Consider the following 86,313-nt stretch of genomic DNA (forward strand, 5'->3'; position numbering starts at 1 on the left):
TTTTCAAGAGAGACGCCTGTGACGAGCGATTCCTTTCGTCATCGGTCGTCACCTTCGGTGTTGAAAAAATCGTCGGAAGGTTCCGTCCAATTTTTCAAGAGAGACGCCTGTGACGAGCAACTCTTTCATCTTCGGCCGCCGCCTGCGGTATTGAACATTCGCCGAAGGACTTCGTCGAGTGTTCAATAGAGAGCAAATGTTGCATTTTGTACAACAAAAACGAGGCAATAACCTGCATTTGCGGCTCAATGTTGCACTTTGTACAACATTTCGAGCGATGAGTCTCGATTTGAAGCCTATCTCGTCCAAATTGTTGCACAAAATACAACATTCCCCTACCTCTAACGCGAAAAATACAGAAAATGTTGTATTTTTTGCAGGATTCGTCGCCTCATGTGCCCGGGGAGGGGCAGCGCTAGCGCGGAGTTCGAACGCTTACCCGGGATTCGAGGGCTGCCGACTGAGTATCCCTTGAGGATTAAAGCGAAGTGCGACTTTTTGTACCAAGAAAAACTACCGCTTAAGCCGCGGCCCATTCATCCTTGAAAGAACATCAATAGATGTTTTTGTTACGACTGTGTAGTTATAAAATGAATGATGCCAACCGCAATGAAAAGTACAATCGTCATGATGAAGAACACGGCAAAAAAGCCTGTGAAAAACGACTTGGCCGACGAAGGGCGCGAGCGCTCCATGTCTAACCGTCTCTCGATCTCCTCCAATCGCCGGTTGATTTGCTGCAGTTCCTTTTCCAGCTCCATGATGCCTTCGCTCCTTTCCGCAACCTTGATATATAAGATATGGTGAGTATACCATATTCTTGATGCGGCCTATCTTGAAAATTTGGCGATATACGCCGACAAAATTTCAATACCGCAGGTGACGACTGATGACGATAGGAAGCGCTCGTCATAGGCGTCTATCTTGAAAATAGCCCCCAGGGCGTGCAGCCCATTTTCATCTTCTGATGGTGCTGCGCCAGCGGCATGGGCGTCTCTTTTGATATTTCGACGAATGACGAACGATGATGAGGGGAATCGCTCGTCCTAGACGTCTAATTGCTATTGAGTACAAGATGCACCGAAGGGAAGGGAACAATGGCCAAAGTAAAACGAATTGTCGCGAATGTGGAAGCACAGGATCTCGCAGCCGCAGGGCGATTTTATCAGGATGTGCTCGGGCTGGATTTGCTGATGGATCACGGATGGATGGCGACGTACGGGTCGAGCGAGCCGATGGGAATTCAAATCAGCTTTGCCGTACAAGGCGGCTCGGGTACGCCGGTTCCCGATCTGTCCATAGAGGTGGATGATGTCGATGCCGTATATGAGCAGATGAAAGCGCACGGATTCCCGTGCGAGTACGGGCCTGTGAATGAACCTTGGGGAGTACGGCGCTTCTACGTTCGCGACCCGTTCGGCAAGCTGGTCAATATTGTTGCGCATGCGAATCAAATTTGAAGCCGAAATAGCTTGAGAGGAGCCCTTGCCTATGAATTTTACAGTGGCTGAAGCGATCGAAATATTGGAACGCACGCCGCGGGCGTTGACGTCGATGTTATCCGGTCTATCCGAATCCTGGCTTCAATGGCGCGAAGGAGAAGGAACCTGGACCGTCCATGAAGTAGTGAACCATCTCATAGAAAACGAGAAAAAGAACTGGGTCCCGCGGATGGAGACGATTCTGCAAGGAGACGGGCAGACGCAGCTTCCCGACTTCGACCGTTACTCCCATATCGATGCTTACGCAGGATACTCTGTGGATCGGAGTCTGCAGGAGTTCGCAGCATTAAGGGCGCAAAATATCAATGTGCTTAACCAACGTGTGAATCTCGAGCGGCATCTGGAATGGACGGCGGTTCATCCGGCCTTTGGCAAGGTCAAGCTGCGGGAGCTGCTGTCTACCTGGGTTGTGCACGACTTAACGCATACTGCTCAGATCGTGCGCGTAGTGGCTTCGAGGTACCGGGCAGATGTCGGCCCCTGGATCGAATATTTGGGCATTTTGAAAATGAAAAAGTGAAGCCCGGATGCGTCGGAATGCGGGGGAATGGAAAAGCAGCATTCGCGCAAAATCACGATCAATGCGAGCTGTCCCGGATTCGTCGCGACCGACATGAACGCGGCGATGCTGCAAGACGAAAGAGGAGGGCAATTCGGCGCCGATGATTCGATCTTCGGACGCGGGGAGGAGCCGAAACGGCCATACGATGTCCTGCGGCTGCCTGCATTCCATCTTCGGACAATGGGGCAGCCTGTGGACATTGCCGATATCGCCGCTTTTCTGGCCTCTGACGGAAAGGCGCTGGATTACCGGGCAGCCGATCGGCGCGAGCAGCGGCTCTCCCTTGGAGCAGTGGCCCCCGCTTTTTTACATAATATTTACAGAAAATTGAAACAATTCGCGATCATGGATGCTAGAATACCTTTTGGAATGAAATATGATCCAAAAGGAGGCTGCGAATGTTTACATTCGGGAGATGGAGAAACCGCTGGCTGACGTTCACGCTTGCGCTGACCATGCTGCTCTCGGCGCTTGCGGGGGGCGCGCTGACGGCGCAGGCCGAAGGTCCGGACGATCCGGCGCCTTACATCGAAGCCAAGATCGTCAACGGGAATGCGGGCAAAAAGGTGCTGTTCGACAACACGCACGCCCAGACGGCGGGAGCGGCGGATTGGGTGATCGACGGAGGCTTCTCCGATTTTGCGAATGCGCTGGCGAATAACGGCTATTTCGTGAAGGAGCTGCGCAAATCGACCCCGATCGTCTACGACGATCTGAAGGATTACGACGTGTTCGTCGTCGCGGAGCCGAACATTCCGTTCAAGCAGAGCGAGCAGGACGCTATGCTGGAATATGTTGAGGAGGGCGGCAGCATCTTCTTCATCGGCGACCATTACAACGCCGACCGCAACAAAAACCGCTGGGACGGCTCCGAATCGTTGAACGGGTACCGCCGCGGCGCGTGGGACGATCCGACCAAAGGCATGAGCGCGGAGGAGAAAGCGTCGGAAGCGATGCAGGGCGTCGTCAGCTCGGACTGGCTGGCGGATAACTTCGGCGTCCGTTTCCGTTACAATGCGCTCGGGGATATTGCGGCGAACGTCATCGTCGAGCCGGATCAGGCGTTCGGTATTACCGAAGGCGTGTCGGCGGTGGCGATGCACGCCGGATCGACGCTGGCGATTATCGACCCGACGAAGGCCAAGGGCATCGTATACGTTCCGGAAACGGACGAGGCATGGGGCAATGCCGTCGACCAGGGCGTATACAACGGCGGCGGCATCGAGGAAGGTCCGTATGTGGCGGTGGCCAAGGTCGGCGCGGGCAAAGCGGCCTTTATCGGCGACTCCTCGCCGGTCGAGGATGCGACGCCGAAATATTTGCGCGAGGAGACGGGCGCGCCCAAGACGACGTACGACGGCTTCAAGGAGCTGGACGACGGGACGCTGCTGGTCAACCTGATCGATTGGCTCAGCGAGCCGGAAGCCTACACCCGCCTGGACCAGGTGCCGGGGCTTGAGCTGGACGAGCCGACCGAGCTGTTTGCGTTCGAGCAGCCGGAGTTGTCGACCGAGCCGAAGCCGGAACCATGGTCTGCGCCGGCGGCCGGCTATAAATGGTGGGACCGCTCGACATTTAAGCCCGGCTCCTACGGCGGGGCTGCGGTGAGCGCCAACCCGACGTACAGCTTCGTGCACCAGGAGCAGCTGCCGAATGCGGAGGAGTTTCAGATTCGCGTCGTCTTCGAGAATCTCGCCCCGAATATGACGGTAGCGGGGTTCAGCGCCGGAATTTACTTGACCGGCGGCACGCAGGTGGCAAAGGTTCAGAATGCGGACGGAAGCTGGCCGACGTCATACGGCTACAGCGCGGCATTCAGCGTGACGGCCGACAGCACCGGCTTCGCCTACAAGGATTTGACGGTTCGGATCAAACCGGGAACGAGCGGCACGGCCAACCTCAGACTGCGGCAAAACGGCGCCAACCTGCTGACGAGATCGGTGACCATTGCGAACGTGCCTGCCGAGCCGCTGCCGGGCGCGGAAAATCCGGGCATTCCGGAGCCGGTCTCCATCGCGGCAGCGAGAACGCAGCCGCAGGGTACGGTGGTCACGGTTGAAGGCGTCGTGACGACAGAGCCGGGGGCTTTCGGCGGGCAAGGGTTTTACTTGCAGGACGACTCGGGCGGCATTTACGTGTTCCAGACGTTGCCTGGCTTCCGCCAGGGAGACAAAATCAAAATCACCGCTCCGCTCGTTCTCTACAACACGGAGCTGGAGCTTGCGACCCCGGTTTCGATCGAAAAAACCGGCACCGCCCCGCTGCCCGAAGCGGCGCCGGTCGAGCGGATCGACGCTGCTAATCAGGGCCAGCTCGTTAAGTTAAAGGGCGTGGAAATTCGCAACATCGTCCCGGCCAGCCCGTCCGGCTCGTTTGAATTCGACGCGGTGAAGGGGGGCGTCAGCAATCATGTCAGAGTCGATGCCCGCACCGGGCTTAACCTGAGCAGCTTTCCCTACAGCGAAGGGCAAGTTGTCGATATTCAAGGCGTATCCGCCATCTTCCGGGATCTTTATCAGCTCAAGCCGCGGGGATTGAGCGACTTCGCGGCCGCTTCCGTTCCGCTGGCGAAGGTGACGCTGGAGGCGTCGCCGACGCTGCTGACCGTCGGCGGAACCGCCTCCGCCGCTGTCAGCGGCTGGCTGGCGGACGGCACGCCGGCCGATTTGAGCGTTGCGGGCGTGACTTACGTCAGCGGCGGGCCGGCGGTCGAAGTGAGCGCCGACGGGCGGATTACCGCCGTTCAGGCGGGCAGCGCCGCGGTGAGCGCTCATGCGGCGTATCGCGGCGAGACCGTCGTCTCCAACGAGGTGATCTTTACGGTGGTCGAACCGGCCGCAGCCGGCAAGCCGGGCCAGCCTGTTCTGTCCGACAACAACGGGCACGACACAGGCCTTAGAGACGGCAGCTATATGGTGACCATGAACATGTGGTGGGGCAATAACGGCACGGCGGTCAAGCTTTACGAAAACGGCGCTCTGGTCGGCACGAAGAGCTTGACGGACGCTTCGCCGTCTCCGCAAACGGCCGCGTTCGAGATCACCGGCAAAACGAACGGCAAGTACACGTACACCTGCGAGCTGATCAATGTGTACGGGACGAGCGAATGCGGCGAGCATGTCGTGACCGTCGCCGACGCCAATCCCGGCAAGCCGGTGCTGTCGCAGGACAACTGGGACGGGGACGGCCATTACAAAGTGACCATGAACATGTGGTGGGGCACGAACGGCGGCGAATACCGGCTGTATGAAAACGGGGTCCTCATCGACGAGCAGCTTTTGGACGAGGCCACCCCGCGCCCGCAAAGCGCCGTCACTGCGATTGCCGACCGGGCGCCCGGAACCTACGAATACCGGGGAGAATTGACGAACGCCGCCGGAACGACGTCCAGCGAAACGATCGTCGTGAAGGTGAAGTAACAGTATCATACCAAGCCGCAAAGCCAAGAACACCCGGCCCTTTTCGGGGGCTGGGTGTTTGCGCGGGCAGGCTGTTATTTCAGGTAGGCCCCGGCGATTTGAATCCTTCACCATCGCTCGTCACCCTTCGGTTGCTGAAAATTTGCCGACGATCGTCAGCAAATTTTCAGGATGCAACCGGATGATTAAATGCCGATGGAGTATTCTTCGAACTGAAGCGCGTAAAATTGTCCCTTGACGTTGTATTTGCCGAGCACGGCCGGCGCGCCTTCTTTGGTGAAGCGGACCACGGAGAAGCTTTGCGGATCCTTGGCCGCTTTATAGCCCGCCAGATCGATCTTGAGCAATTGCTTGGCCTGAGCCGCCGCATTGGCCAGCAGCTGATCCTCGGTGTAGCCTTCCATGATATCGGCATTGTTGGCCATATCGCTCGGCCGATCCTCCAGATCGCCGGCCATGACCTTCAGGATGCGGTTGGTTCCTTTTTCTACGACAACAAAGACCGGTTTGTTGCTCTGGGAGCTCTCAAACAGCAGCTCATAGACTTCTTTTCCGTTCTCTATGATGAAGGACGGATTAACCAAAGGCCCTTTATTCAAGCCGTCCAACGCCGTTCCGTCAAAGACCGTTTCCGCCGCTTTGAGCGCAGCGGGATCGACATCCGCGTTCGCAAGGCTTCTGACAACTCTGTGCAGCTTGCCGTCCTCGAGAACGACGGTGGTGTCGTTTACTCTCGTGCTCAGATATACCGCGCCGCTCTTAACGGAAGACCCTTCAGGGAAATCGCCGTACTGGACCGTGATGTCCACTGTATCGGCTTGAACCCGTTCTCCCGGAAATATTTGCTGCAAAGCGGCGGCCATTTGTTCTTTATAAGAATCCTTCAGGTCGTTCCACTTGACTTCGATATCGATATTTTGCGGCTTGCCCTTCGAGTCTACCATCACTTTGCTGTATTCTGTACCGTCGACCTTGTAGGTCAAGCCCGAATCTTCGCCCATGCTCCATGGTTCCGCAGGATCGTACGTATGCGCTTGGCCCGTAATCCCGGCAACCAGCTTGCTCACCAGCGGAATGCCCTTCAGCGATTCGGCCATCGCCGGAGATACGGAGGCGCTGCCGATCGCGGCAACTCCCAAGACGGCCGCGGCAGATGTCGCTATCATGGCTTTTTTCATCAGCTTGCTGTTGTTCTTTCTCATCGGTTTCTCTCCAATCCGCTGCATAATTTGGTCGCTGAAGCTGTCGACAGGCATCTCCAGCTGTTGAATCGTGCGCCGTATGTTGTCCAAATGCTGCTCCTTACGTGGTTCCTGCCATTTCCCCATGGACGAGTCCTCCTTCAAGGTTGTTATGTTCGATCAGTTTTTTGCGAAGCCGTTCGTATTTTTTGCGCAGCGTTGCCGGTTTGCATCCCATGATTTGGCCGATTTCTTCAAAGGTGTACTGCTCGACGGCCTTCAGCAGCAAAAGGTTGGTTTCGTCCTGATTCAGATGCTGAAGCAGCGCTTGAACGGCATCGTCCGGGCTAAGGTCGTACGAAGCGGATACCTGCTCCTGATAGCGCGATACGAGCCGCTTCCAGCGATTCCGCTTGCGAATCTGATCCAGGCAGTGGTGATAGGCAATCTTGTAGAGCCAGGCGGAGAAAGACACCCGCTTCTCATAACGGTCGAGCTCCTGATAGGCCTTGATAAAAATGTCCTGTACCGCATCCTCCGCTTCTTCGCGGCTTTTCAAAATGCAGAAGCAATAAGTATATATTTTCTTTTCGAAGGCGCGAATAATGACGGCGTACGCCTCCGTATCGCCTGACTTCACTTGCCGAACGGCGGTTTCGATATCCGGCGACGAACGGTTCGCTTGGCCGGCGAGCAGGGCTGGTCGTTCCAATAAGGTCACCTCCTTGCTGTCTGTTGTGTGATGACATAACTATAACGATCCGAAAAGCGCGAATCGTGACAGGCGGTTTTAAACGATTCATCTATTTTAACAACTGCTAGTTTCCCTGATAAGCCAACCGGTGTCGAGACGCAAAAAAAACCATCGCGGTCGGCGATGGTTTTTATATATGAGGGATTATTGATTGTTTGCCAAATAATCGGCCAACTGGTCCAAGGTGCCTCCCAGTCCTTGCTGCAGCATCGGGATCATGCCTTCATAGGCCTTGATTTCCTCATCAGTGGCGTTGATCGGCCCGCCTCGAAGAGTAAGCTCCGTCGCGCCGTCTTTGTCTGCCAGCGTCAGATCGTTGATAATTTCCAGCGGCCAGACCGGACTGAACGGAGCTCGCACTGTGTTGCCCTGCTCGTCGGAAAACGACTGAACGAAGACGAGCTTCCCCGGCGCTTCGATTTCCCGGTATACGAATTTTCCCCACATAACATGTCCGTCGGGAGAGCGCTGGCTGCCGAGATACATTCCGCCGGGGCGGAGCTCGAATCGGTGCGTCTCCACCGTGAAGCCTTGCGGCCCCCACCATTTAGCGAACCGGTCCCGTTCCGTCCACGCCTTGAACACGAGCTCGCGGGGAGCGTCAAAGACGCGGGTAATGACCAATTCCGTGCCGTTTGCTTGGGTTTCCATAATAATTCATTCCTCCTTGGTTGTGACAATGAAATGATGAAGCCGCTTCATTCCTCCCTGGCTGTTGGTTTCAATATACCACGAAATGCAGCCGCCGATTTCTTGCAGATTGCGATCTTGCGTACAATCGGATGCGGGCGCTATTCCTGTAAGGGGGAGCACAGGATCGCTGGCGACATGCTCTTCTATTAAACGGCCGGTGCGGTTATGCGGGGCACAATGACAAGCGCACAGCGTTTCGGCTGTCAATTATCACAGCACAACGACAGCGCGCAGCGTTCCGGCTTGACTGTGGCAAAAATATGCTTTATCTTGATGGTATGGGGAATGAATATTCATTCCGGGATAATGGAGGGTGCATGATGTCGAGCAATAAGCGGGAGGATATACTGGAAGCCGCACTGAGCTTGTTCGCTGAGCGGGGCTTTGACGGGACGACGGTGCCGGCGATTGCCGAGCAGGCGAAAGTCGGGGCGGGGACAATCTATCGTTATTTCGAGAACAAAGAGGTGCTGGTCAATTCGCTCTTTCAGGAATGCATCCAGCTGTTATCCGGGAAATTGCTGGCGAATGGGCCGGCGGCCGATACGCCGATTCGGGAATGGTTCCAACATATTTTTGTGCAGATGAGCCGCTTTGCCAACGAGCACGACAAGGCGCTCGCCTTCATCGATTCCCATTCCGGATCGCGGTATCTCGACGCGAGCAGCCGCAAGATGTTCGACGAATTTCTGGGCATTCTCCGTCATATGCTGGACGAGGGCAAGCGTCAAGGCATCCTTTGCCCGCTGCCGTCGGACGCGCTGATCTCGATCGTGTACGGCGCGCTGGTGCGGCTCTCGAGAACGATCAAGCTGGGCGTGGTCGAGGAGTCGCCGGAGCTGTGGGCCCGCATAGAGGAGTGCTGCTGGAATGCGATTCGCGTCCATTGACGCGGATGCTTTCTGCCGTATTCGGAATGAATATTCATTCCTAACTGAATAATCGTTTTTTTCTGGAATAACCTAAGGAAATCAGCTCTATACTATCCGATATCTGGAGGAGATTAATGATGACACATATTCCGCAGCCGAAAACGTTCGGACCGCTGGGCAATTTGCCGCTGCTTGACCTCGAGCGCCCGGTGCAATCGCTGGTCAAGCTGGCCGATGAGTTCGGGCCGATCTACCGCATGGAATTGCCGGGAAGGTCGGATCTGGTCATCTCCAGCTACGAGCTGGTCGCCGACGCCTGTGACGAGTCGCGGTTCGATAAGAGAGTGTGGGCGCCGCTACAGAAGGTGCGGGCGTTCGCCGGAGACGGCCTGTTTACCAGCGAGACGGAGGAGCCCAACTGGCGGAAGGCGCACAATATCCTGCTGCCGAGCTTCAGTCAATCGGCCATGCGCGGCTATCATGACAAAATGGTCGATCTGGCGGTGCAGCTCATCCAGAAATGGGCGCGGCTGAATCCCGACGAAAGCGTGGACGTTCCCGAGGATATGACGCGTCTGACGCTCGATACGATCGGCTTGTGCGGATTCAATTACCGCTTCAACAGCTTTTATCGGGAGCAGCCGCATCCGTTCATTACGAGCATGGTGCGGGCGCTGGGCGAAGCGATGAACCAACTGCAGCGGCTCGGCATTCAGGATAAGCTGATGTTCCTGACGAAGCGGCAGTTCCGTCACGATATCGAATTCATGTTTTCGCTGGTCGATAAAATCATTGCCGAGCGCAAAGCGCACGGTCCCTCGGGCGAAGACGATCTGCTTTCGCACATGCTGAACGGCAAGGACCCGGACACGGGGGAGGCGCTCGACGACGAGAACATCCGGTTCCAGATCATCACGTTCCTGATCGCCGGGCACGAAACGACGAGCGGCCTGCTGTCCTTCGCGCTGTATTTCCTGCTCAAGCATCCGGATAAGCTGAAGAAGGCTTATGAAGAAGTGGACCGGGTGCTGACAGACCCGATCCCGAGCTATGCGCAGGTGCGCGAGCTGAAGTACGTCCGGATGATTCTGAACGAGGCGCTCCGGCTGTGGCCGACCGCTCCGGCATTCTCCGTGTACGCCAAGGAGGACACCGTGCTGGCCGGTAAATATCCGATGAAGCAGGGCGACAGCGTCAATATCCTGATTCCCAAGCTTCACCGCGATACGAGCGTATGGGGCGGCGATGTGGAGGCTTTTCGCCCGGAACGGTTCGAGGACCCGAGCCGCATTCCGCAGCACGCCTACAAGCCGTTCGGCAACGGTCAGCGGGCGTGCATCGGCCAGCAGTTCGCGCTTCAGGAAGCGACGCTGGTGCTGGGCATGGTGCTGAAGCATTTCGAGCTGATCGACCATACCCGATACGAGCTGAAGGTGAAGGAGACGCTGACGCTGAAGCCCGAAGGCTTCACGATGCAGGTTCGCCCCCGCGCCGGGCAGACCGTCTATGCGTTCAGCTCGGCGGGAAGCGCGGCGCCGGTCGAACGGCGCTCCGAGCGGCAGGAACCGCAGCCGGCCTCCCCTGCGGTGGAGGCGCACCAGACGCCGCTGCTCGTGCTGTACGGCTCGAATATGGGGACGGCCGAGGGAATCGCCCGTGAACTGGCGGACACCGCCCGCTATCACGGCTTCATCAGCGAGGTGGCGCCGCTGAACGACCGCGTCGGCAAGCTGCCCAAGGAAGGGGCGGTGTTCATCGTCGCCGCATCGTATAACGGAAGGCCGCCCGGCAACGCGCGCGCCTTCGTGCAGTGGCTCGAGAAGGTGGAGCCCGGCGAGCTTAAGGGGGTGCGCTATGCGGTGTTCGGCTGCGGCGACCGCAACTGGGCGGCGACCTATCAGCAGGTGCCGCGGCAGATCGACGAGCAGCTTGCGGCCAAGGGAGCGGTGCGGCTCATGGAACGCGGCGAGGCGGATGCCAGCGGCGACTTTGAGAAGCAGGTCGACGACTGGTGCGCCCGGCTGTGGCCGCAGACGCTGGAGGGACTCGGCCTGCAGAGCGCCTATGTCCCGCAGCAGGAGCGCGGCACGCTAAGCCTGCGTTACGTCAGCGGACCGGTCGGCGCGCCGCTGGCCGCAAGCTATGACGCGACACTCGCCACCGTCGCGGAAAACCGCGAGCTGCAGGCCGAAGGCAGCAGGCGGAGCACGCGCCATCTCGAGATCGCCCTGCCGGAAGGCGTGGCGTATCGCGAAGGGGACCATCTCGGGGTGCTGCCGGAGAACGACCCGGAGCTGGTGGAGCGCGCGCTGCGGCGGTACGGCTTGAGCGGCAGCGACTATCTCGTGCTGAGCGCCAGCGGGCGCAGCGCCGCCCATCTGCCGCTGGAGAGGCCGGTCAGCGTGCGCGATCTGCTCAGCCAGAGCGTGGAGCTGCAGGAGGCGGCCACGCGCGCCCAACTGCGCGAGATGGCGTCCTGCACCGTATGCCCGCCGCACAGGAAGGAGCTGGAGGCGCTGCTGCAGGAGGACGTCTACAAGGAGCAGGTGCTGGATAAGCGGCTGACCATGCTCGAGCTGCTGGAGCAGTACCCGGCCTGCGAGCTGCCGTTCGAGCGGTTCCTGGAACTGCTGCCGCCGCTGAAGCCGCGGTACTACTCCATCTCCAGCTCGCCGCTGGCGCAGCCGGAGCGGGCCAGCATCACCGTCGCCGTCGTCCGCGGCCCGGCGCGCAGCGGGCGCGGCGAATACCGCGGCGTCGCCTCGAACTATTTGGCCCGCCGTCGTCCCGGCGACAGCCTGGTCGTGTTCGTGCACTCGCCGGATGCCGGCTTCCAGCTGCCGGAGGACCCGCAGACGCCGATCGTTATGTTCGGGCCGGGAACTGGCGTCGCCCCGTTCCGGGGCTTCCTGCAGGCCCGCCGCGAATGGCAGCGCCAGGGCAAGCCGCTCGGCGAAGCGCTTCTTTATTTCGGCTGCCGGAGCGAGGCGGATGAGCTGTACCGGGACGAAATGCGGCAGTTCGAGCAGGAGGGCATCGTGAAGCTGCATACGGCCTTCTCCCGCAAGGACGGCCAGCCGAAGACGTATGTGCAGCATCTCATGCTGCAGAACCCGGAGGAGCCGATCCGGCTGCTCGATCAGGGCGGCAAGCTCTATGTGTGCGGAGACGGCACACAGATGGCGCCGGACGTCGAGCGCGCCCTGCGGGAAGCGTACCGGGCCGTGAACGGAGCCGGCGAGAAGGAGGCGGCCGAATGGCTGGAGCGCCTCCAGGCCGAAGGCCGGTATGCGAAGGACGTCTGGGCGGGCGCGTAACCCGAAGTCGGAAGGCGTCGTCCGGTCAAGCATAGGCACCGCGGCCCGGAACGGTTGATATCGGCTCAGCGCAGCTATATCGCGCCTTCTTCGATCAGCATCTGAAAGGCGCGCTGCAGCCGCTCCTGCAATCGCCGTCTCCGCTTTATCGGGAGATCGGGTTTATCAAAATAAAGCCCCTAAAGCGCCGTTGACAACTGCTATATAATAGGGAAGAGCGTAAAATCGCGGTCCGGTTGGTAGCCCGGATGCACGACTTGCATCGTGTCATATCCTTCCCCCTCGGGATGTCCATCGCTCTTCATTTAGCGCGCCGGAGGGGAAAGCAATGAAGCTAAGCGTTTATTTTGAAGGCGAATTTTGGGTCGGTGTCGTCGAGGACGTGACGGACGGCAAGCTTCGCGCCGCGAGACATGTGTTCGGCGCGGAGCCGAAGGATGCGGAGGTGCTCGAGTTTGTGCTGAGCGGAATGCTCCCGCTCTTATCCCGCGTTTCGCAAGGAGTTGCCGCAGCGGAGGCAAAGCGCAAACGGATCAATCCAAAGCGGCTGGCCCGCCTGGCCGAGGCGGAAATCAGGCGGCCGGGGGCCTCGGAGCTGGCGAAAGCGGCCTTGATGCTGGAGCTGCAGCACCGTGGGGCGCATCGCCGCATCCTTACCCGCGAGCAAAAGGAAGCCGACAAAGAGCGCAAGCGCGAAATCGCCAGGCAGAAGGCGAAAGCCAAGCACCGGGGGCGGTAAAGCGGCCTGACGATAGAAGCTTGAGCCGTAACGTTTTGCCTAGAGGGGAAGACCTCGGAGCCTGTCCGGCCCGAGGTCTTCTTTTTAATTCATGTGCTATGAATAGTCCAATATCATTATGGTAACGTTGGCACATTATATAGCCGATAATTCCGATTTATAACTTTAAATACATTTTGAAATAAAGGATGATCTTATGTGAAAACGATTGCCTATAAAATCCGTTTCCTGTATCATATTTGTTCATAAGGACATAGTGACATCAAGGAGGCAGGCCAATGTCGAAGAAACAGATTCGTTTTTTGGATTCGCAGCAGCCCTTTGTCAGCGGGGTATCGGTTGCAGCCAGGCTCGATACCGGTTCGGTAAAGCTGGAGCCGATCGGCGAGCGATCCGCCGACACACAGGACGAGCTTGGAGCACATCGGCAGGAGGAGCACGATTATGCCGATGAACAGCAGCATGTAAGCCTAACGCTGAGGCTGTCCGGCTATGAGGATGCGGTGGTCGGCTCGATGGAGGCTTCCATTGCGCAGGAGAACGTCTTTTTCAAGCAGCGAAGCTTTGCGGCGCAGCGCGCGCTAACTGTGGAGCTGCCGGAATTCCCGCGGCTGGAGCGGGCGCTTGCCTACTATCATTTCAACGAATGGTGGACGCGGCCGGCATTTCGCAAGGGAGAGCTGCGGGATTTGCCGGAGCGCATCCAATCCGTGCTGTGGAGCGACGGCAGCGATTATTTGTTTTTGCTGCCGATTCCGCATCCCGATTGGAAGATCGAGCTGCACGGAGCGGAATCCGGTCTGACGTTAAGCCTGTCGCCGGAGCTCGAAGGCATCGACCGCTGCCGCGTGCCCGCCTTTATCGTCAAGCGGGGTAAGGAGCCTTTCGCGCTCATCAAAGAGACGTTCGAATGGGCGCGGCGGATTTCGGGGCTTCCTCTTCGGTGGCGGGAGGAACGGAGGTACCCGGAAGCGCTGGATTACCTGGGCTGGTGCAGCTGGGACGCGTTCTACCATGACGTCAGCGAACAGGGCATCATCGGCAAGCTGGAGGAGCTGAAGGGCAAGGGGGTTCCCGTCCGCTGGATCATGATCGACGACGGCTGGCAGCATGTCCGCGACAAAATGATGCTGTCGTTCGAGGCCGATAAGGACAAATTCCCGCAAGGGCTTGAAGCGGCGATTCACCGAATCAAGCAGGACTACGGCGTCCGCTGGGTCGGCGTATGGCATACGCTGTTCGGCTACTGGGGCGGCATTCATCCGGAAGGCGGCGTTGCTGCGGAATATGGCGAGTATTTGTACAAGACGCGCAACGGCAAAAAAATTCCCTACCCCGAGGCGGCCCGCGGGTTCGGCTTCTGGAACGCATTCCACAGTTATTTGCGGCAGGCGGGGGTGGATATAGTCAAGGTGGACAGCCAGGGTGCGGTCGCCAATTTCCTGACCCACCATCTGCCCAGCGGCCGGGCCGCGGCCGGCATGCACGCGGCGCTCGAGGCATCGACGGGCATTCACTTCGACCAAAGGCTGATCAACTGCATGGGCATGACGAGCGAAAACATGTGGTCCCGGCCGGCGTCGGCTGTCTCCCGCAACAGCGACGATTTCGTTCCGGGCAAGGAAATCAGCTTCCGGGAGCATGCGCTGCAAAACGCGTATAACTCGCTCTATCACGGTCTCGTCTATTGGGGAGACTGGGATATGTTCTGGACGGCGCACGAGGAAGCGAAGCAGAATGCTGTGCTGCGGGCTGTCAGCGGCGGGCCGGTCTATTTCAGCGACCGGGTGGGCGCGACCGATCCGCAGGATCTGCTGCCGCTTATTCTCCGGGACGGCCGCGTGCTGAGAGGCGATCACCCCGGCCTGCCGACGCCGGACATGCTGCTGACCGACCCGCACCGGGAGCGGGTGCCCCTCAAGGTATGGAATACGCTGGGCGAGAGCGCCGTATTGGCTTTGTTCCATATTCACGAAGAGGACGAGCCGGTGAAGGGCAGCTTCGCCGCCGCGGACATTCCTTCTCTCAAGGATCTGCCCGAGGGCTATCTCTTCTACGATTACGATCTCCGGGAGGCGAAGCGGGTCGCCCGGGACGAGCGCATCGAATGCGAGCTGGGTCCCGCCGGAACGAAGCTCGGCGTTTTCGTGCCGTGGTCCGACCGCTGCACGCCGATCGGCCTGCTCGGCAAGTATCTCGCTCCGCTAACGGTGGAAACCGTCTCGGCCGACGAAGGGAAGGCCGTCTATCGTTTGCCGGAGGAAGGGGAATTCGGGTTTGCCGCAAAGGTCAAACCAGCCGCGGTCTATGTGGGCGGGAAGCCGGTTCAACTGGAGGAACGGACCGGTTATTACGTGGTGCAGACCGGCAGCGTAGAGAATGAAGGCGGCACTGTCCTGGTCGAGCTGGAGTGGGCATAAGCGGTCATAAACGGCAGATGACATTGCCATCCCGGCGGATGATGAGAGCAGGATTCTCGTGGTGATGATGAATCCTGCAGAAAATACAACATTTCCCTCATGATTTGAAAAAATAAGAGGCAATCGTGTATTTCGTACAACATTTTTGGCTCGATCGGCGTAAAAACGAGGAAAATAGCCCAAAATGCTGCACTAAATACAACATTGCCCCGGAAAAGCATCTCTTTCCCTTGGTTTGTTGTACAAAATACAACATTGGTTAGTATGCATATGGAGGAGTCTATCTCGTACTAAGCAAGCTGCTATCTTTGGCATGTAGATCGGCGAGTTAGGCAGCGGTGCGAATGACTTAAGCTGTGGTGCGGCTGCTTGGACAGCGGTGCGAATGACTTAAGCTGTGGTGCGGCTGCTTGGACAGCGGTGCGAATGACTTAAGCTTGTGTCGATGCTGCTTGAGCAGCGGTGCGAATGACTTAAGCTTGTGGCGATGCTGCTTGGGCAGCGTGGCGAATGACTTAAGCTGTGGTGCGGCTGCTTGAGCAGCGGGGCGCATGAACTAAGCTGTGGCGCGGCCGCTTAGGCAGCGGTGCGGCCCACCCGGGAGCTTCCCGGACGCACCTGAGTGTCCCAGACTAACGCCTATGGACAAAGGGAGATCCCGTTATAAGGGACCTCCCTTTCCTTACTCCTGCAGGTTTGGCGATGTTAACGCCCGCCAATTCGCCCGATTCGCCGTTCAGCTTGTCTCGCCCTCAATCAGCTCGACATCGACGACCGTGTTGCTGAGATCCTTGTTGCCGTCGATCAGCTGAATCAGATTGGAGATCAGCGCTTTTCCGATCCGGTCGATGGGCTGGCGGATCGTCGTCAGCTTCGGCCGCTGCAGCATTCTCGTGAAATTGTGATAGTCGTAACCGACGATCTTTAGCTGCTCAGGTACGCTTATGCCGTGCTGAGTCGCATAAATATACAGCGCGTAGGCCAAAATATCGTTACTGCAAAAGACCCCGTCGTATTCGGACAAATGCTTGGAGACTTCCCGCTCGACAAAGTCCCAGTAATATTCGAAGGTCAGCTTGTATGGCTCGCCCTCGATCACCCGGTGCGGAATGTCGTGTCTCATGCAGACGAGCCGGAAAGCGTCCGTGCGGCGGTTCGGCAGCAGGTCGATCTTGAGCGGGCCGGAGATATGCAGCAGCTTGCGGCAGCCGCGGGAGACGAGGTGCTCCGTCGCCAGCTCCCCGCCGCGAAAATTGTCCGCTCCGACATACGGAATGCTCGGCGTAATAATCCGGTCGAACGAAATGATCGGCAGGCTCACTTTTTTGTACTGCTCGAGATTCAGAGAGTGGCCGCACATAATAATGCCGTCGACCCGATTTTGCCGCAGCATGCTGATATAATTGGCTTCCTTCTCCGAATGGCCGAGCGAATTGCAGATGAGAATTTTGTATTGAAGCTCGTTGGCGTACGTTTCTACATAGTGAATGAGCTCCGCAAAGAAGGGATGACTCGAGTCCGGAACGATGATGCCGATCAGGTCGGACTGGCTCCTCTGCAGAGCGCGGGCGATCTCATTCGGGTGATAGTCGAGCGAGGCCATCGCCGCTTCAACCTTTTGCCTTGTGTCCTTATTGATATAGCCCCGGTTGTTGATAACCCGCGAGACGGTTGTTACCGAGACGCCGGCGGCTTTAGCTACTTCCTTAATGGTGGCCATCGTCAGCTTCCTTCCTTTGTGCGCGGCTTTGATTTTCCTTTATTATAACACGAACCGAAAACGCTTTGGTATGCTTTTATATGAAAACCTTAACACATTCATCATCCCAATAAAATCCCTTGTTTATAAAGCATTATATCGAAAACGAAATGGGGTGAAAGCTGGAAATATGAACGTTTATGTGAAAACGATTGACATATTTCTTGTTCGAGGCTAAAATACAGACTAAAAGCATTTCCATCATCCAGACTAATCGAGGGGAAGGATTCGCAATGAAGAAAAGAGTTCGGCTGCTCACCGCCCTGACGTTATTGTGCGGTACCATACTTACGGCTTGCAGCGGCAATTCGAACGGCGGAGAAGCCGCTCCCGGCGGGGACAACGGTTCTGCCGGCAGCAAAGGAGCAGGCTTCTCCATTCTGATCGGCAAGCCCGAGATCGCCGAACAGTTCGAGCAGGTGGTCGGGGAATATTCCAAGGAAAAGAACGTGGATATCAATATTATTCCTTTGGGCTCGCAGACGGCTTACGAGAAGCTGAGCACGCTGTACGCATCCAACAACGCGCCTACGGTGATGATGCTCGGACAGGAATTTCCGGAAATGAAATCGAAGCTGGCCGACTTGTCGGATCAGCCTTGGGTTAGCCACGCTCAGAAAGGAACGCTTGATTTCGTCACCGACGGCTCCAAAGTGCTCGGCATGCCGGCCACGGTCGAAGCGTTCGGCTTCGTATACAACAAAGCCGTGCTTGACAAAGCGGTCGGGGGAACGTTCGATCCGTCCACGGTCAAGACGAGGGACGATCTGAAGGCTTTGTTCGACAAGGTCAAAGCGTCGGGTGTGGAAGCTCTGCACGTTTCTCCGATGGACTGGTCCTTGGGCGCTCACCTGACGAACATCATGTTCACGACGCAATCCTCGAAGCCGGAAGAGCGCCGCGCGTTCATGGACAGCCTGAAGTCGGGACAGACGGATCTAAGCGCCAACGCGATCTTTAACGGCTGGGTGGACACCGTCGACCTGATGAAGGAATACAACTCGGCGAAAAGTGCGCCGCTTGCTCCGACATACGACGACGGCACGCTCGCCCTGGCGAATGGAGAAGTCGGCCTGTGGTTTATGGGCAACTGGGCGTATCCGCAGCTGAAGGAAGCGAATCCGGACGCCGAATACGGCTTCTTGCCGGTGCCGGTCAGCAACAACCCTGAAGATTACGGGAACGCCCAAATTTCCGTAGGCGTGCCGCAATACTGGGCGATCGATGCGTCGGCCTCGACCCCGGAGCAGCAGCAATCCGCCAAGGAGTTCCTGAACTGGCTCGTCAGCGATCCGAAAGGTCAGGACGCTTATGTCAACAAGTTCAACTATGTGCCGGTATACGACAACTTTGAAGTCAAGCCTCAAGATATGATCTCGCAATCGGTCATGAAATTTATGGATAACGGCCAAACGCTGGAATGGATGAACAACCTGTATCCGGCAGACGGCTGGCCGAAGATGGGGGCCACGATGCAGAAGTATTTGTCGAACACCATCGATCGGGCCGGATTGGCCAAAGAATTCACCGACTATTGGACCAGCGTTAAATAAACGGACTTTTGGAGCAGGACGAGCCTCGCGCTTGTCCTCTTCTCCTTCCGGAAGGAGGTTGCCGCTTCGGTGTACGAAGAGAAACTCTCTGGCAAAATCAAGTCATTCCTAACCTTCGGCTTTATCCCGCTGACCGTGTTCACCCTTGTGATGGCCGTGCCGTTCTTCGTCGGCTTGTACATGACATTCACGGATTCGTCGGGCGGGACGATTACAACCGACTTCATCGGCTTATCCAACTATACAGCGGCGTTTCAAGATCCGCTGTTTTGGGACTCGATGCTGCTTACTCTCCAGTACGTCTTGTTCAGCCTTATCCTGACGAACGTGATCGCCTTCGTGCTGGCGCTGCTTGTGACGAGCGGCATGAAGGGACAGAACTTTTTTCGGCTCGGGTTTTTCACGCCCAATCTGATCGGAGGCATCATTCTCGGGTTCGTCTGGCAGTTCGTCTTTTCCCGCGTATTCGTCTATTTCGGGCAGCAGCTCGACATGGGCCTCTTGTCCAGCTCGTGGCTCGGCGATCCGCACAAGGCGCTGTGGGCGCTCATTATCGTCGGCGTCTGGCAAAATTCGGGCTACATGATGCTGATCTATATCGCGGGCATCCAAGGCATCGACAAATCGCTGCTGGAAGCCGCTTCTTTGGACGGCGCTTCCTCGTGGGGCCAGCTGTTCCGGATCAAAATTCCGCTCATGGTTTCGGCTTTCACGATCAGCCTGTTCCTTACGCTGCAGCGCAGCTTCATGGTGTACGATACGAACCTGTCCCTGACGAACGGCGGGCCGTACCGCTCCACGGAGATGATCGCCATGCATGTATACAATGAAGCGTTTAAATTTCAAAACTTTGGCCCCGGCCAAGCGAAAGCGATCGTGCTGTTCCTCATTGTGGCCGCCATTGCGATGGTCCAAGTGGGCGTGATGAAGAGATTGGAGGTCGAGTCGTAATGAGCCTCCTGAAATCGGCCAGAAAGACGATCGCCTTTTTGCTCGTCGCTGCGCTTTTCGTGCTGTATATCTTTCCGTTTTTCCTTATATTGACCAACTCGTTCAAAACAAGGCTCAAGGTCGTAAGCAGCCCGCTGTCGCTGCCGACGGAATTTAAACTCGACAATTATGTGAGTGCAATCCGGAAGATGGACTTTTTGCACGCGCTTGGCAACTCTTTGATGGTTACCGTCGTATCGGTCGTCGTGATCATTGTGATGGCCTCCATGCTCGCCTATTACCTGGTGCGCTGGAAATCGAAGTTCAGCTCCGGCGTGCTTATGGCGCTGGTGGCGTCCATGATCGTCCCGTTTCAGTCCTTGATGATTCCTTTCGTGACGATTTATGGGCAGCTCGGCCTGCTGAACAGCAAATGGATGCTGTGCTTCTACTATTTGGGCTTCGGCATTCCGCTGGCGACCTTCATGTACCACGGTTTTATCAAAGGGATTCCGAAAGATCTCGAGCAGGCGGCTTTCGTCGACGGAGCTTCGCGCATTCAGGTGTTCACGCGCGTCATCTTCCCGATCCTGGCGCCGATTACGACGACGATCGCGATCCTGGACGTGCTCTGGATCTGGAACGACTTCCTGCTGCCTTCGCTCGTCCTGCTGTCTGACAGCAACCGGACGCTGCCGCTGTCGACGTTCTATTTCTTCGGCAAATATACATCCAATTACAGCGAGGCGATGGCCGCTCTCGTGCTGTCGATCATCCCGATCATTCTGTTCTACCTGGCGATGCAGCGGCACATTATTAAGGGCGTTATGGACGGAGCCGTAAAATAAAGCAAGAGGTGTGGCGAATGAAAGACCATCATCAGGAACGTATTGCGGCGGCCGAACGGTCGCTTCAGAACGTTCGGGAACGGGTGGCGTCCGATCCGTGGCGTCCCCGGTATCACGTAGCGCCGCCCGCTTATTGGATGAACGACCCGAACGGCTTCTGTTATTACCGGGGAGAGTATCATCTGTTTTATCAGCATCATCCGTATTCTCCCTTGTGGGACGACATGCACTGGGGTCACGCGGTGAGCCGCGATCTTGTCCGCTGGCGGCAGCTGCCGATCGCCTTGGCGCCCGGGGAAACCTACGACCGCGACGGCTGCTTCTCGGGGAGCGCCATCGAGAAGGACGGTAAGCTTCATCTCCTGTATACCGGCAATATATGGACGGGCGATAATCGGGATACCGATTTGAAGCAGTCGCAGTGCCTGGCGATCAGCGAGGACGGCGTCCGCTTCGACAAATGGGCGGGCAATCCGGTGATCGCCGAGGCGCCGGAAGGGGACATTCATCCGTTTCATTTTCGCGATCCGAAGGTGTGGCGGCACGAGGGCGCGTACTATGCGGTGCTCGGATCGCGCACGAAGGATCACAAGGGCCAGGTGCTGCTGTATCGCTCGGACGATTTGCTCCGCTGGCAGTTCGTTAGCGTCATGGCTGGCGGCCGGGAAGGGTACGGATATATGTGGGAGTGCCCCGATCTGTTCTCCCTGGACGGGCGCGACGTGCTCGTGCTGTCGCCGCAGGGCATGAAGCCCGACGGGGACAAATATTTGAATCTGCACCAGGCCGGCTATTTGGAAGGCCGCCTGGATTACGAGACCGGCAAGTTCGAGCACGGCGGGTTCACGATGCTCGATTACGGCTTTGATTTTTATGCGCCTCAGACGCTGCTTGATGAAAGGGGACGACGGATTATGATCGCCTGGATGGCGATGTGGGAGAGCGAGATGCCGGAGCAAGAGCGGCAGTGGGCCGGGGCGATGACGCTTCCCCGTGAGCTGCGTTATGAACGGGGCCGGCTGATCACGCTGCCAGTCGCCGAGATGGCCTTATTGCGCACGAATCCCGTTTCCTTGGACCAGGTGACGATCGAAGGCGAAGCCGAGCTGCCCGGCGTGTCGGGAGATTGCTTCGAGCTGGAGCTGCTGCTGGACATCCGCGAAGCGCGCAGCGCCGGAGTGAAGCTGTGCGTGAACGAGGCGTCCGGCGAAGAGACGACGCTGATCTACGATCGGGAGAGCGGAATGCTGACGCTCGACCGGGAGCGCTCGGGCCAAGGACCGGGCGGCGTCCGGCGGGCGCCCGTGGAGGTCGCGGACGGCGGGCTGCTCCGGCTGAGGCTGTTCGTCGACCGTTCGTCGGTCGAGGTGTTCGCCCAGGACGGGGAGATTGCGATGACCGCGCGCATCTATCCGGGTGCCGAATCGACGGGCATCCGCTTTATGGCCGATGGCCGGATGCGAATCGTCGCGCTCCGCAAGTGGGATTTGGACCGCAGCGTTGGTCTGGAGGAAAGCGCAGACCCCGCTGCGGCAGGAGGGGAATTGTGATGAAGCAGGGAACGGCCTGGTGGAAAGAGAGCGTCGTCTATCAGATTTATCCCCGCAGCTTTCAGGATACGAACGGCGATGGCATCGGCGACTTGAAGGGCGTCACCTCCCGGCTCGATTACCTTCGCGATCTCGGCATCGACGTCATCTGGATTTGTCCCGTCTACGATTCACCGAACGACGACAACGGCTACGATATTCGGGATTACCACCGCATTTTGGAGGAATTCGGCACGCTGGAGGATATGGACGAGCTGCTGAGGGAGGCGGCCGCCCGGGGCATCCGCATCATCATGGACCTGGTCGCCAACCATACGTCGGACGAGCATGCCTGGTTCGTCGAATCGCGGAGCTCGCGGGACAACCCTAAGCGGGACTGGTACATCTGGAAGCCCGGAAAGGACGGCAAGGCGCCGACGAACTGGGAGGCCAATTTCGGCGGTTCGGTATGGGAATACGACGAGCAGACCGGAGAATATTATTTTCATTCGTTCTCCCGCAAGCAGCCCGATCTGAACTGGGAAAATCCCGAGGTGCGCCAGGCGATATACCGGATGATGGAATGGTGGATGGACCGCGGCGTCGCGGGCTTTCGGGTAGATGCGATTACGTTTATTAAGAAAAATCAGCAATTTCCCGATCTTCCTGCGGACGGCGGGCGCGAGCTCGCTTCGCTGAACGGGGGCACCCTCAACCAGCCGGGCATTCTCGATTTTTTGCGCGAAATGAAGCAGGAGGTGCTGGCGCCCCGCGACGCGGTAACCGTGGCCGAGGCGCCGGGCGTGCCGCTCTCGCAGGTGCCGGCATATTTGGACGAGCGGGAAGGCGTCTTTTCGATGCTGTTCCAGTTCGACCACGTGGACCTGGACATGAAGCCGGGCCCGAAGGCGGTCTATCATCCGTGGCGTCTGACCGACTTCAAGCGGGCCTTGGCCGATTGGCAGCGGGAAACGGTGAAATACGGGTGGATGGCGCTCTATATGGAGAATCACGACCACGTCCGCTCGGTCAGCAAGTTCGGCGACGACGGGAAATACCGGACCGAATCGGCGCAGATGCTGGCGGCTTATTATTTCCTGATGCGGGGGACGCCGTTTATTTATCAGGGGCAGGAACTGGGCATGACGAACTGCCCGATGGACGGCATCGGCGATTACAACGATATCATGAGCCTGCAGCTGTATCGGGAAGGGCTGGCGTCCGGCCGTTCAGAGCAAGAACTGCTCGATTACTTGGCCAAGCGGAGCCGCGATCACGGCCGCACCCCGATGCAGTGGAGTGCCGGGGAGAACGCCGGGTTCACGGCCGGCAAGCCGTGGCTGAAGGTCAATCCCAACTACTCCGAGATCAACGTGGAGCGGCAGCAGCGCGAGGAGGACTCGGTCTTAAGTTTTTACAAGCGGCTGATTCGCCTGCGGAAGGAGAACCGGGCGCTTGTCTACGGCGATTTCCGCGAGCTGCACGCCGATTCCGAGCAGATCGGCGGCTACACCCGCAGCCTGGACGGAGAGCGCTGGACCGTGCTGTGCAATTTTACCGGGAATGCGGTACAAGCGCAGACACCGCCCGCTGAGCAGCTTATGCTGAGCAATATGAAAGATAGGCAGCATGGCGTCCTGCTTCCTTACGAGGCTTCGATTTTCCGGGAACAGTAAATCCGTTGAGCCTTGTGATGGCGATGGGACAGGGCGAGGGCAAGGAGCTGCTGTCGCCAAGCTGGTCGCGGGGACATGAGTAGGCGCCGGGCGGTGAGGTGCTGCATTGGCAGGGCAAGGCTGCTGTAAAGCTGCTGCAACTTTGCTGTAAAGCCGCGGCGTCTGCTGCTCTCAACTGCTGTAAAGCCGCAGCGTCTGCTGCTCTCAACTGTTGTAAAGCCGCAGCGTCTGCTGCTCTCAACTGCTGTAAAGCCGCAGCGTCTGCTGCTCTCAACTGCCACAAAGCCTCGGCATCCGCTGCTCTCAACCGGTCCGCAAACAAAACGGTTCAAGGGAAATTTCCTTGGGCCGCTTTTTCTTACATAATCAGAATGTTCCAAGAGCGCGACGATCGCCTTGCCGCGATCTGCGCTTCTAGACGGCATGCGGCCTGCCATATCCAGTCCAACCTAACCTCCAAGTAAAATAAGAACGAAAAAGGAACTTATTTTTCCCAAAATGACCCAATGAGCTTGAGTAAGATCGAAAAACGATCTTATTCGAGCCGCTGACCCCGGAAACGGATCAATTTCACCAAGATAAGAACGAAATTCAGTCTTATTTTGGTATTTCGCTGATTTTTTGCAGGGATAAGATTGAATTTCGTGCTTATTCAAGCGTTTGCTCCATCGGAAGGCAGTTTGACAGCGAGCCTCTGCGGGCACGCAGGAAGGAGAGCAGCTGAACCTCCTCCCAAAAACAGGCAGTATCGGAATCCGGAAATGCCACCGCAATTTTCCTGCGAAGCGAAGCTTGTAGAGGAGAGAAGTACCCGGAGTATTACAAGGGGATACATGGATAGGAATACGGGCCCAAAGACCGGTTAGGGAAAAAAGAAGTCGCGGAGGGCGCCAAGTAATGTCGGGAAGGGGTGTGAGGTAGAAAGTTTACGGCCCGCCTTTGAAGTCGTGTTTTGACCTTATACTTCATTCAATGTTGAAAAACCTTCAACAGGCTTTTATTATATTTGGTTCGTTCCATTTTTTGGATCGTAGGCTCAGAAATATGATATAATATAAGTCACTTCATTTTTTCAGAACTGGCGGAGGTGAGCGGACATGAGAATGGTGAAGCTTGCTCTCTTCAGTTATGTTCTATTTTTTATCGTCATGCTTTTGGTAACTCCCGTACTTAAAACACCTTCACCAGAAAGTATAGCGAGTCTTGATTGGCGAACCATTTTAAATATCCCTCTAATGGCGGCGGGTTCCGTTGTGCTTGCAACTCATTTGTTTTCCAAAAGCAGCAATAACAGAAGCCGTAGTCACAGCCCTTTTTTGTTCCTTGTTTTCGGATTCTGTTCAGTCGCCTCATTCGTTTTCGTACTGACTTACTCATTGCGACGGATTCTGGAGATCATTTATTAAGATGGTTCACATTATTTGAAATTCGCTCAATATCTCGTCTGCTTCTTACTGCGTCATTTTCCCCGCTTGAACTTGTTCTTCACAAAAGCTTCGTCAAAAACGACTCCAGTAGTATTTACAGTGCGGGACGACTGTAGTAGTATAGGAAATGTCGACAGACTACTGCAGTAGTAGGAGGTTGTTAAGATGGAAATCAAACTGTTTGATTCCGAATTAAAAGTCATGGACGTTCTTTGGGCAAAGGGCGATACTACGGCCAAGCAAATTTCGGATATTCTCAAAGAGCAGGTAGGCTGGAACAAAAATACGACTTATACGCTTATTAAAAGGTGTATAGCGAAAGGGGCAATAGAGCGAAGAGAGCCGAGTTTCTTGTGTCGTGCCTTAATTTCAAAGGAGCAGGTGCAGGAGCAGGAAACTACGGAGCTGATTAACAAGGTGTTTGACGGTTCTGCCGATTTGCTTTTCGCTTCCCTTTTGAACAGGAAAAACCTGTCCGCAGAGGAGATCGAAAGACTCAAACAGATGATCAATCAATTGGAGTGAGCTGCGGCTATGGATATTGTTCAAATGAGCTTTTCCGCATCCGTCCTGACTGTGGTGGTTGTGATTATCCGCGCATTTGCTCTGCACAAGCTGCCTAAAAAGACATTTCTTGTCTTGTGGGGTGTTGTGATTTGTCGCTTGCTTTTGCCGCTTTCTGTCCCGTTTCAATTTAGCTTTTATACAGGAATTGAGACGTTAAAGAACATGTTCATAGAAAGTACAGATGTGGCTTTTCCTGCGGGAATGCCAAGTGTCTCTCAAGTAGGGAATATTCCCGGGATAGGACAAACGATTGGGGTTGGCGCATCGACCGCATCCTTTTCCTGGATGGAACTTGTTTGGCTGACTGGAATATGCGCCTTTGCTTTGTTTTTTATCACCGTTTATATCAAGTGCCGCAGAGAGTTCCAGACTTCCTTGCCCGTTAACAATGATTTCATTGCCCAATGGTTACGGGAACATCCGTTGCGACGGCCTATGCAAATACGGCAAAGCGACCGAATCAAGGCCCCGCTGACCTATGGAGCATTCCGGCCTGTGATTCTGCTCCCCAAGAAAACCGATTGGACGGACGAAGCACGGCTGAAGGTTATCCTTGCCCATGAGTTTGTACATATCAAGCGCTTTGACACGCTGACAAAGCTATTGCTGGCAGCGGCCGTGTGTGTACATTGGTTCAATCCCTTTGTATGGCTAATGTATGTGATGGCAAACCGCGATATTGAACTGGCCTGTGACGAAGCGGTGCTGCGAAAATGTGGAGAGTCAACGAAAGCAGCCTATGCCTTGGCCTTGATTGGATTAGCCGAAAAGAACAGCGGCCTTGTCCCTCTGATCAACCATTTCAGCAAAAATGCGATTGAAGAAAGGATTGTTGCGATTATGAAGACAAAGAAAACTTCCCTGATGGGAATGGTCTTCGCCTCTGCCATGGTTGGTGGCACCATAGCTGTTTTCGCTACGAACGCCGCTTCAGCGACTGATAACAGGCAGGAGAACGGAAATGTTACGGTCGTACAAGAAGCTGCAGCGGAAGAAGCAGCATATGCAGAAACGCCGGAAGGCAAGGCGGAATTGTTTGCCGTCTATGAACCGTATGGACTTACCTACAACAAGAGCACGGATCAGCTATTTTACAAAGGTGAATTAGTCAGATATTTTGCAGACTACTATCCAATTGACGAAGACAGCAGCGCAGGAAACGACTACCTTAATGAAAAGGGTACGATCGATGTTCACGGTGTACGGGATTTATCAAAATTACCCCGTCATGCTGATAGTTCAATAGATCCGAGCGGCAAACTTATCGGAGTTGAACCCTACAGTCAAGCTGAATTTAACGCAAGAGACATTGAAAAACTTAAAAATCCGCCTCAGACTGATGCCGTTTCCGTCGATGAGTCTTCGATGGCAAATACCTCCGCCGGTACAGCACAGGAATTTTCGAATGAAGCCTCCTCCACAGCTTCAACAGCAGCTTATAGTGCGGGAGACGACATAACGCCGGATGAACTCGCAAAAATATACGCTGTTTATGAGCCATTTGGCGTAACTTATGATAAAAAGAAGGATCGCTTGTACTATAACGGCAAGCTTGTCCGGGAGTTTATCGACATTTTATCTTCGAACGGAGAAGAGCTGGAAAGCGGAAAATTCGAGGGATCTATGCGCCAAATGAACAGACCTGATGGGAAAGTCGATATCAAGGCGGTCCGCGACTATAAGAAGCTTAACGCCGAAGGAGAAGGTAAACTGATTGGAATTGAGGTTGTAAACTAAACTAATCAGGAAGGAATTCCCTGGCTTGATTGCGAATTTACAATGTATCCTTGTAAAGGAGTGATTCGTCATATCACAGCCTTTTATTTTTCCGCGCAGCCGGCCGGAGACGCTCGGTATTTCGCCGTCATCGATTGACGCTTTTTTGCATGAGACAAGCTCCAGGCAGCTGGAGCTTCACAGCTTGATGCTGCTCCGTCACGGACAAGTGGCAGCGGAACATTGGTGGAGTCCCTATACTCCGGAGCTGCGGCATGAGCTGCATTCGTTGAGCAAAAGCTTCACATCGACCGCTGTCGGACTCGCTGTAAATGAAGGCCTTCTTTCCACCCAGGATTTCGTCGTCTCCTTCTTCCAGGATCGGAATGTGCCAGACAATCGTTATCTGCGGTCGATGCGCGTCTGGCATCTGCTTACGATGTCGGCAGGCCATACGGATGTTACGTTGAGGTCAGAATGGCGCAGCCGAGGCGAGGATTGGGTGCAGGCTTTTTTGGAATTGCCGCTTGAGCGGGAACCGGGAACCGAATTTGTCTACAGCGGCGGCGCAAGCTACATGCTGTCTGCGATCATCCAGAAGCTGACGGGGCTCCCGCTGCTTGAATATTTGACGCCAAGGCTGTTTGAGCCGTTAGGCATTCGAGGAGCGGAATGGGGGGCGTGTCCGCGCGGTATTTCTATCGGATCATCTGGGCTCCGGCTGAAGACGGAGGATATTGCTCGATTTGGTCAATTGTATCTTCAGAGAGGCCGATGGAACGATGCGCAGCTGCTGCCCGAGGCTTGGGTAAAGGAAGCGACGGCCGCCCAGGTTTCGACCGGCAGGAAGAAAATGGATTACAACCAGGGGTACGGCTATCAGTTTTGGCGCTGCAGGCACGGGGCTTACCGGGGGGACGGGGCGCAAGGACAGTTTTGCATTGTCATGCCGGAACAGGATGCGGTCATCGTGACTACTGCGGGTGTTAGCAACTTGCAGGAGCTGCTCGATCTCATATGGGAACATCTGCTGCCGGGCATGGGGGAGATCGATGCACGGTCATGACGGGGCTTGCAGGAATCGCGTATCGATCAGCAGGAGTGGTTTCCGATGGATTGAACTCAGGACTCAATGGCTTAAGCCCAGTGGATTCGATCCGAAATAACGTGTAAAGACGCAGGCCGTAAATGCCAATACTAACGGACTCCACCGCCGTTATTTCGGTAAAATTAACGGTTTCCAAAATGTAACGGTCACGGCAGAGCTTAATGGGCACGGATGGGCACAGATCTCGCCTTTTTCGAGTCAATAACTGCTCTCCTGTCCGTTAAAAATCAAAACGGCATCTTTTTGGGCGATTAAGATCGTTCACGTCTGTTAGACTCCATCCGCTCGGATCTGCCGTTGCCAATGTCACGTTATTTTGGGGGCTATCTACTAGATGACAGGCCGAAGCTTATCCACCGGGGGATATTGATATTTTCATAAACGCCGCATCAAGTTACGCACCGTTAATCGACAGCCTCGTTCGTTCCGTTAGAATGCTACCCGACAAGGACAGCCCCAGGAAGGTTCTCCTTCCCGGGGCTGTCTTCGATACGCCGACCGGATTGTTCTTCTTATGGGAAATCCAATGCCTCGTCGATTACCCGGAACGTTTCGGCGACTTGGGCCGGATACTTGGCTTCAAGCTCCTCCCATGTCGCCTTCGGCAGCACCAGGAAGTCGTGAGTATCCGACATGTACGATCCCTCGAACAGGCGGATCTCGTACTTGGGCTTGATGATCGCATTGAACGCCCGGATCGTGATGTAGCGGTCTTTGGGCGAGAAGCTGAGTCGAACCGGATGCGGCGTCCCGTTGTACGACACGAGCAGCCCGTCGTCGGTCGTCTCCACTTCGACCGTTTCGCCCGGCATATTTTCGTCGAACAACCGGACAATCTCATCGTCATATTCCCGCCAGTCCACCGTCACGCCGAATACGAAAGAAAACACGATCGGAATTTGCTCCTCGACCGTATAGTCGTTCGCCATCTCCTCGATGTCGCCGATGACCCCGACTTTTTGCAGCGTCTCTTCGTACTTTTCCACAAATTCCTTCAACTGCTGTCGGTCGCCTTCGAACAAAAACGTCAAATCCGACTTGTCTGGCATCTGCATCCGTTTGATCTCCTCCGTTTAATTTATGCTTAAGCTTCCCCCAGAAATATTAGTACGACAAAAATATACGCTGCTCCTGCAAATTCCATTGAATGACTAAGAGAGGCCATTTTTGAATGGAAAATATATATGATTTATGATAATATGGTCGAAATTTCCCTATTGGGGTGAGCCGAAATGCTATCTTCTGTGCGGCTGGTTCGTCCGTCGGCTGATTATCGGGACGAATATATCGACTTTTATGAAGAGTGGATCAGAAGCGGGGAAAACATCGTTCCTTGGGTTGTCAAGAAAGAACCATACGATTTCGAGGCGATGCTTGACTTTTTGTATTCCCAGGATAGTGAAGAAAAGCTTCGGGACGATCGCCGTGTGCCCCATTCGACCTACTGGCTGGTCGGCGAGGATCGCAGCATCGTCGGAGCGGCGAACGTTCGGCATCGGTTGAACGAGAAGCTGCTGAACAGCGGCGGGCATATCGGTTACGGCATAAGGCCGTCTCGAAGGCGGCAGGGCTGCGCGACGGCGCTGCTGGGAATGGTCTTGCGGCAGACCGAGGCGGCGCGGCTCGACAAGGTGCTCGTTGTCTGCGATAAGGGCAACATCGGGTCCGAGAAGACGATATTGAAGCACGGAGGCTGCTTCGAATCGGAATATACCGAGGAAGACGGCAATATCGTCAGGCGCTTCTGGATTCATCAGGGGCATTTGTCTGGCAAGTAAGTTGCAGTGAATGGCGCTTTTTTTATTGGGAGTCGAAGAGACTGGCGGAATATGAGGGAGACCGGCATGATTATTCAAATGACGCGTTCCAATATGCATGATTTTAACCAATCCAACGAGAGCTTTATCGTGACGGGACGGATTATCCCTAAATACGAGAACGGCCATTGGACATATACGGAGGAGACATTTTCCGAACCCTATGTCAAGCAATACGAAAAGGATGAGATTGACTTAAGCTATGTCGAAGATAACGAAAAAGCCGTTTTTTTCTATTACAGCGATAATAACTGCGTTGGACAAATTATGCTTAGTTCGCATTGGAACGGATACGCTCTTGTTGAAGATATCGCTGTTCGCCAAGACTGGAGACACATGGGGGTCGGCACGGCATTATTGAAAAAAGCGGTGGAGTGGGCAAAAGAGCGTCACTTTATCGGCCTTACGCTGGAGACCCAAGATGTGAATGTTTCAGCTTGCCGGTTTTATGCTAAAAACGGGTTTGTCATCGGGGGAATCGATCATATGCTGTATTCCAATTTTTCAACGGCGAATGAAGTGGCACTTTTTTGGTATTACAAGTTTTAGCCGTGTAGCCCAGCTGTCTTCATGTTAACATAAATTGCACAGGCAGAGTGAACAAAAGCTAAGGGGGCTTTATTCATGATCAACGATACCGATATGAAGCATTTGCGGCGCTGTATCGAGCTGGCAAGGACCGCTCTGGAGATTGGCGACGAGCCATTCGGTTCCGTCCTCGTCTCAGCGGAAGGAAAGGTGCTGGCGGAAGACCACAATCATGTAGCCGGGGGCGACCATACCCAGCATCCTGAATTCGCGCTGGCTCGCTGGGCAGCCAATAATATGACAGAGGAAGAACGGGCCAAGGCCACGGTCTATACCTCGGGCGAGCATTGCCCTATGTGTGCGGCGGCCCACGGCTGGGTCGGTTTGGGCCGGATTGTTTATGCGAGTTCCTCCGAGCAGCTGGCGCAATGGCTGAGCGATATGGGGGTTGCCGCGCCGCGCGTTCGCAACCTTCCGATTCAAGACGTCATTCGCGATACGGTCGTAGACGGTCCTGTACCTGAACTCGCAGAGCAAGTGCGCGAGCTTCACCGGCAGTTTTACGCCAAGAGACAGTAGGCCCGTCGCCGGAAAGCCAATCGTTGCCATATGGCAACCGACTGCCTTCTATTACGTATTAAATAGAGAAAGCTGTTCTCGGAGAGAACCACGGCGGTACGGACGTACCGATTTTTTTGTTGATCCGCTTGAATCGGTCCGTCGTTCCACCTTGATTAGACATCGGGAGGTGAATCGAAAAGCAACGCCATCAACCTGAAGGAAAGCGAGGCATCTCATGAATCGATCTTTCATTCCGACGACTACGCAAGCCTGGTTCAAACGCATCGCCGCCGCGGCTTTAGCCGTCGCATGCGTATGGAGCCCCATCGCTCCCGCCGCGGCAGCCGAAGTCAGCGAAGCGAAGCCGGCGGCCGTGCTGGACTCTGCCAGCGCCGTGCAATTTATGGACGAATTCTTCGCCTCTGAGGCGGCTAAGCCTTATTATGTCGGCGCTTCGGTCGTGATCGTCAAAGACGGCAAGGTGATCGCCAGCAAAGGCTACGGCTACGCCGATTCGGCGAAGCAGACGCCGGTCGATCCCGAGAAGACCACGTTCCGGATCGCCTCGGTGTCCAAAACGTTCACGGCGGCCGCGATTATGCAGCTGGCCGAGCAGGGCAAGCTGGATCTGAAAGGGGATGTCCGCCAATATTTGAACGGACTGTCCTACGATAATCCTTATGACAAGCCCGTCACGATCGAGCATTTGCTGACGCATACGTCCGGCTTTGAGGTGCGCGACCCGCGGCCCGAGGATATCCATCAAGACTTCAGCAAATACGTCGCCATCGAGGATTACGTGCGTACTCATATGCCTCCGGTCGTCCGTGAGCCGGGTACGGCCTATTTGTACGATAACTTTGCTTACCTGCTGCTCGGACTGATCGTGCAGAACGTGAGCGGCGAGCCTTACGAAGACTATATGGAAAAGCACTTGTTCGAGCCGCTTGGCATGGACGACAGCGGATTTTTGCTCGAAGGCAAGCTGAAGGAGCAGCTGGCCGTCGGCTATACCGCGGCGAACCAGCCGATCGAGCCGTATGCGGTGACCCCGACGATTATGCCCCATGGAGGCATGATCTCGACGGCGGAAGATGTAGGGAAATTTATGCTCGCCTTCCTGAATGGAGGCGCAGCAGGAACTGAACGCATTTTGTCAGAGCAGTCGGTCAAGATGATGGAGGAATATCGTTCGGCCATTCATCCGCTGCTGCCCGACACGACGTACGGTTTCGAGGCGCCGATGCAGCTCCCCGAAGCCGGCAGCAGCTCGAAAATCATTGGCAAGGCCGGCGATCTGCACGGCTTCAGCTCTTATCTGTTCATGATTCCTGAACAAAATACCGGCGTATTTCTGACGTACAACAAAATGGGCGCCTTGAGGAACCTGTTTTACCCGCAGTTCATCTCCACCTTCTTCCCGCAGTATGCCGAACCGGTCGAGTTCGACGATTGGACGGAGCCGGCCGGCGAGACGCTGGACAAGTTTGGCGGCTTGTATTCCGATCTGCGAATCGGCACGTTCGTATCGTCGCTGAACGCGGATGAAGCGGCGACGCTGACGATTTCCGATGCGTTTCTCGGTCCGCGCCCCTTGAAGCAGGTGGACGATAACCTGTTTATCGACAGCATCGCCAACCAATTGACGGCTTTCAAGCTGGACGAGAACGGGCAGGTCGCTTACATGAAGGAGCCTTATATCAATCCGTTAGGCTATGCCCGCAAAGGCGTGGCGCCGGCCGGCTTCAGCGATGTGGACGAGAACCATGCCTATGCCAAGTATATTTATGCGCTGCAATCGCTCGGCTACTATCCGAACGATGCCGGGGAAGCCTTCCAGCCGGAACGCGAGGTTACCCGTGCCGAATTCGTCAAAAACTTGCTTGAAATCAGCAATATGAAGGGCAGTCCGACGACGGATTACGCCTTTAGCGACATCGCAGGCCACGAAGCCGCGCCGTTCATTCAGCAAGCCTACGAGCTGGGAATGGTTACCGGCACGGGCGGCGGCAAATTCGAGCCCGACCGCGCGATTACGCGCGAAGAGTACGCGATGATGAATTGGGGTATTCTGAAGAACCAGTATCCGCCGGAGCTGTTCAGCGATATCAAGCTCTCCGGCAATACGAGCGAATGGGCAGTGCCGGCTGTTCGGATGATGATTGCCTTTGGCTATCACGGTCCCGAAGTTCAGGCGCAGCCGGACGGCTCGTACGACTTCGGATCGACGCAGCCGTTGATCCGTCAGGCGGAAGCCGCTCTGTACTATGCCATGCTCACTCAGCCTGTCGATCAGGTCGTCGCCGCCATGCAGGCGGAGCAGACTCCATAAAATAAGCTGGCGGAAGAACTTTGAAAACCAGCCGATCCCTTTGCGGATGCGGCTGGTTTTTCTTTGTGCGGGCGGGATTTCGCGCATATTCGGCCAATAAAAACGGCACATAATTTTTGTGCATTGAGCACGCCCCTTGCAGCTGGTAAGTTAGAGGGCAGATCGGCAAGCCAGAACGAAAGCTGGGGGAAGGGGGCTTCATCGTCGGCTCCGGCATGGCAAGGCATCGGATGGGGTTCGATCATTTATTGGGCCGCACAATCCTCCTTCGATACGCAGCTGTACGACGCGGCGACGATGGACGTCGCTGAACCGCTGGAAGCAGATGCTGATCGCCTATTCCGGCCACATAATAAGGGAAGACTGGTTCAATAAATTTAGGATTGAAAGCGCCGACAACGATCGATGAATGGTATACTGTGCTTAAGGTAATCAAAGAGCAGGACCCGAACGGCAACGGCGTGCAGGATGAAATTCCGCTAGGAGACCGCGGTGACGGGCTTGGCAGCATCAGCTCCTTCGCCCCAGCTGCGGCGTGCTGGCCGACAAGCTCCAGCTGAACCCGAGCACGGGCAAAGTGACGTTCGGTCCGATCGAGCCGGCTTACAAGGACTACCTGACGACGATGAACAAATGGTATAAGGAGGAGCTGATCGATTCGGAATTCGCTGCGACCGACCGCAGGGCATTCGAGGCGAAGTTCGCCCAAGATACGGGTATGGCGGGGTTATATTTCGGGCATTAACGCCTTCAAAAGATCAGATGAAGCCTGGTTATCTGGACTTTAAGCTAATCGGACTGATCGGACTGTCGCCCCGATCGGGCCGGTCGGCAAGGCTACAGCGGCCACGCGCAGATGGTCCAGAACGCGCCTTTGGAAGGCACTTTCATCAGTTCGCAGGCGAAATACCCGGTAGCCGCCGTCAAGCTGCTCGATTTCATGATTGGACCGGAAGGCAGCGATCTGCAGAACTGGGGCATCGAAGGCAAGAGCTACACCGGAAACAACGGAAAGAAAACGCATACAGACGAGGTGTTCAAAAATCCGGAAGGGCTGTCCTTTACCGGAGAGGAAAGTCAAGGGCTCGGCAGTGGGCGAGGTCAACACGTCGTGAAAGAAAATGTGGATCAAGTTATTATGGGCACGGAGACGCTTTCATCTATTTCAGCATGCGCTTACATTATCGCCCGGTCCGCCAGCTGAAGCTGGTAGCGGATCAAATACCGCCGCCGGTTAAGAAGCAGCCGCTCAACGAGCTGGAAGCGGTGCGCCATGCCATTAAGCACAGGGGAGAGATCATACGATGAACAAGAATCAATCGATCTGGTTCAAGCAGCCAGCCGCGAGCTGGAATGAAGCGCTGCCGATTGGCAACGGCCGTCTCGGCGGCATGATTTTCGGCGGTGTTGACAAGGAGCGGATTCAACTCAACGAGGATACGGTATGGTACGGGGGGCCAAGAGACCGGAACAATCCCGATGCGCTGAAGCATTTGCCGGAAATCCGCCGGCTTCTGTTCGAGGGGAAGCTGAAGGAGGCGCACCGTCTGACGGAGCTGGCGCTGTCGGCCACGCCGAACAGCCAGCGCCATTATTTGACCGCGGGGGATCTGATTTTGAAGATGGACCACCGCGGCAAGGGGAAGGCGGAGCATTATACGCGGGCGCTGGATGTGGCAAGCGCCCTCGTCACCGTGAGCTATACATGGGGCGGCTACCGCTACAAGCGGGAGATGCTCGCCAGCTATCCGGATCATGTCATTGCGATTCGGCTGGAAACCGATCATCCGCAAGGCCTGTCGTTCTATGCCCGGTGGGAGCGGGTGAGCGGCAAATTTATGGACGAGGCGGCCAAAAAAGGCAGCGATACGATCGTTCTCCGCAACAGCTGCTACGGCTCGGACGGAGAAGACTACGTCATGATGCTGCAGGCCGTTGCCGATGGCGGTACGGTATCGACCGTAGGCGAGCATGTGGTCGTGGAGGGAGCGGGAGCCGTTACCCTGCTGCTGACCGCGGCCACGAAGTTCCGGTACAGCGATCCAGAGGCGGAGTGCGAGGCGGTGCTGCGGCGCGCCGCGGCGAAATCGTACGAGGACATCCGCGCAGCGCATATTGCGGACTATCGCTCGCTGTACGACCGGGTCGCTCTGCAGCTTGCGGATGCGAAAGAAGCGGCCGAACGCTCCACCCCGGAGCGGCTGGAGGCTGTGGGGCGCGGAGAAGAGGATCAGGGGCTGGTTGCGCTGTATTTTCAATTCGGCCGTTATTTGCTCATTGCGAGCAGCCGGCCGGGTTCGCTGCCGGCCAATCTGCAAGGCATCTGGAACGATTCGATGTCGCCGCCGTGGGACAGCAAGTATACGATTAACATCAACACGCAGATGAACTATTGGCCTGCGGAGACGTGCGGCCTGCCGGAATGCCACGAGCCGCTGTTCGAGCTGATCGAGCGCATGCGGGAGCCGGGAAGGCATACGGCGTCCGTCATGTACGGCTGCCGGGGCTTTGTGGCGCACCATAATACGGATATTTGGGCCGATACGGCGCCGCAGGACATTTATTTGCCGGCGACCTATTGGCCGATGGGCGCAGCTTGGCTGTGTCTGCACCTGTGGGAGCATTATCGCTTTACGCTGGACGACGCGTTTCTTCGCAAAGCCTATGATACGATGAAGGAAGCGGCGCTCTTTTTCCTCGATTTTCTGATCGAGGACGGCAGCGGGCGGCTCGTCACGTCGCCTTCCGTATCGCCGGAAAATTGCTATGTGCTGCCGAATGGGGAGAGCGGAACAATCTGCTTCGGACCGACGATGGACAGTCAGATTTTGCGGGAGCTGTTCACGGCCTGCCTGGAGGCGGGGCAGCGGCTGGATGCGGATGCGGCATTCCGTGAACAGCTGAGTCAGGCGCGGTCGAAGCTGCCGGAGACGGCGATCGGCAAGCACGGGCAAATTCAGGAATGGCTGGAGGATTACGAGGAGAAGGAGCCCGGACACCGCCACATTTCCCACCTGTTCGGCCTGCATCCAGGGACGAGCATCAGCCCCGCGCAGACGCCTGAGCTGGCCGCGGCGGCCAGGGTCACCCTGGAGCGGCGCCTGGCCAACGGCGGGGGACATACCGGCTGGAGCCGGGCCTGGATCATCAACTTCTGGGCGCGGCTGCTGGACGGCGAGGAGGCTTATCGCCATGTCAAGGAGTTGCTGCGGAAGTCGACGCTGCCCAATCTGTTCGACAACCATCCCCCGTTTCAAATCGACGGCAACTTCGGGGGAACGGCCGGCATCGCCGAGATGCTGCTGCAAAGCCACCTGGACGCGATTCACCTGCTGCCGGCGCTGCCGAAAGCATGGACGCGCGGCGAGGTTCGGGGCCTGCGAGCCCGCGGCGGCTTCGAGGTCGATATCGCCTGGGAAGACGGCATGCTGCTTAGGGCCGTAGTAAAAGCGAGCCATTCGGGCGTCTGCCGCCTGCGCGTCAATGTGGAGGTGCGGGTGCAGGATGCCGAGGGCAAGGACGCCGCTGTTCAGCGGGACGGCGCTGACCTGACGCTAACCGTCCGGGCGGGGGACGTCATCTATATCGCCAGGAAAGCGTAGATGGTGCCTGCCGCCTGCCGACGCTGCGCACGGTACGCACGGTGCGGACAATGCGGATAATTGTGGACTATGGGGATGATACGGGCAGTACGGACAATGTAGACCTTACGGACCATACGGACAATACGGGATTGGCACGTCCTCCGGGATCAGCTATAATGGAAGCCAACGTTAAAGGAGGTTGATCGCCCATGTCATCGCGCATCGTGCACCAGGTCGCATTCCGGCTGCGTCCCGACGTTGCCGCCGGCTCGTTCCTGGCGGACAGCAAGTCCGTCCTATCCGCCATCCCCGGCGTCGAACGGTTTGCCGTCTATCGCCAGGTCAGCGCCAAGAACGATTACGAGTACGTGTTTTCCATGGAATTCGCCGATCAGTCGGCATACGACGCCTATAACGCGCATCCGGATCATGTGCGTTACGTTGCAGAGAAATGGAAGACCTGCGTCAGCGATTTTTTGGAGATCGACACGAAGGAATATGCGTAAACGTCGGATTGATGAGGGCAAGGACGCCGGAGCGTTCTTGCCCTTTCATATGGCCGTAAGCGATACGGCCGCGCCGCATTGATCGCGTATATTGGCGTGTGCCTGTTTTGAACTGCTCCTTTCCGCGCTGTTCCTCCTGAGCTTCTGCCGAAGCTTCCAGAACTCCACGTCAGCGTTCGGATCTTGACGGTTACGTTCGAACTGCACGTTGGCTGCGCGAACTCCGCGTTAGCGCTGCCCTTCCCCGGGCATATGTGGCGACAAATCCTGCACAAAATGCAACATTTTCCGGCCTCTTTGCACCAGAGGAAGGGGAATGTTGCATTTTGTGCAACAATTTGGGCGAAAATTGGCTTCAACCCCGGGAACATCGTCAGAAATGTTGCACAAAGTACAACATTGAGCCGCCAATAGGGCCTAACCCCCCGTTTTTGTTGTACAAAATACAACATTTGCTATCTTGATCATTCGACGAAGCTCATCGGCGAATTTTCAACACCGCAGGCGACGACCGATGAAGAAAGGAATCGCTCGTCATAGGCGTCTGTCTTGAAAATAGCCCCCAGGGCCCGCGGCTCATTTTCATCTTCTGATGGTGCTGCGCCAGCGGCATGGGAGTCTGTCTTGAAAATAGCCCGGGGTGAGCGGCTCATTTTCATCTTCTGATGGTGCCGCGCCAGTCGCATGGCGTCTATATTGAAAATAGCGCCGGTCCCGCAGCCAACCGAATATTAACCTTAAAGGCTTATTCCGTCCGGCGCAAATGTCGCGCTTTTCAATGGAACTTTATAAACAATATTGACAACGCACCGTTTATAATATATCTTTAATCCAAGATAATTAAATAAAAGACAAAAAACTGGAAAGGGCTGGTTAACGCATGGGGAAACTATTTTTATAGCATATATCTTTAATTAAAGATTATTAAATTGAAATAAATGGAGGCTTTGATGATGGAAGATTGGGGAATGCTGTTGATTCGTCTGGTGGTTGGTTTGTTGTTCGTCGGTCACGGAGCGCAGAAGCTGTTCGGCTGGTTTGGAGGCTACGGCCCGCAAGGAACGGGCGGCTGGATGGAGTCGATCGGCATTAAGCCGGGGGTGGCGATGGCGGTGCTGGTCGGCATCATGGAGTTGGGCGGAGGACTATTGTTCGCGTTGGGATTGCTCACGCCGCTTGCGGCCGTGCTGCTGACGCTGACGATGCTGGGGGCGATCGTGAAGGTACACGGCGGCAACGGCTTGTGGGCGACAGCTAACGGCTACGAATACCATCTGGTGCTTATCGCGGCAGCGATCGGCGTTGCATTGGCCGGCGCCGGAGCGATCTCTCTGGATGCTCTGCTCGGCTGGGCGTGAAAGAGCGCCAATAGAACTTACAGAAATATCGCGGGAGGATCTCACTATGACATTGCAAACGAACGGCATTCATCATATTACGGCTTTCGCAAGAGATCCGCAGGCGAACGTCGATTTTTACGCCAGCATTCTCGGTCTTCGGCTCGTTAAGCGCACGATCAACTTCGACGCGCCGGAAGTGTATCATCTGTATTTCGGCAACGAGGCAGGCAGCCCCGGCACAATTATCACGTTCTTTCCGTGGCCGAATTCGCGCAAGGGCAGCGTTGGAGGCGGGCAAGTCGGGGCGACTGTCTACGCGGTCCCGAAGGGGGCGCTGCCTTATTGGGAGCAGCGGCTGACCGGCTTCGGCATCGAGGTCGGCCGGGCAACCCGTTTTTCCGAAACGTACCTGCAGTTTACGGATAACGAAGGCTTGCGGCTGGAGCTCGTCGAGCGGGAAGAGGGCGCAGAGAGCGCCTGGTCGTTCGGCGGTATCCCGCCGGAGCGGGCGATCAAAGGATTCGGCGGCGCAGTATTATTCAGCACGAACCCGCAGAAGACGATGCAGACACTGGAGCGGCTGCTTGGATTTGAGAAAATCGCCGAAGACGCCGAGTACGCCCGATTCCGGTCGTCCGGCGATATCGGCAATATCGTCGACGTACCGCTGGCGGCCATGGACCGGGGACGCGATGGCGCCGGGACGGTTCATCATATCGCCTGGCGGGCCCAAGATTTTGAGCAGCATGAGCATTGGAGGGGAAAGGTGGCCGAGTACGGATATCACCCGACTCCGATCGTGGACCGCCAATATTTTCATGCGTTGTATTTTCGGGAAAGCGGAGGCATTTTGTTCGAGATTGCGACAGACCCGCCGGGCTTCGCGCGCGACGAGCCGTTCGAAGCGCTGGGAGAGAAGCTGATGCTGCCGGAGTGGTTCGAGCCGCATCGCGATCAGATCGAGGCGAATTTACTGCCGATTCGGGTCAGGGAAGTGGAGGGGAGCGGCTCATGAAGCATCTGTTCGTGCCGGGGAGCCGGCCGGAGGCGCCGACGCTCGTGCTGTTTCACGGGACGGGAGGGACGGAACGCGATCTGCTGCCGCTCGCTGAGCTCTTTTCGCCGGAGTCCTCCGTACTGAGTCTTCGCGGCAGCGTGCTGGAAAACGGGATGCCGCGCTTTTTCCGCAGACTGGCGGAAGGCGTCTTCGATGAGGAGGATTTGATTTTTCGCACGAAGGAGATCCATGCATTTCTGGATCAAGCGTCTGCGCAGTACGGATTGGATCGCGGCAATCTGGTCGCCGTCGGCTACTCCAACGGAGCGAACATTGCGGGAAGCCTGCTGTTCCATTACGAGCAGGCGTTCCGCGGGGCGATCCTTCATCATCCGATGGTGCCGCGGAGAGGAATCGACCTGCCGGGATTAGCGGGTGTGCCGATATTTATCGGCGCGGGCCTCAACGACCCGATCTGCTCGGCGCAAGAGACGGAGGAGCTGGAATCGCTGCTCGCCGGGGGCGGCGCATCTGTGACGGTGCATTGGGAGCGCTTCGGGCATCAGCTCACCATGAGCGAAGCCGAGGCCGCCGCGGCCTGGTTCAGGGAGCAGTTCGAAGCGGGGTAAACGATGCCCCGCTTTTTTGGCGTTCCTAAGCTTGGGTCATCGTTCCGCTTCCAGCATGCTCGAGTAAGAGGAGCTTTGCGTGAGGGGGGCAGTGGGCGCTAGCAAGCAGCCGATCCTCAAGGGATATGCGGCGATTGGTGGCTCCCCGGCGCTTCGCCCGGCGAGTCCGCGAAGACGATTGTGCCCTGATCTGACTGGGGGCAGCTGTTGCCATAGCAGCTTGGCCGAAACGAATCATCGGATACAGCCGTATAATAATATGCGGCTGTTTGCCGTTCCGGCGTCTTTTTGCGGATGCCAGGAATAATCGCGTATAATAACGTAGAATAAGGAATACCGCTCAGCAGCGCCCGTAAAGCGGGATTAACCGGCTGAAGTCTGCGGCGGTATCGGAAACGGAAGGACCGACATGAATCCAATCAAACCGATCAGCCCAATGAATACGTTGTCTATGCAGCAAATCAAGCAGTTCAAGAACGAAATTACCCGTTTTATGATGACGTATAAGTTCGCTTTGGATGAGATGGAGACGCGAATCGAAATTTTACAGGAAGAATTTCAACTGCTGCACGACTACAACCCGATCGAGCATACGAAATCCCGGTTGAAATCGCCCGAAAGCATCATCAACAAGATGTATCGTAAAAACTGCGGAGCCCTTTCCTTCCCCAACATTCGGAATCATATCAAAGACATCGCCGGCCTGCGCATCACCTGCTCGTTCTTGTCCGATATATACAGGATCAGCGATATGCTCAAGAAGCAGACCGACCTGCGCATTCTGGAAGAAAAGGACTACATTTCGCGTCCTAAGCCGAACGGCTACCGGAGCCTGCATCTGATCATTGAGGTGCCGGTGTTCATGTCCGACCGGCAGGAGCGGGTATGCGTCGAGGTGCAGATTCGCACGATCGCTATGGATTTCTGGGCGAGCCTGGAGCACAAAATCTACTATAAATACAACAAAACGGTGCCATCCAAGCTGTTGGACGAGCTGAAGGATGCCGCGCATGCCGCGGCCGCCCTGGACAAGCAGATGGAGCGGCTGCACAATGAAATTCAGGAGATCCGGGAAAGCGAGGAGGAGGCGGAAATGAACCGAATCGTCATCCGCAACCAGGAGTTCCCGCTTCCGCCGGCGCTGCTGCAGCTTTTGGACGGCGGCACTTCGGGAAAAGCGGAATAAATGCCCCGCACCGCCTCGGCTTAAGGGGTGGCGTCCGCTGCGGGCGCTCCCGCTGCGCGGCGCAGCCGCGGACCCTCGTCCGCCACGGCCGCTTCCGCTGCGCCGGACAGTGCGTGGCGGCCTCGCAGCATGGGCCGGACCATCAGGCGGAATCGGCTATCCGCGCTCTATTATGAAGAAAACCCTGCCTGCGGGCAAGGTTTTCGCATTGATGCAGCATTATTTGGCAAAAATATGCCTTCCGATTTGCAACGTTTGCGGTCGGGTCCAAATCCACTTGCTGGTTGCGGTGACAGGGTTAAAATAATACAGGGCTTCGCCCGTAGGATCCCAGCCGCGCACAGCGTCATAGGCTGCTTGATAAGCGGTCCGGTCCGGCGTCAGCCAATATTGGCCGTCGTCGACTGCCGTGAAGGCGCCGGGCTGAAATACGACATCGCGAATGCTGTCCGGAAACTGCTCGGATTGAATCCGGTTCATGACGACAGCGCCGACGGCGACTTGGCCTGTATAAGGCTCTCCCCGCGCCTCGCTGTAGATCACTCTCGCCATCATGTCCATTTCTTGCTGGTTCAGCGTATATTTCTTCAATGACCGCCAGGTGGCGCTTCCGGCAACGCCGTCCGGCGTTAAGCCGTAATCCTTCTGAAAGCGGCTGACCGCGGATGCGGTATGAGAGCCGTATACGCCGTCAAGCGGCATTTGATAATAACCGAGCGTGCTCAGACGAAACTGCAAATCCCACACGTCTCCGCCCGTGCTGCCTTGGGTCAGCAGCGGCGCCGCCTGGGCTTGCGGTGCGTAAACCCCGCCGATGACGATCATCGACATGAGGAGAAGGACGGCGAATCGTTTCCATTGCTTCATGGACATCGTCTCCTTTCGGTTCCCCATTATAGGGGGATACCGACCGGCGTTCAACCGCCACTTCTTGGAAGGGTTCTCTTTACGACTGTGCGGCGTCCTTGCCCTGCATCAGATTGTCGAGCACGGAGCTGACCGTGCTGGCCGGGATGGCGAACCCGATGCCTTGCGCTGCCGCATTCACCGCCGTATTGATGCCGATCACCTCGCCGTTTAAGTTCAGCAGCGGACCGCCGGAATTGCCCGGGTTGATGGCCGTATCGGTCTGCAGCAGATGCTCGTATTGGCGCGTGCCTTCATCGTCTGCGATCGTAATCGGCCGCTCCTTGGCGCTGATCACGCCGGTCGTTACGGTATAGTCAAAGTCGAGTGGATTGCCGATCGCCACGACCCAATCCCCGATCCGGGACTGGTCGGAGTCGCCCAAGGACAAGGCCGGGAAATCGCCGTCGCCCTCGATTTTCAGGACGGCCAGATCCAGCTCTTCGCTGCTTCCGAGCACTTTCGCCTGGAAGGGCTGATCGTAGCCTTGAACGTACACATCGACCTGATCGGCGCCAGAGATAACATGCTCGTTCGTCAAGATGTAGCCGGACTCTTGGAAAATAAATCCTGAGCCCGTTCCGTTCGTCTGCAGCTCGCCGCCTCCGTCCCGGGGAGCCGCACTACCGCTGGAGTCCTGAGCAAACGGATCGAAGAACGGACTGCCGTTCCTTGCCCCCGCTGACGAGCGGCCTGCCGCGACCTTCGTCTCGATCTTGACGACGGCCGGACTCGCCTGCTCGGCGATTTCCGAGATATCGCCGGTTCCGGCACTGCTGCGGTTGGATGCCGTCTGTATGCCGGAGGCAGAAGCGGCCTGGCCGGAGCCGCCCCCGCTGAACAGATTCAGCTTGTCCGCGGTGTACATCAGACTGCCTACGAGCAGCGCGCCGGCCATAAAGGCGGCGAACAGGCTGCTTCCCTTGCGGCGGTGCGGCTTGCTGTATGCCGAGACCGGTTGAATATCGACGATGTCCTCAGACAATGTATACGGACGGGTTGCTTCTTCTCTCATGATGCATTCCACCTTTGCGCTTATTTCGAAGCGGGCTCCCTGGTTCAAGGCCATCGCTGCTTACAAGCATGAGTATAAAGGGGCAACCTGAACGGGGCCTTAGCGCACGGTGAGAAGAAGCTGAGCGCAGGGTTAAAAAAAGCTGAAAAATGTCGAAGTGAAGACAAGTCGCAGCATCCCCTCAGCTCGTCTCGAATAAGTATGATATAATTGAAAACGGCAATACGTTTTTTCGATTTTGACGAAGAGCGAGGGAAGCCCGCGATGATTCATTACATTCGTTTAAGGTAATGTGAGGCACAGATAAACGGTTAGGCTCGGCCGATTTTTAAAAAAAGACATGGCCAGGGCTTATTTGTCTGTGCCTTTATTCATTCACCTATAAACGAATGAATGGGGGCTTTCCTATGTCCGAAATGAATCATTCCTTGCGGCAAGACGGCCGCCGCCCGCCGTATGAAACGCTGCTTCGCTGCCCGATTTGCGCTGAGCCGTTCCGGCTGGAGGGGCGGAGCCTGATCTGCCCGCGGCGCCACTGCTTTGACCTGTCCAGGCACGGGGCGGTGCATCTGCTCGGCCGTCCGCACCTGACCAAATACGACAAGCGGTTGTTCGAAGCCCGAAGGCGGATCTGCCTCAGCGGCTTCTACGAGCCGCTCAGCGATGCGATCGTCGAAGCGGTCGCAGGCATCCGCCCGTTCGGCGCAAGCCCGATCCGCCTGCTGGACGCCGGATGCGGAGAGGGCTATCACTTGGCCCGCATCGCTGCAGGCTTGCGTCAGGCCGTCTCGACAGAGACGATCGGCGCCGGAGTCGATATCGCCAAAGAAGGTGTCGCACTGGCCGCCAAAGCTTATCCGGATATGCTGTGGTGCGTGGGGGATATCGCCCAATGCCCGTTCAGGGACGGGCGGTTCGATATCGTATTGAATATTTTGTCGCCGTCCAATTACAGGGAATTCGCGAGAATGCTGAAAGATGGCGGAGCGGTCGTGAAGGTCGTTCCCGAGGCAGGTTATCTTCAGGAGTTAAGAGAAGTGCTCTCCGTTAAGCCGGATTCGGGCGGCTATTCCAACGAGCGGACGATCCGCCTATTCGCCAGCAGCTTTCCTCTGGCGGAGCGGGTTAGGGTCCGTTATACCGTACCGTTGAAGCCTTCTCTGCTGGAGCCGCTGATCGCGATGACGCCGCTCACTTGGGGCGTTTCGGAGGCGTCGAGGAGCGGGGCGCTCAAGAAGGGGCTGTCCGCGATCACTGTCGACCTGTCCATACTTATAGGAAGAAAGACGAGGCAGCGTTCATAAATAAGCAAGAGCCCGGGCCCCGGATAAGCATGGGGGGACCCGGGCTTTTTGTACGATCGCTCTTCCTTGAAAGGATGTCGATAGACGTTTTTCTTACCATAATAGAATTTATAAGTTATGCGTCCTGAATAACTTCAAATTCTATTTGGCGATAAAAACATCCTTTAAACGCGGTCGCTCATCCATGAAATACTCCGATACGAGTTTTTCTCATTGGCGCTGTTTGATTTTTTTCGAAAGCAAAGGAAATATTATTGCATATTTTCCACAATATGTAAAGGTTTTTTGGAGCGCGAAACGGTAAAGACGGGACGATGGGCTCATGTTATGCTAGGACTAAGTAAAAGATACCAGAAAGAAATTTCCCGAAGGGAGAGGGGTTAAGTGTCTGGTGGAAAGTATGTTCAGACGCCGGATAACGAGAGAGAGACCGCAGGGAACGTCGAGGAGGAAGACATCATGACCGATGTTGCCGAAGCCTCCAAGAAAACGATACAAGCATCTTGGAAAAATATAACGAATCATTTCCATGCCGTTAAGTCATATGATTGGGTGGAGGTCATCAGGAATCACTATAATCGTTCTCCAAGGCCATCGGCTTTGGAAACGCTGGACAGCAAAGAATTGCTGAATATTTACCGGCAGGCTGTGGCAGCCAACACGTCCAAGGAATTTATCGAATTGATTGTGGACACGCTGCGCGGAAGGAACGTAGACGTCGTTAAAGCGATGAACAGCCGGTAGCATGGTACGAAGCTACGAATCCACATCCCCAATAAGGATAAGCGGCAGGAAAACGAATGCCGCCCACGCGCCGCTTTTGCCGCGCTATTTTTTTTGCGAAATTTGTCTAAAAAACAGCTTTCGGTCCGATTATTCTCCTTTACCAGAGGGTTTTCTCCCTATTCGGCTCGTTGCGTTCCGGGAATCTATCAGGTACTATATTTTAATGATCAACAGACGGGAGACTCGGCTCGTATGAACTTCGCGGATGGAGAGACGGAGCATTGTACGGCCAATAGAGAGAGAAAAATGGGAGATTGGACAATATGAAAAACATTTTGAAAATTTTCGGTACAGATTTAAGAAATATAGCAAGGAATCCGGCAGCTTTGATCGTCATAGCTGCTGTTGTCTTTTTACCGTCACTGTACGCCTGGTTTAACATTATTTCCTCGTGGGACCCTTACTCCAATACGAAGGACGTCCCCATTGCCGTTTCCAATATGGACCGCGGGACGACATTGGAAGGCAAGGAACTGCGGGTTGGCGATGAAATTATTAAATCGCTGGAGGAAAATGATAAGCTGGGCTGGGTATTCGTAGACGAGCAAGAGGCGCTGCGCGGGGTGGAGCAAGGCGATTACTATGCCGGAATCGTCATCCCGGAAGATTTCTCGGAGAAGATTACATCCGTCTTGACGAGCAACCCGGAGAAGCCGGAATTGGATTATTTTATTAATGAAAAAATAAATGCCATTGCGCCTAAGGTGACATCGGCCGGCGCATCCGGCATTGTCGAGAACGTCAGCAGCCACTTCGTCAAGGTGGCCAATGGCGCGATATTCAAAGCCTTTAACGAGATGGGTATAGAAATCGAACAAAATCTTCCTGCCATGGAGCGGATGAAGAAGCTGGTCTTCCAGCTCGAGGCCGATTTGCCGGAAATCGAGCGGATGATCCAGCTTGCACAGACGGACCTGGACAAGGCCGAGCTTATCGTGGGCAAGGTGGATGAAGGGCTGGGCAAAGTTAAGGAGATAGGGCAGCATGCCGAGACGCTGGGCCAGCAATTCGAGCAATTGCTTTACGAAGGGGACAGTGTCATAAGGGGATATGCTCCGGCTATTCAGGCCGATCTGCAGACGCTTCAGGAGGTTGCCCGGATGACGGGCGAGCTGACAGATGTGCTGATCGCTTCGGATATCAACGCGGATACCCTATTAAGCGGATTAGGGCAGGCCATGGAGCTTATCGATAAAGGTTCGGCAGGGTTGGAAAGGCTGACGGATGTGTTGAAATCGATCGATACTCTGGTGACGGAGGAAGGAAAGCTGCAGGAGGCTATCCAGGCGCTGATCACGGCCCATGACCGGCTGGGGCAATTAAAGAATGCCATGGCTGCCGCAGTCCGTGTGCTTAATCAGGGAGAAGAACCGGCACGGGAGCTGATTCAACGAATCCATGACCTTGCCGGGGAAGCAGATCGTCTGATCGGCCAGCTTATTCAGCTTCACGACAATCAAATTCTTCCCGCTCTGCAGGAAGCTGTCGAGAAGGCGAAGCAGGGAGCGCCGAAGCTTAAAGAAGGGCTTACTCAACTGCAGGGGAAGGTTCAGGCGGGCGAGCAGGCGGTGGAGAAGCTGCTGGACATGCCGTTCGATGCCGAACGTGCCAAACAAGATTTGGAGAAGGTCACCTCATGGGTCGATGCCGGCCATACGGTAACAGGGCGATTAATCAACGGGCTGGAGCGGCTTGACGCATTGACGGGCAAAGACCTTCTGCAGCATCCCGTTACGGTGCTTAAGGAAGTCCAGAAGCGTCTGGAGAATACGAAGGAAAGACTGGATCAAGCGCTGCAATTGATCGAGAACGGACAGCAGCCTGCGAAGGAGCTGCTTGAGGATATCACGGGGCTGCTCAAGGAGACGGATCGCCTGCTTGGGGAGGTTATTCAAGCCTACGACCCCGTTGTCATTCCGGCATTGCAGGAGGCGTTGAACCGAGCGGCGGAGCTTGACAAGCAAGTAAGGGCGGAGATGGATAAGCTGCAGGAAGCAGCGCGGAAGACCGTCACCCTGACGGACAAGATTCTGTCTATAGATACCGGCAAGGTGAGAACGAAGCTGCTGGAAGGGATGGCCCGAATCGATCGCGGCCAGGCTGCTATAGGCCGTCTGATCGGTGCGTTGGATCAAGCCCAGACAGCCGTGAAGGATGGAGCGCTGCGCGATGCCGCAGAACGGCTGGAAGCCATACAAGGGCGCCTTCAAACATTGAAGGAAGTGCTGGCCAAGGCTTATGAGGCGGTAGAGGAAGGCGGAGAGCCTGCAGCAGAGCTCGTTCAACGTGTCAACGAGCTGTCCAAGCAAATCGATCAATCGGTCGGAGAGCTGGTGGAGCTGTACGAGACCAAGCTCGCTCCGGCTTTCGATGAGGCGTCTGCGGCCGCACAGCAAACGGTGCGCAAGGCCAACAACGTTATTCACGAAGCCAATGAGGCTCTGCCGGATATTGAGAATCTTCTGTTGAAGGCCGGTGAGGGAGTCGAATTGGGGCAGAAGGAAATTGCTCAAATTCGCGATAAATTTCCCGCTGCCCAAACCAAGCTGAAGGAGATTGCCGACCGTATCCGCGACTTTGAGAAGAACGGGACACTCGATCAGATCATGGACCTGTTAAGCCTGGATGCCGAGAAGGAAAGCGACTTCTTCTCCCATCCGATTAAGCTTGAGGAGCACAAGCTGTTCCCGATTCCTAACTATGGTTCGGCCATGTCACCGTTTTTCACTACCTTGTCATTATGGGTCGGCGCTCTGCTGCTCGTCTCGCTGTTAAGGGCCGATGTGGAGAACAAGCAGGACTATAAGAGCTACGAGGTTTATTTCGGCCGTTTCTTCACCTTCCTGACATTGGGGCTGGGGCAGTCGCTTATCGTTACGCTGGGGGATATCTTCCTGCTGAAAACCTATGTAGTCGACAAGGTCTGGTTTGTATTGTTCGGGCTGTTGATTAGCGCAGTATTCGTAATGATCGTCTATACGCTTGTTTCCGTATTCGGCAATGTGGGCAAAGCTTTGTCGATCATTCTGCTGGTGCTTCAACTGTCCGGTTCCGGGGGAACATTCCCAATCCAGATGGCACCGGAATTTTTCCAGAAAATTCATCCGTTCCTGCCCTTCACGCATGCAATCACCATAATGCGGGAGGCGGTGGGCGGATTGTTGTGGAGCGTCGCCGGGAAGCATGCGCTTATTCTATTCATTTATGTAGGAATCGCATTTCTAATGGGCGTCGCCCTGAAAAAAACATTTAACAAATCGAGCGACAAATTTTTGGAGAAAGCCAAAGAAAGCAAGCTGATTCTATAACGGATAAACGGCCGCCGTATCGTCGACAGAGATAATCTCGACGGAAATACGGCGGCCGTTCTTTATTGTCAGACCGATCAGTTTAAATCAGCAGGCCTCCCCGCTCTTTATACCGTGCGATCAGAACCTCGCTCTGAACATCCACGATGCCTTCAATCGCCTGCAGCTTCTTGAGATATTGTTCGGCGTGCTCAGGATTGTCCAGCAGGGCATGAACATGCAGATGAGGTTTGCCGCTCATCTGATACACGTTCGTAATTTCTTCCGCAGAGATCAATTCATCGGCCACCTGCTGCAGCTTGGGCCATTCTACTTCAATGTTAAAGAACATGGACAGCATTTTTCCCGCTTTAAGAGGATTAACGATGATCGTAAAACGGTCAATGACCCCATCGTTGATTAATTCGTTGATCCGCTCCCGCACGGCCGCGCGGGATCACGAGACGCCCCAGCTCCGCGTTGCTCAAGCGCCCGTTTTCCGATAAATATTTCAAGATCAGGGTATCGGTTTTATCCAGGTTTTTAAATTGCATATCATCATTCCTTAAGGTTGAATTTAGCTTTTATTATAACATTTTGTGCCGGAGGAATGGCTATATGCCTTTAGTTTAAGGTGTTTAGATCGCCTATTTTTATCCATTGGCCTTCTAGACCATCGTCTGCCGGCGTTTAAATTCCTCGATGGCCTGATCGTTCATGCGGGCCGGCGTCCAGGCAGGCTCCCAAACGAGCTGGACATTCACCTGGTTGACGCCGTCAATGGCGCTGACTTTCTCCTGAACCTCGCCGACAATCTCGTCCGCCAGCGGGCATTCCGGCACGGTCAACGTCATCCGGATGTTGACATTATTCTTATCGTCGATGTCTACGTTATACACGAGTCCCATATCAACGATATTGATATGAACCTCCGGGTCCAAAATGTCCTCCAGCACAGACCATACTTTGTTTTCCAAGCTCACGGCATCATAAGCCCCCTACCCTCGCATTTAAGCAGCGCTTATGCGATTAGGTTGCTTCCGTGCTTCATATCTTATCCGATTTCGAATGAATTTTCCGTTCCAGCTGGGCGGAAATTTTGCCGACGATGCGAAACAGCTGCTCGCGCTCTTCTCCCGTCAGCGGCTCCAGCATCTCCTTGATCAGCCTGTTGCGCGCTTGCATCGTTTCGACGAGCAGACGGCGGCCCTGCTCCGAAAGCATAGTTCGTACGGTGCGGCGGTCCTCCTCGCTGCGGAGGCGAACGATCAGCCCGTCTTCCTCAAGCTGGTTCAGGGCGATCGTCGTCGCTCCGGACGACAGCTGCAGCTTCCGGGCGATATCCATCACCATGCAGGGCTCGTGGCGAAAGACCGTTTTTAAAATATGAAACTTCGTCGGATTCATCCGGAAGGGCGAGTCGCCGTGTGTCGTTTCGAGCACCTTCATTTTATAGCTTAAAAACATTTCGGTCATATGGTCGATCGCTTCAAAATGGTTGGCCAGTTCCTCGGTAATATCTCCCATTTCCGCTCTCCTCCCGCCAATATTTTCGCAAAATGCCTATAAAAGCAGTATACAGGATGACTTTGCTCGTTGTGTTCCTTTTTTTTATATGCTAAAGTGTTTCCGATACTAAATAACTTTATCACAAAGTAATTCATTTCATTAATAATGGAGGGAACCGATGATGAAAGGTCGCTTGTTTTTGGTCAACTTTGTTGGCGTCTTGGTGATCGTTGCGCTCGTCCTGGGCGGATTTTATTACTATACCCAGTCGTCCCAATATATTAAAACCGAAGATGCCCGCGTAGCCGGGGATATGATGGCGGTGACGGCGCCGGCGGCCGGCAAGCTGTCGAGCTGGAACGGCAAGGAAGGGGCTGTCGTGACGAAAAACGGCGGGGTAGGCCAAATCGACGGAGACGGCGAACCGCTGTCTGTGGTCGCCCCGATCGGCGGAACCATCGTCAAGAATGAAGCTCGGGAAGGACAAGCCGTGCAGACCGGACAGGCGCTCGCCGAAGTGATCGATATGCACAACTTGTATGTGCTGGCCAATATCGACGAGACGGACATTAAAGATATCGAGATCGGATCGTCTGTGGACGTGACGGTGGACGGCGACCCGGGCACGATCATCAAAGGGAAGGTCGAAGAGATCGGGTATGTGACGAACTCGGTTTTTTCGCTGCTGCCGGCGAGCAACACTAGCGGCAACTACAGCAAGGTGACGCAAAAGGTGCAGGTGAAAATTTCGATCGCCAATTATGCCGATACGGTGCTGCCGGGGATGAACGCCAAGGTAGTCATTGCGAAAAAATAGCTGCCGGCTCATCACACCGGTGTTTGATGCCGCTAACGGTTTATGATCTTAAGGAAAGGAGAATCGTCTATGGAATCCAACAGCGCGGCTTCTCCCGCGGAAGGTGGGGGCGGCGTCTCCCGTCACATCCCGCTGCTCGTCGTGCTTATGCTGGGATTGTTTCTGGCAATCCTGAACCAGACGCTGCTGAACGTCGCTCTGCCGCATATGATGACGGACTTCGGCGTCACGACGACGACCATTCAGTGGCTGCTGACCGGTTACATGCTCGTCAACGGGATATTGATTCCGCTGTCCGCATTTCTGATCGAACGCTTCGGAGTGCGGCGTCTGTTTTTGATGGCGATGCTTTCGTTTACCGTCGGGGCGCTCATCTGCAGCATGGCTTCGCATTTTTCGGTGATGCTGATCGGCCGCCTTATTCAGGCTGTCGGCGGCGGGGTGCTGACGCCGCTCGTTATGAGCGTTATTTTGTACATTTTCCCGCCGGAAATGCGGGGCAAAGGCATGGGCTTATTCGGCCTGGCCATGATGTTCGCGCCGGCCGTCGGGCCGACCTTGTCCGGCTGGGTTGTGCAGTATTACGATTGGCATCTTTTGTTTTCGGGGATGATACCTTTAGGCGTCATCGTGCTGCTGATCGCATTTTTTACGCTGAAAAACATCGAGGAGCCGAGGCAGATCAAGCTCGATTACTTCGGAACAGTTACCTCTCTGCTCGGCGTCGGATCGCTGCTGTACGGCCTCAGCGAAGCCGGCTCGAAGGGATGGTCCGATCCCGCGGTTATCGCTTTTATCGCCGCGGGCGCCGTGCTGGTTGTGGCATTTGTGATCCAGCAGGCGCGGTCGGACAAGCCGATGCTCGATATGCGCGTGTTCCGGTACGGCGTATTCTCTTTGTCGACCGTCATCAACGTGTTCGTGACGGCAAGCATGTTCGCCGGCATGATTTTGCTGCCCGTGTACCTGCAAAATTTGCGCGGGTTTACGCCGCTCGATTCCGGCCTGCTCATGCTGCCCGGCGCGCTGGTCATGATGGTTATGTCGCCGGTCTCCGGCGTGCTGTTCGATAAGGTCGGGCCGCGGCCGCTTGCCGTGATCGGGATGATTATTACGACGGTCACCACGTTCGCTTTTACGAAGCTGACGCTGGAGACGTCCTACAGCTACATCGTCCTGCTGTACATGATTCGTTACTTCGGCATGTCGCTGCTGATGATGCCGATCATGACGGCGGGCATGAACCAGCTGCCGCGGCAGCTGGCCAATCACGGCACGGCGATGTCCAATACGCTGCGGCAAATTAGCGGCTCGGTCGGGACGAGCCTGGTGACGACGATCTTTACGATGCGCACGAACGCGCACTATGCCGCCTATGCCGACCGGATGAATACGCAGGACCCGGGGTTCATGGATTCGTTCCGTTCGCTCGTGCAGAGCATGGCGGCTTCCGGACATATGCCGGCCGCGGAGGCGCAGGCTCGCGCCGTCTCGACGCTCGCCGGACAGGCGCAGCTTCATTCAACGGTGATGGGCATCAACGACGCCTTCTTCTGGACATCGATCGTCTCGGTCGTCGGGCTGGCCCTCAGCGTGTTCCTGCGGGATGTGCGCAAAGATCCGAAGGTCACGATAAGGAAGGCGGAGCCCGGGGCTGAAGCGATCCTGCTGCCGGCTGCCTCTCAGACCAGGTAAGGTATGACGGAAGGAGCCTTTTCGAAAGGAGACATTCGCATGAAAATATATATTGTGTACGACAGCGAGGGCGGCCATACGGAAGCGTTGGCCGAGGCGATCGCGGAGGGCGCTGCTGGCGTAGCGGGCGCCGAAGTATTCGTCCATGACGTGAAATCGGCGAATGTATACGAGTTGGCCGACATGGACGCGATCCTGTGGGGCTGCCCGGGCCATTTCGGCACGATCAGCGCCGGCTTGAAAGCCTGGATCGACAAGCTTGGGTACTTGTGGGCGGAAGGTAAGCTGGTCGATAAAATTGGTGCGGTCTTCTGTACGACGGCGACGGAACACGGCGGACTGGAATCGACGATGACCAGCTTGATTACACCGATGCTGCACCAGGGGATGATCGTCGTCGGCCTGCCGGGAAGCGTGCCGGAGAATGCGACGTACGGCTCTTATTATGGCGTCGGCGTCACTTGTCCGGTAGACCAGAAGGAACCGATCAGCGAGAAAGGGCAGGCGCTGGGTAGAGCGCTCGGCGTAAGGGTCGCGGAGGTAACCCGTCGATTTGCACGCAGGTAGTTTCTTATGAGCGGCCTGTTGGAAGGAGGGTAAGCGATGGTTATGTTCATAGCCAGCGTGGCGGTCGGGCTGATCTTGATCGTCGCGCTGCTGGTATATAATATGCAGGCGTTCACGTCTTCCCCTCCGCGAAGAAGCGAGCGGCAATATCCGCTCGATCCGTCTCCCGCAGAGGAGCCGGTCAGCGCTCGCGGCATCGAAGCGAAGGCGGAGGGAGCTGGCTTGTCCCATGTTCGCCAGGCGGGGGACCAGGAGCCGCCGAGCGCCGCGACGGAAGCGGCTGGGAACGCAGAAGCGGCAGCGGTGTCCGGCACGGTCGATGCACCCCGGGCGATAGAGGCGGCGCCGAGCGGGGCGATAGTGGGGGCTGAGAGGGGCGAAGCGGAAGAGGTCCCCTCAGCAGGGGCGGAGGCCGTGTCTGGGGAAGCGGCGCCATTTTGGACGGCAGCGGCGTCCGTAGGGGTGGCCGAAGTGAACCGAGCATCCCGGGCGTCGGAAGCAGCCGGAGTCCCCGCCCCCGGCTCCGCTCAGAACTATGACGGCAGAGTCTCCGCAGACAGCGAATACCGCGAGGCTATACGCCGCCGGCTTCAGCCTCAGCAGCCGGAGAAAGCGTCGGAGCCGGCTGCACAGGAAGCGGCGGCGGACGCTCCGATGAGCGACGGCGATTACCGTTCGGCGCTGCGCCGATTCGGGAGCCGGGGGAAGCGGGACTAGCAGGAGCAGGCGGGGCGTCCAGGCCGGCGTCCGGGCCGGATAAATGCTCGGCCATCTTGAAGCGCCGGGGCGTACGGACGAAAACGGGCTACGGCGTTCATCTGCGCAAGGCTTCATGCGGCGGTAAGCACAACGACCCGCAAGCGATTTCGTCCGGCGTCCTGATCGAGCGCAACGGGCATAAAAAGAAAAACCGCCCAATTCGCGGACGGTTCTCATTTATGAAGCTTACGCTCAGACGGTGATCACATTGACGCCGGCTTCCCGGAACGATTCGACCTGCAGCCCGGAAGCTTCCGAGCCGGTAATGAACGTATGGATGTCCTCGATTGGCGCGACGTTGTGGAGCGAAACTTTCCCGATCTTCGTATCGTCGGCGACGACGATGATTTCCTGGGAAGCGCGGATCATCCACTGCTTGGTCGGCACAAGCAGCGCCTCCGGATGGGTCAGCCCGAACTTCGGATGGATGGCGGGGGTGCCGATAAAAGCTTTCTGCACATGCAGCGACTTGAGCATCTGATCGGTGTACATGCCGTTCAGCATGAAGCTGGCGTGATACAGCGTACCCCCGGTGACGATCACGGTGATATCCGTCGAATCGCGAAGGCTGGCGGCGATGTTGATATCGTTCGTGACGACGGTAATGTTGGAGCGGCCGATCAAATGCTGGGCGATATGCATCGTCGTCGTCCCCGAGTCAAGAATTACGTGATCGCCGTCTTCGATGAGCGATGCCGCATATTTGCCGATGCGAATCTTCTGATCAAGCTGATCGCTGACCCGGTCCTTGAAGGCCGGCTCGATATTGGCCCCTTTATCGACAATGACGCCGCCGTGCGTTCGGCGCAGCAGCCCTTCCTGTTCAATCTCTGCGAGATCCCTGCGAATGGTAGCCTCATGCACCTGGAATTCCTTGGCCAGAGCGCTGACGGTCGCTACATTCTTCTGTTTGACATATTCGACAATGCGCTGTTTTCTCTCCGCTGCAAGCATGGAAATCCCCCGATCTCAAGCTTTCCCGGCAGCGGAAGGCCGGATTGCTTGGAATTGTACGATTCTGCTCATTTTGAGCTTTTCCTTGAAAATAGACCATTTTCGGCAAAGTGTCAAGTGACTTACATCATCTGCACAATATCTACATATTTTTTTAACAAACGGAATGCTTGACAGGGCAAAGCTAACGTTTGTAATATGAACTAAAACGAGCATTTTCGAGCATTAAATTTGTAATTGCGAGCAAATAAATCGAGAGGAGCGGCGAATTTCGATGGCGCATGAATCGCAACAAGTATTTTGGCAGGCTCACCGGGGAGGAGGGGCGTATGAGGCTCCGGATAATACGATGGGAGCGAATCGGTATGCCTGGGGCTTAGGGGGGATCCCCGAAGCCGACATCCGCACGACCAAGGACGGCGTCATCGTCTGTCTGCACGACGCCACCCCGGCAAGAACGACAACGGCTCCGGATTCGGTCAAGGATCGGCCCATTACCGAACTCACATTCGATGAAGTTCGGCAGTGGGATGCGGGGGTCAAGTTTGCGGAATCGTTCAAGGGCGAGCGGATTCCTTCGCTGGAAGAGATGTTCATGGAGATGAAGGGCAGACCGGAGCGCATGGCCTATCTTGATTTGAAGGAGGTTGATTTGACGCGGCTGGGGGAGCTGATCGACCGCTACGAGGTGAACGAACAGATCATCTTTACTCACAACGTGCAGGACAATTGCGAGCGAATGAAAGAGATCGCGGCGGGCGTCAAGAGCATGCTGTGGATCGGGGGCACGCCGGAGCGGATCGAGCGGTCGTTCCGCAAGGCAAGCGAATCCGGATTCCGCGGGCTGGATCAGGTGCAGCTACATCTGAACACGAATGACGCCGCGGCCGATTGGCCGTATGCGCTGAACGAGGCATTCGTGCGGGCGGCGCTGGAAGAGACGGCGGCTGCCGGGATCGATCTGGAGGTGCTGCCGTTCGCCTTCGACGAGCGCTCCATTCACCGCCTGCTCGACCTCGGCCTGCGCTGGTTCGCCACCGACGAGCCCGCCAAATTCGTGCGAAGCGTAAAATCGTGGCCGGCTGCGGGAGCGGCGAAGGCGGCGGAGTGAACGGGGGGGAGGGAAGCTTTCGAGGGCGACTGGCGCATGGCATGAAGTTGCGACCTCTTCTTGAGGGAGGAATGAATCGATTGAACGACAGCCATCGCACTTCCTGCGGCTCGATATGCGTGCCGTATCCAAGAGGCTTGTCCGGAAAATGCAGCATGCCTTGATCGGCTCCGAACGGTTATATCCGGCCTCCGATGACGAGCCGTCCTTCCCTCCGCGCGCAGCATTGTAATAGAATTGCAATCTGATTTTCATCTCTCTTTAAGGTAACGGGACTATACTAAGAATCGACCCCTTTTGATATATATATATATTCGAAAACCCACGGCGCAATGGCTGTGGGTCTCTTTTTTGGCTATCGATCATGGTTTACCGCATATAAGCGCCGCCGTTCACCTCGATCGTCTCCCCGGTAATGAAATCGGACAGAGGAGATACGAGGAACAGCACCGCATTCGCCACATCCTCAGGCTCCCCCTGCCGGTTCAGAGGGGTGCCGGCAATCATCGCGCGCCTCGCTTCCTCGGAGGTCAGCTGTTCATGAAACCGCGTGTTGCCGATAAAGCCCGGGGAGACGCAGTTGACCCGGATGCCGTGAGCGGCTGCTTCCTTGGCCAGCCCCTTCGTGTAGGCGATGACGGCCGCCTTGCTCGCGGCGTATATGCTGGCGCCCGGACCGCCGCCATGGTGAGCTGCGACGGAGGACATATTCACGATGTAGCCGCAGCGCCTTGCAATCATTCCCGGCAGGACGGCTTTGGACAAAAACACGGCGCTTTTCAGGTTCAGATCCATCACTTGCCCATAGAGCGATTCCGTCATATCGGCGTTGGCCAGCCGTTCCAGCATATGCCCCGCGTTGTTGACGAGGATATCGACCGTACCGAGCTCCGCTTCGACCTGCCGAACCAGCGCGTCGATCTGCGCGTTCGAGGTGACGTCCGCTTGAAACAACCGGGCGATTCCGCCTTGTCCGCCAATGTCCCGAACCACTTCCTCAGCCTGCTCCCGGTTGCGGTGATAATTGACGGCGACCCAGGCTCCGGCCGCCGCCAGTGTGCGGGCAATGGCCGCCCCGATGCCCGAGCTTGCGCCGGTCACCAGCGCGGTTTTGTTCGTCAAATCGATGTTCATCCTTTAAATACCTCCGTTTATTCGGTAATCTGAGACCTCTTACATTTCTACATCCGCCGCCAGTCCCGTACGCTTCTTCCGAAAGCCGGACACGATGCCCGCGACCATGATGACAACGGCGATGACCAGGATGGTGCCGGAGATCGGCCGCGCGAACAGGCCGAGGAACGAGCCGTCCAACAGTTTGAGCGATTGCAGCAGCGAGCTTTCCATCATTTTGCCGAGCACGAAAGTGAGCACGATCGGGGCCATCGGAATATCGGTCTTCTTCATCAAATACCCCAGGAGGCCGAACGCGATCATAACCCCTACGTCGAACAGGCTGTTGTTCGCCGTATAGGCGCCGACGACGGATATGACCAGGATCGTCGGATACAGCAGCTTGGGCGGGATCATGGCGATCCTGGCCCACCAGCCGGCCAGCGGCAGATTCATGATCAACAGCAGCAGGTTGCCGACGAACATGCTGGCGATAACGCCCCATACGAAAACCGGGTTATGGTCGAACAGCGTAGGGCCCGGCGTCAGGCCGTGCATCATGAACGCGCCCAAAATAATCGCGATCGTCGGAGAGCTCGGAATGCCGAGCGTAAACAGCGGAATCAAAGCGCCGCCGCAGTACGAGTTGTTGGCCGTCTCCGGACCGGCTACGCCCTCCAGCGCCCCTTTGCCGAAGCGCGACGGGTCCTTGGCCATCTTTTTCTCCAGCGAATAAGACAGCAGGGCAGGGATGACCGAGTTCGTTCCCGGAATGAGGCCGATCAGGAAGCCGAGCACCGTTCCCCGGCCGATCGCCTGCATGTTCGGACCCCATTCCTCCTTGCGGGGAAGCATCTTTTGCAGCTTGGGAGGCTTGCCTGCGGAAGCCATATTCTCCATGCCGAGCAAAATTTCCGACAAGCCGAATAGCCCCATCGCCACGATGACGAAATCGATGCCGTTCATCAGAAAAGGGCTGTCCATCGTGTAGCGCAGCGTGCCCGACATCGGATCGATGCCGACCATGGCCAGATTCAGCCCCAGAAAAGCGGAGATCAGGCCGCGAATGACCGATTTGCCCATCAAGCCGATGACGGTCGACAAGCCGAGCACCATTAAGGCGAAAAATTCGGGCGGGCCGAAATGCAGCGCCCACTGCGCCAGGGGCGGGCCGACGAAGATTAAGCCAACAATGGAGAGCGTCCCGCCGACGAAAGAGCCGATCGCGGCCACTCCGAGCGCCGCGCCCGCCCGACCTTGCTTGGCCAGCGGGCTGCCGTCCAGGCACGTAATGACGGAAGCCGCCTCCCCGGGCGTATTGATGAGCACGGAGGTGATCGTCCCTCCGTACATCGCCCCGTAATAGATGCCGCACAGCATGATGATCGCCGATACCGGCTCCATCCCGAAGGTGATCGGCAGCAGCACGGCCACCCCGGTCGTCGGACCAAGGCCCGGCAGCACGCCGATCAGCATGCCGATGGTGACGCCGATGAGGCAGTACAGCAGGTTCCAGCCATTTAAAGCGGTTGCAAATCCTTCTGCGATCGTCTGAAAATCCGGCATCGCTCACCCGCCCCCTTCCCATAATCGGCCCGTCGGCAGCGGTACATCCAGCCAACTGCTGAACACCAAATAAATGAGCAGGTTGACCGATAGCGCGATGGCTGCCGCGCGCGGCCACGAATACGAAAGGGCCAGCAGCAGCGCCGTCATCAGGAAGCCGGTCGCAACGAAGCCGAGCCACGATACGGCGACGACAAAACCGGCTGCCGAGGCCGGCACGGCAAGCACCTGCCGCAGGTCCTTGCCCTTCGGCATCACCTCGGACCACAGGATCGGACGGCGCAGCGTGCCGAGCATGTAGAGCAGCGCCAGCAGCAGGAACGAGCCGCTGAGCCATCTGGGGAACAAGCCCGGCCCCGGCCCGAGGCTGCTGTAATACTCGAAGGACCAGGACTGCCAGAACATCCAGCCGGACAAGGCGAGCAGCAGGAGCGACATGAAGAAACTCACATTGTGCCTTAGTTTCATGGAAAACCTCCTCCGATGGAGCGCTGACTCCGCTATTTTTTGGACAAGCCCAGCTCCGGAATCAGCTTGCCGAAATTGTCGTGATTTTCCTTCAAATATTGGGCGAAGCTCTGGCTGTCCTTGACGACGACGCTGAGGCCGTTCTTTTGCATGAAGTCGGTGAACTCGCTATCCTCGGTCGCTTTCTTGAAGCCTTCCGCCAAGATCTCCAGAATCTCGTCCGGGGTATCCTTGGGCACGCCGAGTCCCCGCCATGTCCCGATATAGCTGAATTCCGTTCCAGTCTCTTCCTTGAACGTCTTCACCCCGGGCAGCACCCGCGACGGCTTGTTATCGAGCACGGCCAGCGAGCGCAGCTTGCCCGCCTCCACCTGGGTCATCACTTCCGGAGGGCTGACCGGCACGGCGTCCACATGGCCGCCGAGCAGCGCGGTGATGGCAGGAGCGGCTCCTTCGAACGGAATGTGGTTGAACTTCGTTCCGGTCGCCTGCTCCATGGCGGCCGCGGCAAGATGCCAGATCGCGCCCGTTCCGGAATTGCCCAGCTTCACCCGACCGGGGTTCGCCTTCGCGTATTCCAAAAATTCGTTCAGCGTCTTCCAAGGGCTATCCGTGCGCACCGTGATGGCCGCCGGCTCGTAGTTCATCATCATGATCGGCTGGAAATCCTCATAGGTGATCGGGGACAGGCCGAGGTGGGGCAGCGTCGTCAGCTCGACGGTAATGACCGTGACCGTATATCCGTCGGCTTTGGCATTGGAGCCCTCCATCATCCCGACCGAGCCGCCGCCACCGGTTTTGTTGACGACCGTGATCGGCTGCTGGAGATGCTTCTCCGCCGCCTTGGCGAGCGCCCTGGCCGTCGTATCCGTGCCGCCGCCCGCCGCGTAAGGCACGATCAGGTTGATCGGCTTGGTCGGGAAATTCACCGGTTTCGCCGCCCCCGTCTCCGCATTTTGACCGGCAGTCGTCTGCGCCGCTCCGCCGCATGCCGCAAGCAGCGTCATGCCGACAATCGCCGTCGTGGAGAGCAGAGCGTTCCATTTCCGCTTCTTCATCAACTTGCACCCTCTTTTCCGTATCGAATGGTCAGCGCGTCGGCTGCATTAGCAAGCCGCGGCTTGCTTTCCTAGTGTAGGGGGATGCGGGGCCGCCGGCAATCTGCCGATCGTGCAGTTTACCCGCCAATCGGCCAATTCAGGCTGCATTTGGCGGATGTGCAAGCATGTTGGTCGATCGGCACATGGCCGGATCGCCGGGAGTTTGCGCCGGATCGGACAAGGAAACAGGATTCTACGACTCCATGATGTCCTTGGGCGTTCGGTTGACCTCGCGGTATTTGCCCGGCGTCATGCCTTTCACTTTGCGGAAGCTGCGAATGAAGCTCGTTTCGTTCTGATAGCCGACCTGAGACGCGATATCGGCTACCTTGCGCTCGGTCGCCGTCAGCAGCCGGCAAGCTTCTTCGATGCGCAGCAATGTCAAATATTCGAAGACCGAATAACCGGTTTCCTGTCTGAAAATGCTGCTGACCGAGGAGACGCTCATCCCGACCGATTCGGCAACGTCCTGGAGGCCGATATTGTCCTTGAGCCGCTCGCTCATAAATTGAATGATCCGCTGGACGATCAGACGTTCCTTCCGCTCCAGCCGGCCGCGCATCGACTCGGCAGCTGCCCGGGAAGCTTGCAGCAGGAGGGTTGTGACGTCGGCCAGGTCCATCATTTTCAGCTGATGCGGCGTATAATCCTCGAGCGGAGGCGGCTTTGGCGCATCGTGGGCGGAGCAGAGCCGCAGCAGCGCTTCGAGCCAGCGCTCGGCGAAGGCGTAGACCGATTCCGGGGGCGGCTGGACGGAGGCGACGGTTTCGGACCAGGCTTGGGTGCCTTGGGCCAGAGCTTCGGCGTCTCCGGCTTCCGCCTGGCCGAGCCATTCCCGCATCAGCTTCTCCTGCCGGGCTTCGGCAAGCTCGCCGTACGCTGCGTCCGGGGCGAAGCGGAACGTTTTCCCGTAGCCTTCGTACAGCCGCGCCGCCAGCGCCTCGTTCGCTTCGGCGTACGAGCGGTGAAGCTCGGCAATGGAAGGGGCAGGCCGCCCGATCCCGATGGACAGCTGCATTCGCAAATAAGCTTCGGCCGATTCGATCGCCTGGTCCAGCCGTTCCTGCAGCCGCTTCTCCGCCTCCGGCACGGGGTGTCTCGGCTGGACGATGATCAGCACATTTTCCTTGTCGAGGGCGACGCTGGCAGAATGCCACTGCAGGTCCAGCATTTCGTGAATGAGATTGGATAACGCATATTTCAGCAGCAGCTGATCCTCCTCGTTGAAATCGGCGGACCAAACCTTGTAGCGGCTGATCGATATGACCGCAGCCGTCAGAGGGCCGTCCGACCAATCCTCGAAATACCGCTGCCACTTGAAGCGAATTTCCTTGGCGCCGATCCGGCCGAGCAGCACGTCCTGCACATACTTGGAGCGGACCTCCGGCAGGCTCTGCTTGCTGAGCGCCGAGCGCAGATCGGCTTCCTTGACCAGCTTCCAAATATGCCGCTCGATGTCGGCCCAATCTCCGGGCGCCCCGGGCTTTCCGCGGTATCCGACCAGTTCGCGGATTCTGGCCAGCGGACGGAACGCCGTATAGCTGGAATAGCACATCGCCACGCATCCGATCAGAATGGACAACAGCGACAGCATGACGATGATGTTGCGCACGAGCCGCGCGTTTTTCAGCAGGTCCTCCAGCGAAATGACCGATACCCAGCGCCAGCCGGTCATGTCCGAGAACGTCTGATTCGCCAAATAGTCTTGCCCGCCCAGCCGCACGTTTTTGAACGGAAGGATGCTTAGCTCAGCGACAACCCGCCGCATGTCGCTTTCCTTGATCGGCAAGTTCGTCTTCGGGTATATCAGCTCGCCGTCCAGGCTGAAAATGTACTGCGGAGCCTCCAGATTGGCGTGGATGCCCGTGAACAGCCGGTCGTAATCGATGTTGATGATCACGAGGCCGGCGAGCCTCTCCTCGTGCCGGATAGGGCGAATTAACGAAATCAGCTCCGTCGGCACAGGAGCCGGTTCCGGACCGCCGCCTCCCGATCTTCTTGTGATCAGAAGAGGCTTCGTCTCCAGCTCCTTGCTCCACGGAATCCAGGTTCGGTCGCCCATCGTATCCATCGCCTGCTCCTTCTCGCTGTTCGAAGACAGCACGCGGCCGCGGTTCAAATCGACCACATAAATCGAATGAACTTCATCCTCGTTGGCCGCTGCCTTGACATAAGCCTGGATGCTCGCAATCGTTTCCTGGTTCGAGTCGAGGGAGGGGGAGACATACTGTACGACTGATGGGTGGTACGAAAGCTGCACCGCTTTGTTGTCGTATTGGCGGAATTCGCGGTTGGTTGCGTCCCTGTTGATTTGCAGCAGCTCGGCAATCGGCTGGTTCAGTTCCTTGTCCAGCTTGTCGCGGTAATCGTAGTAGAGAAGCAAGCTGATCGCAGAAATCAAGGTCGAGATGACCAAGGTCAGCGTAAAAATAAGCAGGCTTTGCCTGTTCGTCAGCAGCATTTTGATCCGGTAATCCACCCGCATGACCGTATCCTCCTTTGCGCAGCGGTAAAGTCTTTTGCTCGCCAATCGCTCACTGCGGCTCACACGGCGGCGGCCTGGCGGACCCGTTGGGAGCAGAAAGCGATTTCAGCAAAAACATCATACTATAAGCTGCTGCTTCAGGCTAACTTTTTTTGGAAGATCGTTGGGCGGAGCAGAAGGTGCATGCGGGGAAAAAAGAGCCGCACACGGGGCGGCGGCCCCATGTGCGGCTTCCTGGTTCGTGTCAGGACGATCCGGATCAGGCGTTCAAAATGTATTGGTTTAGCACCGAGCGGATCAGCTCGACGCGGCCGGACTCGTGAACGATCGGCTTGTTCTGCAGCGCGTACGCCTCCAGCGTATGGAAGTTCGCCTTGCCGGAGACGATGTCCGCTCCGATGCCGGTACGGAACGTGGCGTAACGGTTCTCAAGCACGTTCTCGAATACGCGGTCCTCGATCAGCTTCGCCGCCACCTGCAGGCCGCGGGCGAAGGAATCCATGCCGGCGATATGCGCATAGACGACATCGATCGGCTCAAGCGAGGTGCGGCGCACCTTGGCGTCGAAGTTCACCCCGCCGCGGCCGAGACCGCCTTCGTTCTGCAAAATTTCATACATGGCGAGCGTCGTCGAGTACAGATCGGTCGGGAATTCGTCGGTATCCCAGCCAAGCAGCAGGTCGCCCTGGTTCGCGTCGATCGATCCGAGCGCGCCGTCCAGCCGGGCCACGCGCAGCTCGTGCTCGAACGTATGCCCGGCCAGCGTCGCATGGTTCGCCTCGATGTTCAGCTTGAAATGAGGCAGCAGGCCGTATTTGCGGAGGAACGACAGCGTCGTCGCCGCGTCGAAATCGTACTGATGCTTGGTCGGCTCCTTCGGCTTCGGCTCGATCAGGAACTGGGCGTCGAAGCCGATCTCCTTGGCGTAATCGACAGCCATGTGCAGGAAACGGGCCAGGTTATCGAGCTCCAGTCCCATATCTGTATTCAGCAGCGACTCGTAGCCTTCGCGGCCTCCCCAGAACACATAGTTTTCCGCGCCAAGCTCCTTGCCGTGCTCCAGCGCCTTCTTCACCTGAGCGGCCGCATAGGCGAACACGTCGGCATGGTTGGTCGTCGCGGCGCCGTGGAGGAAGCGCGGATTGGTGAACATGTTGGCCGTATTCCAGAGCAGCTTCTTGCCGGTCGCCTTCATGTTCTCCTTGATCAGCGCCACGATCTCGTCGAGGTTGCGGTTCGTCTCCTGCAGCGTATCGCCTTCCGGCGCGATGTCCCGGTCATGGAAGCAGAAGAAGTCTGCGCCCAGAATGTTCAGCAGCTCGAAGCACGCTTCGACCCGCGCTTTCGCCAGATCCATGCCGGAGTAGGCATCCCAGCCGCGGATCGCGGTGCCTGCGCCGAACGGGTCCGTGCCGCTCCCGGTGAAGGAGTGCCAGTAGGCTACGGCAAAGCGCAGATGCTCGCGCATCGTTTTTCCCAGCACCACTTGATCGGGATTGTAAAATTTGAAAGCCAGCGGGTTGGTGGACTCTCTGCCTTCGTACTGAATCGGTTTCACATCGCCAAAGTAACCCATCGATCATCCCTCCGAAGGATAAAATGAATAATTCGATCATAAGGAAATAAACGCTTACAGCTAGATCATAACATCAACAAATAAGTTTGTAAATTGATTAAACAAACTTAGTGCTATATTTAAGAAAATATTCATGATAAAATCATTCGTACATGCGATAAGACAAATGAATAAGAGAACGATGAATAAACAACGATGACGGAAAGGAAACGTTTGGGGGACACCATGAGAAAAACAGGCGATTTGAATCTGGTCAAGGAAATCAACAAATCGATTGTTCTGGATTATATCCGCCATCAGTCTCCGATCTCCCGGGCACGGATCGCCGAGCTGGCGGGATTGACGAAGGCGACCGTCTCTTCGCTGGTGAACGAGCTGATCGGCAGCCGGCTGGTGCAGGAGATCGGGGCCGGGGCGTCGAGCGGCGGGCGCAAGCCGATGATGCTGCTGTTCAACGGGACGGCGGGATACTCCATCGGGGTCGATCTGGGCGTCGACTACATCTTGGTCGTGCTCACCGACCTGAGCGGCCGCATCGTCTTCGAGCGCCGGCACGCGCACGCGAACACATCGGTGGAGCGCGTTATCGATGCTCTGAAGGCGGCCATTCGCGAAGCGGCAGACCAGGCGCCGGCGTCGGCCTACGGCATTATCGGCATCGGCATCGGCATTCCCGGTATTAGCGACGGGCAGGGCCGGGTGCTGTTCGCGCCGAATCTCGGCTGGGAGAACGTGCCGCTCGGCCCGGCGATCGAGGAGGCGTTCGGCGTCCCGGTCGTCATCGACAACGAAGCGAACGCCGGAGCCGTCGGCGAGCTGCAGTTCGGCACCGGCCAGGCAGCGGACAATCTCGTATACCTCAGCATCGGCAGCGGGATCGGCACGGGCATCGTGCTTAACAAGGAGCTGTACCGCGGCTCCTCGGGCTTTTCCGGCGAATTCGGCCATACGTCGATCGAGCTGGAGGGCAAGCCGTGCCGCTGCGGCAACCGCGGCTGCTGGGAGCTGTACGCCTCGGAGAGCGCCCTGCTGGAGGAAGCCAGAAAGCAGCTGGAAGACCGCGGGCTGGACGTGGGGCGGCTTATCCGGCTGGCCGAGCAGGGCGACGAGGCCGCCATCCGCTTGTTCGAGCGCTGGGGCTTCTATCTCGGGATCGGCATCGTCAATATTATGAACGGGATCAATCCGGGGCTGATCGTGATCGGGGGCAAGCTCGCCGAGGCGGAGCAGTGGCTGAAGGCGCCGCTGCTGGCCGCCGTGGAGCGGCGCTCCATGCCTTATCCGAGAGCGGGGATGGGCCTTAAGTTTTCCGGACTGGGAGCCCGTTCGACCGTGCTCGGGGCCTGCTCGTTCGCGATTTCGAAGTTTTTCGCTTCGACGAAGGTATTGGTGAATTGAAGGGTAATCCATGTGAGGGGGCATTATGGCGATGTAGCGTTCCGGTTGTTGCCGATGCTTGCTGTATATGCTGCTGATCACTGCTGATCCTCCATGCAATCATGATATCGGGCTGTACCGGGGGAAACGAAGCAATCTTGCCGTCCGACAAAGAAGCGAAGCTGCCGCAGCAGGTTGCCGAGTTGGAGAGACCGTTGTCCGAAAGTGCGGTCGTGAAGAATGCGGGCGAATGAGGCCCCGGACCTTGATGAAGCCAAACGTATCTGTCGGCGGCGACGATTTACATACCCCATGGGGGTATGTTATGATAGGAAGGTAGCTATCGCAAAATGCATCGATACGGGAGGAATCCGATATGCAGCATATTACTTTGAAAGTCGAAGGCATGTCCTGCGGCCATTGTGTGAGTGCCGTCGAAGGGGCGCTGAAGGAATTGGGAGCGTCCGGCCAGGTCGATCTGGCGGCCAAGACGGTAACGGTGCAGTACGATGAAAGCAAGCTTCAACTGGATGCGATCAAAGCGGCGATCGAGGATCAAGGCTACGAGGTCGTGTGATTGTGCAACGCTTCAAGAAGCGCAGCGAACCTAATGGCGGTTTGCTGCGCTTTCTTTGTCCATGTTGCGGGAAGCTGAGACATCATCTCTAACGCTTGTGACAAACGTTATTTTGCTGAATCGTACCCTGTTTAAAATGTAACGAAACAGAGCAGCGCTATTTTGTCAAAAACGCCGAATCTGGCAGCCCGCAATACCGAATAAGACTTCTCACAAGCGTTACAATGCCAAAATCGATCGTTTCGGGAGGAATAAGCCTTGTGGCAAGCGTTAGAGATGATCATGTGCTTCAGAAGCTTCCGAAGGGTACGCTCTTGGCGCTCGGTTGATGTTGCCTAAGGCGAGGCAGACTTCAAGCCCGCGGTTTAGGCTGTCCAAAGTCCAAGCAATGCAAGGCTTCGTTTGAGTCATAGGCATTCCCGCTCTTTCGACCGGCTTGGTTATATTTCGCAGGCTATCGTTCATACTATGCGGAAGGGGGATGGGGGACATGTTACGATGAAGCGATTTGCCCATGAACTGATTCATCAGCTGGATCATGACGACGCTTTCGGCCTGGCGGCGCAATGCGCCTACTATTTCCTGTTTTCGCTGTTTCCGTTCGCTTTGTTCGTAATCAGCCTGCTCGGTTATTTGCCGATTGCCTCCGGCGACTTGTTGTCGCTCGCGCAGCAGTATGTGCCGGGCGAGGTATTCCGCCAACTAGAGCAAACGCTGGGCGCTTTGATTCGCGCGCGGCACGGCGGGACGCTGTCGCTGGGGCTGATCGTCACGCTCGTTACGGCTAGCGCCGCGATGAACGCGATCGTGCTTGCCGTCAATAAAGCTTACGGGCTGCCCAAGCGCAAAAGCTTCATCCATTCCCGGGTGCTGGCGATCGTTTTGACACTGGGCTTGCTGCTGGTCGTCGCGTCCGCGCTGCTGCTCAGCGTCTTCGGGCAGGTCATCGTCAACTGGCTGCAGACGTATACCGCGATCCCGTGGGACAAAATTGAGCTGTGGAACATATGGCGCTTATTGATCAATTTTGCCATTCTTCTGATCGTCTTCACAGGCATCTACTACGTTGCCCCGAATACTTGCCTTACCTGCAAGGATGTCTTGCCCGGCGCGATCGTTGCCGCTGTCGGCTGGCAGCTCAGCTCGCTCGGCTTTTCCTATTACGTGAACCATTGGGGCAATTTTAACGCAACGTACGGCAGTCTGGGCGGCGTCATCGTGCTTATGACATGGTTTTACATCTCCGCGCTGCTGATCATCGTCGGGGGCGAAATCAATGCGATCAATTATAATATGAAGCATTCGTCGGCCAAGCGGTAGCCGCATGGCGCGGCTGCCTGGTCTCCTTCGGACACGGTTCCCGAATCCGCCCCATGTCATCCCTTCACCCTATTGAAACAGTGTTCTAGTATGATAGAATAAACCTGTCATTCGTTGCTTATGGAACGGAGGGGATGAGGTGGGCGTCGAGTTTTCGGGACTGGCCCCGATCTATTACCAGATCATCATGAAAATTTGCGGCCGCATCGTCCGCGGCGAGCTTCAGCCCGGGGACAAGCTGCCCTCGGTGAGGGAGCTGGCAACGCAATACGGCGTCAATCCGAATACCGTGCAGCGCGTCTATCTGGAGCTGGAGCGGCTGTCGTTATCCGAGGCGAGAAGAGGGCAAGGCACGTTCGTCACGGAAGACCGGGGGAGGCTTCTGCAGCTGCGGGAGCAGCTCAGGCAGGATAGAATCGGCACCTTCCTGGACGATATGCGGGAGATGGGGTTCACGGACCGGGAGATCGCGGACGGGCTCCGGCCTTATCTTGCTCTTGCCGGCGAAGCCGAATGAAGGGCAGCCGCGCGAAGCCTGCAGGGGGGAGTTATTGTGAGCAGCCGGCATATCGAATATTGTATAAACAATTTAAGAAGATTTACACAGAGCGTGTACGATGCAATCGAGGAGGAGCATCCTGCCGTCAAGCAAAAGGTCAGGGGCTGCTTGAACCGCTGCGACGATTGCAAGCATAAGCCGTTCGCGCTGGTGAACGAACGCAAATTCCTCAAGGTCGCGAGCACGCTGGTCGAGACGGACACGCCGGAGGAGCTGCGGGCCCAGCTGCTCATGCAGATCGGCGCCGGCCATTGACGCGGCGCTTTCCTTGATGTGCGTTATCGTCGTCTGTGCGGCGATCCATCACGAAGTCCCGAGGCCTCATCCCGCCCCAAGCGAAGATGCCGAGCCGCCGGGGCTTTATTTTTTTGACGGCTTCGGAATCGGGAGCAAAATCAAGCAAGCCGCCTGCTGCATCCTGCTTAGGGACATATAAGGGCGCATAGATCGTTTCCCTCTGGCATGCTCTTTCTGTTATATTTTCATATATAGATATTTTGCGAACGAAATATTGAACGGTTAATAAAAATATCGCCTGCGGGATTCAAAAAGGAGGGGCTTACCCATGTACGACTATTATTTCTTTGAAAAGCTGGAGTCGCTGCATCGTGATATTCAAGCGAAAATATACGCCGAGTGGAATGCGGTAAGTCCCGTGAAGCTGTCGATCCCGCAAACCGGATTGCTGCAGATGCTGGAGAGGGGCGGCACGAAGACATTAACGGAATTGGCGGAGAAGCTGTATGCCACCGTCGAAGGCGTATCGCTGCTCTGCGCCGGTTTGGAAGAGAAGGGGCTCGTTCGCCGCATCCGGAGCGAGGCGCTGCAGGAGGACAGCGTTGAATTGACTCCCGCCGGCTGGAAGCTTACCCGCTTGCTGCGGGGGCTGAAGGGCGAATTGGCCGAACGGATGGCCAAAGATATCCCGGTGGAGGAATGGCGCCGGGTCGATCGGCTGCTTGCTGCTGTCAAAAGAAACATGTCTGAAAATATTCGCGTAGAAGAGACGGAAAACGGATAAATCGCCTGGATGCGGTTGTCCGTTTTTTTGTTATCTGGATCAGCCGCCTGGCTAGCTGGCGGCCCGGATTTCCTCTTTTGCCGCTTCAAGCTCATGGGATCGGCTTCATTGGGGAAACCTCTATATAAATCAGGATCGACGCCTATGACGGGAGCCATCTACATCACTGGCCGTCACCTGCAGCCCGCCCGAAAGCTGACGGCGGACACCGCCCAGTCAGACCGGATATCCGGCAATTTCGCTTGTTGCGAAAAGCCGATGACCCATTCTAAGGAGGTTTGCTAGCGAATGAAGGATTTTATGACGAAAGTGCTGTCCCTCGGCATGGGACTTGCCGTCGCCAGCAAGGAGCAGCTGGAGAAGCTGGCGGATGAGCTGGAGAAGCTGGCGGATGAGCTGGAGAAAAAAGGAGAGATGAGCAAAACCGAATCGAAGGAATTCGTCGATAAGCTGGTGAGCAAGGGCGAACAGGCATCCAAAGATTTGGAGGGGAAAATCCGCCAGCAGGTGCAGCGCGTGCTCGAAGGGCTTGATATGGCGCCGATGAGCGAAATTCGCCGCTTGGAGCAGCGCATCGCCGCTTTGGAAGAGCGGCTGGCGCCGGCCGCAGGCTTTTCTGTGCCGGGGAACGAGTTCAACATCGAGTCCTCCGGGACTTCGGGGACTGCTGACGACGGACGCTGAACGGTTCGATCCCTCGTCGAATCCGCTTCCGTTATAGGAGGTGACGCGCGTGATCGGAAGAAGAGTCCGCCAGCTCTCGCGCTACCGCGAGGTCGTCGGGGCGTTCGCCCGCAACGGGCTCGGCTTCGTCGTGCACGACCTTGGTCTGAGCGAGCTCATGCCGCTGGCCCGCAAACGCTCCTCCGGCAAGGAGGCTTCATCGCGGCGAACGCTCGGCCAACGAATCCGCATCGTCCTGGAGGAACTCGGGCCTACCTTTGTCAAGGTCGGCCAGATCGCCAGCACGCGTCCCGATCTGATCCCGCGGGACATTATCCGCGAGCTCGAGCTGCTGCAGGACCGGGTGCCCCCGTTCTCGTTCGAGCAGGCCCGCAGCATTGTGGAAGGTGAGCTGGGCGCTCCGCTTAATAGCCTGTTCGCTCAATTCGATGAAGAGCCGCTCGCTTCGGCTTCGATCGGCCAGGTGCATTATGCCGTTCTGCCGGCAGGAGACGCCGTCGCAGTCAAAGTCCAGCGCCCCGGCATCGACCGAGTGATCGAGACCGATCTGGAAATTTTGCGGGATTTGGCCAGGCTGGCCGAACAGCGGCTGGCGTGGGCCGCCAAATACGGGCTTGCCGAAATGGCCGACGAATTCGCCAAGTCGCTGCAGGGAGAGCTCGATTACAGCCTCGAAGGCCGCCATGCCGAGCGGATGGGCGAGGCGCTCGCCTACGACGCCAATATGGTCGTGCCCAAGGTATACTGGGACTACTCGACCCGGCGGGTGCTGACGAGCGAATACATCCAGGGCGTGCGGATGAACGAGCTGCTGGCAGGGAGCGCCGGAGCGGGTTGCGACCGTTCTGCGGTCGCCAAACGGTTCGCCGGGTCGATTCTGGAGCAGGTGCTCGTGCTCGGCTTCTTCCACGGCGATCCTCATCCGGGCAACCTGATCATTCTCCCGGGAGAGCGCATCGCCTGGCTCGATTTCGGCACGGTGGGCCGGCTTACGCCGGAGACGAAGCATCATTTCGCCACGCTCGTCATTGGCCTGCAGCGCGGCAGCACCGACCTGATCGTCAAAGCCGTCAGCCGCATGGGGCTGATCCCCGCGGAGGCGGATATGGCGGCGCTGCGGGAGGATGTCGAGCGGTTGCGCGACAAATATTACCGCGTGCCGTGGAGCCAGCTGCGGCTCGGCGACGCGATCAGCGACCTGTTCGCCGTCTCCTTCCGCCACCGCATCCGGATGCCGGCCGATTTGACGCTGCTCGGCAAGACGCTGCTGACGATGGAAGGGACAGTGCAGGCGCTCGACCCCGCCTTCCGCCTGTTCGATATCGCCGAGCCGTTCGGCTTCCGGCTCATGCTGGAGCGATTGCGCCCCCGCAGCTTCCTCGGCCGCATCTGGCACGAGGCTTCCGAATACGCGGGCGTGCTGGCCGACCTGCCGCTGAAGGCGCATGAGCTGGCGACGACGGTGCAGAAGGGCCAGCTGCGGATGGAGATCGGCGTGCCTGAGCTGAAGACGCTGCTCCGCACGCTGGACCGCATCAGCAACCGGCTGTCGATCAGCGTCGTGCTGCTGGCCATCAGCATCCTGATGGTAGGGCTGATCGTCGGGTCGTCCGCGGATCAAGCCCCGTATGCGCTGTGGAACATTCCTGCGGTCGAGATCGGCTTCGGCTTGGCCGCTTTTATGTTCCTGTGGCTTCTTTTGTCCATCTTGAAATCGGGGCGGTTCTGATCTGCCCGGCGATCAGCGGGTTGGCTGCCCGGTCAGCGCCGCAGCGAACCAGCGGCGGGCCCCTTTTGGGCATGGGAACGCTTTGCGGCCCAGGGGGGGCTGCCGTCCATCGCGCATCCTGACGCTGACGCGGCGTAAAGATCCCGCTTGCGGACGAGCGCGGGCGTGCGGCGGCAACACAGCGGCTACGCGGCGGCAACGCGGTGGCAACACAGCGGCTACGCGGCGTCACATGGCCAACCCGGGCTTACCCCTCCGCCGTCCGGGCATATTTGCTCCGGTATTGCCCCGGCGTCATATCGGTCTGCTTGCGGAACGAACGGATGAAGTTTTGCGGATTGTTGTACCGCAGCTTTTGGGCGATATCCTTGATCGGGATATCCGTTTCGACCAGCCATTTCTTGGCCATATTAAGCCGGTAAGCCGCCAAATAATCGCTGAACGACTGGTTCGTCTCTTTCTTGAACACGCTGCTTAAATAGAAGGCGTTGTAATGCAGCCGGGCGGCGCATTCCTCCAGCGTAATGTCGGTATCGTAATGGGTGTGGATCAGATGAATGATCTGCTCCGACAAGTTCTGATACTGGGAATCGCGGCGGTCCTTGAACACTTGCACGAGCGGCTGGACAAGCTTCGTCTTGAACCATTTCTCGATCTCCGAGCTGGCATACAGCTGCAGCAGCTCGTCGTACAGGGAACCGCCTTCCGGATCGATCTGCCTTAGGCTGATGCCGCTCTCCTGCATGACGATCATCAGGTCGTTGAGCAGGCGAATGAGCGAAATTTGATAATCCTGCAGCGATCGATCCTTATGAAACACTTCATTCATCCACTGCTTCAGCAGTTCGAGGGCCTTCTCCTCGTCCGCCAGCTTAATCGCATCGATCAGCTCGCTTTCCAGCTGCTGCGGGAACGGGTAGATCAGCGTATGCTTGCCGGAGTTGATGCCGGCATAGCTGATGACGACGCCCTTGCCGAGCTTCAGGCGGTGCTTCAGCGCCTCGAGCCCTTCCTGATAAGCGCGGGACGCTTTGGACAAGGTCTGGAACGGCAGGCTGATGCCGATGCTGACGCTCAGATCGAGGAAGCTTCGGACATGCGTCTGGATCGATTCCGTCAGGCGGTACAGGAAGCTGTTGAACTCCTCCGGCGACCGGTCCGCGCTGCCGACCAAGGTCACCTGGGTCTGATCGAGAATGACCGGCATGATCCGTTGCTCCGGCGGAATCACTTCTTCGATAATATTGTTGACGGCAAAAAGCAGCAGGTCGTGGTCCTTCTCTTCATACCGCGTCTGCTCCAGCATATCGATCTGCAGCGTCAGCACGGCCATATATTCCCAGCGCCCCAGCTGCTCGCCATATCCGTACAGCTCAAGCCGCTCCTTCACGTCGCTTTCCTTCAGCTGGCCGCCGTACAGCTTGCTGAGGAAAAAGGTGCGAACCATTTGCGAGTTTTGATGCAGCTCGTTCTTCAGGCTGGAGTTGGAATGAAATAGCTGTTGAATATGCTCGTTAATCAGCTGGAACTCGTTTGCCTTGCGCGGCAGCGGATCGGGCAGTCTGTCGGCAATCGCCTTCAAAATGCCGCGAACGGGCGTATACATTCTGCGGGAGCCTAACCATACGGCGCATACCGAGATAACAATCACGATGATGCAAACATACGCCGTAAACCAGCCGATGGCCCGCGATTCTTGCGTAACGACGCTGTTCTCGCTGAACGAAAGATAGCGCCAGCCGTTAAAATCGGAGTGGACGTAAGTGACTGTAAAATGCCCCGCATCCGTTCGCGTCTCGAATTGGCCGGAACTGCCCGCAAGCTGATGCAGGTCCTCCTGCGTCAAAAAGCTCGTCTCGGTGAGCGGCTTGCCGATCAAGGCTTGATCCGGGTGCACCCAGATTCGCCCATCCGGGCCGACGATCATCGCCTCGCCGTGCGTCCCGTCGTTATCCATCATGTCGGCCAGCGTGCATACGGGAATGGAGGCGACGGCCAGTCCGCGCGGATCGAAGCTTCCGGTAGGCAGCTTTTTGATGAGACTCACGGTATAAGGGCATGCCGAAGCGGCGCTTCGGCTCGGAAGCAACGTCCAGCTCGATTGCGTCGGCAATGCCATAAGCGGCAGCAACGCTTCCTGTTCGGCGCTGCCCTCAAAGGCGTACAGTCCGCTGTTGTTGATCAGCCAGTTGTTGATCTTATTGAAGATAACGACCTCGCTAACCTTGCTGTCGAACGATTGAATATAGCTCAGCTCGCGGCGCAGGTTGTTGTATTTTTGGAATTCACGAAATGTGAGCGGTCCGAATATGGCCTCGTCCATCAGGGTCGAATTCGCCACCTGGTTCAGTCCGTTGTCCAGTCTGCGCAGCACCTGCTCGATATTGCCGTTCATTTGTTTGATCGTGCGCAGATTGCCTTCGTTGACGTGAGACTGAATCGCCTGGGAAGACTTCATATACGAGAAAAAACCGAGAATGAGCACAGGCAGTATACATAGCGCGCATCCGTAAATGACCAGTTTCGTAAACAAGCTGTATTTGCTCATGCTTCATTCCTCCTTCCTGACCGAGTCATAGCGGAGCCGCTTTCATCTTCTATGAGGCCATCATGGAACCGTCCGGATCGACAAAAATCGGCAATAATCGCCGGTGTCATTGGATCAGATTCAAAAGAGCGGAGCCTGTAAGCGGTTAACAGCGGGTTCGGTCGCAAGCGATCCTATGCAATGATTATAACATGACCTCACTTCGGAGTCTCTGGAAAACGGGACTGCCGGTCAGGGCTGATGTTACGTAGCCCATTGTAGCATTACCGGGATAATCATTGCATCATCTTAAGCGGGCTTGCGCTGCAGAAGCGCTTCCGCGGCAGGCTGTATCCAAGCTGGATATCAACGGATTATGTACGTAACCGCTGCCGCAAGATATGATGATAAACGTAAACATCATCCGAATCAAGCTTATCATTCAAAAGCTATTCCACATGGGAGGTCTGAACAATGAAAAAGAGACACGTACAGACAGTTCTCGCATCTGCGCTGACGGTTTCGCTCGTGGCGGGCTGCGCCGGCGGCGGCGATCCGCAGACGGGCGCCGGCGCAGGCGGGGAGTCTGGCGGCCCTACCAAAATTACGATTATGGCCAACCTCCATACGCCGGAGGTGCCCGATCCGACCATCGAGAAGATGCTGGAGGAGAAAACGAACACCGATCTGACGATTCAGTGGGTGCCGGATGGCAGCTACGACGAGAAGCTGAACGCCTCGTTCGCGACGGGCACGCTGCCGCAGGTCGTCTTTATGAAGAATCAGACGTCGCTGCTCATGTTCCGGGACGCGATCCGCAATGACCAGTTCTGGGAAATCGGGCCGCTGCTGAACGAATATCCGAACCTGAAAAATCTCGATCCGAACGTGCTGAACAACGTGTCGGTCGACGGCAAAATCTATTCGCTGTACCAGGAGCGGCCGCTGTCCCGCCAAGGGGTCATCTACCGCAAGGACTGGGCGGATGCCCTGGGCTTGTCCGCGCCGACAAACCTTGAAGAGCTGTACAACATGGCGAAGGCGTTCAAGGAGCAGGACCCGGACAAGAACGGCAAGGCGGACACGATCGGCTTCGCGGACCGCAGCGACCTCGTATACGGCGCCTTCAAGACGCTGGCCTCTTACCACGGGGTGCCGAACAACTGGGGCATTAAGGACGGCAAGCTGTATCCCGAATTCATGGACCCCGCTTATATCGAAACGATGAAGTACGTTCGCAAGCTGCATCAGGAAGGCCTCATCAACCAGGACTTCCCGGTTACGAGCAAGACGGACCAGCAAAATCTGTTCATTACCGGCAAGGCCGGGCTGTATGTCGGCGCGATGGGCGACGTCGTCAGCCTGCATCAGAAGATGGTGGAGGTCAACCCGAATATCGAGCTGGACGTGCAGAACCGCATCGAAGGCCCGAAAGGTCTCGGGGTGTGGGCGATTCCGGGCTACGGCTCGGCGGTGCTGTTCCCGAAATCGGCGGTCAAATCGGAAGCGGAACTCAGAGCGATCCTGTCGTTCTTCGACAAGCTGATGAGCCCAGAGCTGGCCAACCTGATATATTACGGCATCGAGGGCAAGCATTACACGATCAAGGACGGCAAAGCGGAGATTACGAAGGATTCGAAGCTGCATGAGCGCGAGGTGAAGGCTTACCAGGCGCTGCAAATCGGCGGACCGAGCACGATCGGTATGCTGGAGAGCCTGTTCACGCTGCCGGCCAAGGAGAAGGCAGAGAAGCTGATACTGGACAACAACCAGTTCCTGATCCACGACCCGACCGCGCCGCTCGATTCGAAGACGTATACGGAGAGAGGGACGCGGCTCCAGGAAATTATCAAGGACGCCACATACAAGTTTATGCTGGGCAGCATCGACGAAGCCGGCTTCCAGCAAGAAGTCGAAAAATGGAGAAAAGACGGCGGCGATCAAATCATCGAGGAATTCAACGCATCGTATCAAGCCGCCCAGAAAAAATAAACGTATTGACCGCTTGCGCCAGTTCGATGCGTGAAACGCGTAAGGCCGCCGGGTTCCCGGCGGCCAACGCGGATTCTCTTGCATCATCGGAAAGCGCGCGTTCGCGGAGGGCGAATGCCCGTTTTCCGATGATGCAAGCTTAAGGCTTGTCATCAGAGCATTTTCAACACGGAGAGAGGGAGAACCGACATGAGCGATACAGCCGTCAAAAACACGACGATCGCCAGAAGAACCGGGGAATCCGGACTGCTGAAGAGAATTATTAAAAACCGCGCCATCTATTTGATGATTCTTCCCGGTCTTTTGTTTTTTATCATATTCAAATATGCGCCGATGTACGGTTTGATCATCGCCTTTCAAGACTATAAGCCGTATCTCGGGATCAGCGGCAGTCCATGGGTCGGCCTCGCTCATTTCGAGCGGCTGTTTGCCGAGCCGATGTTCTTTACGATTTTAAGGAATACGCTGCTGTTGTTTCTGATGAATCTATGCTTTTATTTTCCGGTTCCGATCATTTTGGCCGTGATGCTGAACGAGGTTCGCCGGGAAGCGTTCAAGCGCTTCGTGCAGACGTTGATCTACGTCCCCCATTTCATGTCCTGGGTCATCATCGTCTCGATTACGTTCGTCATGCTGTCGATGGACCGCGGCATCATTAACGAGCTGCTGGTTATGATGGGCTTCGAAAAAATCAATTTCCTGCTCAGCAACGAATGGTTCCGACCGATGTACATCTTGCAGGTGATCTGGAGAGAAGCGGGCTGGGGCACGATCATTTACTTGGCGGCAATGGCGGCTATCGATCCGCAACTGTACGAGGCTGCGCGCATGGACGGCGCCGGCCGGTTCCGGCAAATCTGGCACATTACGCTGCCTTCGATCCGAAGCGTCATCGTCGTGCTGCTGCTGCTGAAGATCGGCGACGTGCTGGAGCTCGGCTTCGAGCACATTTATCTCCTGCTGAACTCCATGAACCGCGAGGTGGCGGAGATTTTCGACACGTATGTTTATACAGCCGGTCTCAAGCAGGGACAGTACAGCTTCAGTACGGCAGTCGGCTTCTTCAAGTCGGTCGTCGGTCTCATACTGGTCATGATCGCCAACTGGTTGGCCAAAAAAGCCGGCGAAGAAGGCATCTACTAATTCGCGGGTCTGGGAGGATGGAAATCGATGCACGATAAATCGCTGGGAAGCCGCGTGTTCGACGCGGTCAACTATACGCTGCTGGCGCTCGTCGCCCTCATTACGATACTGCCGTTCATTCATGTCGTCGCCGGCTCGTTCACGACGGTTCAGGAGCTGGCGGAGAAGCAGTTCGTCCTGATTCCGACCGTCTGGTCGCTTGACGCTTACCGTTATGTGTTCTCCACGAATACGCTGATCCGCGGGCTCGGAGTCTCCATCGGGGTCACCGTCATCGGCACATTGATCAGCATGTTCCTGACATCACTGATGGCTTACGGCTTGTCCCGCCGCGATCTCGACGGCCGCCGCATCATCATGTTCGCCGTCGTGTTCACGATGCTGTTCAACGGAGGCATGATTCCGACGTTTCTCGTCGTCAAGAGCATGGGCCTGATCGATACCTATGCGTCGCTCATTATTCCGACGGCCATCAACGCGTTCAATCTGATTATTATGCGCAACTTCTTCCAGAATCTGCCTGACGGCATCGAGGAATCGGCCAAAATCGACGGCTGCGGCGACTGGGGCATCCTGTTCAAGATCGTCATCCCGCTGTCCATGCCGGCCATCGCCACCATTTCGCTGTTTTACGCGGTGACGTACTGGAACACGTATATGACGGCCATTCTGTACCTGAACGATTCCGTCAAATGGCCGGTGCAGGTCATTTTGCGGCAAATCGTCATCCTCGCCAGCGGCCTCAGCGCCGACACGTCGGGCATGGACGACAGCTTCGTCACTCCGCCGGAGCAGACGGTCAAGATGGCGGTCATCGTCGTCGCGACGCTGCCGATCCTGCTGGTGTATCCGTTCCTGCAAAAGCACTTTGCCAAAGGCGCCCTGCTCGGCTCGATCAAGGGCTGACCGCTCGCATGCCCCCGCCTGGCTGAAGCCGCAGCGCACGGGCGGGGGTGCTGCTGCACCTCTTCAAGTATGAGTTAGGGCCTATCGGCGATGAAATGGATAGGTGAACGTGCGGGGACTTGCGGCTCGTCTTTTTTCAGCAACGTCGTTGTTCTGCCATGTATGAAGCGGCTTTATTTTCTCTTTAATGGCATGGGAGGTAATTTTTTTTCGGCAGCGGCGGTACGAATTGGCAAAAATATGCTAAAGTAAAAGGGATGGCAATACTCGCATCAAGCTTGGCTGAAGCGAAAGGACGGGCTACCTTGGCGAACTCGGCGCGTAAGCGGATTCAAGCTGTGCTGGCGCACCCCGGTTCGGAGCGCTGCCGAGGGTGCGGGAAATGTGCGAGAGCATCCTGTATACGCTGCGTCACGACGAAGCGGTCGGCATGTGTTGCCTCAAAAACGACCGCTAAACCGCGGTCGCTCTTCCTTGAATGGACTTCGATAGACGACGTTTTTCTTCAATAGAATTGGCTGGGCTGGCGAGGCTTGCGCTGGTCGCCGGGAGCTCCTCCGGCGGCACAAGAGAAAGAGCACAATAGTACAATAACCCATTAGGAAGGGAGCCTGTATATTTTATGAGCAATAGCAGTACACAACCGACATTGAATACCCCCCTGGCTTACGCCAAGGCGGCATGCGACGCCCTGATCGCCAAATATCGTCCGGAGCAGCTGCCGCCGGAAAATCGCTGGCACTATCACCAGGGCATCTTCCTGTACGGCATGCTCAAGGTGTGGGAACAGACGGGCGAGGAGCTGTATTTGAACTACCCGAAGGAGTATGTCGACAAGCTCGTCGACGAGCTGGGCAATTTCTATTTTGCGCGGGACGAGCTGGACGCTATTATGCCGGGGCTGCTCCTGTTCACGCTGGACCGGCAGTTCGGCGAGGGCCGTTACCGGATCGCCGCCGACAAGCTGAGACAGCTGTTCCGCACGCTGAACCGCACGTCGGAAGGCGGATTCTGGCACAAGGACAAGTACCCTTACCAAATGTGGCTGGACGGCTTGTATATGGGCGGCGTGTTCGCCATGAAATATGAGACGCATTACGGCGAACGGGGCCTGATCGATATGGTGCTGCACCAGGAGTCGCTGATGCGCCGGCATATGACCGACGAGCGGACAGGCCTGCTGTACCACGCCTGGGACGAGTCCCGCCAATTCCCGTGGGCGAATCCGGACACGGGCTGCTCGCCGGAATTTTGGGGCCGCTCGCTCGGCTGGTACGGGATGGCGCTCGCCGATTTCCTGGACGAGATGCCTGAGTCCCATCCGGGCCGTGCCGACATCGCCGCTGCGCTCAAGCCGTTCGTGCACGCGCTGATCCGCTATCAGGACGAGGCGAGCGGCCTGTGGTACCAGGTGGTGGACAAAGGCGATCAGCCGGACAACTGGCTGGAGACGTCCTGCACGAGCCTGTTCGTATACACGATCGCCAAAGCGATCAAGCACGGCGTCGTCGGCGACGAATGCCGCGAGGCGGCCATCAAAGGCTACGAAGGCTTGACGAAGCGGGTTCGGCTGGACGACAGCGGCCATCTGGTCGTTCCGGACATTTGCATCGGGACGTCGGCGGGCGATTACGTCAATTACGTCACGCGTCCGGTCAGCGAGAACGATCTTCACGGCGTCGGCGCATTCGTGCTGGCTTGCGTCGAGGTCCACAAGCTGCAGGGGCAGGGCTAAATAGAGATTCGTCAGAGATTCATCCAGCTAAGCGAGACAAAAAGGAGGACACTCGTCCGTGGCTATATACAACATTACGGATTTCGGCGCCAAAGGCGACGGCACCACCGATAATACGAAAGCGATCGCGGATGCGATAGCAGCCTGCCAAAACGGTGGCGGCGGCACGGTATATGTACCGGCGGGCACGTATTTGACCGGCCCCATCGTCCTGGTGAGCCATATGACGCTATATGTGGAAGCGGGGGCTGTCCTGCGCTTCACGACCCGCTTTGAGGCTTACGAGCCTGTCCGCACCCGCTGGTCCGGCTACGAATGCTACGGCTATTCGCCGCTCGTGTACGGTTACGGCCTGAAGCAGGTCGCGATCAAGGGGGAAGGGATCATCGACGGTCAGGGCGAAGCGTGGTGGACGGCATACCGCGCTTTGCGGGAAGGACAGCCCCCCTATTCGCCCTACGGCGAGCGGCTGAAGGAACTCAACCGGGCGCTGACGGAGACGATCAAGAACAACATCGCGGAATGGGACTCCCAGTTCCTGCGTCCGCCGCTGCTGCAGCTGCTCCACTGCGAGGACGTTGTGCTGGAGGGCGTCACGCTGCAAAATTCGCCATTTTGGAATACGCATCTGGTCTACTGCCGCCATGTCAATATCCGCGGAGTCAGCTTCAAAAATCCGTACACTACGCCGAACGGCGACGGCCTGGATATCGATTCGTGCCAGGACGTGCGCGTCTCCGACTGCCACTTCGACGTGGGCGACGACTGCCTGTGCCTGAAATCGGGCATCGATGAGGACGGCCGCCGCGTCGGCATTGCGACCGAGAACGTCGCCGTTACGAACTGCACGATGCTGCACGGCCACGGCGGCGTCGTCATGGGCAGCGAGACGGCCGGAGGCATCCGCCATGTCGTGATCTCGAACTGCATATTCATCGGCACGGACCGCGGCATCCGCATCAAGACGAACCGGGCGCGCGGCGGCGGCGTCGAGGACGTTCATATCAGCAACATTTTCATGAAGGATGTGCTGTGCCCGATCGCTATCAACGGATTTTACCGCTACGGGGTGGACACGTCGAATCCGCTGATGACCAGCCCGGAGGCCGTGCCGGTGACCGAGGCGACGCCGGTGATCCGCAACATCTATATCAGCGACGTAACGGCCAAGAACTGCCTGGCGTCCGCCGGGTTCATTTACGGCCTGCCGGAGATGCCGGTGGAGAACGTCGTGCTGCGCCATTTGACGCTGGAGACGACGACAGACCCGGAGGAGCAGGGCGGCGAGCCGGATATGGTGCGGGAGAATCTGATCATGGCCGGCGAAGGCATTCTGTGCAAGCATGTGCGCGGTCTGGAGATGCACCGCGTCCGCGTCGGCACGCGGCAGGGCCCGGCGCTGCGGCTGGAGAACGTCAGCGGCGCCGAGATCGAAGGGCTGCGCCTGACGCGCAAGCACCCGGACACTGCGGCCGTCCAGATTGCCGATTGCGACGGCGTGGATATTCCGGGCTATACCGGCGGAGCGGACGGCGGATCGATCGGATAAGCCAGAGAATACGCGGCTCTGCACCGCAGGCGCCCTACGGGAGTGCTTGCTTGTGCAGGGCCGCGTTTTGCGCGTCTGCATGGTTGGGATTGGCTTCGGAATAACGGCCGATATAGCGAAGGCCGAACCCGCTCGACGTTGCGCGGCGGTGCGGGAAGTGCGTTTAGGCGAGCGGGCGGCGATACGTTAAAGGAGGAACAGCCTGATGTGGCATCCTGACGAATTTCTGGAGAAGCTGTACCGAAAGCTGGAGACAGGGCGCAGCAAGCGAGTCGAGACAACGGAGCAGAAGCAAGCGCGGCTTCGCCGGCGCCTGCGTGAAGCGCTCGGATTCGTCGACCATCTGGAGGAATGGCAGGCGCCGCTTGAGCCGGTGCTGCTCGAGCGGGCGGAGCGGGACGATTTCGTTCGCGAACGAGTGGAGTACAGCACGTCGGACGGGCTCCGCGTTCCGGCCTATGTGCTTATCCCGAGGGGGGCGGAGCCGGGCCGTACGCCCGCGGTGCTGGCCTGGCATGGTCACGGCTACGGCAGCCGGGAGGCGGTGGGCCTGCTTCCCGACGGTTCGGAGCTGAGCGGTCCGCCGGGCATCCATGCGAACTTCGCGCTGGAGCTGGTCCGCCGCGGCCTCGTCGTGCTCGTCCCCGAAATCGTCGGCTTCGGCGACCGCAAGCTGCGGCGGGATGTGGAAAGAGACCCGAAGGCCGGCAATTCGTGCTTCTCCATCGCCTCCGAGCTGCTGCTGGCGGGAAGCACGATCGCCGGGCTGCGGGTGTTCGAGGCGATGCGCGCCGCCGATTATTTGACCGCCCGTCCGGAGGTCGACCCGCTGCGGATCGGCAATATGGGCTTCTCCGGCGGTGGGATGGTCGCCTCGCTGTCGGCGGCGCTCGACGAGCGCATCCGCGCTTCGGTCATCTGCGGATATTCCAATACGTACAAGGGCAGCATTTTGGCGCGCCCGCACTGTCTTGACAATTATATCCCCGGCATATTGACCGAAGCGGAGATGCCCGACCTGCTCGGGCTGATCGCGCCGCGCGCGCTGTTCATCGAGTCCGGCACGTTCGACGGGCTGTTTCCTGTCGAGCGGGTCAAGGAAGCGATCGGACAGGTGGCGCAGACGTACGGCGCGCTGAACGCAGAAGCCCGCTTCACGTTCGATCTGTTCGAGGGCAAGCATGAGATCAGCGGCCGACATTCGTACGACTGGCTGGCCAAGATGCTGCGTCAGGAGCCGGCCGTCTAATCGTTGCAAGCGGAGCGATTCCTTCGTCATCGGGCATCACCTTCTTCGATATTGAAAATTCAGTGCGTGGAAACGCCGAATTTCCGGGGAGAGTCAGCAATGTTGTATTTTGTACAACAAAAACGGGGGTATAAACCGCATTTGCCGCTCATTGTTGTAAAAAGTGCAACATTTCAGGAGATGTTCCCGGGTTTGCGGTGAATCACGCCCAAATTATTGCACAAAATGCAACATTCCCTTTCCTCTGGCGCGATGGATGCGGAAAATGTTGCATTTTTTGCAGGATCTGCTGCCTCATGTGCCTGAGTCTGTCCGGGGAGGAGCAGCGCTAACGCAGTGTTTGGGGGGCGCTGGATGAGTATGCTGAGCATCATGGTAGTTAGAAGCAGTTTGCGGTTTGCGGCCAAGTGCGAAAAGCGGCTAACGCTAGCCGCAGAGCTTATTTCACTCGAAACGACCGGTATGAAATTGTAACGCAAGTGAGCAGCCTTATTCGGCATTTTGGGCTACCCGATTCGGCGTTTTTGCCCAAATAATGCTCCCTAGTTGCGTTACATTTTTCAAAGGCCGCATTTCATCAAGATAGGGTTTGTCACTTGCGTTAGAGAGGATATGACGATTAATGGCTCGCTTGCAAACCTCGGTTTAACGTTACAGGAAGTTTAACTTCGCTAAAGGATTAACGGCGACGGTGCCGGAGCCCCGCAAGCGAAGTGCGACGTTCTGTACCAAGAAAAACGACTGCTAGACCGCGGCCCGTTCATCCTTGAATGGGCATCGATAGATGTTTTTCACTTCGCAGAGCACCTGTTTAAGCTTCGCCGCACAAGCCCCCGCTTGGTGAAGCGATTCGGGGGTGAAGCCAGCGCGAATGCGAAAGAAAGTGGCTGCCGGGTTCAACGTCGCCCTATGCCCTTATAGAGAAACCTTGGTCATTCGAGCGCGCGAGCGAGAGCAGCAGCATGTTTCGGTGAATCCAATCATGATAAGCCGCTTTGCCATAAGCAGTCGGGGGTCAACCCCCGCTGCCGGGCGAAGCGGCTTTTGCGCATTGCGAGGAGATGCCCCCGGAAAGTGCGTCAGTCGCTCTATTTCCTGGTCCCCATTTGTTGACGTTTCGGGAAGCCGTCATCCGCTCGTCGCTCGAATTTTCGGTGACGTTCCGGGATGTCGTGATCCGCTCGTCGCTCGAATTTTCGGTGATTCGCTTCCGGAATGCGGCGCCATGTGCTTGAAACGGTCGTTCTTGAGTGAACGCAAGAGGGGTTAATATCATTTTAAAGCAAAAACATGATTGAATAGATCATAAATTTGATTTAAACTATCAAATAGAAAAAGTGTGCTAATCATTCATAACTTTTATATATAAAGGAGCGACAAACATGAACGCGGAATCTTCCACCAAGCTCATGACAGCGGTCGTCGTCGGTGCGGGAAACCGCAGCCTCGTCTATGCCTCGTATGCCTCCAAGCATCCCGAGGAGCTGCGCATCGTCGGCGTCGTGGAGCCCGATGCGTCCCGCAGACAGCTGGCGGCCGAGCGGTTCGGGCTCCCGCCCGAGGCCTGCTTCTCCACCGTCGAAGAGCTGATCGCCGGGGGAACCCGGCTGGCCGACGCGGCGATTAACGGCACGATGGATGAGCTTCACGTCGAGACGACCGTCCCGCTGCTGCGGGCCGGCTATCACGTGCTGCTGGAGAAGCCGATCGGCATCACGGAGGAGGAGGTCGAGACGATTCGGCAGGAGGCGCGCAGGAATGACCGGATCGTTATGGTATGCCATGTGCTGCGGTATGCGCCGTTTTATCGGGCGATCAAGGAGCGGCTGGTGGAAGGCGCGATCGGAGAGATCGTCAATATTCAGACGGCCGAGCACGTCAGCTATCATCATATGGCCGTCTCTTTTGTCCGCGGCAAGTGGAACTCCAAGGAGAAGTGCGGCTCCTCGATGATTATGGCGAAGTGCTGCCACGATACGGATCTACTGTCGTGGCTGGCCGGGGATGCGAAGCCGGTTAAAGTGTCGAGCTTCGGGAGCCTGATGCAGTTCCGCCCGGACAAGGCGCCGGAGGGGTCAGGCACGCGCTGTCTCGTCGATTGCCGAATCGAGGACTCCTGTCCGTATTCGGCCCGCAAAAATTACATCGAGCAAGGCTTGTGGAAATCGTACGTCTGGCCGAACTGGCATCTCGGCTCGCGACCGACCGAGGAGCAGCTGGCCGAATCGCTGCGCACGGACAATCCGTACGGCCGCTGCGTCTGGCGCTGCGACAACGATGTCGTCGATCACCAATCCGTTATCGTGGAATTCGACAGCGGTGCGACCGCTTCCCATAATATGATCGGCGCCACCTCCCGACCGTGCCGGATCATTCATATCGTCGGCACGAAGGGCGAGATGCTGGGCGTTATGGAAGACGGGGAGTTCGTCGTACGGACCCACGATGCGCGCAAAGGGCGCGAATACGCCGAGGAGAAGGTGAAGATCGACGTCGCAGGCGACAACCATGGCGGCGGCGACCTGCGGCTCGTGCACGATTTTGTGCGCGTGCTGCGCGGCGAGCAACCTTCCATCTCGACGACCTCGCTCGATCAGTCCATCGACGGGCACCGAATCGGTTTTGCTGCCGAGCGGGCCCGCGTCAGCGGGTGTATAGTACACTTATAAAGTAAAATTTATCCTGAATTTCGAAAGCGCATAAGATCAATGCAAGATGCTAAAGCAATGGCGACTTAAGATGTAAAAATGCAGGAGTTTCCCATGCCTGGTGGAGACGGAAGCTTGCGGCGGATGGTCTTTCCCCCTCCCCAATGAAGAGGCAGTCCTTATTTCCATGTAAAATTTTGCTATCATCATTCTAACTGCGCCACTCG

The 86,313-nt window shown here is 56.9% G+C and carries 71 protein-coding genes and 1 pseudogene; 51 read left to right on the forward strand and 21 right to left on the reverse strand.

Annotated features, from left to right (window positions below; genetic code table 11):
* Positions 1-569: 569 nt before the first annotated feature.
* Positions 570-761 carry a hypothetical protein gene (locus tag F591_RS0110800; protein ID WP_019534613.1) on the reverse strand — a complete coding sequence of 64 codons (192 nt, stop codon included), beginning with the start codon at positions 759-761 and terminating at the stop codon, positions 570-572.
* Positions 762-1,097: 336 nt separating this feature from the next.
* Between F591_RS0110800 and F591_RS0110805 the strand changes: the two genes are divergently transcribed.
* From F591_RS0110805 to F591_RS0110820, 4 genes and pseudogenes are all read left to right on the forward strand, one after another.
* Entirely contained in the window at positions 1,098-1,460 is a 363-nt protein-coding gene (locus F591_RS0110805; RefSeq protein ID WP_019534614.1) for a VOC family protein, read from the forward strand.
* Positions 1,461-1,491: 31 nt separating this feature from the next.
* Positions 1,492-2,022 carry a DinB family protein gene (locus F591_RS0110810; protein WP_019534615.1) on the forward strand — a complete coding sequence of 177 codons (531 nt, stop codon included), beginning with the start codon at positions 1,492-1,494 and terminating at the stop codon, positions 2,020-2,022.
* A gap of 45 nt (positions 2,023-2,067) precedes the next feature.
* Positions 2,068-2,395: pseudogene (locus F591_RS0110815) on the forward strand (hypothetical protein); the annotation flags it as partial.
* Between the two features lie 67 nt (positions 2,396-2,462).
* Positions 2,463-5,483 (forward strand): hypothetical protein, encoded by a 3,021-nt coding sequence (locus F591_RS0110820; RefSeq protein ID WP_019534616.1) that lies wholly within the window; start codon positions 2,463-2,465, stop codon positions 5,481-5,483.
* Between the two features lie 185 nt (positions 5,484-5,668).
* On the opposite strand, the gene F591_RS0110825 is transcribed toward F591_RS0110820, so the two are convergent.
* From F591_RS0110825 to F591_RS0110835, 3 genes are all read right to left on the reverse strand, one after another.
* Complete coding sequence (locus tag F591_RS0110825) at positions 5,669-6,811, reverse strand: hypothetical protein (protein ID WP_019534617.1); 1,143 nt, start codon at positions 6,809-6,811, stop codon at positions 5,669-5,671.
* Complete coding sequence (locus F591_RS0110830; RefSeq protein ID WP_019534618.1) at positions 6,786-7,376, reverse strand: RNA polymerase sigma factor; 591 nt, start codon at positions 7,374-7,376, stop codon at positions 6,786-6,788. Before F591_RS0110830 ends, F591_RS0110825 begins: the two co-directional genes overlap by 26 nt.
* Positions 7,377-7,562: 186 nt before the next feature.
* Positions 7,563-8,069, reverse strand: coding sequence for an SRPBCC family protein (locus F591_RS0110835; RefSeq protein WP_019534619.1), 507 nt, complete (start codon positions 8,067-8,069; stop codon positions 7,563-7,565).
* Positions 8,070-8,428: 359 nt separating this feature from the next.
* Here F591_RS0110835 and F591_RS0110840 point away from each other — a divergent pair, with 359 nt between their 5' ends.
* From F591_RS0110840 to F591_RS0110855, 4 genes are all read left to right on the forward strand, one after another.
* Positions 8,429-9,001 (forward strand): TetR/AcrR family transcriptional regulator, encoded by a 573-nt coding sequence (locus F591_RS0110840; RefSeq protein WP_342665585.1) that lies wholly within the window; start codon positions 8,429-8,431, stop codon positions 8,999-9,001.
* A gap of 119 nt (positions 9,002-9,120) precedes the next feature.
* Positions 9,121-12,300, forward strand: coding sequence for a bifunctional cytochrome P450/NADPH--P450 reductase (locus F591_RS0110845; protein WP_019534621.1), 3,180 nt, complete (start codon positions 9,121-9,123; stop codon positions 12,298-12,300).
* Between the two features lie 328 nt (positions 12,301-12,628).
* A complete protein-coding gene (locus F591_RS0110850) occupies positions 12,629-13,039 on the forward strand; it encodes a YjdF family protein (RefSeq protein WP_019534622.1) in 411 nt (136 codons plus the stop codon).
* A 278-nt stretch (positions 13,040-13,317) separates the two neighbouring features.
* Positions 13,318-15,459, forward strand: a complete 2,142-nt coding sequence (locus tag F591_RS0110855) for a Sip1-related alpha-galactosidase (protein ID WP_019534623.1) — start codon at positions 13,318-13,320, stop codon at positions 15,457-15,459.
* Positions 15,460-16,195: 736 nt separating this feature from the next.
* On the opposite strand, the gene F591_RS0110860 is transcribed toward F591_RS0110855, so the two are convergent.
* The gene (locus tag F591_RS0110860; protein ID WP_019534624.1) at positions 16,196-17,179 is read right to left on the reverse strand and encodes a LacI family DNA-binding transcriptional regulator; all 984 of its coding nucleotides are present in this window, start codon (positions 17,177-17,179) and stop codon (positions 16,196-16,198) included.
* 272 nt (positions 17,180-17,451) lie between these two features.
* Here F591_RS0110860 and F591_RS0110865 point away from each other — a divergent pair, with 272 nt between their 5' ends.
* The 8 genes from F591_RS0110865 to F591_RS27845 all read left to right on the forward strand — a co-directional run bounded on the left by F591_RS0110865 (position 17,452) and on the right by F591_RS27845 (position 28,530).
* Positions 17,452-18,771 carry an ABC transporter substrate-binding protein gene (locus F591_RS0110865; protein ID WP_019534625.1) on the forward strand — a complete coding sequence of 440 codons (1,320 nt, stop codon included), beginning with the start codon at positions 17,452-17,454 and terminating at the stop codon, positions 18,769-18,771.
* A 69-nt stretch (positions 18,772-18,840) separates the two neighbouring features.
* Positions 18,841-19,722 (forward strand): carbohydrate ABC transporter permease, encoded by an 882-nt coding sequence (locus tag F591_RS0110870; RefSeq protein ID WP_019534626.1) that lies wholly within the window; start codon positions 18,841-18,843, stop codon positions 19,720-19,722.
* The gene (locus F591_RS0110875; RefSeq protein WP_019534627.1) at positions 19,722-20,549 is read left to right on the forward strand and encodes a carbohydrate ABC transporter permease; all 828 of its coding nucleotides are present in this window, start codon (positions 19,722-19,724) and stop codon (positions 20,547-20,549) included. The genes F591_RS0110870 and F591_RS0110875 overlap by 1 nt, the downstream gene beginning before the upstream one ends.
* A gap of 17 nt (positions 20,550-20,566) precedes the next feature.
* The gene (locus tag F591_RS0110880) at positions 20,567-22,099 is read left to right on the forward strand and encodes a glycoside hydrolase family 32 protein (protein ID WP_019534628.1); all 1,533 of its coding nucleotides are present in this window, start codon (positions 20,567-20,569) and stop codon (positions 22,097-22,099) included.
* Complete coding sequence (locus F591_RS0110885; protein ID WP_019534629.1) at positions 22,099-23,754, forward strand: glycoside hydrolase family 13 protein; 1,656 nt, start codon at positions 22,099-22,101, stop codon at positions 23,752-23,754. The genes F591_RS0110880 and F591_RS0110885 overlap by 1 nt, the downstream gene beginning before the upstream one ends.
* A gap of 1,592 nt (positions 23,755-25,346) precedes the next feature.
* Positions 25,347-25,706 (forward strand): BlaI/MecI/CopY family transcriptional regulator, encoded by a 360-nt coding sequence (locus F591_RS0110890; RefSeq protein WP_019534630.1) that lies wholly within the window; start codon positions 25,347-25,349, stop codon positions 25,704-25,706.
* Between the two features lie 9 nt (positions 25,707-25,715).
* Entirely contained in the window at positions 25,716-27,485 is a 1,770-nt protein-coding gene (locus tag F591_RS29530) for a M56 family metallopeptidase (RefSeq protein WP_019534631.1), read from the forward strand.
* Between the two features lie 187 nt (positions 27,486-27,672).
* Positions 27,673-28,530: a serine hydrolase domain-containing protein gene (locus tag F591_RS27845; protein ID WP_019534633.1), complete on the forward strand. Its 858-nt coding sequence runs from the start codon at positions 27,673-27,675 to the stop codon at positions 28,528-28,530.
* A gap of 554 nt (positions 28,531-29,084) precedes the next feature.
* Here F591_RS27845 and F591_RS0110910 read toward each other — a convergent pair.
* Entirely contained in the window at positions 29,085-29,627 is a 543-nt protein-coding gene (locus F591_RS0110910; RefSeq protein ID WP_019534634.1) for a hypothetical protein, read from the reverse strand.
* A gap of 177 nt (positions 29,628-29,804) precedes the next feature.
* Here F591_RS0110910 and F591_RS0110915 point away from each other — a divergent pair, with 177 nt between their 5' ends.
* The 8 genes from F591_RS0110915 (at position 29,805) to F591_RS0110950 (ending at position 37,900) form a co-directional block, all read left to right on the forward strand.
* Positions 29,805-30,350 carry a GNAT family N-acetyltransferase gene (locus tag F591_RS0110915; protein ID WP_019534635.1) on the forward strand — a complete coding sequence of 182 codons (546 nt, stop codon included), beginning with the start codon at positions 29,805-29,807 and terminating at the stop codon, positions 30,348-30,350.
* Positions 30,351-30,416: 66 nt separating this feature from the next.
* Positions 30,417-30,938, forward strand: a complete 522-nt coding sequence (locus F591_RS0110920; protein WP_019534636.1) for a GNAT family N-acetyltransferase — start codon at positions 30,417-30,419, stop codon at positions 30,936-30,938.
* A 75-nt stretch (positions 30,939-31,013) separates the two neighbouring features.
* Positions 31,014-31,496 carry a nucleoside deaminase gene (locus F591_RS0110925; protein WP_019534637.1) on the forward strand — a complete coding sequence of 161 codons (483 nt, stop codon included), beginning with the start codon at positions 31,014-31,016 and terminating at the stop codon, positions 31,494-31,496.
* A gap of 217 nt (positions 31,497-31,713) precedes the next feature.
* On the forward strand, positions 31,714-33,810 hold the full coding sequence (locus F591_RS0110930) for a serine hydrolase domain-containing protein (RefSeq protein ID WP_019534638.1): 2,097 nt from the start codon (positions 31,714-31,716) through the stop codon (positions 33,808-33,810).
* Positions 33,811-34,345: 535 nt separating this feature from the next.
* Positions 34,346-34,555: a hypothetical protein gene (locus F591_RS29535; RefSeq protein ID WP_019534640.1), complete on the forward strand. Its 210-nt coding sequence runs from the start codon at positions 34,346-34,348 to the stop codon at positions 34,553-34,555.
* 111 nt (positions 34,556-34,666) lie between these two features.
* Complete coding sequence (locus F591_RS29540) at positions 34,667-35,014, forward strand: hypothetical protein (RefSeq protein ID WP_019534641.1); 348 nt, start codon at positions 34,667-34,669, stop codon at positions 35,012-35,014.
* A 100-nt stretch (positions 35,015-35,114) separates the two neighbouring features.
* Positions 35,115-37,412, forward strand: coding sequence for a glycoside hydrolase family 95 protein (locus F591_RS0110945; protein ID WP_019534642.1), 2,298 nt, complete (start codon positions 35,115-35,117; stop codon positions 37,410-37,412).
* Between the two features lie 191 nt (positions 37,413-37,603).
* A complete protein-coding gene (locus F591_RS0110950; protein ID WP_019534643.1) occupies positions 37,604-37,900 on the forward strand; it encodes a Dabb family protein in 297 nt (98 codons plus the stop codon).
* Positions 37,901-38,364: 464 nt separating this feature from the next.
* On the opposite strand, the gene F591_RS31955 is transcribed toward F591_RS0110950, so the two are convergent.
* Positions 38,365-38,559 carry a hypothetical protein gene (locus F591_RS31955; RefSeq protein ID WP_169445847.1) on the reverse strand — a complete coding sequence of 65 codons (195 nt, stop codon included), beginning with the start codon at positions 38,557-38,559 and terminating at the stop codon, positions 38,365-38,367.
* A 291-nt stretch (positions 38,560-38,850) separates the two neighbouring features.
* Here F591_RS31955 and F591_RS0110955 point away from each other — a divergent pair, with 291 nt between their 5' ends.
* The 4 genes from F591_RS0110955 to F591_RS0110970 all read left to right on the forward strand — a co-directional run bounded on the left by F591_RS0110955 (position 38,851) and on the right by F591_RS0110970 (position 42,052).
* Positions 38,851-39,258, forward strand: a complete 408-nt coding sequence (locus F591_RS0110955) for a DoxX family protein (RefSeq protein WP_425414352.1) — start codon at positions 38,851-38,853, stop codon at positions 39,256-39,258.
* A 46-nt stretch (positions 39,259-39,304) separates the two neighbouring features.
* Complete coding sequence (locus tag F591_RS0110960; protein ID WP_019534645.1) at positions 39,305-40,255, forward strand: ring-cleaving dioxygenase; 951 nt, start codon at positions 39,305-39,307, stop codon at positions 40,253-40,255.
* Positions 40,252-40,866: an alpha/beta hydrolase gene (locus tag F591_RS0110965; protein ID WP_019534646.1), complete on the forward strand. Its 615-nt coding sequence runs from the start codon at positions 40,252-40,254 to the stop codon at positions 40,864-40,866. Before F591_RS0110960 ends, F591_RS0110965 begins: the two co-directional genes overlap by 4 nt.
* A 409-nt stretch (positions 40,867-41,275) precedes the next feature.
* Positions 41,276-42,052 (forward strand): GTP pyrophosphokinase, encoded by a 777-nt coding sequence (locus tag F591_RS0110970; RefSeq protein ID WP_019534647.1) that lies wholly within the window; start codon positions 41,276-41,278, stop codon positions 42,050-42,052.
* Between the two features lie 219 nt (positions 42,053-42,271).
* Here F591_RS0110970 and sleB read toward each other — a convergent pair whose 3' ends face one another.
* Positions 42,272-42,883 carry a spore cortex-lytic enzyme gene (gene sleB / locus F591_RS0110975; protein ID WP_425414354.1) on the reverse strand — a complete coding sequence of 204 codons (612 nt, stop codon included), beginning with the start codon at positions 42,881-42,883 and terminating at the stop codon, positions 42,272-42,274.
* Between the two features lie 115 nt (positions 42,884-42,998).
* Entirely contained in the window at positions 42,999-43,973 is a 975-nt protein-coding gene (locus F591_RS0110980; RefSeq protein WP_019534649.1) for a S1C family serine protease, read from the reverse strand.
* A 407-nt stretch (positions 43,974-44,380) separates the two neighbouring features.
* Here F591_RS0110980 and F591_RS0110985 point away from each other — a divergent pair, with 407 nt between their 5' ends.
* From F591_RS0110985 to F591_RS0110995, 3 genes are all read left to right on the forward strand, one after another.
* Complete coding sequence (locus tag F591_RS0110985; protein WP_019534650.1) at positions 44,381-45,277, forward strand: putative RNA methyltransferase; 897 nt, start codon at positions 44,381-44,383, stop codon at positions 45,275-45,277.
* Between the two features lie 459 nt (positions 45,278-45,736).
* Entirely contained in the window at positions 45,737-46,021 is a 285-nt protein-coding gene (locus F591_RS0110990) for a sporulation inhibitor A family protein (RefSeq protein WP_019534651.1), read from the forward strand.
* Positions 46,022-46,326: 305 nt separating this feature from the next.
* Positions 46,327-49,371, forward strand: a complete 3,045-nt coding sequence (locus F591_RS0110995) for a YhgE/Pip domain-containing protein (protein WP_026326534.1) — start codon at positions 46,327-46,329, stop codon at positions 49,369-49,371.
* Between the two features lie 82 nt (positions 49,372-49,453).
* Here the strand turns inward: F591_RS0110995 and F591_RS32790 are convergent, their stop codons facing one another.
* The 4 genes from F591_RS32790 to F591_RS0111010 form a co-directional block, all read right to left on the reverse strand.
* Complete coding sequence (locus F591_RS32790) at positions 49,454-49,702, reverse strand: Lrp/AsnC ligand binding domain-containing protein (protein ID WP_245581025.1); 249 nt, start codon at positions 49,700-49,702, stop codon at positions 49,454-49,456.
* Between the two features lie 49 nt (positions 49,703-49,751).
* Positions 49,752-49,904: an AsnC family transcriptional regulator gene (locus F591_RS33535; RefSeq protein ID WP_425414353.1), complete on the reverse strand. Its 153-nt coding sequence runs from the start codon at positions 49,902-49,904 to the stop codon at positions 49,752-49,754.
* 114 nt (positions 49,905-50,018) lie between these two features.
* The gene (locus tag F591_RS0111005) at positions 50,019-50,333 is read right to left on the reverse strand and encodes a metal-sulfur cluster assembly factor (RefSeq protein ID WP_019534654.1); all 315 of its coding nucleotides are present in this window, start codon (positions 50,331-50,333) and stop codon (positions 50,019-50,021) included.
* 64 nt (positions 50,334-50,397) lie between these two features.
* A complete protein-coding gene (locus tag F591_RS0111010; RefSeq protein ID WP_019534655.1) occupies positions 50,398-50,877 on the reverse strand; it encodes a MarR family winged helix-turn-helix transcriptional regulator in 480 nt (159 codons plus the stop codon).
* Positions 50,878-51,037: 160 nt separating this feature from the next.
* On the opposite strand from F591_RS0111010, the gene F591_RS0111015 reads away from it, so the two are divergent.
* From F591_RS0111015 to F591_RS0111030, 4 genes are all read left to right on the forward strand, one after another.
* Positions 51,038-51,676: an HlyD family efflux transporter periplasmic adaptor subunit gene (locus tag F591_RS0111015; RefSeq protein ID WP_019534656.1), complete on the forward strand. Its 639-nt coding sequence runs from the start codon at positions 51,038-51,040 to the stop codon at positions 51,674-51,676.
* Between the two features lie 69 nt (positions 51,677-51,745).
* The gene (locus F591_RS0111020) at positions 51,746-53,371 is read left to right on the forward strand and encodes a DHA2 family efflux MFS transporter permease subunit (RefSeq protein WP_019534657.1); all 1,626 of its coding nucleotides are present in this window, start codon (positions 51,746-51,748) and stop codon (positions 53,369-53,371) included.
* Positions 53,372-53,410: 39 nt separating this feature from the next.
* A complete protein-coding gene (locus F591_RS0111025; RefSeq protein WP_019534658.1) occupies positions 53,411-53,938 on the forward strand; it encodes an NAD(P)H-dependent oxidoreductase in 528 nt (175 codons plus the stop codon).
* A 36-nt stretch (positions 53,939-53,974) separates the two neighbouring features.
* Positions 53,975-54,655: a hypothetical protein gene (locus F591_RS0111030; protein ID WP_019534659.1), complete on the forward strand. Its 681-nt coding sequence runs from the start codon at positions 53,975-53,977 to the stop codon at positions 54,653-54,655.
* A gap of 234 nt (positions 54,656-54,889) precedes the next feature.
* Here F591_RS0111030 and F591_RS0111040 read toward each other — a convergent pair whose 3' ends face one another.
* Positions 54,890-55,651 carry a DeoR/GlpR family DNA-binding transcription regulator gene (locus F591_RS0111040; protein WP_019534661.1) on the reverse strand — a complete coding sequence of 254 codons (762 nt, stop codon included), beginning with the start codon at positions 55,649-55,651 and terminating at the stop codon, positions 54,890-54,892.
* A 274-nt stretch (positions 55,652-55,925) separates the two neighbouring features.
* Here F591_RS0111040 and F591_RS0111045 point away from each other — a divergent pair, with 274 nt between their 5' ends.
* Positions 55,926-56,762 carry a glycerophosphodiester phosphodiesterase gene (locus F591_RS0111045; protein WP_019534662.1) on the forward strand — a complete coding sequence of 279 codons (837 nt, stop codon included), beginning with the start codon at positions 55,926-55,928 and terminating at the stop codon, positions 56,760-56,762.
* Positions 56,763-57,131: 369 nt separating this feature from the next.
* On the opposite strand, the gene F591_RS0111055 is transcribed toward F591_RS0111045, so the two are convergent.
* The 6 genes from F591_RS0111055 to xylA form a co-directional block, all read right to left on the reverse strand.
* Positions 57,132-57,896, reverse strand: coding sequence for an SDR family NAD(P)-dependent oxidoreductase (locus F591_RS0111055; protein ID WP_019534663.1), 765 nt, complete (start codon positions 57,894-57,896; stop codon positions 57,132-57,134).
* Between the two features lie 39 nt (positions 57,897-57,935).
* Positions 57,936-59,441 (reverse strand): tripartite tricarboxylate transporter permease, encoded by a 1,506-nt coding sequence (locus F591_RS0111060; protein ID WP_019534664.1) that lies wholly within the window; start codon positions 59,439-59,441, stop codon positions 57,936-57,938.
* A 3-nt stretch (positions 59,442-59,444) separates the two neighbouring features.
* Positions 59,445-59,909, reverse strand: coding sequence for a tripartite tricarboxylate transporter TctB family protein (locus F591_RS0111065; protein ID WP_019534665.1), 465 nt, complete (start codon positions 59,907-59,909; stop codon positions 59,445-59,447).
* A 32-nt stretch (positions 59,910-59,941) separates the two neighbouring features.
* Positions 59,942-60,967, reverse strand: a complete 1,026-nt coding sequence (locus F591_RS0111070; protein ID WP_019534666.1) for a tripartite tricarboxylate transporter substrate binding protein — start codon at positions 60,965-60,967, stop codon at positions 59,942-59,944.
* Positions 60,968-61,202: 235 nt separating this feature from the next.
* Positions 61,203-63,494, reverse strand: a complete 2,292-nt coding sequence (locus F591_RS0111075; RefSeq protein WP_019534667.1) for a helix-turn-helix domain-containing protein — start codon at positions 63,492-63,494, stop codon at positions 61,203-61,205.
* A 259-nt stretch (positions 63,495-63,753) separates the two neighbouring features.
* Complete coding sequence (gene xylA, locus F591_RS0111080; RefSeq protein WP_019534668.1) at positions 63,754-65,070, reverse strand: xylose isomerase; 1,317 nt, start codon at positions 65,068-65,070, stop codon at positions 63,754-63,756.
* Between the two features lie 225 nt (positions 65,071-65,295).
* Between xylA and F591_RS0111085 the strand changes: the two genes are divergently transcribed.
* From F591_RS0111085 to F591_RS0111125, 8 genes are all read left to right on the forward strand, one after another.
* Positions 65,296-66,468: an ROK family transcriptional regulator gene (locus F591_RS0111085; protein WP_019534669.1), complete on the forward strand. Its 1,173-nt coding sequence runs from the start codon at positions 65,296-65,298 to the stop codon at positions 66,466-66,468.
* Between the two features lie 355 nt (positions 66,469-66,823).
* On the forward strand, positions 66,824-67,024 hold the full coding sequence (locus F591_RS0111095; protein WP_019534671.1) for a copper ion binding protein: 201 nt from the start codon (positions 66,824-66,826) through the stop codon (positions 67,022-67,024).
* A 498-nt stretch (positions 67,025-67,522) separates the two neighbouring features.
* Complete coding sequence (locus F591_RS0111100) at positions 67,523-68,344, forward strand: YihY/virulence factor BrkB family protein (RefSeq protein ID WP_019534672.1); 822 nt, start codon at positions 67,523-67,525, stop codon at positions 68,342-68,344.
* A 139-nt stretch (positions 68,345-68,483) separates the two neighbouring features.
* Entirely contained in the window at positions 68,484-68,861 is a 378-nt protein-coding gene (locus tag F591_RS0111105) for a GntR family transcriptional regulator (RefSeq protein ID WP_019534673.1), read from the forward strand.
* A 36-nt stretch (positions 68,862-68,897) separates the two neighbouring features.
* Entirely contained in the window at positions 68,898-69,158 is a 261-nt protein-coding gene (locus tag F591_RS0111110; protein ID WP_169445848.1) for a DUF1450 domain-containing protein, read from the forward strand.
* Positions 69,159-69,468: 310 nt separating this feature from the next.
* Complete coding sequence (locus F591_RS27860; protein ID WP_019534675.1) at positions 69,469-69,924, forward strand: MarR family winged helix-turn-helix transcriptional regulator; 456 nt, start codon at positions 69,469-69,471, stop codon at positions 69,922-69,924.
* A gap of 288 nt (positions 69,925-70,212) precedes the next feature.
* Positions 70,213-70,608, forward strand: coding sequence for a phasin family protein (locus tag F591_RS27865; protein ID WP_019534676.1), 396 nt, complete (start codon positions 70,213-70,215; stop codon positions 70,606-70,608).
* A gap of 49 nt (positions 70,609-70,657) precedes the next feature.
* Positions 70,658-72,337: an ABC1 kinase family protein gene (locus F591_RS0111125; RefSeq protein ID WP_019534677.1), complete on the forward strand. Its 1,680-nt coding sequence runs from the start codon at positions 70,658-70,660 to the stop codon at positions 72,335-72,337.
* Positions 72,338-72,584: 247 nt separating this feature from the next.
* Here the strand turns inward: F591_RS0111125 and F591_RS0111130 are convergent, their stop codons facing one another.
* On the reverse strand, positions 72,585-74,885 hold the full coding sequence (locus F591_RS0111130; RefSeq protein ID WP_019534678.1) for a helix-turn-helix domain-containing protein: 2,301 nt from the start codon (positions 74,883-74,885) through the stop codon (positions 72,585-72,587).
* A gap of 453 nt (positions 74,886-75,338) precedes the next feature.
* On the opposite strand from F591_RS0111130, the gene F591_RS0111135 reads away from it, so the two are divergent.
* From F591_RS0111135 to F591_RS0111175, 7 genes are all read left to right on the forward strand, one after another.
* Positions 75,339-76,856, forward strand: coding sequence for an extracellular solute-binding protein (locus tag F591_RS0111135; protein ID WP_019534679.1), 1,518 nt, complete (start codon positions 75,339-75,341; stop codon positions 76,854-76,856).
* 189 nt (positions 76,857-77,045) lie between these two features.
* On the forward strand, positions 77,046-77,999 hold the full coding sequence (locus F591_RS0111140) for an ABC transporter permease (RefSeq protein WP_019534680.1): 954 nt from the start codon (positions 77,046-77,048) through the stop codon (positions 77,997-77,999).
* Positions 78,000-78,026: 27 nt separating this feature from the next.
* The gene (locus F591_RS0111145) at positions 78,027-78,905 is read left to right on the forward strand and encodes a carbohydrate ABC transporter permease (protein ID WP_019534681.1); all 879 of its coding nucleotides are present in this window, start codon (positions 78,027-78,029) and stop codon (positions 78,903-78,905) included.
* A 622-nt stretch (positions 78,906-79,527) separates the two neighbouring features.
* Positions 79,528-80,640 carry a glycoside hydrolase family 88/105 protein gene (locus F591_RS0111150; RefSeq protein WP_019534682.1) on the forward strand — a complete coding sequence of 371 codons (1,113 nt, stop codon included), beginning with the start codon at positions 79,528-79,530 and terminating at the stop codon, positions 80,638-80,640.
* A 58-nt stretch (positions 80,641-80,698) separates the two neighbouring features.
* On the forward strand, positions 80,699-82,189 hold the full coding sequence (locus F591_RS0111155; RefSeq protein WP_019534683.1) for a glycoside hydrolase family 28 protein: 1,491 nt from the start codon (positions 80,699-80,701) through the stop codon (positions 82,187-82,189).
* A 205-nt stretch (positions 82,190-82,394) separates the two neighbouring features.
* Positions 82,395-83,438: an alpha/beta hydrolase family protein gene (locus tag F591_RS0111160; protein WP_019534684.1), complete on the forward strand. Its 1,044-nt coding sequence runs from the start codon at positions 82,395-82,397 to the stop codon at positions 83,436-83,438.
* A gap of 1,382 nt (positions 83,439-84,820) precedes the next feature.
* Positions 84,821-86,107: a Gfo/Idh/MocA family protein gene (locus F591_RS0111175; protein ID WP_019534687.1), complete on the forward strand. Its 1,287-nt coding sequence runs from the start codon at positions 84,821-84,823 to the stop codon at positions 86,105-86,107.
* Positions 86,108-86,313: the final 206 nt, after the last annotated feature.

This window comes from Paenibacillus ginsengihumi DSM 21568 (assembly GCF_000380965.1).
Taxonomy (GTDB): Bacteria; Bacillota; Bacilli; order Paenibacillales; family NBRC-103111; genus Paenibacillus_G; species Paenibacillus_G ginsengihumi.

Bases quoted from the DNA above. Each gene is read 5' to 3' on its own strand.
- F591_RS0110800 (WP_019534613.1), bottom strand. From the start codon at position 761: ATGGAGCTGGAAAAGGAACTGCAGCAAATCAACCGGCGATTGGAGGAG.
- F591_RS0110805 (WP_019534614.1), top strand. From the start codon at position 1,098: ATGGCCAAAGTAAAACGAATTGTCGCGAATGTGGAAGCACAGGATCTC.
- F591_RS0110810 (WP_019534615.1), top strand. From the start codon at position 1,492: ATGAATTTTACAGTGGCTGAAGCGATCGAAATATTGGAACGCACGCCG.
- F591_RS0110820 (WP_019534616.1), top strand. From the start codon at position 2,463: ATGTTTACATTCGGGAGATGGAGAAACCGCTGGCTGACGTTCACGCTT.
- F591_RS0110825 (WP_019534617.1), bottom strand. From the start codon at position 6,811: ATGGGGAAATGGCAGGAACCACGTAAGGAGCAGCATTTGGACAACATA.
- F591_RS0110835 (WP_019534619.1), bottom strand. From the start codon at position 8,069: ATGGAAACCCAAGCAAACGGCACGGAATTGGTCATTACCCGCGTCTTT.
- F591_RS0110840 (WP_342665585.1), top strand. From the start codon at position 8,429: ATGATGTCGAGCAATAAGCGGGAGGATATACTGGAAGCCGCACTGAGC.
- F591_RS0110845 (WP_019534621.1), top strand. From the start codon at position 9,121: ATGACACATATTCCGCAGCCGAAAACGTTCGGACCGCTGGGCAATTTG.
- F591_RS0110850 (WP_019534622.1), top strand. From the start codon at position 12,629: ATGAAGCTAAGCGTTTATTTTGAAGGCGAATTTTGGGTCGGTGTCGTC.
- F591_RS0110855 (WP_019534623.1), top strand. From the start codon at position 13,318: ATGTCGAAGAAACAGATTCGTTTTTTGGATTCGCAGCAGCCCTTTGTC.
- F591_RS0110860 (WP_019534624.1), bottom strand. From the start codon at position 17,179: ATGGCCACCATTAAGGAAGTAGCTAAAGCCGCCGGCGTCTCGGTAACA.
- F591_RS0110865 (WP_019534625.1), top strand. From the start codon at position 17,452: ATGAAGAAAAGAGTTCGGCTGCTCACCGCCCTGACGTTATTGTGCGGT.
- F591_RS0110875 (WP_019534627.1), top strand. From the start codon at position 19,722: ATGAGCCTCCTGAAATCGGCCAGAAAGACGATCGCCTTTTTGCTCGTC.
- F591_RS0110880 (WP_019534628.1), top strand. From the start codon at position 20,567: ATGAAAGACCATCATCAGGAACGTATTGCGGCGGCCGAACGGTCGCTT.
- F591_RS0110885 (WP_019534629.1), top strand. From the start codon at position 22,099: ATGAAGCAGGGAACGGCCTGGTGGAAAGAGAGCGTCGTCTATCAGATT.
- F591_RS0110890 (WP_019534630.1), top strand. From the start codon at position 25,347: ATGGAAATCAAACTGTTTGATTCCGAATTAAAAGTCATGGACGTTCTT.
- F591_RS29530 (WP_019534631.1), top strand. From the start codon at position 25,716: ATGGATATTGTTCAAATGAGCTTTTCCGCATCCGTCCTGACTGTGGTG.
- F591_RS27845 (WP_019534633.1), top strand. From the start codon at position 27,673: ATGCTGCTCCGTCACGGACAAGTGGCAGCGGAACATTGGTGGAGTCCC.
- F591_RS0110910 (WP_019534634.1), bottom strand. From the start codon at position 29,627: ATGCAGATGCCAGACAAGTCGGATTTGACGTTTTTGTTCGAAGGCGAC.
- F591_RS0110915 (WP_019534635.1), top strand. From the start codon at position 29,805: ATGCTATCTTCTGTGCGGCTGGTTCGTCCGTCGGCTGATTATCGGGAC.
- F591_RS0110920 (WP_019534636.1), top strand. From the start codon at position 30,417: ATGATTATTCAAATGACGCGTTCCAATATGCATGATTTTAACCAATCC.
- F591_RS0110925 (WP_019534637.1), top strand. From the start codon at position 31,014: ATGATCAACGATACCGATATGAAGCATTTGCGGCGCTGTATCGAGCTG.
- F591_RS0110930 (WP_019534638.1), top strand. From the start codon at position 31,714: ATGAATCGATCTTTCATTCCGACGACTACGCAAGCCTGGTTCAAACGC.
- F591_RS29540 (WP_019534641.1), top strand. From the start codon at position 34,667: ATGGTCCAGAACGCGCCTTTGGAAGGCACTTTCATCAGTTCGCAGGCG.
- F591_RS0110945 (WP_019534642.1), top strand. From the start codon at position 35,115: ATGAACAAGAATCAATCGATCTGGTTCAAGCAGCCAGCCGCGAGCTGG.
- F591_RS0110950 (WP_019534643.1), top strand. From the start codon at position 37,604: ATGTCATCGCGCATCGTGCACCAGGTCGCATTCCGGCTGCGTCCCGAC.
- F591_RS31955 (WP_169445847.1), bottom strand. From the start codon at position 38,559: ATGAAAATGAGCCGCTCACCCCGGGCTATTTTCAAGACAGACTCCCAT.
- F591_RS0110955 (WP_425414352.1), top strand. From the start codon at position 38,851: ATGATGGAAGATTGGGGAATGCTGTTGATTCGTCTGGTGGTTGGTTTG.
- F591_RS0110960 (WP_019534645.1), top strand. From the start codon at position 39,305: ATGACATTGCAAACGAACGGCATTCATCATATTACGGCTTTCGCAAGA.
- F591_RS0110965 (WP_019534646.1), top strand. From the start codon at position 40,252: ATGAAGCATCTGTTCGTGCCGGGGAGCCGGCCGGAGGCGCCGACGCTC.
- F591_RS0110970 (WP_019534647.1), top strand. From the start codon at position 41,276: ATGAATCCAATCAAACCGATCAGCCCAATGAATACGTTGTCTATGCAG.
- sleB (WP_425414354.1), bottom strand. From the start codon at position 42,883: ATGTCGATGATCGTCATCGGCGGGGTTTACGCACCGCAAGCCCAGGCG.
- F591_RS0110980 (WP_019534649.1), bottom strand. From the start codon at position 43,973: ATGAGAGAAGAAGCAACCCGTCCGTATACATTGTCTGAGGACATCGTC.
- F591_RS0110985 (WP_019534650.1), top strand. From the start codon at position 44,381: ATGTCCGAAATGAATCATTCCTTGCGGCAAGACGGCCGCCGCCCGCCG.
- F591_RS0110990 (WP_019534651.1), top strand. From the start codon at position 45,737: ATGACCGATGTTGCCGAAGCCTCCAAGAAAACGATACAAGCATCTTGG.
- F591_RS0110995 (WP_026326534.1), top strand. From the start codon at position 46,327: ATGAAAAACATTTTGAAAATTTTCGGTACAGATTTAAGAAATATAGCA.
- F591_RS32790 (WP_245581025.1), bottom strand. From the start codon at position 49,702: ATGTTCTTTAACATTGAAGTAGAATGGCCCAAGCTGCAGCAGGTGGCC.
- F591_RS33535 (WP_425414353.1), bottom strand. From the start codon at position 49,904: ATGCAATTTAAAAACCTGGATAAAACCGATACCCTGATCTTGAAATAT.
- F591_RS0111010 (WP_019534655.1), bottom strand. From the start codon at position 50,877: ATGGGAGATATTACCGAGGAACTGGCCAACCATTTTGAAGCGATCGAC.
- F591_RS0111015 (WP_019534656.1), top strand. From the start codon at position 51,038: ATGATGAAAGGTCGCTTGTTTTTGGTCAACTTTGTTGGCGTCTTGGTG.
- F591_RS0111020 (WP_019534657.1), top strand. From the start codon at position 51,746: ATGGAATCCAACAGCGCGGCTTCTCCCGCGGAAGGTGGGGGCGGCGTC.
- F591_RS0111025 (WP_019534658.1), top strand. From the start codon at position 53,411: ATGAAAATATATATTGTGTACGACAGCGAGGGCGGCCATACGGAAGCG.
- F591_RS0111030 (WP_019534659.1), top strand. From the start codon at position 53,975: ATGGTTATGTTCATAGCCAGCGTGGCGGTCGGGCTGATCTTGATCGTC.
- F591_RS0111040 (WP_019534661.1), bottom strand. From the start codon at position 55,651: ATGCTTGCAGCGGAGAGAAAACAGCGCATTGTCGAATATGTCAAACAG.
- F591_RS0111045 (WP_019534662.1), top strand. From the start codon at position 55,926: ATGGCGCATGAATCGCAACAAGTATTTTGGCAGGCTCACCGGGGAGGA.
- F591_RS0111055 (WP_019534663.1), bottom strand. From the start codon at position 57,896: ATGAACATCGATTTGACGAACAAAACCGCGCTGGTGACCGGCGCAAGC.
- F591_RS0111060 (WP_019534664.1), bottom strand. From the start codon at position 59,441: ATGCCGGATTTTCAGACGATCGCAGAAGGATTTGCAACCGCTTTAAAT.
- F591_RS0111065 (WP_019534665.1), bottom strand. From the start codon at position 59,909: ATGAAACTAAGGCACAATGTGAGTTTCTTCATGTCGCTCCTGCTGCTC.
- F591_RS0111070 (WP_019534666.1), bottom strand. From the start codon at position 60,967: ATGAAGAAGCGGAAATGGAACGCTCTGCTCTCCACGACGGCGATTGTC.
- F591_RS0111075 (WP_019534667.1), bottom strand. From the start codon at position 63,494: ATGCGGGTGGATTACCGGATCAAAATGCTGCTGACGAACAGGCAAAGC.
- xylA (WP_019534668.1), bottom strand. From the start codon at position 65,070: ATGGGTTACTTTGGCGATGTGAAACCGATTCAGTACGAAGGCAGAGAG.
- F591_RS0111085 (WP_019534669.1), top strand. From the start codon at position 65,296: ATGAGAAAAACAGGCGATTTGAATCTGGTCAAGGAAATCAACAAATCG.
- F591_RS0111095 (WP_019534671.1), top strand. From the start codon at position 66,824: ATGCAGCATATTACTTTGAAAGTCGAAGGCATGTCCTGCGGCCATTGT.
- F591_RS0111100 (WP_019534672.1), top strand. From the start codon at position 67,523: ATGAAGCGATTTGCCCATGAACTGATTCATCAGCTGGATCATGACGAC.
- F591_RS27860 (WP_019534675.1), top strand. From the start codon at position 69,469: ATGTACGACTATTATTTCTTTGAAAAGCTGGAGTCGCTGCATCGTGAT.
- F591_RS27865 (WP_019534676.1), top strand. From the start codon at position 70,213: ATGAAGGATTTTATGACGAAAGTGCTGTCCCTCGGCATGGGACTTGCC.
- F591_RS0111130 (WP_019534678.1), bottom strand. From the start codon at position 74,885: ATGAGCAAATACAGCTTGTTTACGAAACTGGTCATTTACGGATGCGCG.
- F591_RS0111135 (WP_019534679.1), top strand. From the start codon at position 75,339: ATGAAAAAGAGACACGTACAGACAGTTCTCGCATCTGCGCTGACGGTT.
- F591_RS0111140 (WP_019534680.1), top strand. From the start codon at position 77,046: ATGAGCGATACAGCCGTCAAAAACACGACGATCGCCAGAAGAACCGGG.
- F591_RS0111145 (WP_019534681.1), top strand. From the start codon at position 78,027: ATGCACGATAAATCGCTGGGAAGCCGCGTGTTCGACGCGGTCAACTAT.
- F591_RS0111150 (WP_019534682.1), top strand. From the start codon at position 79,528: ATGAGCAATAGCAGTACACAACCGACATTGAATACCCCCCTGGCTTAC.
- F591_RS0111160 (WP_019534684.1), top strand. From the start codon at position 82,395: ATGTGGCATCCTGACGAATTTCTGGAGAAGCTGTACCGAAAGCTGGAG.
- F591_RS0111175 (WP_019534687.1), top strand. From the start codon at position 84,821: ATGAACGCGGAATCTTCCACCAAGCTCATGACAGCGGTCGTCGTCGGT.